This window comes from Microbacterium sp. 1154 (assembly GCF_031455375.1).
Taxonomy (GTDB): domain Bacteria; phylum Actinomycetota; class Actinomycetes; order Actinomycetales; family Microbacteriaceae; genus Microbacterium.
This window is the reverse complement of sequence record NZ_JAVDSN010000004.1, coordinates 57672-173014: the sequence shown is the minus strand read 5'-3', so window position 1 is coordinate 173014 and position 115343 is coordinate 57672. Positions and strand designations below refer to the sequence as shown.

Annotated in this window: 102 protein-coding genes, 5 tRNA genes and 1 other RNA gene (1 of these 108 only partly in view); 82 read left to right on the top strand and 26 right to left on the bottom strand. The window is 69.8% G+C overall.

The genetic code is table 11. The annotated features are described in order from the left end of the window. Window positions 1-169: 169 nt before the first annotated feature. Window positions 170-865 (top strand): DUF1345 domain-containing protein, encoded by a 696-nt coding sequence (locus J2X55_RS14340; RefSeq protein ID WP_115918259.1) that lies wholly within the window; start codon window positions 170-172, stop codon window positions 863-865. Window positions 866-868: 3 nt separating this feature from the next. On the opposite strand, the gene J2X55_RS14335 is transcribed toward J2X55_RS14340, so the two are convergent. Then, a tRNA-Val gene (locus J2X55_RS14335) sits at window positions 869-941 on the bottom strand. Window positions 942-1167: 226 nt separating this feature from the next. Here J2X55_RS14335 and J2X55_RS14330 point away from each other — a divergent pair. The 4 genes from J2X55_RS14330 to J2X55_RS14315 all read left to right on the top strand — a co-directional run bounded on the left by J2X55_RS14330 (window position 1168) and on the right by J2X55_RS14315 (window position 4450). Further along, window positions 1168-1896 carry a zinc ribbon domain-containing protein gene (locus tag J2X55_RS14330; RefSeq protein WP_115918338.1) on the top strand — a complete coding sequence of 243 codons (729 nt, stop codon included), beginning with the start codon at window positions 1168-1170 and terminating at the stop codon, window positions 1894-1896. Between the two features lie 12 nt (window positions 1897-1908). Then, the gene (locus tag J2X55_RS14325; RefSeq protein ID WP_115918340.1) at window positions 1909-3615 is read left to right on the top strand and encodes a bifunctional 3'-5' exonuclease/DNA polymerase; all 1707 of its coding nucleotides are present in this window, start codon (window positions 1909-1911) and stop codon (window positions 3613-3615) included. Window positions 3616-3652: 37 nt separating this feature from the next. Beyond that, window positions 3653-4019: RNase P RNA component class A (gene rnpB / locus J2X55_RS14320), an RNA gene on the top strand. Between the two features lie 137 nt (window positions 4020-4156). After that, window positions 4157-4450, top strand: coding sequence for a hypothetical protein (locus J2X55_RS14315; RefSeq protein WP_115918342.1), 294 nt, complete (start codon window positions 4157-4159; stop codon window positions 4448-4450). Window positions 4451-4526: 76 nt separating this feature from the next. On the opposite strand, the gene ppgK is transcribed toward J2X55_RS14315, so the two are convergent. Next, on the bottom strand, window positions 4527-5312 hold the full coding sequence (gene ppgK / locus J2X55_RS14310; protein WP_309824204.1) for a polyphosphate--glucose phosphotransferase: 786 nt from the start codon (window positions 5310-5312) through the stop codon (window positions 4527-4529). 96 nt (window positions 5313-5408) lie between these two features. Between ppgK and J2X55_RS14305 the strand changes: the two genes are divergently transcribed. Genes J2X55_RS14305 through J2X55_RS14295 form a run of 3 tightly spaced genes read left to right on the top strand, consistent with a single transcriptional unit; the run spans window position 5409 to window position 9979 of the window. Continuing rightward, the gene (locus J2X55_RS14305) at window positions 5409-5612 is read left to right on the top strand and encodes an SPOR domain-containing protein (RefSeq protein WP_181906471.1); all 204 of its coding nucleotides are present in this window, start codon (window positions 5409-5411) and stop codon (window positions 5610-5612) included. A gap of 25 nt (window positions 5613-5637) precedes the next feature. After that, window positions 5638-6978: a type I glutamate--ammonia ligase gene (gene glnA / locus J2X55_RS14300; protein WP_115918939.1), complete on the top strand. Its 1341-nt coding sequence runs from the start codon at window positions 5638-5640 to the stop codon at window positions 6976-6978. A 10-nt stretch (window positions 6979-6988) separates the two neighbouring features. Then, on the top strand, window positions 6989-9979 hold the full coding sequence (locus J2X55_RS14295; protein WP_115918349.1) for a bifunctional [glutamine synthetase] adenylyltransferase/[glutamine synthetase]-adenylyl-L-tyrosine phosphorylase: 2991 nt from the start codon (window positions 6989-6991) through the stop codon (window positions 9977-9979). 49 nt (window positions 9980-10028) lie between these two features. Here J2X55_RS14295 and J2X55_RS14290 read toward each other — a convergent pair whose 3' ends face one another. Further along, window positions 10029-11729 carry a long-chain-fatty-acid--CoA ligase gene (locus tag J2X55_RS14290; protein ID WP_309824200.1) on the bottom strand — a complete coding sequence of 567 codons (1701 nt, stop codon included), beginning with the start codon at window positions 11727-11729 and terminating at the stop codon, window positions 10029-10031. 88 nt (window positions 11730-11817) lie between these two features. Between J2X55_RS14290 and J2X55_RS14285 the strand changes: the two genes are divergently transcribed. The 3 genes from J2X55_RS14285 to J2X55_RS14275 are packed head-to-tail and all read left to right on the top strand — an operon-like array spanning window position 11818 to window position 13331. Then, window positions 11818-12660 carry a GNAT family N-acetyltransferase gene (locus J2X55_RS14285; RefSeq protein ID WP_309824198.1) on the top strand — a complete coding sequence of 281 codons (843 nt, stop codon included), beginning with the start codon at window positions 11818-11820 and terminating at the stop codon, window positions 12658-12660. After that, window positions 12657-12992 (top strand): hypothetical protein, encoded by a 336-nt coding sequence (locus J2X55_RS14280; protein ID WP_309824196.1) that lies wholly within the window; start codon window positions 12657-12659, stop codon window positions 12990-12992. Before J2X55_RS14285 ends, J2X55_RS14280 begins: the two co-directional genes overlap by 4 nt. A gap of 27 nt (window positions 12993-13019) precedes the next feature. Continuing rightward, a complete protein-coding gene (locus J2X55_RS14275) occupies window positions 13020-13331 on the top strand; it encodes a DUF2277 domain-containing protein (RefSeq protein ID WP_309824194.1) in 312 nt (103 codons plus the stop codon). 95 nt (window positions 13332-13426) lie between these two features. On the opposite strand, the gene glnA (J2X55_RS14270) is transcribed toward J2X55_RS14275, so the two are convergent. Beyond that, window positions 13427-14851 carry a type I glutamate--ammonia ligase gene (glnA, locus tag J2X55_RS14270; RefSeq protein ID WP_103209374.1) on the bottom strand — a complete coding sequence of 475 codons (1425 nt, stop codon included), beginning with the start codon at window positions 14849-14851 and terminating at the stop codon, window positions 13427-13429. A 133-nt stretch (window positions 14852-14984) separates the two neighbouring features. Between glnA (J2X55_RS14270) and J2X55_RS14265 the strand changes: the two genes are divergently transcribed. Next, entirely contained in the window at window positions 14985-15413 is a 429-nt protein-coding gene (locus tag J2X55_RS14265) for an RDD family protein (RefSeq protein ID WP_309824191.1), read from the top strand. A 56-nt stretch (window positions 15414-15469) separates the two neighbouring features. Here J2X55_RS14265 and J2X55_RS14260 read toward each other — a convergent pair whose 3' ends face one another. After that, the gene (locus tag J2X55_RS14260) at window positions 15470-16180 is read right to left on the bottom strand and encodes a DUF4191 domain-containing protein (protein WP_115918361.1); all 711 of its coding nucleotides are present in this window, start codon (window positions 16178-16180) and stop codon (window positions 15470-15472) included. 118 nt (window positions 16181-16298) lie between these two features. Here J2X55_RS14260 and J2X55_RS14255 point away from each other — a divergent pair, with 118 nt between their 5' ends. Then, window positions 16299-17306 carry a hypothetical protein gene (locus J2X55_RS14255; protein WP_309824188.1) on the top strand — a complete coding sequence of 336 codons (1008 nt, stop codon included), beginning with the start codon at window positions 16299-16301 and terminating at the stop codon, window positions 17304-17306. Window positions 17307-17323: 17 nt separating this feature from the next. Here the strand turns inward: J2X55_RS14255 and sucB are convergent, their stop codons facing one another. From sucB to J2X55_RS14240, 3 genes are read right to left on the bottom strand one after another with little or no spacing between them, the layout of a single operon-like run. Continuing rightward, window positions 17324-19051, bottom strand: a complete 1728-nt coding sequence (gene sucB / locus J2X55_RS14250; protein WP_309824187.1) for a 2-oxoglutarate dehydrogenase, E2 component, dihydrolipoamide succinyltransferase — start codon at window positions 19049-19051, stop codon at window positions 17324-17326. 53 nt (window positions 19052-19104) lie between these two features. Next, on the bottom strand, window positions 19105-20478 hold the full coding sequence (gene lpdA / locus J2X55_RS14245; protein WP_309824186.1) for a dihydrolipoyl dehydrogenase: 1374 nt from the start codon (window positions 20476-20478) through the stop codon (window positions 19105-19107). Continuing rightward, window positions 20475-21941 (bottom strand): leucyl aminopeptidase, encoded by a 1467-nt coding sequence (locus tag J2X55_RS14240; RefSeq protein ID WP_309824184.1) that lies wholly within the window; start codon window positions 21939-21941, stop codon window positions 20475-20477. The genes lpdA and J2X55_RS14240 overlap by 4 nt, the downstream gene beginning before the upstream one ends. 84 nt (window positions 21942-22025) lie before the next feature. Between J2X55_RS14240 and J2X55_RS14235 the strand changes: the two genes are divergently transcribed. From J2X55_RS14235 to J2X55_RS14225, 3 genes are all read left to right on the top strand, one after another. Next, a complete protein-coding gene (locus J2X55_RS14235; protein ID WP_115918369.1) occupies window positions 22026-22952 on the top strand; it encodes a PAC2 family protein in 927 nt (308 codons plus the stop codon). 260 nt (window positions 22953-23212) lie between these two features. Continuing rightward, window positions 23213-24535 carry an RNA polymerase sigma factor gene (locus tag J2X55_RS14230; RefSeq protein ID WP_115918371.1) on the top strand — a complete coding sequence of 441 codons (1323 nt, stop codon included), beginning with the start codon at window positions 23213-23215 and terminating at the stop codon, window positions 24533-24535. After that, entirely contained in the window at window positions 24532-25230 is a 699-nt protein-coding gene (locus J2X55_RS14225; RefSeq protein WP_115918373.1) for a coenzyme F420-0:L-glutamate ligase, read from the top strand. The genes J2X55_RS14230 and J2X55_RS14225 overlap by 4 nt, the downstream gene beginning before the upstream one ends. Before the next feature lie 113 nt (window positions 25231-25343). Here the strand turns inward: J2X55_RS14225 and J2X55_RS14220 are convergent, their stop codons facing one another. Beyond that, window positions 25344-26366 (bottom strand): sugar-transfer associated ATP-grasp domain-containing protein, encoded by a 1023-nt coding sequence (locus tag J2X55_RS14220; protein ID WP_309824181.1) that lies wholly within the window; start codon window positions 26364-26366, stop codon window positions 25344-25346. Window positions 26367-26410: 44 nt separating this feature from the next. On the opposite strand from J2X55_RS14220, the gene J2X55_RS14215 reads away from it, so the two are divergent. Beyond that, entirely contained in the window at window positions 26411-27061 is a 651-nt protein-coding gene (locus J2X55_RS14215) for an alanine racemase C-terminal domain-containing protein (RefSeq protein ID WP_309824179.1), read from the top strand. Further along, window positions 27058-28089 (top strand): alanine racemase, encoded by a 1032-nt coding sequence (locus J2X55_RS14210; RefSeq protein WP_309824177.1) that lies wholly within the window; start codon window positions 27058-27060, stop codon window positions 28087-28089. The genes J2X55_RS14215 and J2X55_RS14210 overlap by 4 nt, the downstream gene beginning before the upstream one ends. Before the next feature lie 56 nt (window positions 28090-28145). Here J2X55_RS14210 and J2X55_RS14205 read toward each other — a convergent pair whose 3' ends face one another. Further along, window positions 28146-28367, bottom strand: coding sequence for a hypothetical protein (locus tag J2X55_RS14205; protein WP_115918381.1), 222 nt, complete (start codon window positions 28365-28367; stop codon window positions 28146-28148). A 162-nt stretch (window positions 28368-28529) separates the two neighbouring features. Between J2X55_RS14205 and J2X55_RS14200 the strand changes: the two genes are divergently transcribed. After that, window positions 28530-30602, top strand: a complete 2073-nt coding sequence (locus tag J2X55_RS14200) for a DNA topoisomerase IV subunit B (RefSeq protein ID WP_309824257.1) — start codon at window positions 28530-28532, stop codon at window positions 30600-30602. Window positions 30603-30890: 288 nt separating this feature from the next. Here J2X55_RS14200 and J2X55_RS14195 read toward each other — a convergent pair whose 3' ends face one another. After that, window positions 30891-33356 (bottom strand): DNA topoisomerase IV subunit A, encoded by a 2466-nt coding sequence (locus tag J2X55_RS14195; RefSeq protein ID WP_309824176.1) that lies wholly within the window; start codon window positions 33354-33356, stop codon window positions 30891-30893. Window positions 33357-33427: 71 nt separating this feature from the next. On the opposite strand from J2X55_RS14195, the gene J2X55_RS14190 reads away from it, so the two are divergent. Next, on the top strand, window positions 33428-34555 hold the full coding sequence (locus J2X55_RS14190) for an alkaline phosphatase family protein (RefSeq protein WP_309824175.1): 1128 nt from the start codon (window positions 33428-33430) through the stop codon (window positions 34553-34555). A gap of 85 nt (window positions 34556-34640) precedes the next feature. Here the strand turns inward: J2X55_RS14190 and sepH are convergent, their stop codons facing one another. Continuing rightward, window positions 34641-35669, bottom strand: coding sequence for a septation protein SepH (gene sepH, locus J2X55_RS14185; RefSeq protein ID WP_309824172.1), 1029 nt, complete (start codon window positions 35667-35669; stop codon window positions 34641-34643). 221 nt (window positions 35670-35890) lie between these two features. On the opposite strand from sepH, the gene J2X55_RS14180 reads away from it, so the two are divergent. Further along, window positions 35891-36184: a DUF4193 domain-containing protein gene (locus J2X55_RS14180; protein WP_055837222.1), complete on the top strand. Its 294-nt coding sequence runs from the start codon at window positions 35891-35893 to the stop codon at window positions 36182-36184. Here J2X55_RS14180 and J2X55_RS14175 read toward each other — a convergent pair. Next, the gene (locus J2X55_RS14175) at window positions 36159-36650 is read right to left on the bottom strand and encodes a DUF3093 domain-containing protein (RefSeq protein WP_115918389.1); all 492 of its coding nucleotides are present in this window, start codon (window positions 36648-36650) and stop codon (window positions 36159-36161) included. The genes J2X55_RS14180 and J2X55_RS14175 overlap by 26 nt on opposite strands. 12 nt (window positions 36651-36662) lie before the next feature. Here J2X55_RS14175 and dut point away from each other — a divergent pair, with 12 nt between their 5' ends. From dut to dxs, 5 genes are all read left to right on the top strand, one after another. Next, complete coding sequence (dut, locus tag J2X55_RS14170) at window positions 36663-37118, top strand: dUTP diphosphatase (protein WP_179284704.1); 456 nt, start codon at window positions 36663-36665, stop codon at window positions 37116-37118. Further along, window positions 37115-37759: a DUF3710 domain-containing protein gene (locus tag J2X55_RS14165; RefSeq protein ID WP_309824168.1), complete on the top strand. Its 645-nt coding sequence runs from the start codon at window positions 37115-37117 to the stop codon at window positions 37757-37759. The genes dut and J2X55_RS14165 overlap by 4 nt, the downstream gene beginning before the upstream one ends. Then, a complete protein-coding gene (locus J2X55_RS14160; protein ID WP_115918391.1) occupies window positions 37756-38511 on the top strand; it encodes a DUF3159 domain-containing protein in 756 nt (251 codons plus the stop codon). Before J2X55_RS14165 ends, J2X55_RS14160 begins: the two co-directional genes overlap by 4 nt. Window positions 38512-38644: 133 nt before the next feature. Continuing rightward, entirely contained in the window at window positions 38645-41485 is a 2841-nt protein-coding gene (gene acnA, locus J2X55_RS14155) for an aconitate hydratase AcnA (protein WP_309824165.1), read from the top strand. Window positions 41486-41653: 168 nt separating this feature from the next. Further along, the gene (gene dxs, locus J2X55_RS14150) at window positions 41654-43603 is read left to right on the top strand and encodes a 1-deoxy-D-xylulose-5-phosphate synthase (RefSeq protein ID WP_309824163.1); all 1950 of its coding nucleotides are present in this window, start codon (window positions 41654-41656) and stop codon (window positions 43601-43603) included. 326 nt (window positions 43604-43929) lie between these two features. Here dxs and J2X55_RS14145 read toward each other — a convergent pair whose 3' ends face one another. The 4 genes from J2X55_RS14145 to J2X55_RS14130 form a co-directional block, all read right to left on the bottom strand. Next, window positions 43930-46068: a 3-hydroxyacyl-CoA dehydrogenase NAD-binding domain-containing protein gene (locus J2X55_RS14145; RefSeq protein WP_309824162.1), complete on the bottom strand. Its 2139-nt coding sequence runs from the start codon at window positions 46066-46068 to the stop codon at window positions 43930-43932. Beyond that, window positions 46065-47273, bottom strand: coding sequence for a thiolase family protein (locus J2X55_RS14140; RefSeq protein ID WP_115918399.1), 1209 nt, complete (start codon window positions 47271-47273; stop codon window positions 46065-46067). Before J2X55_RS14140 ends, J2X55_RS14145 begins: the two co-directional genes overlap by 4 nt. A 71-nt stretch (window positions 47274-47344) precedes the next feature. Then, window positions 47345-48541 carry an HRDC domain-containing protein gene (locus J2X55_RS14135; RefSeq protein WP_115918401.1) on the bottom strand — a complete coding sequence of 399 codons (1197 nt, stop codon included), beginning with the start codon at window positions 48539-48541 and terminating at the stop codon, window positions 47345-47347. Further along, window positions 48534-49124, bottom strand: coding sequence for a DUF3000 domain-containing protein (locus tag J2X55_RS14130; protein WP_309824160.1), 591 nt, complete (start codon window positions 49122-49124; stop codon window positions 48534-48536). Before J2X55_RS14130 ends, J2X55_RS14135 begins: the two co-directional genes overlap by 8 nt. A gap of 25 nt (window positions 49125-49149) precedes the next feature. Here J2X55_RS14130 and J2X55_RS14125 point away from each other — a divergent pair, with 25 nt between their 5' ends. Further along, window positions 49150-50355 (top strand): alpha/beta fold hydrolase, encoded by a 1206-nt coding sequence (locus J2X55_RS14125; RefSeq protein WP_309824158.1) that lies wholly within the window; start codon window positions 49150-49152, stop codon window positions 50353-50355. A gap of 34 nt (window positions 50356-50389) precedes the next feature. Here the strand turns inward: J2X55_RS14125 and J2X55_RS14120 are convergent, their stop codons facing one another. Further along, a complete protein-coding gene (locus tag J2X55_RS14120) occupies window positions 50390-50830 on the bottom strand; it encodes a SufE family protein (protein ID WP_309824156.1) in 441 nt (146 codons plus the stop codon). A gap of 34 nt (window positions 50831-50864) precedes the next feature. Next, complete coding sequence (locus tag J2X55_RS14115; RefSeq protein WP_115918407.1) at window positions 50865-51767, bottom strand: sulfurtransferase; 903 nt, start codon at window positions 51765-51767, stop codon at window positions 50865-50867. Between the two features lie 118 nt (window positions 51768-51885). Between J2X55_RS14115 and zapE the strand changes: the two genes are divergently transcribed. From zapE to J2X55_RS14085, 6 genes are all read left to right on the top strand, one after another. Then, window positions 51886-52923 carry a cell division protein ZapE gene (zapE, locus tag J2X55_RS14110; RefSeq protein ID WP_115918409.1) on the top strand — a complete coding sequence of 346 codons (1038 nt, stop codon included), beginning with the start codon at window positions 51886-51888 and terminating at the stop codon, window positions 52921-52923. Window positions 52924-53088: 165 nt separating this feature from the next. Beyond that, window positions 53089-54363, top strand: a complete 1275-nt coding sequence (locus J2X55_RS14105; protein WP_115918411.1) for an ammonium transporter — start codon at window positions 53089-53091, stop codon at window positions 54361-54363. A gap of 73 nt (window positions 54364-54436) precedes the next feature. Then, window positions 54437-54961: a type II toxin-antitoxin system PemK/MazF family toxin gene (locus J2X55_RS14100; protein WP_309824153.1), complete on the top strand. Its 525-nt coding sequence runs from the start codon at window positions 54437-54439 to the stop codon at window positions 54959-54961. A 130-nt stretch (window positions 54962-55091) separates the two neighbouring features. Next, window positions 55092-55469 carry a YbaB/EbfC family nucleoid-associated protein gene (locus J2X55_RS14095; RefSeq protein ID WP_115918415.1) on the top strand — a complete coding sequence of 126 codons (378 nt, stop codon included), beginning with the start codon at window positions 55092-55094 and terminating at the stop codon, window positions 55467-55469. Beyond that, the gene (locus J2X55_RS14090) at window positions 55462-55782 is read left to right on the top strand and encodes a type VII secretion target (protein WP_115918417.1); all 321 of its coding nucleotides are present in this window, start codon (window positions 55462-55464) and stop codon (window positions 55780-55782) included. Before J2X55_RS14095 ends, J2X55_RS14090 begins: the two co-directional genes overlap by 8 nt. Then, a complete protein-coding gene (locus J2X55_RS14085; RefSeq protein ID WP_309824150.1) occupies window positions 55782-57041 on the top strand; it encodes a hypothetical protein in 1260 nt (419 codons plus the stop codon). The genes J2X55_RS14090 and J2X55_RS14085 overlap by 1 nt, the downstream gene beginning before the upstream one ends. 203 nt (window positions 57042-57244) lie before the next feature. Here J2X55_RS14085 and J2X55_RS14080 read toward each other — a convergent pair. Further along, window positions 57245-57317 (bottom strand) — tRNA-Val (locus tag J2X55_RS14080). A 152-nt stretch (window positions 57318-57469) separates the two neighbouring features. On the opposite strand from J2X55_RS14080, the gene J2X55_RS14075 reads away from it, so the two are divergent. The 6 genes from J2X55_RS14075 (at window position 57470) to J2X55_RS14050 (ending at window position 61082) form a co-directional block, all read left to right on the top strand. Further along, a tRNA-Gly gene (locus J2X55_RS14075) sits at window positions 57470-57542 on the top strand. A 66-nt stretch (window positions 57543-57608) separates the two neighbouring features. Then, window positions 57609-57679, top strand: a tRNA-Cys gene (locus tag J2X55_RS14070). Window positions 57680-57706: 27 nt separating this feature from the next. Further along, window positions 57707-57781: transfer RNA gene (locus J2X55_RS14065), tRNA-Val, on the top strand. Between the two features lie 499 nt (window positions 57782-58280). Continuing rightward, window positions 58281-60080 (top strand): PPOX class F420-dependent oxidoreductase, encoded by a 1800-nt coding sequence (locus tag J2X55_RS14060; protein WP_309824148.1) that lies wholly within the window; start codon window positions 58281-58283, stop codon window positions 60078-60080. A gap of 185 nt (window positions 60081-60265) precedes the next feature. After that, window positions 60266-60649 carry an ATP-dependent DNA ligase gene (locus J2X55_RS14055; RefSeq protein ID WP_115918513.1) on the top strand — a complete coding sequence of 128 codons (384 nt, stop codon included), beginning with the start codon at window positions 60266-60268 and terminating at the stop codon, window positions 60647-60649. 7 nt (window positions 60650-60656) lie between these two features. Beyond that, on the top strand, window positions 60657-61082 hold the full coding sequence (locus J2X55_RS14050) for a TIGR03618 family F420-dependent PPOX class oxidoreductase (RefSeq protein ID WP_309824146.1): 426 nt from the start codon (window positions 60657-60659) through the stop codon (window positions 61080-61082). A 4-nt stretch (window positions 61083-61086) separates the two neighbouring features. On the opposite strand, the gene J2X55_RS14045 is transcribed toward J2X55_RS14050, so the two are convergent. Further along, the gene (locus J2X55_RS14045) at window positions 61087-62238 is read right to left on the bottom strand and encodes an SLC13 family permease (protein WP_309824144.1); all 1152 of its coding nucleotides are present in this window, start codon (window positions 62236-62238) and stop codon (window positions 61087-61089) included. An 82-nt stretch (window positions 62239-62320) separates the two neighbouring features. Here J2X55_RS14045 and thrS point away from each other — a divergent pair, with 82 nt between their 5' ends. The 3 genes from thrS to J2X55_RS14030 all read left to right on the top strand — a co-directional run bounded on the left by thrS (window position 62321) and on the right by J2X55_RS14030 (window position 65588). Then, on the top strand, window positions 62321-64306 hold the full coding sequence (thrS, locus tag J2X55_RS14040; RefSeq protein ID WP_115918520.1) for a threonine--tRNA ligase: 1986 nt from the start codon (window positions 62321-62323) through the stop codon (window positions 64304-64306). Window positions 64307-64413: 107 nt separating this feature from the next. Beyond that, on the top strand, window positions 64414-64926 hold the full coding sequence (locus J2X55_RS14035; RefSeq protein ID WP_115918952.1) for an HIT domain-containing protein: 513 nt from the start codon (window positions 64414-64416) through the stop codon (window positions 64924-64926). Between the two features lie 56 nt (window positions 64927-64982). Further along, entirely contained in the window at window positions 64983-65588 is a 606-nt protein-coding gene (locus J2X55_RS14030) for a hypothetical protein (RefSeq protein WP_309824142.1), read from the top strand. 24 nt (window positions 65589-65612) lie between these two features. Here the strand turns inward: J2X55_RS14030 and pdxY are convergent, their stop codons facing one another. Further along, the gene (pdxY, locus tag J2X55_RS14025) at window positions 65613-66464 is read right to left on the bottom strand and encodes a pyridoxal kinase PdxY (protein WP_115918522.1); all 852 of its coding nucleotides are present in this window, start codon (window positions 66462-66464) and stop codon (window positions 65613-65615) included. Then, on the bottom strand, window positions 66461-67801 hold the full coding sequence (locus J2X55_RS14020; protein ID WP_309824141.1) for an aminotransferase class I/II-fold pyridoxal phosphate-dependent enzyme: 1341 nt from the start codon (window positions 67799-67801) through the stop codon (window positions 66461-66463). Before J2X55_RS14020 ends, pdxY begins: the two co-directional genes overlap by 4 nt. 116 nt (window positions 67802-67917) lie before the next feature. On the opposite strand from J2X55_RS14020, the gene pdxS reads away from it, so the two are divergent. From pdxS to J2X55_RS13970, 10 genes are all read left to right on the top strand, one after another. Continuing rightward, on the top strand, window positions 67918-68802 hold the full coding sequence (gene pdxS, locus J2X55_RS14015; protein ID WP_181906484.1) for a pyridoxal 5'-phosphate synthase lyase subunit PdxS: 885 nt from the start codon (window positions 67918-67920) through the stop codon (window positions 68800-68802). Then, window positions 68792-69409 (top strand): pyridoxal 5'-phosphate synthase glutaminase subunit PdxT, encoded by a 618-nt coding sequence (gene pdxT, locus J2X55_RS14010; RefSeq protein WP_309824140.1) that lies wholly within the window; start codon window positions 68792-68794, stop codon window positions 69407-69409. The genes pdxS and pdxT overlap by 11 nt, the downstream gene beginning before the upstream one ends. Before the next feature lie 10 nt (window positions 69410-69419). Further along, on the top strand, window positions 69420-70178 hold the full coding sequence (locus tag J2X55_RS14005; protein ID WP_115918526.1) for a YebC/PmpR family DNA-binding transcriptional regulator: 759 nt from the start codon (window positions 69420-69422) through the stop codon (window positions 70176-70178). Window positions 70179-70226: 48 nt separating this feature from the next. Next, window positions 70227-70829 (top strand): crossover junction endodeoxyribonuclease RuvC, encoded by a 603-nt coding sequence (ruvC, locus tag J2X55_RS14000; protein WP_115918527.1) that lies wholly within the window; start codon window positions 70227-70229, stop codon window positions 70827-70829. A gap of 9 nt (window positions 70830-70838) precedes the next feature. Continuing rightward, entirely contained in the window at window positions 70839-71459 is a 621-nt protein-coding gene (gene ruvA, locus J2X55_RS13995) for a Holliday junction branch migration protein RuvA (RefSeq protein WP_309824139.1), read from the top strand. Beyond that, window positions 71452-72498 (top strand): Holliday junction branch migration DNA helicase RuvB, encoded by a 1047-nt coding sequence (gene ruvB, locus J2X55_RS13990; protein WP_115918531.1) that lies wholly within the window; start codon window positions 71452-71454, stop codon window positions 72496-72498. Before ruvA ends, ruvB begins: the two co-directional genes overlap by 8 nt. A gap of 80 nt (window positions 72499-72578) precedes the next feature. Beyond that, the gene (gene yajC, locus J2X55_RS13985; RefSeq protein ID WP_115918533.1) at window positions 72579-73022 is read left to right on the top strand and encodes a preprotein translocase subunit YajC; all 444 of its coding nucleotides are present in this window, start codon (window positions 72579-72581) and stop codon (window positions 73020-73022) included. Between the two features lie 47 nt (window positions 73023-73069). Continuing rightward, the gene (gene secD / locus J2X55_RS13980; RefSeq protein WP_309824137.1) at window positions 73070-74779 is read left to right on the top strand and encodes a protein translocase subunit SecD; all 1710 of its coding nucleotides are present in this window, start codon (window positions 73070-73072) and stop codon (window positions 74777-74779) included. Then, complete coding sequence (secF, locus tag J2X55_RS13975; RefSeq protein ID WP_309824135.1) at window positions 74779-75765, top strand: protein translocase subunit SecF; 987 nt, start codon at window positions 74779-74781, stop codon at window positions 75763-75765. The genes secD and secF overlap by 1 nt, the downstream gene beginning before the upstream one ends. Window positions 75766-75863: 98 nt before the next feature. Beyond that, on the top strand, window positions 75864-78113 hold the full coding sequence (locus J2X55_RS13970) for a bifunctional (p)ppGpp synthetase/guanosine-3',5'-bis(diphosphate) 3'-pyrophosphohydrolase (protein ID WP_115918539.1): 2250 nt from the start codon (window positions 75864-75866) through the stop codon (window positions 78111-78113). Here the strand turns inward: J2X55_RS13970 and J2X55_RS13965 are convergent. From J2X55_RS13965 to J2X55_RS13955, 3 genes are all read right to left on the bottom strand, one after another. Next, window positions 78083-78664 carry a hypothetical protein gene (locus J2X55_RS13965; RefSeq protein WP_115918541.1) on the bottom strand — a complete coding sequence of 194 codons (582 nt, stop codon included), beginning with the start codon at window positions 78662-78664 and terminating at the stop codon, window positions 78083-78085. The genes J2X55_RS13970 and J2X55_RS13965 overlap by 31 nt on opposite strands. A gap of 64 nt (window positions 78665-78728) precedes the next feature. Next, complete coding sequence (locus J2X55_RS13960; protein ID WP_396653267.1) at window positions 78729-80369, bottom strand: DUF349 domain-containing protein; 1641 nt, start codon at window positions 80367-80369, stop codon at window positions 78729-78731. A 132-nt stretch (window positions 80370-80501) separates the two neighbouring features. Beyond that, window positions 80502-80864 carry a dioxygenase gene (locus tag J2X55_RS13955; protein ID WP_309824130.1) on the bottom strand — a complete coding sequence of 121 codons (363 nt, stop codon included), beginning with the start codon at window positions 80862-80864 and terminating at the stop codon, window positions 80502-80504. A 36-nt stretch (window positions 80865-80900) separates the two neighbouring features. On the opposite strand from J2X55_RS13955, the gene J2X55_RS13950 reads away from it, so the two are divergent. The 30 genes from J2X55_RS13950 to J2X55_RS13805 all read left to right on the top strand — a co-directional run. Continuing rightward, window positions 80901-82316 (top strand): replication-associated recombination protein A, encoded by a 1416-nt coding sequence (locus tag J2X55_RS13950; RefSeq protein ID WP_309824128.1) that lies wholly within the window; start codon window positions 80901-80903, stop codon window positions 82314-82316. Between the two features lie 186 nt (window positions 82317-82502). Further along, window positions 82503-83132 carry a 30S ribosomal protein S4 gene (gene rpsD / locus J2X55_RS13945; RefSeq protein ID WP_013586600.1) on the top strand — a complete coding sequence of 210 codons (630 nt, stop codon included), beginning with the start codon at window positions 82503-82505 and terminating at the stop codon, window positions 83130-83132. A 204-nt stretch (window positions 83133-83336) separates the two neighbouring features. Continuing rightward, a complete protein-coding gene (locus tag J2X55_RS13940) occupies window positions 83337-83660 on the top strand; it encodes an ATPase (protein ID WP_309824126.1) in 324 nt (107 codons plus the stop codon). Between the two features lie 62 nt (window positions 83661-83722). Then, complete coding sequence (gene alaS / locus J2X55_RS13935) at window positions 83723-86392, top strand: alanine--tRNA ligase (RefSeq protein WP_309824124.1); 2670 nt, start codon at window positions 83723-83725, stop codon at window positions 86390-86392. Next, the gene (ruvX, locus tag J2X55_RS13930; RefSeq protein ID WP_115918551.1) at window positions 86389-86862 is read left to right on the top strand and encodes a Holliday junction resolvase RuvX; all 474 of its coding nucleotides are present in this window, start codon (window positions 86389-86391) and stop codon (window positions 86860-86862) included. The genes alaS and ruvX overlap by 4 nt, the downstream gene beginning before the upstream one ends. Before the next feature lies 1 nt (window position 86863). Continuing rightward, window positions 86864-88702, top strand: coding sequence for an endolytic transglycosylase MltG (mltG, locus tag J2X55_RS13925; RefSeq protein ID WP_309824121.1), 1839 nt, complete (start codon window positions 86864-86866; stop codon window positions 88700-88702). Continuing rightward, window positions 88696-89532, top strand: coding sequence for a shikimate dehydrogenase (locus tag J2X55_RS13920; protein ID WP_309824118.1), 837 nt, complete (start codon window positions 88696-88698; stop codon window positions 89530-89532). The genes mltG and J2X55_RS13920 overlap by 7 nt, the downstream gene beginning before the upstream one ends. Before the next feature lie 4 nt (window positions 89533-89536). Further along, a complete protein-coding gene (aroC, locus tag J2X55_RS13915; RefSeq protein ID WP_115918557.1) occupies window positions 89537-90763 on the top strand; it encodes a chorismate synthase in 1227 nt (408 codons plus the stop codon). Next, window positions 90750-91292, top strand: a complete 543-nt coding sequence (locus tag J2X55_RS13910) for a shikimate kinase (RefSeq protein ID WP_309824115.1) — start codon at window positions 90750-90752, stop codon at window positions 91290-91292. Before aroC ends, J2X55_RS13910 begins: the two co-directional genes overlap by 14 nt. Then, complete coding sequence (gene aroB / locus J2X55_RS13905) at window positions 91289-92365, top strand: 3-dehydroquinate synthase (protein WP_309824114.1); 1077 nt, start codon at window positions 91289-91291, stop codon at window positions 92363-92365. Before J2X55_RS13910 ends, aroB begins: the two co-directional genes overlap by 4 nt. A gap of 108 nt (window positions 92366-92473) precedes the next feature. Further along, a complete protein-coding gene (locus J2X55_RS13900; protein ID WP_309824112.1) occupies window positions 92474-93010 on the top strand; it encodes a GNAT family N-acetyltransferase in 537 nt (178 codons plus the stop codon). Between the two features lie 37 nt (window positions 93011-93047). Next, the gene (gene aroQ, locus J2X55_RS13895; protein WP_309824110.1) at window positions 93048-93506 is read left to right on the top strand and encodes a type II 3-dehydroquinate dehydratase; all 459 of its coding nucleotides are present in this window, start codon (window positions 93048-93050) and stop codon (window positions 93504-93506) included. A gap of 72 nt (window positions 93507-93578) precedes the next feature. Continuing rightward, window positions 93579-94139: an elongation factor P gene (efp, locus tag J2X55_RS13890; protein WP_056231743.1), complete on the top strand. Its 561-nt coding sequence runs from the start codon at window positions 93579-93581 to the stop codon at window positions 94137-94139. Window positions 94140-94141: 2 nt separating this feature from the next. Next, on the top strand, window positions 94142-94552 hold the full coding sequence (gene nusB / locus J2X55_RS13885) for a transcription antitermination factor NusB (protein WP_115918567.1): 411 nt from the start codon (window positions 94142-94144) through the stop codon (window positions 94550-94552). Between the two features lie 232 nt (window positions 94553-94784). After that, window positions 94785-97733 carry a DEAD/DEAH box helicase gene (locus tag J2X55_RS13880; protein WP_309824107.1) on the top strand — a complete coding sequence of 983 codons (2949 nt, stop codon included), beginning with the start codon at window positions 94785-94787 and terminating at the stop codon, window positions 97731-97733. A 98-nt stretch (window positions 97734-97831) separates the two neighbouring features. Further along, complete coding sequence (locus tag J2X55_RS13875) at window positions 97832-99415, top strand: MBL fold metallo-hydrolase (protein WP_309824105.1); 1584 nt, start codon at window positions 97832-97834, stop codon at window positions 99413-99415. A gap of 2 nt (window positions 99416-99417) precedes the next feature. Beyond that, the gene (locus J2X55_RS13870) at window positions 99418-99813 is read left to right on the top strand and encodes a VOC family protein (RefSeq protein ID WP_115918571.1); all 396 of its coding nucleotides are present in this window, start codon (window positions 99418-99420) and stop codon (window positions 99811-99813) included. A gap of 169 nt (window positions 99814-99982) precedes the next feature. Then, entirely contained in the window at window positions 99983-100513 is a 531-nt protein-coding gene (pyrR, locus tag J2X55_RS13865; protein ID WP_115918573.1) for a bifunctional pyr operon transcriptional regulator/uracil phosphoribosyltransferase PyrR, read from the top strand. Further along, the gene (locus J2X55_RS13860; RefSeq protein WP_309824101.1) at window positions 100510-101478 is read left to right on the top strand and encodes an aspartate carbamoyltransferase catalytic subunit; all 969 of its coding nucleotides are present in this window, start codon (window positions 100510-100512) and stop codon (window positions 101476-101478) included. Before pyrR ends, J2X55_RS13860 begins: the two co-directional genes overlap by 4 nt. Continuing rightward, window positions 101475-102797 carry a dihydroorotase gene (locus tag J2X55_RS13855; RefSeq protein ID WP_309824098.1) on the top strand — a complete coding sequence of 441 codons (1323 nt, stop codon included), beginning with the start codon at window positions 101475-101477 and terminating at the stop codon, window positions 102795-102797. Before J2X55_RS13860 ends, J2X55_RS13855 begins: the two co-directional genes overlap by 4 nt. Then, window positions 102794-103297 carry a hypothetical protein gene (locus tag J2X55_RS13850; RefSeq protein WP_309824097.1) on the top strand — a complete coding sequence of 168 codons (504 nt, stop codon included), beginning with the start codon at window positions 102794-102796 and terminating at the stop codon, window positions 103295-103297. The genes J2X55_RS13855 and J2X55_RS13850 overlap by 4 nt, the downstream gene beginning before the upstream one ends. Next, window positions 103294-104466, top strand: coding sequence for a glutamine-hydrolyzing carbamoyl-phosphate synthase small subunit (carA, locus tag J2X55_RS13845; protein ID WP_309824096.1), 1173 nt, complete (start codon window positions 103294-103296; stop codon window positions 104464-104466). The genes J2X55_RS13850 and carA overlap by 4 nt, the downstream gene beginning before the upstream one ends. Then, window positions 104459-107746 carry a carbamoyl-phosphate synthase large subunit gene (gene carB / locus J2X55_RS13840; RefSeq protein WP_309824095.1) on the top strand — a complete coding sequence of 1096 codons (3288 nt, stop codon included), beginning with the start codon at window positions 104459-104461 and terminating at the stop codon, window positions 107744-107746. Before carA ends, carB begins: the two co-directional genes overlap by 8 nt. After that, window positions 107743-108603: an orotidine-5'-phosphate decarboxylase gene (pyrF, locus tag J2X55_RS13835; RefSeq protein WP_309824094.1), complete on the top strand. Its 861-nt coding sequence runs from the start codon at window positions 107743-107745 to the stop codon at window positions 108601-108603. Before carB ends, pyrF begins: the two co-directional genes overlap by 4 nt. Next, window positions 108596-109501, top strand: coding sequence for a guanylate kinase (gene gmk / locus J2X55_RS13830; RefSeq protein WP_309824093.1), 906 nt, complete (start codon window positions 108596-108598; stop codon window positions 109499-109501). Before pyrF ends, gmk begins: the two co-directional genes overlap by 8 nt. 209 nt (window positions 109502-109710) lie before the next feature. Continuing rightward, a complete protein-coding gene (gene rpoZ / locus J2X55_RS13825) occupies window positions 109711-109965 on the top strand; it encodes a DNA-directed RNA polymerase subunit omega (RefSeq protein ID WP_055837405.1) in 255 nt (84 codons plus the stop codon). A gap of 116 nt (window positions 109966-110081) precedes the next feature. Next, window positions 110082-111275: a methionine adenosyltransferase gene (gene metK, locus J2X55_RS13820; RefSeq protein ID WP_115918589.1), complete on the top strand. Its 1194-nt coding sequence runs from the start codon at window positions 110082-110084 to the stop codon at window positions 111273-111275. 61 nt (window positions 111276-111336) lie between these two features. Then, window positions 111337-113319: a primosomal protein N' gene (locus J2X55_RS13815; RefSeq protein ID WP_309824090.1), complete on the top strand. Its 1983-nt coding sequence runs from the start codon at window positions 111337-111339 to the stop codon at window positions 113317-113319. A 49-nt stretch (window positions 113320-113368) separates the two neighbouring features. After that, entirely contained in the window at window positions 113369-114286 is a 918-nt protein-coding gene (gene fmt, locus J2X55_RS13810) for a methionyl-tRNA formyltransferase (RefSeq protein WP_115918593.1), read from the top strand. Window positions 114287-114288: 2 nt separating this feature from the next. Next, window positions 114289-115343 carry the 5' portion of a transcription antitermination factor NusB gene (locus tag J2X55_RS13805; RefSeq protein ID WP_309824251.1) on the top strand. The gene runs 310 nt beyond the window's last position, so the window shows 1055 of its 1365 coding nt (coding positions 1-1055); its start codon is at window positions 114289-114291; its stop codon lies beyond the right edge, outside the window.

The following is a 115343-nucleotide window of genomic DNA, read 5'->3' as shown; positions in this document are numbered from 1 at the left end:
CCAACGTCCAGCCTAGCGAGTCGCGGCGCCATCGGATGCGCCTCGGCCGCGCCGACCGCCCGTCCGCCGGGCACACCGTTCGACATCGAGACGAGCTCCGGGCTGTCAAGACCGCCTGAAACGACCGCGCCCGGGCAGCTGCGTGGGGGCCCAGGTCTAGCCTGAGCGCGTGAGCACGCACGAGCGCGAGGGCTTCCGCACCCGACCGGAGCATCGCTGGCCGGTCCTGATCGCCCTGGCCGTCGGCACGGGGCTGTACGCGGTGCTGCCCACCGAGGCGTCGGGTGTGCTCCGCTACGTCGTCGTCGCCGCCGGTGTGCTGTGCGCGATCCCCATGGTGGTCACCAACCCCTCGCGCCTGTCGCGGGAATCGGCCGTCGGTCGGGGGTTCGCGCTGGCCTTCACCGCTGTGCTTCTCCTGGCGAACCAGGTCGCCTTCTTCCTGCTCATCCAGCAGCTGCTGCACGGGGAGGGCAGTGGCGCCGGGACGCTGCTCGGCGCCGCGCAGGTGTGGGCCATCAACGTCATCGGCTACGCCGTCGTCTACTGGGAGATGGATCGCGGGGGACCCATCGCGCGCCGCCGTGATGCGCGAGACGACTTGCCGCCGGCAGACTTCCAGTTCCCGCAGGACTCGGATCGGGATGCCGTGAGCGAGGTGGCCCGCCGATCCTCCGACACCGAGGACTGGGCGCCCGGGTACGTCGACTACCTGTACTTCTCGGCATCCAACGCCATGGCGTTCAGCCCCACCGACGTGATGCCGCTGAGCACACGGGCGAAGCTCTTCATGATGGTGCAGGCGGTGTCGGGCTTCATCCTGCTGGCGCTCGTGATCTCGCGCAGCGTGAACATCCTGAACTGACGGTGGGCCCTGCCGGGATCGAACCGACGACATCCACGGTGTAAACGTGGCGCTCTACCAGCTGAGCTAAAGGCCCTGGATGCCTCGAGTCTAGCGTCGGGTCCCCTGCGAGCGTGTGCACCGTCGGCATCGACATCACCCGGCATTCGCGAGATCACCCGCGTTTCCGGCGCTTCGCCGGTCATCTCGCGCGGGGCGGGTCGACTCGGGATGCCGGGACCCGGCCGTGCCCCGCAGACCCCGCCCCACGGGGCGGCGGTCGCGTACCGCCGATGTCGGGGCCCCGGGGTAGCGTGGAACCCGTGAATGCCGATCCCGCCGACCAGCGCAAACTGCTCGACCTCGCCGACCTCGACGCCCGTATCCGTCGTGACGAGAAGGTCTCGGCCAATCCGCCGCAGGCCGAGCGCGTGCGCGAACTCCTCGCGCAGCGGGCCACGCTCACGCAGGAGCTGTCGATCCGCGCCAACACGCGTGACGACATCACCGCAGAGCTGAAGCGTCTCGAGTCCGACGTGGCCGTCGTCGACGCGCGCATCGCGCGTGACACCGAGCGTCTCGCCGCGTCGTCGAACCCCAAGCAGGCACAGGGCTTCGAGAGCGAGCTCGCCTCGCTCACGCGCCGCAAGGGCGACCTCGAAGACATGGAGATCGCGCTCATGGAACGCCTCGAGACGGCGGATGCCGCGGTCTCCGAGCAAGAGGCCCTGATCGCCGAGACCAATGCTCTGGGCGCACAGCTGAGCGCCGAGGCCAAGACCACCGTGTCCGACGCGACCACCCGCCTCGAGGGCGCACGGCGCGATCGCGACGCCGTCGCCGCCGCCGTCCCCACCGACCTCCTCGGCCTGTACGAGCGTCTCGCCGTCCGCGGCAACGGCGCCGGGCTCCTGCGCGCGGGCGCGTGCGAGGCCTGCCGCATGGTCCTCCCGCCGAGCGACCTGGCCACGGTGCGTCGTGCCCAGACGGACGAGGTCGTGTTCTGCCCCGAGTGCGGCGCAATCCTCGTCCGCACCGAAGAGTCGCGGTGACCCGAGACGGCCGTGCCGTCTGACACGGTCGTCGTCGGCACGACTGCCTCCGGTCGGGTCGCCCTGATCGATCTGGATGCCGATGGTGCGCCGTCGCACACGGTCGAGATCAACGCTGAGGCACTGGCCTCCGCGGTCTCGCTGCGCGAAGCGGATGGCGATGTCCGCTGGGTGTGGGCCGATTCGACGACGGTGTACTCCCGGCTCCTGGCGGCCGGGGCGCGCGTCGCTCGCGCGTGGGACCTGCGTCTCGTCCATGCCATCCTCCGCGACGCCGCTGCCGTCCGCGACGACCACGGTCTGCGCGCCGCCACGGCCTGGGATGCCGCCACCTCGGCCCCCGCGGGCGGTGACACGCTGTTCGAGCTGGGGGAGTCGGCATCCGGGATTCCCGAGAGCGCCGATGCGGCCCTCGCCGAGTACCGCCGGCAGGTGTCGGCGATCGGATCGTCGACGAATCCGGGGGCGCTGCGGTTGCTCTGCGCGGCGGAATCGGCCGGAGCGCTCATCGCCGAAGAGCTGCACACCGTCGGCGTCCCCTGGAGCCGCGCCGCACACGAAGCGTTGCTCGAGGAAGAACTCGGCGCGCGGCGCGGGGGAGGATTGCCCACCCGCATCGAGCACGCCGCCGCCACGGTCCGCGCCGCACTGGGCGACCCCGCCGCCTCGCTCGACTCGCAGCCGCGGCTGCTGCGCTCACTGCACCGCGCGGGCCTGCTGGTGCAGTCCACCAGCCGATGGGAACTGGCCGAGCACGATCACCCCGTGGTGCGCCCCCTCATCTCGTACAAGAAGCTCATGCGGCTCTACACCGCGAACGGCTGGGCGTGGCTCGACGAATGGGTACGCGCCGACCGGTTCCGCCCCGTCTACGTCGCCGCGGGCGTCGTCACCGGCCGTTGGGCGTCGTCCGGCGGGGGAGCGCTGCAGATCCCGCGGTCGCTGCGCACCGCCGTGCGCGCCGACCCGGGATGGACGCTCGTGACCGCCGACGTCGCGCAGCTCGAACCGCGCGTCCTCGCGGCGATGGCGCGCGACACGGCCTTGGCCGAGGCCGCATCGGGCCGCGATCTCTACGCCGGCATCGTCGAGCGCGGCGCCGTCGCCACCCGCGCCGAGGCGAAGCTCGCCATGCTGGGGGCGATGTACGGGGCCACCACGGGGGAGAGCGGGCGACTGCTGCCACGCCTGCGCCGTACGTTTCCGCGGGCGATGCAGCTCGTCGACGATGCCGCGCGCACGGGGGAGGACGGTGGCGTCGTGCACACCTGGCTCGGACGCACCTCTCCCGCGGCCGGTGACTCGTGGCGCGACCTGCAGTCACGGGCGAGCGATGCGGCGGCATCCGGGATCGACGAGACGCGCGCGAGGCGCTCCGCCCGGGACCGCGGCCGATTCACCCGCAACTTCGTCGTCCAGGGCACGGCCGCCGAGTGGGCTCTGGCGTGGCTGGCCGACCTCCGTTCCCGTCTCGCCGAGCTTCCCGAAGTGGATGCCGCCCACGCGGCGCCTGCCTCGGGACCGGTGTTCGCGCGCTCACCGCACCTGGCGTTCTTCTTGCACGACGAGATCGTCGTGCACACGCCGCTGCAGCATGCCGAGGCCGTCGCTGAGGCCGTTCGCGAGTCCGCAGCGTCGGCGGGACGCCTGCTGTTCGGTACCTTCCCGATCGACTTCCCCCTCGACCTGCGGATCGGCGAGACGGCCGAGAAAGGCTGAGGGGCCGACACCGCCCCGGTAGACTGGCCGACGCGAATGGGTCGGCTGGACGGTCGCGTCATGGGTTCGCCCGTGCCGAGGAACGTCCGGGCTCCACAGGGCAGGACGGTGGGTAACGCCCACCCGGAGCAATCCGCGAGACAGTGCCACAGAGAGCAGACCGCCTCGGCCCCTCGGGGCCGGGGTAAGGGTGAAAGGGTGGTGTAAGAGACCACCGGGGTCGTGGTGACACGACCCGCGAGGTAAACCTCGTCCGGAGCAAGGCCAGACAGGGGATGACGACGCGGCTCGCCGAGTCCCCGGGTAGGCCGCTGGAGCGGCACGGCAACGTGTCGCCGAGAGAGATGACCGTCCACGGGGTTTCGACCCCCGGACAGAACCCGGCGTACAGGCCGGCCCATTCGCGCAGCCCCCGATCGTCACGCCCCGAGACCAACCCGTCGTGCGCGGTGGAATCCGTGCTCCCGGAACGCGTCGAGCCCTCCGCGAGTGTCGGACATATGTTCTACACTCGAGCACGGCCGGGGAAGGGGTCCGGTGCATGGGTTCGACGAGGGTCAGCGACGAGATGGTCGCGCGGGTGCTGGCATCCATCGCCCCCTGCACGCTGCAGCCCGAGACCTGGGGAACGCGGGCGATCGAGTGGTACACGCAGAAACGACCGGTGTGGGCGTGGGTGACCTGGCCCAATCGCGCGGCGACACGCGAACCGGCGTGGGCGACCGGCGGGAACGACCGCGTCGTCATGCTCGAGGTGCCCTGCGCCGGCGGGCACTGGGCACCCGTCGTGTGGCGCAACGCGGTGAGCGTGCGCCGGGTGGACGAGGCCGCCTGACCCGGACGACACGGGGCCTGGATGCACACCGTGCCGCGCCGCGCCGGCGGCACCCGCCCTCGGGCGCCGACAGGACCTACTTGACCGCGGGCAGCGCCTCGGGCACCGGGACCGCGAGCGAGGCCGCGCCGATGATGCCCGCGTTGTTGCGGTGCTTCGCCGGGACGATCGGCGCGCGCAGCTTCAGCAGGGGGAGGAAGTTCTCGGAGTGCTTCGACACGCCGCCGCCGACGACGATGAGGTCGGGGCTGAAGAGGAACTCGACGTAGTCGTAGTACCACTGCAGGCGCTTGGCCCACTTGTCCCACGACAGTTCCTCGCGCTCCATCGCCGAGTAGGCGGCGAAGTGCTCGGCATCCCTCTTGTGTCCGGCGCGCTGCAGGTGACCCAGCTCGCTGTTGGGAACGAGTACACCGTCGTAGATCATCGCCGACCCGATACCGGTACCGAGCGTGGTGAGGATGACGAGACCGTTCACGCCCTTGGCGGCGCCGTAGCGCACCTCGGCGATCCCGGCGACATCCGCATCATTGGCGAAGTGGATGTCGCGCGAGAGCCCGTGCTCGAAGAACTTCTCGGCCTCGAAGCCGATCCACGACTTCGACACGTTCGCGGCCGACAGGGTGCGGCCCCCCTTCACGATCGCGGGGAACGCCACGCCCAGCGGCAGATCCGCGGGGGCCTCGAGGCTCTCGAGCACCTGGTGCACCGCCGCGAGCACGTCGGCCGGCTCCGCGCCCGCGGGGGTCGCGACCTTGACACGGTCGCTGACGAGCTCCCCGGCATCCAGATCGACGATTCCCGCTTTGATGCCGGTTCCGCCGATGTCCACTCCGACCGCACGAGACGCATTCGTTGCCATACCCCTCAGCCTATCCAGCCGCACGGTCGGGATCAGTAGGATCGGGGGAGCACCGGCGGTTCGCGCCGAGACGCGAGATCCACGTGAGGAGCGATCGTGAGCGACGAAGACAAGAAGTACTGGTACAACCTCGAGACCGGCAAGGTCGAGCAGGGGTACGAGTCGCCCGCGGTCGATCGCGCCGGCCCCTTCGCCACCGCCGAAGAAGCGGCCAACGCGCCGCAGCTGATGAAGGAGCGTTCGAAGCAGTGGGCCGAAGAAGACGCCCGCGACGACTGGGGCTCCGGCTCCACCCGCTGAACGCCCACCGAAACGAGGGATGACGATGGACAAGCAGCGCGATTTCGTCTTGCGCACGATCGAGGAGCGGGGCGTCAAGTTCGTCCGCCTCTGGTTCACCGACGTGGTCGGCACGCTCAAGTCGGTGGCGATCGCCCCGGCCGAGGTGGAGGGAGCCTTCACCGAGGGTCTCGGCTTCGACGGCTCCGCGATCGAGGGGCTCACCCGCTCCTATGAATCGGATCTGCTGGCGCACCCCGACCCCACCACCTTCCAGATCCTGCCGTGGCGCGGCGAGATCGACCCGACGGCGCGCATGTTCTGCGACATCACGACGCCCGATGGCCAGCCCGCCGTCGCCGATCCGCGGCACGTGCTGAAGCGCACGCTCGCGAAGGCCGCCGACGCCGGGTTCACGTTCTACACGCACCCCGAGATCGAGTTCTACCTGCTGAAGTCGTCGCAGCTCGGCGCGGACGGGCGTCCGCAGCCCGTCGACTCCGCCGGATACTTCGACAACGTCCCCGGCGGCACGGCGCACGACTTCCGCCGCCGGTCGGTGCGCATGCTCGAAGACCTCGGTATCTCGGTCGAGTTCAGCCACCACGAGGGCGGCCCCGGCCAGAACGAGATCGACCTGCGGTACGCCGACGCGCTGACCACCGCCGACAACATCATGACGTTCCGCACGGTGGTGAAGGAGGTCGCGATCGAACAGGGCGTGTACGCCACCTTCATGCCCAAGCCCATCAGCGGCCAGCCCGGCAGCGGCATGCACACGCACCTCTCGCTGTTCGAGGGCGACATGAACGCCTTCTACGAAGAGGGGGGCCAGTACCAGCTGTCGAAGGTCGGTCGTCACTTCATCGCCGGCCTCCTGCGCCACGCGAACGAGATCTCGGCCGTGACGAATCAGTTCGTCAACTCGTACAAGCGCCTGTGGGGCGGCGACGAGGCGCCGAGCTTCATCTGCTGGGGCCACAACAACCGCTCCGCGCTCGTGCGCGTTCCGCTGTACAAGCCCAACAAGGGCCAGTCGACCCGCGTCGAGTACCGCGCCCTCGACTCCGCCGCGAACCCGTACCTGTCGTACGCTCTCATGCTCGCGGCAGGCCTCAAGGGCATCGAGGAGGAGTACGAACTCCCCGCCGAGGCGGAGGACAACGTCTGGTCGCTCAGCGACACCGAGCGCCGTGCTCTCGGGTACGCCCCGCTGCCCGCGAGCCTCGACCACGCTCTCGAGTACCTCGAGGAGTCGGAACTGGTCGCCGAGACGCTGGGCGAGACGGTCTTCAAGTACGTGCTGCTCAACAAGCGTCGCGAGTGGCAGCAGTACCGCGCCCAGGTGACGCCGTTCGAGCTCGCGAGCAACCTCGAAGCACTCTGACGGTCGTTCCATGACCTCGGGCGATCGCTCCACCGCGCTCACCGCCCTCGCTCGCACCGGCTTCTCGCGACTCGCCGAAGCAGACACCCTGCTCGGCGAGCTCGAGGAGTCGGTGGGAGTCGAGCGGGCGGATGCCATGCAGCTCGCGCAGCGCGTGGCGGATCCCGACCGTGCGCTCCTGTCGATCCTGCAGGTCGCCCGCCGCGATCGCGACGCGGTACGCGCGACGGCAGCGGACGCCGGCGCCTGGCGAGCCCTCTGGGATCTGGTCGGTGCGTCCGACGGCTTCGCCGAGTTCTACCTGCGGCACCCGGACGAGCTCGCGCACCTCTCGGGTGCGGGGCTGACAGTGCCCGATGAACCCTCCATGCGCGCCGAGCTCCTGGCATCCGTCGGCGACGTCGAAGGCTTCGCCGCGGATTCGTCGGATGCCGCGTGGGTCGCGTTGCGCGTGCGCTACCGCCGTCTGCTGGCTCGGATCGCGGCCTACGATCTCGGACAGGACGACCCCGCCGGGGCCATTCCGGTCGTGTCCTCGGCTCTCGCCGACCTCGCCGGAGCCGCCCTCGAAGCGTCACTGAGCGTGGCTCGGTCGCGGATCTCCGGCCCGGGGCCGGGGGCGTTCCCCCGCGAGCAGGTCGAGGCAACCCGATTCGCCATCATCGCGATGGGCAAGACCGGCGCGCGCGAGCTGAATTATGTCAGCGACGTCGACGTCATCTTCGTCGGCGGCTCCGCGGACGACGAGGTGGTCTCCGAGGCGCGAGCGATCGACATCGGCACCCGCCTGGCCGTGCAGACGATGCGCGGCATCTCCGGCGCCGAGATCGAGCCGCCGCTGTGGGAGGTCGACCCGAATCTGCGCCCCGAGGGCAAGCAGGGCGCGCTCGTGCGCAGCCTCGCCTCGCACGAGCAGTACTACGCCCGGTGGGCCAAGAGCTGGGAGTTTCAGGCCCTGCTCAAGGCCCGGGCCATCGCGGGTGACGCGACGCTCGGCGCCGAGTACGTCGCCGCGGTCCAGCCTCTGGTCTGGCACAGCGCCGCGCGCGAGAACTTCGTCGAGGGCGTCCAGCGCATGCGCGAGCGCGTCACCGACCACATCCCCTCCGCCGAGGTCAACCGTCAGCTCAAGCTCGGCCCGGGCGGCATCCGCGACGTCGAGTTCACCGTGCAGCTCCTGCAGCTCGTACACGGTCTCACCGACGAGCGCATCCGTCAACGCGGCACGCTCGAAGCCCTCGACGCCCTGGTCGCGGAGGGGTACATCGGTCGGACCGAGGCCGAAGCCTTTGCGCGCGACTACCGCCTGCTGCGGTTGCTCGAGCATCGCCTCCAACTCCGCGGGCTGCGCCGAACGGCCCTTCTGCCCGAGAAGGACGACGATCTGCGGGTCCTCGCACGAGCATCCGGCCTGGCCGACTCGGCATCCGGAATCCAGGCGGTGTGGGAAGGCATCAAGCGCGAGGTGCGCGACATCCACGTGCGCCTGTTCTACCGTCCGCTGCTCTCGGCTGTCGCCGCCCTGCCCGAGGGGGAGCGCACGCTCTCGACCGAGCAGGCCCGCGACCGCCTCGCCGCGATCGGCTTCCGCGACCCGGCCGGCGCGCTGCGCCACATCGCGGCGTTGACCAGTGGCCTGAGCCGCAAGGCGACCATTCAGCGGCACCTCATGCCGATCATGATCCGCTGGTTCGCCGACGGCGTCGACCCCGACTACGGCCTGCTCGTCTTCCGCCGCATCAGCGAACGCCTCGGCAACACCCCGTGGTTCCTCCGGATGCTGCGCGACTCGGCGGGTGCCGCCGAGAGTCTCACGCGCGTGCTGTCCGGCTCGCGATACATCGGCGAGCTCATGGAGTGGATCCCCGAGTCGGTCGCATGGCTCGACGACGACGCCCTGCTGCGCCCGCGATCGGGCAAGGCCCTCGAAGAAGAAGCCCGGGCGATCCAGACGCGCTGGCAGAACATCGACGACGCCATGCGCTCGGTGCGGGCTCTGCGGCGCCGCGAGATGCTGCGCGTCGCAATGGCCGCGGTGCTCGGCACGGTATCCCTGGAAGAACTCTCCGACGCCCTCACGACGATCACCGAGGTCACGATCCAGGCCACCCTGCGCGCCGTGCGCCGGGTCGTCGTCCCACCCGAGGACGACGACCTTGACTTCGCGGTCATCGCGATGGGGCGCTTCGGCGGGCGCGAGCTCGGTTTCGGCTCGGATGCCGATGTCATGTACGTCTACCGCGCGAACGGCATCGACCCGCAGAGGGCGAGTCAGCTCGCGCTCAAGCTCGTCGCGGGTCTGCGCGAGCACTCCGAAGACCACCGTCTGCCGCTCGATCTCGACGCCGAGCTCCGTCCCGAGGGGCGCAGCGGACCGCTGGCTCGCTCGCTCGACGCGTACGCAGAGTACTACCGGCGCTGGTCGCTGTCGTGGGAGGCCCAGGCGCTGCTCCGCGCGCGCGGAGTGGCCGGCAGCGTGAAACTAATCGGGGCGTTCCTCGAACTCGCCGACGAGGTGCGTTACCCGGTCGCCGCCGATCAGAACGGTCTGCGCGAGATCCGCCGCATCAAGGCGCGCGTCGAGAACGAGCGCCTGCCCCAGGGCGCCGACCCCGCACGGCACCTCAAGCTCGGCCCGGGCTCGATCAGCGACGTCGAGTGGCTCGTGCAGCTTCTGCAATTGCAGCACGCCCGCGCGACCCCGGCGATGCGGACGACGTCCACCCTCGAGGCGCTCGAGGCGGCCGTCGATGCGGGCCACATCGAGCCCGACGCCGCCGAAAAACTCGCCGCCGCGTGGCACCTGGCGAGCCGGCTGCGCTCCGCCAACACCCTGTTGTCGGGGCAGACGAGCAACGTCCTCCCCGTCGACCGCGCCAAGCTCGACGGGATCGGCCGCATCCTCGAGTACGCGCCGCGCTCCGCGACACAGGTCGAGGAAGACTACTTCGGCGCCACCCGCCGCGCCCGCCGCGTCTTCGACAAGCTCTTCTACGGCTGACGGACCCGAAACGAGCGGATGCCGCGACACCGCGGCATCCCCTCTTCCCTCAGGCTTTGGACATGAGGCGTTCGCGGACCTCTCGCCGCTGCACCTTGCCGATGAGCGAACGGGGGAGGTCGTCGACCACCACGACGCGGCGCGGAACCTTGTACGCCGCGAGACGCGTTTTGCAGAAGTCGCGGATGGCGTCGGGCTCGACGTGGACGCCCTCGCGCAGCACGATCGCCGCGGCCACGTCTTCTTGTCCACTGGACTTCGGCAGGGCGACCACGGCTGCCCCCGCGATGTCGGGGTGCGAGGTGAGCACGTCTTCGACCTCGCTCGGCGAGACGTTGAAGCCGCCGGTGATGATGATCTCTTTCAACCGATCGACGATGGTGACGAATCCATCGGGCGAGACCGTGGCGATGTCGCCGGTGCGCAACCACCCACCGGCGAGCAGTGTAGCCGCCGTGTCGGACGGACGGTTCCAGTAGCCCTGGAAGACCTGCGGGCCGCGCAGGAGCAGCTCGCCGGCCTCGCCCTGGGGCCGATCGACGGTGGGGTCTTCGGGATCGACGACGCGGATCTCGGTACTCGGGAACGGCACTCCCACCGTTCCCGGTCGGCGCGAGGGCCCGATCGGGTTGCCGAGCGCCACGGGTGAGGACTCCGTCATACCGTAGCCCTCGACGAGCAGCCCGCCGGTCGCGGCCTCCCAGCGATCGACCGTGGCGACGGGCAGACTCATCGCGCCCGAGATGGCGAACCGTACGGTGCTGAGATCCACGGTGCCGCGGGCCGCAGCCCGCGCGAGCTGGTCGTAGATGGGCGGCACCGCCGGAAGGAACGTCGGCGGGCTCTTCTTCGCCGCCGCCGTCACCAACTCGAGGTCGTACTTCGGGAACAGCACGAGCTTCGCGCCGATGCTCATCGCGAAGGTGAGACAGAGCGTCAGTCCGTAGGCGTGGAACAGAGGGAGCACGCCGTAGAACGTCTCTTCGCCGTCACGCAGGCCCGGCACCCACGCGCGGCCCTGCATCGCGTTCGCGCGGAGGTTGGAGTGCGTGAGGATGGCGCCCTTGGGCGCGCCGGTGGTGCCGCTGGTGTACTGCAGCAGCGCGATGTCGCCGAGGACGGGACCGGCGTGCTTGCGCGAAAGCGTGCCGTGCGTGAGCAGCTTCTCCCACGCGAGAGGCCGTTTCGACCGCGGAGTGCTCGTGAGTTGCTCGCGAGCGGCCTTGGCCTTCGCGAGGGGCAGACGCAGCGCCAGGCGCTTGCCGAGGGGGAGCGCGGCCGTGATGTCGACGCTCACGATCTTCTCGAGGGCGAGGTCGGCGGGGAACTCGGCGACCGTGTCAGCCAGCTTGTCCCAGACGATGGCGAACCGCGCGCCGTGGTCCTCGAACTGGTGGCGGAGCTCGCGCGGGGTGTAGATCGGGTTGTGCTCGATGACGATCGCTCCGAGTCGCAACGCGGCATAGAACGCGACCACATGCTGCGGGCTGTTGGGCAGAACGAGAGCGACGCGGTCGCCGGCACGCACACCGAGACGACGCAGCCCCTCGGCTGCTCGCGACACCTGGTCGCCGAGGTCACGGTACGACGTGGTGGCGCCGAAGAACTCCAGCGCCGTCTTCTTGCCGTACCGGGCGACCGACGCCGCCAGCATGTCGGGGAGTGTCTGCGAGGGCTCGTCGATCTCGAGGGGCACACCCTCGGCGTAGGAGGACGACCACGGACGTGACGCGTAAGGAGACTCCGGCATACTCCTATCCTTCCGTGCCCGTCCGACATCGCGGCGGCGCTTGACCTGGGGGGATGCCGGGAAGCCGGCGACCTGATTCGATGGGGGAGTGCGCTTCCGACCACTGACCGACGACGACCTCGCCGCCTCGCCGTCATGGTGGGGCGCCCGCTCTCTCGCCGCGGACCGCTGGCGCGACGACGAGACGCGGTCTGCCGTGGCTCTCGACGGCGACGAGATCGTTGCCGCGGGAGCGATCTGGTTGTCGCGTGTGCACGACGACCGTTTCTGGCTCGAGGTCGTCGTGCATCCCGAGCGGCGCCGCAACGGCATCGGCACCGCCCTCACACGGCATCTGTCGACCCTGCGATCACGCGATCTGCCGTTCATGGCCCGGGGGTACGTCGACGACGAAGCCCTGCGTTTCGCCGACGCGCTGGGCGCCCGCACGATCCAAACGGTACCGCCGGTGCGCGCCGACCTCGATGCCCGGACGGAGTTGCGCCCCCATGCGGACGTTCAACCGCTCGCGGGAGTCGACCGGTTCCGCGTCGAGACGGCCTTCGCCGCCATGTACCGCTGGACGCACGAGAACTGGAGTCCGGTGCGTGACGGTTTCGAACACGCGCTCGTCGAGGGGCTGTGGGACGATCTCGACGTCGATGCGTCCGCTGTCGCGGTGGATGCGTCAGGCGGCATCCTGGCTCTGGCTCTCGCGTTCGTCGACACGGACCCGGCGCTCATCGTGGCCGAAACGACAACGCGCCATCAACCGGGCGGCGAGCACCTTGTCGAAGGCTGCATCCGACGCGCGATGACGAGCCTCGCACACCGCGGTCTGACGCTCGTCGATTTCGACGGACACGTGAGCGACCCGCACTTCCTCCCCGCCCTGTCCCGCCTGCGGCCCACCGGGCGCTGGTTCCGGCTCGTCGAGATCCCCGCCCCGTGAGCCGAGCCGGAGACCGCTGGACGCGCGAGCTGGATCGGCAGCTGCGTGCGCGTGGGCGCACGCGGTCGCTGCTCCTGATCGTCGGTGCCATCGTGTTCGCAGCGGCGCTCGGCGCATACGTGCTCTCGATCCTCGCGGAGATTAGCTCCGGTACCCTGGAGTGGGGAGACACCCTCGGCTCGGGGAGGCGGCACATCCCCGCCGGACTCATGGTCTGGATCGGCGGGCCGTTCGCCGCTCTCTGCTTCGGCTACGGCGCCGCGCTGGCTGTCCGCCTGGCCCGCGCCTGGCACGACGTCCCCCGAGACGGGACACGACGCCCCTCGCGGTGAGCGGACGATGGCCCTAGCCTGTCGGGCATGTGCCGCAACATCGTTCCCCTGCACAACTTCACACCCCCGGCGACGGATGCCGAGTGCCACGACGCAGCGCTGCAGTTCGTCCGCAAGATCGTGGGGACGACGTCGCCGTCGCGGGCGAATACGGACGTCTTCGACCGCGCCGTGGGCGAGATCGCGGCATCCGTCCGGCATCTGCTCGACGACCTCGTGACCAACGCGCCGCCGAAGGTTCGTGAGGTCGAGGCGGCGAAGCGTCAGGCCCGCTCCGCCGAGCGCTACGAGGCCATCCGTGCGTTCCAGGAGCAGAAGCGCGCCGCGCGCGCGAACTGAGACCGCATGCCGTGGTCACCGGCATCGTCGGACGAACGACGACGCCCGCCCCCGCGATACGGCGGAGACGGGCGTCGAGGTGGATGATCGGGCGATCAGACCCCGAAGTACAGCTCGTACTCGAAGGGGTGCGGGCGCTGAGCGATCGGCTGGATCTCGTTCTCGATCTTGTACTCGATCCAGGTGTCGATGAGCTCCTGCGTGAAGACGCCACCGGCGAGCAGGAATTCGTGGTCGGCGCGCAGGGCCTCGAGCGAGTCGAGCAGCGAGTTCGGAACCTGCGGGATGTTCTTGGCCTCTTCGGCGGGCAGCTCGTAGAGGTCCTTGTCGACGGGCTCGTGCGGCTCGATGCGGTTCTTGATGCCGTCGATGCCGGCCATCAGCTGGGCCGCGAACGCGAGGTACGGGTTGCCCGAGGCGTCGGGCGCACGGAACTCGATGCGCTTGGCCTTGGGGTTGGTGCCCGTGATCGGGATGCGGATGGCTGCGGAGCGGTTACCGGCCGAGTACACCAGGTTGACCGGCGCCTCGAAGCCCTTCACCAGACGGTGGTAGCTGTTGAGGGTCGGGTTGGTGAACGCGAGGACGGCGGGCGCGTGCGCCAGCAGACCACCGATGTACCAGCGAGCGATGTCGGAGAGCCCGCCGTAGCCGGTCTCGTCGTAGAACAGGGGCTTGCCGTCGTTCCACAGCGACTGGTGGGTGTGCATACCCGAACCGTTGTCACCGAAGAGGGGCTTGGGCATGAAGGTCGCGACCTTGCCCCACTGCTCGCAGGTGTTCTTGACGATGTACTTGAACTTCAGGATGTCGTCGGCCGCGTGCAGCATCGTGTCGAAGCGGTAGTTGATCTCCTGCTGACCACCGGTGCCGACCTCGTGGTGCGAGCGCTCGAGAGCGAAGCCCGCCTCGATCAGCTTGAGCGTGATGTCGTCGCGGAGGTCCGCCGTCTTGTCGACGGGGGAGACGGGGAAGTAGCCGCCCTTGTAGGGGGTCTTGTTGGCGAGGTTTCCACCCTCTTCTTCGCGACCGGTGTTCCAGGCGCCTTCCTCGGAGTCGACCGAGTAGAAGCTGGAGTTCTGCTTCACTTCGTAACGCACGTCATCGAAGATGTAGAACTCGGCCTCGGGAGCGAAGAACGCGGTGTCGGCGATGCCGGTGGAGGCGAGGTACTTCTCGGCCTTCTTGGCGACCTGACGCGGGTCCTTGCCGTAGATCTCACCGTTGCGCGGGTTGTAGATGTCGAAGATCATGACGAGGGTCTTCGCCTCGCGGAACTGGTCGACGTACGCCGTGGTCACGTCGGGGATCAGCTGCATGTCCGACTCGTGGATGTTCGCGAACCCGCGGATCGACGAGCCATCGAACAGCTGTCCGACGGTGAAGAACTCCTCGTCGACGGTCGAGGCGGGGATGTTGAAGTGCTGCTGCACACCAGGAAGATCCGTGAAACGGATGTCGAGGAACTTGACGTCCTCGTCCTGGATGAACTTCAGCACCTCGGACGAATCTTTGAACATGAAGACTCCAGAGGTAGAACATTCGGGATCATGCCGGCCTCGGCCAGCCTCCTCGACCCTACCCAGGACCGGTGTCCCGGTCATATCTCGCATGTTTCGGGGATGTTACGTGGCGCCGATTACGCTGGATGCCGTGAGCGTCCCCGCCGAGAACGAGTACCCGGGCCAGCGGCTCGGCCTTCCCCGCGAGGGTCGCGGCTCCATCGCCCGCCCGGGGCGCCGCATCGCGGCCCTGCTGATCGACGTCGCCAGCGCCGGCCTGATCGGGTACGCCTTCTTCTCGGCCCCCGACCCCGTGACGGGCGTCCCGTTCGCGAACCCGATCGCGACGAACCTCATCTTTTTCGCCGTGCAGATCCTCTTCATCCCCCTCTTGGGCGGAAGCCCGGGGCACCGGATCATGGGGATGCGCCTCGAGCTGGCATCCGGAGGCTGGGTGGGCCTCTGGCGCCCGATCGTCCGCACCGTGCTGCTCGCCCTCATCATCCCCGCGGTGGTCTGGGACGCCGACCAGCGCGGCCTGCATGACAAGGTGGTCGGAACGGTTCTCGTCCGGAGCTGACCGCTCCCGCACCGAAGAGAAAGGCCCCCGCCGGAGCGGGGGCCTTTCTCGTGGAATCAGCGGGGACGCGGGGAGCGCATCTTCGTCGGGTCGACGCCCTTCGGGATCGGCAGCGACGACAGTCCCTGAGACACCGACGACACACGCTTGATGACGGCGGCCATCGTGGAGCGGTCGACCTTCTTGGGCAGCGCCTTGATGGTCGAGGCCAGTTTGGCGATCGGCACCTCGTCGTCGCCGTGACCGACGTAGAGCACGGTGACGGGGACGCCGGCCGCGACGCGCGTCACGCGAGAGCGCTCCTCGCCCACCAGACGCGTCAGGCGGCTGCGGTTACCCTCACCGATGAGGACCACACCACCCCGACCGATCGCACGATAGACGGCCTCTTGCGTGCGGGGGTTGACGCCGATCGGGGCGTCCGAGGCCTGCCAGTTACGGCCGAGGGACGACGACAGCACGTGACCGGTCGCTCCGGGCATGCCGTCGATCTTCTTGTACATGGCCGTCGTCGACAGTCGCGTCATGGTGATCATCGAGGCCAGGATGCCGGCCAGCAGGCCCGTGACGCCCCAGAGGATGACGCTCCACGCCGCGAGCGGCGGGATGAGGAAGCCGACGAGCACGCCGAGGGCGATGCCCACCAGCACGATGCCGGCGAGCAGGAAGGGCAGCCACCGGTACTCCTTCTGCGTGAAGGTGTACAGGGTTTTGAGCTGCGAGAAGAAGCCCGGACGCTTCTCGGGCGTGGTGGTGCGAGCGGCCATGAGAATGATTCTATCTTCGCCGCGGGAGCTTCCTCCCCAGTCGGCCGGGGCATCGCATCGTCCCCATTTGCGGCTTTCCTCCCCGCAGCGCCGCCCACCGGTCGGCCACCATCACGGGATGAGCAGCTCCACGGCATCCGTTCTCGCCGAACCCTTCGACGTATACCTGCGACGTCGCGCGCGCAGCAGCGTCCCGTTGACCCCGGGTGAGGCGGTGACCGCGGCCGTCGGCCTTCTCCGCGGATGCCGTGAGGCCGCAGCCGCGCGGGAGGGGACGAGGTGGTGGCTGACCGCGACCGGATGCCCCGTCGCGGTGGAGGATCCGGGGGGCCTCGACGCCGTCGCGGCCACAGCGGAGGGCCTGGCGCACCTCGCCGAGATCGCGGCCGACCCACCCACTCGAGACCTCATCGACCGGGCGAGGGCGAGCGTCCTGACCCGCCCTCCCCGCGATTGGGACGCCCTCGAAAGACGTTTCTTCTCACACGCGGCTCCGCTCCCGCTCGTGCTCGGGCCGTTGATCCCCTCCGTCGAAGCGGCTCCGCCGGTGCTCGAGCGCGAGGGTGCGGTGGGGCGCGTGCTCGAACTGGTCGACGCCGATCTGGCCGAGGCGGCGCGCTCCGCTCTCGGCGGCGTGCGCGAGCGCTGGCGTTCCTCGAGAGCATTGCGCCTGGCCATCGTCGCGGGGGGCTTCGCCGCGATCGCGGTGATCGGCTTCTCGCTCCTCCCAACGGAGCAGACCCCCGATCCGGTCGCTTCGGCCCACACAATGGTCGATCCCGCTCCGAGCACGACAACCCCCTGGCTGTCGGAACCGCCGCCCGTGGACGAGAGACGACCGCTCTCCGATGACGTTCAAGAGATCGCGCGAAGTCTGTTCGGAGAGATCGCCGCATGCCGCGGCGAGAGGGCGTGCGTGTCGACCTTCGAGGAGAACTCGGCCTTCCCCCGCGAGACCCTGCTCGCGGATGCCGCGGCGGGACGGATCGAGGTGGTCGACGACTTCGGCGGGGTGACCGTCGTCCGCGTCGATACAGCGGGCTCGACGCAGTACGTCACCCTCGTACGCCAGAACGAGCGATGGCTGGTCCGCGCCGCCAGAACGGTCACGGACCAGCCATCATGAGCTGGTACTCGGTGGGATCAGATCCCGAGGTCACCCTCGAACTGCGCCGCCTCGAGGCGGGCCTTGACGGTGCCGAGGAAGCGGGCCGCGTCGGCACCGTCGATGATGCGGTGGTCGTACGACAGCGCGAGGTACACGTACGAGCGGACCGCGATCGCGTCCTTCCCGTCGACCGAGACGATGCCCGGCTTCTTCACCACGGCGCCGAGGCCGAGGATCGCCGACTGGGGCAGGAACACGATGGGCGTGTCGAACAGCGCGCCACGCGAACCCGTGTTGGTCAGCGTGAAGGTGCCGCCGGCGAGCTCGTCCGGCTTCAGCTTGTTGTCGCGCGTGCGAGCGGCGAGGTCGGCGATCTCGCGCGCCAGCTGGGCGATGTTCTTGTCGCCGGCGTCCTTGACGACCGGCGTCAGCAGGCCGCGCTCGGTGTCGACGGCGATCGACACGTTCTCGTGCGCCGGGTAGACGATCTCGTCGCCCTCGACCGTGGAGTTGATGATCGGGTACGCCTTGAGACCCTCGATCGCCGCGATGGCGAAGAAGGGCAGGAACGAGAGCTTGTCGCCCGTCTTCTGCTGGAATTCGCCCTTCATGCGGTCGCGCAGAGCGGCCAGCTTCGTCACGTCGACCTCGACGACGGTGGTCAGCTGAGCGGTCGCCTGCATCGACGCCACGGCACGCTCCGCGATGACCTTGCGCAGACGCGACATCTTCTGCGTGGTGCCGCGCAGGGGCGAGACCTCGACGGGGGCGGGAGCAGCCGGAGCCGCGGCGGCGGGAGCCGACGACGCGGCCGGAGCCGACTTCGCGGCCTCGGCGGCCTTGAGCACGTCTTCCTTGCGGATACGTCCACCGACGCCACTGCCCTTGACCGAGGCCAGATCGACACCCTGCTGCTGAGCCAGGCGACGCACGAGCGGCGTCACGTAGGTGATGTCGTCGTTCGACGATGCGGCGGGGGCCTGCTCGGCCGGCTTCTCGGCGGGAGCGGGAGCAGCGGGCTTCTCTTCCGCGGCCGGGGCCGGCTGCTCGGCCGGCTTCTGCTCGGCGGCGGGGGCGGGAGCGGCGGGCTTCTCCTCAGCGGCGGGGGCCGGAGCAGGCTCCGCCGGCTGAGCTGCCGGCGCCGCACCGCTGCCGATGCGCGCGAGGGCGGCACCGACGTTGACCGTCTCGTCTTCCTGCACGAGGATCTCCTGCAGCGTGCCGGCGACCGGCGAGGGGATCTCGGTGTCGACCTTGTCGGTCGAGATCTCGAGGAGGGGCTCGTCCACCGCGACGTCGTCGCCGACGGCCTTCAGCCACCGCGTGACGGTGCCCTCGGTGACGCTCTCTCCGAGCTCGGGGAGCTTGACCTCGGTGGAATCGCCACCGGCCGCCGGAGCCGACTGCTCGGCGGGCGCGGCCTGTGCGGCGGGAGCGGACTCGGCCGGAGCGGCCTCTTCGGCGGGGGCTGCTTCCTGCTCTGCGGGGGCGGCCTGCGGGGCGTCGTCGGACGACGCGGCTCCCGAGCCGTCACCGATCTTTGCGAGGACCGCGCCGACCTCGACGGTCTCGTCTTCCTGGACCAGGATCTCCTCGATCACGCCCGAGATCGGCGAGGGGATCTCGGTGTCGACCTTGTCGGTCGAGATCTCCAGCAGACCCTCGTCCTCCTGGACGGTGTCACCGACCTGCTTGAGCCAGCGGGTGACCGTTCCCTCGGTGACGCTCTCGCCGAGAGCGGGGAGGACGACGGAAGTGCTCATGGATATGTCTCCTTCGTACCGGATGCGGTACCTAGCTTAGTGACCGGTTGTGGTCAGAGTGCGTGCAGGGGCTTGCCCGCGAGGGCCAGGAAGGCCTCGCCGAGCGCCTCGCTCTGGGTGGGGTGTGCGTGGATGAACGGCGCGATGTCCTCGGGGTGGGCTTCCCAGCCCACCGCGAGCTGCGCTTCCGAGATCAACTCGCCGACCCGATCGCCCACGAGGTGGGCGCCCACGACGGGGCCGTCGACGCGCCGGACGATCTTGACGATGCCCGAGGTGCCGATGATCTCGCTCCGGCCGTTTCCGGCCAGGTTGTACTCGTACGCCTTCACCGCATCGGATCCGTAACGATCCTGAGCCTGGGCCTCGGTCAGTCCGACCGACGCGACCTCGGGGTGCGAGTAGGCGACGCGGGGCACGTCGACGTCGGGGACGAGCACGGGCGACAAGCCCGCGATCTCCTCCGCGACGAAGATGCCCTGCTGGAATCCGCGATGCGCGAGTTGGAGGCCGGGCACGATGTCGCCGACGGCCCAGACGTGGGCTGCGGCGGTGCGCAGACGCTCGTCGGTCTGCACGAAGCCGCGGTCGAGCACGACCCCGGCCTCTTCGTAACCGAGACCCGCGGTGACGGGACCTCGTCCGACCGCGACCAGGACGTAGTCCGCGACGAGTTCCAACCCGTCGTCGAGGGTCACGGTGGCGGAATCCGCCGTCTGTGTGAGGGAAGCGAAGCGCCGTCCCAACTGGAAGGCGATCCCGCGCTTGCGGAACGCCCGCTCTAGCGCCTTGCTGGAGGCGACGTCTTCGGCCGGCAGGAGGTGCGGGAGCGCCTCGACGATCGTGACCTCGACACCGAACGAGCGCCACACGCTCGCGAACTCGACGCCGATGACACCGCCACCGAGCACGATCACGCGTTGGGGGACCACGTCGAGGTCGAGCGCCTGCTCGCTCGTCAGTACACGCCCGCCGACCTCGAGACCGGGCAGGCTCCGGCTGTACGATCCGGTCGCGAGGATGACATCGGTGCCGCGATAGACGTCGTCGCCGACGCGCACCGCCGGTCCAGCCGCGAGCGAGCCCTCGCCGCGGATCACGCGGATGCCACGAGCCGAGATCAGCCCCTCGAGACCCTTGAACTTCTTGGCGACGATGCCCTCGCGGTACGAGCGCACCCGGGCCGGGTCGATGCCCGAGAAGGTGACGTCGACACCGATCTCGGCGGCGCCGCGTGCGGCGTCGGCGACCTCGCCGGCGTGCAGCAGCGCTTTGGTGGGAATGCACCCGCGGTGCAGGCACGTCCCGCCGAGCTTGTCCTTCTCTACGAGCACCACGTCCTTGCCCAGCTCGGCGAGGCGGAGCGCCGCGGCATACCCGCCGCTTCCGCCGCCGAGCACGACGACGTCGGAGGTGTACTCGGTCACCGCGCGCCGTCCGTGGCCAGCATCTCGACGAGCGAGCGGACCGTTGCGCCCGTCACGCCCTTGTCGGTGTAGCCGAACGGGGCGGACTTGTTCATGCCCACTCCGGCGATGTCGAGGTGCACCCACGGGATGCGCGGGGCATCGGCATCCGCCGACACCCGACCGACGAAGTGGCGTAGGAACAGGCCGGCGAACAGCGACCCACCGGCGGGGTCGCCGATCTTCGCGTTCTGCAGGTCGGCGATGGGGGAGTCGAGGTCGTCGACCATGTGGTCGGGCAACGGGAGCTGCCACGCGAGCTCAGCCGCGCGAGCGGAAGCGGCCAAGTAGGTCGCGACCGCGGCGTCGTCGCCCATGACACCCGTGTGACGGTTGCCGAGCGCCACCGTGATCGCTCCGGTCAGGGTCGCGACGTCGACGATGAGGTCGGGATTCTCGCGGCTCGCGGCCGCGAGGCCGTCGGCGAGCACCAGGCGACCCTCGGCGTCGGTGTTCAGGACCTCGACCGTGGTGCCGTCGAGGGTGCGCAGCACGTCGCCCGGGCGGGTCGCGCGGCCCGACGGCATGTTGTCCGCGATGCAGAGCCACGCGCTGACGTGAACGGGCAGCTGCATCTCGGCGGCGGCCTTGAGCACCGCGAGCACCGTGGCGGCGCCGCACATGTCGTACTTCATGCCGACCATGGATGCCGGGGGCTTGAGAGACAGACCACCGGTGTCGAAGGTGATGCCCTTGCCGACCAGGGCGACGTGACGCTCGGCACCGGCGGGGGAGTAGTCGAGGCGCACCATGCGGGGCGGGCGGTCCGAGCCCTGACCCACGCCGACGATGCCGCCGTAACCGCCCTCGCGCAGAGCGCTGTCGTCGAGCACCTCCACCTCGACGGGGAGACCCGCGACCGCCTTCACGGCGGCGTCGGCGAAGTCGGCCGGGCCGAGCCACTCGGCGGGCGTCGTGACGAGGTCCTTCACCAGGGCCACGGCCCCGGCGACGGCCGCGACCGCCGCGGTGTCGGCGTCCGAGGGCGTCTCGTCGGCGACGACGGTCACGCGCGTGGCGCGCACCTTGGTGGCCTTCTTCTTGTAGTCGGCGAAACGGTAGCCGCCCAGGGCGGCGCCCTCGGCGAGCGACCGCCACGGCGACGAGGCCAACGACTGCACGACGACGTGGTCGAAGCCGGTCAGCTGACGAAGCCCCGTACCCGCGGCGTCGCGGAGCGCGGCGTCGCCCGGGTTCGCGCCTGCGCCGGCGACGGCGACGGGGGTCGAGACCTCCGGCACGTGCACCCGCTGGAACGATCCGGCCGCACCCGTGAAGCCGACCGCCGACAGAGCGGCGGAAAGACCCTCCCAGCCGTCCGGATCCGGGGCTCCCTCCGAAAGCGTGGGAACGATCAGCAGGATCGCATCGGCGTCGGACTCGAGAGCGGGGGCGTGGGTGTACGCCACTGAGGGAAACGGCATGGCATCCATCCTAGGTTCGAGCGTGTTCGCTAGGAGCGGGACGCACCGCGGCCCTCGCATCCGACGCGCTCGTAGAGTGGACGCATGCGTTCCTCCGCCCCGCTGTACGACCGCGCCCCCGCGGCGCCGCCCGTGCCGTCGGGCCTGCCGCTCGTGATCGCTCTGACCGGTTTCACGGATGCCGGTGGCGCGGTGACACGCCTGGTGGAGTACTTCCGGAACGACGTGCAGCCCAATGCGCTCTTCGTCTTCGACAACGACGCCCTCCTGGACTACCGGGCTCGCCGCCCCTCGATCACGTTCGTCGAGGACCACCTCACGGACTTCCGCCCGGCCCGTCTCGAGCTCTCTCTCGCGCACGACTCCCTCGGGCAGCCCTTCCTGCTGCTCGCGGGTTATGAGCCCGACTTCCTGTGGGAGGCCTTCGCCGAGACGGTGCTCGAGCTGTCGGCGGGCCTGCAGGTGTCGTCGATCACCTGGGTGCACGCCATCCCCATGCCGGTCCCGCACACGCGTCCGATCGGTACGACCGTGAGCGGAACGCGCCCCGACCTCGCCGAGGCGCACTCCGTCTGGCGCCCCCACACCCAGGTTCCGTCTACCGCGGGACACCTGCTCGAGTACCGCTTCGCGGAGGCCGGCGCCAAGGTCGCCGGTTTCGCCCTTCTCGTCCCTCACTACCTGGGCGACACCGAGTACCCCGCGGCGGCCCTCGCCGCGCTCGACAGCCTCACGGTCGCGACCGGCCTGGTGTTCGCGGGCGAGGTCCTGCGCGAAGAGAACCGCGAATTCCTCGGCAAGGTCACCGAACAGGTCGAGGGCAGTGACGAGCTGACCCGCATGCTCGAGAACCTCGAGGAGCGCTACGACGCATACATGGCGGGCTCCACGCAAGCGACGCCCATCATCCACACGGGCGATCTGCCCAGCGCCGATGAACTCGCCGCCGAGCTGGAGCGCTTCCTCGCGACCCGCCCCGGCGACGATGACCGCCGCGGCAAGCTCGGCTGAGGGCGACTGCGCACCGCACACCCGAGAGGCGCCGGGAAATCGGCATCCGGGAATGTCTTCCTTCTCGTCGACGTTGTCTACGCATAGTCACCCGGCCCGCGTCAAGTCCCGGTCCGGGAATGTGAGACAATGAAGAACCTGACCCGTTGTCATCCGGACCAGGAGCCCCCGCTCCTCGGCTCGGGACTTGACAAGGGTCTTACTAGTGTCCGAGAACGACCGGTGGCCGTGCAGCGTACGTTCCCGGTGAAAGGCGAAACGTGGCAGACACGACAACCAAGACCCGCTCCCGGAGTGCGAAGGACACCGAGCTCGAGAACTCCGAGGAGACCGTGACGGCGTCGAAGACGACGACCGCCAAGAAGGCTCCCGCGAAGAAGGCCCCGGCCAAGGCCAAGGCGGCTCCCGCCAAGGCGAAGACGAAGGCTGCGAAGGACGAAGACCTCGAAGAAGACGAGGACGACGTCGAAGAGGGTGACGTCGAGATCGACGACGCCGACGACAGCGAAGACGGCGACGACGCGGGCAAGAGCGACGCGAAGAAGTCCGATGACGACGACGAGGACGAGACCCCGGCGGCGCCCGCCGAGGCCCTCCCCACCGGCGCCATCGTCATCTCGTCGAGCGACGAGGACGACGTTCCCGTCTACTCCGCCCAGATCACGGGTGCGACGGCCGACCCGGTCAAGGACTACCTGAAGCAGATCGGTAAGGTCCCCCTCCTGAACGCGGCCGAAGAGGTCGAGCTCGCGATGCGTATCGAAGCCGGCCTGTTCGCCGAAGAGAAGCTGTCGAACATGACGGCGGCCGAGAAGACGAGCCAGCTGGGTCTCGACCTGCAGTGGGTCGCCCGCGACGGTCAGCGCGCCAAGAGCCACCTGCTCGGCGCCAACCTCCGCCTGGTCGTCTCGCTGGCCAAGCGCTACACCGGTCGTGGCATGCAGTTCCTCGACCTCATTCAAGAGGGCAACCTCGGCCTCATCCGCGCGGTCGAGAAGTTCGACTACACCAAGGGCTTCAAGTTCTCGACCTACGCCACCTGGTGGATCCGTCAGGCGATCACTCGCGCCATGGCCGATCAGGCGCGCACGATCCGCATCCCGGTGCACATGGTCGAGGTCATCAACAAGCTCGCGCGCGTGCAGCGCCAGATGCTGCAGGACCTCGGTCGCGAGCCCACGCCCGAGGAGCTCAGCCGCGAGCTCGACATGACCCCCGAGAAGGTCATCGAGGTGCAGAAGTACGGCCGAGAGCCCATCTCGCTGCACACGCCCCTCGGTGAAGACGGCGACAGCGAGTTCGGCGACCTCATCGAGGACACCGAGGCCGTGGTTCCCGCCGACGCGGTGGGCTTCACGATGCTGCAGCGCCAGCTCGAGTCCCTTCTCGACTCGCTCAGCGAGCGCGAGGCGGGCGTCATCCGCATGCGCTTCGGCCTCGGCGACGGTCAGCCCAAGACCCTCGACCAGATCGGCGACACGTTCGGCGTCACGCGCGAGCGGATCCGCCAGATCGAGTCGAAGACCATGGCGAAGCTGCGCCACCCGTCGCGTTCGCAGTCGCTCCGGGATTACCTCGAATGAGCGCGGAGGCCAACGCCGGCAAGGCGCTCACCCGTACCGTCGAGGGCACCTCGTACGCTCGCATCCCGATCCGCACGCGGGTCGTCATGCCGGGCGACGATCTCGACGCCTTCATCCTCGAGTACGCCAAGGATGCCGTGCAGCCGGGCGACCTGCTGTTCGTCACCGAGAAGATCGTCGCGATCACGCAGGGCCGCTCGTACAAACTCGATTCGATCAAGCCCCGCAAGCTGGCACTGTTCCTGTCGAAGTACGTGACGCGCACGCCGTACGGCATCGGTCTCGGCATGCCCGAGACGATGGAGATGGCGCTGCGTGAGTGCGGAACGCCCCGCATCCTGCTCGCCGCGGCCGTCGCGGCCGTGACCAAGGCGATGGGTCGCAAGGGCGACTTCTACCGCATCGCCGGTGACAAGGCCCGCGCGATCGACGGGCCCACCAAGGGCACCATCCCGCCGTACAACCAGGCCGTCGTTCTCGGCCCCGAGCGCCCTCGCGAGGTCGCCGCGCGCCTGAAGTCGCTGCTCGGCGGCGACCTGCAGGTCGCGGTCGTCGACATCAACGACCTCGGCGGCAACATCCTCGGCTCCACGATGGACAAGGCCGGCGAGAAGCGCCTCGTCGCGATCCTCAAGGACAACCCGCTCGGCCAGGGACACGAGTCCACGCCGCTCGGTATCGTCCGCCACAGCTGACACAGCCTCGAAAGGGCCCACTCCGTTCTCGGGGCGGGCCCTTTCGATCGCCCGCCGAGCGCACAACGAGAGGCCCGCCCCCGCGTAGGGAACGGGCCTCTCGGCATGCGGGATCAGAACCCGATGGCCGCCTGATAGCGCGGCTTGTGTCCGGTGCGGATGCCGGTCACGCTCGGCTTGTTCTCGTACACACCGGCACCCCAGTTGCCCTCGACGAGCACGGGGCCGTCGGGACCGACGACGATGTCCCAGCCGACGTACTGCACCTGGGGCACGACGCGAGCGACCTGGTCGACGAACGCCTTGACCTCGTCGATCATGGGCAACTGGAAGTCGGCGATGCGCACGCCCGAGTCGGGGTGCAGTTCGTGCACGTGCCCGTGCGAGTCGTAGCCGGCGCCGAGCGCGTGGCCGTTCTCATCGAGCATCGTGTAGAAGCCGCCGAAGGTCATCTGATCGCTGACCGCGCCGCGCCCGAACTTCTGCGCCATCGCCAGGATGTGGGTCTTCTGACCGTCGAAGAAGGCGGTCACGCGGGTGGTGTTGACCGTGCCGGGGCACACGGCCGCGAGGTCGTCGTGCTGGCGGATGACCTCCTCGACGAGGATCTCGCCGCGCTCGAGCAGCCCTCGGTGGAACTGGCCCCAGTCCTCGACCTCGGCCGCGTGGTAGCGGTGCACGCCGGTTCCGGCCTGGCCGACCGGCTCTTTGGTGACGATGGTGCCCAGACGCTCGGTGAAGGACCGCAGGTCGTCGGCGTTGTCGGCATCCACCACCATCCATTCGCGGCGGAGGAACTCACTGAACGTGCGATCGAACTCGACCTTGTCCTGGAAGAGACCGCGGTAGTCGGGGTGGTCGTACTTCTGCGAGATCTGGTTCGACACCGGGTGCGTCATGTACGTCGCGCGCTCGGCGGGAGTGAGGATCGCGAAGTCGTAGTCGATGTAGTCCTGGAAACCGACGTTCTTCACACCCGCCTGGAACAGCATGTCGGCGATGACGAGCGGCAGGGCCTTGCCGTGTTGGGTCGAGGCCTCTTTGGCGCGTTCGACGACGGATGCGACGTCGATGCGACGGGCGCGTCCGGCGAGGTAACGCAGACGCGTGACGGGAGAGAAACCCTGCTGAGGCATGTGGCTCCGGGGTCGGGGAACGAGGACCCCGTTAGTCTAAAGGGGTGACCTCCGCGCTCTCTGCCCGCTTGCCCGCGGCCGGGGGAGTGGCACCCGTGGCCCTCGTCTCGGAATCCGCTCTGCGTCAGAACGCTCCGCTCGCCCTCGCCGCCGGTACCGGCTCGGGCGCGGACGACGTCTTCGCCGCCGACGCGTGGGGGCACGGGGCGGCCTGGGTGCGATCCGTGCTCTCCGATCTGGGGATGGATGCCGCACCCCTCGACGCGGCGGTCCTGTTCGGCCTGCCCGGCTCGCACACGCGGCCCGTCCTGTCTCTGCGCGGTCGCGCCCTGGGCACGAAGCCCCTCCTGCGCGGCGAGGGCGTCTCGTACGGCTACACCCACCGCGCGCCCCACGACACCACCGTCGCCCTCGTGACCGGCGGCTATGCACAGGGCGTCGTACGGTCCCTGGGTAACGCGGTGACGGTCTCTATCGACGGTCGTCGTCACCGCATCGTCGGGCGCGTCGCCATGGACGTCTGCGTCGTCGACGTCGAAGACGCGCGGATCGCGCGCGGGGTCGAGGTGGTCTTCTTCGGCGACCCGACCCAGGGGCATCCTTCGCTGGAGGAGTGGACGGATGCCACGGGCCTCACGCCCGCCGAGATCGTCGCCATCGTGGGCGTCCGCGCCGATCGGAGGGCGACCGCGTGAGCGCCGTCTACCGCGTCGACCTCGACGCCTTCGCCCGCAACCTCGCGCGCGTGCGCGAGGCGGTCGCCCCGGCCGTCCCCATGCTCGTGGTCAAGGACGACGCCTACTCTCACGGGCTCGAACCCATCGTGACGCGCGCGATCGCGGAGGGCGTGCAGTGGATCGGCGCCTTCGACGTGCCCACGGGAACCGAGGTCCGCCGCATCGCCGGACCCGACGTGCGGATCTTCGTGTGGCTCATCGGCGGTGGCGACGATCTGGCCGCGGGGGTCGCCGCCGACCTCGACCTCGGAATCGGCGATGAGGCCCTGATCGATGATCTGCGACGACTCCACCTCGAACGCCCCGCCCGCGTGCATCTCAAGATCGACACGGGTCTGCACCGCAACGGCATCCGCCCCGAGCGGTGGGAGGCCGCCCTGGAGCGGACCTCGGCGCTGATCGCCGACGGCCGCGCGGTGTTCGAGGGGATCTGGTCGCACATCTCGGAAGCCTCGGATGCCGACGACGACGACGCCCGAGCGGTGTTCCTCGCCGCGCGAGAGACGGCGCGCGCCGCGGGGCTCGACCCGCGCTTCTCGCACCTCGCAGCGAGCGCCGCCGGTTTCGCCCGCGGAGAGTTCCGGGAGGATCTCGTGCGCGTGGGGGCGTTCTCGTACGGCATCCGTCCCGCCGGCGGGCCGGACGAGGACGAGCTGGGGATCGAACCGATCGGCCGGCTCTCGGCCACCGTCACGGAGGTGGACCCCGCGGGAGTCCACCTCGACGTCGGTGCTCTGCACGGGCTGCCGAGCACTCTGGCGGGGCGCTTCGACGTGCGGACGCCCGGGGGACCCCGGCGCGTCGAGGCAATCGGGCCCATCGAGACGGTGCTCGCTCCCTGGGACGGCGCGACGGCCGGCGACGAGATCACCCTCTTCGGTCCGGGTGCCCTGTCCGGTGTCACCGACCTCGCCGAACTCATCGACACGATCGGCGAAGAGATCGCCCTGCGCGTGTCGCCCACCGTCCCGCGCGTCTACGTCTGACACGCAGAACGGGCCCCGACGCACGAGGTGCGCGAGGCCCGTTCTGGCGGGTGGTCTTATTCGGCGGCGTTGAGTCGCGCCGTCTCGTCGTGCCACGAGGTGGCGACGCTGCGGAGCTTCTCTTCGTACTTGCGGCCGTGGTGCGCGCAGAACAGCAGCTCGCTCCCGTTGACGGTTGCGGCGATGTACGCCTGTGCGCCGCAGGAGTCGCAGCGATCCGCCGCCGTCAGGCGGTGATCGAGGACGGCTGACGCTTCGGGTGCAGTCGTGGTGGTCATGTCGGGTGCCCTCCTCAGGTGGTCGTGGGCGAGTCTCCATATACAACCACGCGGATGTTTCCCCTATGCCGCAGCTTGATCACATTTCGCTGTGCGCGTACGGTGACCCGACCTGCCTGTGTGTCTGGCAGTCGATGTCGGCGGCCCCGATTACGCTGGGAGATCGTGACGTCCGAGTACTCCGCCCATCATCTGCAGGTCCTCGAGGGCCTCGAGGCCGTGCGCAAGCGCCCGGGCATGTACATCGGGTCCACCGACTCCCGTGGTCTGATGCACTGCCTGTGGGAGATCATCGACAACTCCGTCGATGAGGCCCTCGGCGGCCACGGCTCGCGCATCGACATCGTGCTGCACGCCGACGGCAGCGTCGAGGTGCGCGACCGGGCCCGCGGCATCCCGGTCGATGTCGAGCCCCGCACCGGACTCACCGGTGTCGAAGTCGTCTTCACGAAACTGCATGCCGGCGGGAAGTTCGGGGGCGGCTCGTACGCGGCGTCGGGCGGCCTGCACGGCGTCGGCGCGTCGGTGGTCAACGCACTGTCCGAGCGACTCGATGTCGAGGTCGACCGCGGGGGCAAGACGTACGCGATGTCGTTCCACCGCGGTGAGCCGGGCATGTTCGCGGGAGACACCCCCGACTCCACGTTCACCCCGTTCGAGCGCAGCAGCGAGCTGCGCGTGGTCGGCAAGGCGCCGCGCGGTGTCACGGGAACGCGCATCCGCTACTGGGCCGACCGCCAGATCTTCACGAAAGACGCCGCTTTCGGCCTCGACGAGCTCGTGCAGCGCGTGCGCCAGACCGCGTTCCTCGTGCCGGGGCTCGAGATCGTCGTGCACGACGAGCGGGGCGAGGAGCGCGTCGAGACGAGCTACCGGTTCGACGGCGGCATCTCCGAGTTCGCGGACTTCCTCGCACCCGACGCCGCGGTCACCGACACGTGGCGTCTCACCGGCACCGGCACCTTCACCGAGACCGTGCCCGTGCTGCAGCCCGGCGGTTCGATGATTCCCACCGAGGTCGAGCGCGAGTGCGAGGTCGACATCGCCGTGCGCTGGGGCACGGGCTACGACACCACGACCCGCTCGTTCGTCAACATCATCGCCACGCCCAAGGGCGGCACGCACCAGCAGGGCTTCGAGCAGGGCCTCATGAAGGTGCTGCGTTCGCAGGTCGACCAGAACGCCCGCAAGCTCAAGGTCGGCAACGACAAGATCGAGAAAGACGATCTGCTCGCCGGGCTCACCGCGGTCATGACCGTGCGTCTGCCCGAGCCGCAGTTCGAGGGGCAGACCAAAGAGATCCTCGGTACTCCCGCGGTGCGGCAGATCGTGGCATCCGTGGTCCAGAGAGAACTCGCGGCCCGCTTCGCCTCACCCAAGCGCGACGACAAGGCGCAGACCGCTCAGTTGCTCGAGAAGATCGTCTCCGAGATGAAGGCGCGCATCTCGGCGCGCACCCACAAAGAGACGCAGCGTCGCAAGAACGCCCTCGAGTCGTCGTCGCTGCCCGCCAAGCTCGTCGACTGCCGCTCGAACGACGTCAACGACTCCGAGCTGTTCATCGTCGAGGGCGATTCCGCTCTCGGCACGGCCAAGCTCGCGCGCAACAGCGAGTTCCAGGCGCTGCTGCCCATCCGCGGCAAGATCCTGAACACGCAGAAGGCCTCGATCAGCGACATGCTGTCGAACGCCGAGTGCGCCTCGATCATCCAGGTCATCGGCGCCGGCTCCGGCCGGTCGTTCGATCTCGACGCGGCCCGCTACGGCAAGATCATCCTGATGAGCGACGCCGATGTCGACGGCGCGCACATCCGCACCCTGCTGCTCACGCTGTTCTTCCGGTATATGCGCCCGCTCGTCGAAGAGGGCCGGGTATTCGCCGCCGTGCCGCCGCTGCACCGCGTCATCGTGATGAACCCGGGTACCAAGCCGAACGAGACGATCTACACCTACAGCGAGCAGGAGCTGCACGCCCTGCTCACCAAGCTCAAGCGCGGCAACAAACGCTGGCAGGAGCCGGTGCAGCGGTACAAGGGCCTCGGCGAGATGGATGCCGACCAGCTGGCGACCACGACCATGGATCGCGCCGGCCGCATGCTGCGCCGCGTGCGCGTGCAGGACATGGAGGCCGCGGCATCCGTCTTCGACCTGCTCATGGGCAGCGACGTCGCTCCGCGCCGTGAGTTCATCATCGACTCGAGCGACCGCCTCGCGCGCGAGCGCATCGACGTCTGACACCTCTCCCGCGGCCGCGCACTCGGGTGCACCTCTGTGCCGGACCGTCGGGCGGACTCGGGGCTCTTCACGCCACCCCAGCCACCCCTGCTCCGGCGCGCCGCCGACGAACTCCGCCCGACGGCACACGGCCACACCCGAATTGATCGACCCACCCGACGACCCAGAACAGTACCGACGGGCGGACTCACACCCCGACACGCCGCCCCAGCACCCCCTGCCCGGGCGCGCCACCGACGAACTCCGCCCGACGGCACACGAGGCGAGCCGACGGGGGACCAGGCAGGCTCAGCGGACGACGGTCCCGATCGCGCCGATGACGGCTTCGAGCGGCTGACCCGACGCGTCGCGCTTCGCGCCCGCATCGGGCAGAATCCGCACCGAGCCGTCGCTTCCGACGGCACGCGGGTCGGTACCGACCCAGCCGATGACGAGAGCGTCCTCGCCGCGCAGCAGGCGCTGGGCGCGCACACCGCCGGTGGCGCGGCCCTTCGCGGGGAACTCCGTGAACGCCGAGACCTTCGCGCTGCCGGCGTCCGTACCCGGAAGCGCGGCCGACGAACCCGCGACGGTGACCACGACGGCGTCGAACGCCGAGGCGCCCACCACGGCGAACGAGATCACGCGCGCGTTATCGGAGAGTCGGATGCCGGCCATACCGCCCGCGGATCGTCCCTGCGGTCGCACGGACGAGGCTTCGAAACGCAGAAGCTGCGCGTCGCTCGCGATGAAGACGAGCTCGGCGTTGTCGCCCGCGGGGGCGGCGCCGACGACCCGGTCGCCGTCGCGGAGCGCGATGATCTCGATCTCGTCCTTGGTGCCCAGCTCGGTCGCGGCAACGCGCTTGACCACCCCCTGCTCCGTGCCGAGGGCGATCGTGGGGGAGTCGACCAGCGGCACGAGGGCCACGACCTTCTCGCCCTTGGCGAGAGCGAGGTACTGCTCGACCTTCGTTCCCGCTGCGACCTGCACCGAGTTGGCGGGGACGGAGGGAAGGTCGACGGGCGAGAAGCGCACGAGGCGTCCGGCCGAGGTGACCGCGCCGATGTCGCCGCGCGTGGTCGTGTCGACGGACGAGCGGATCGCGTCGTGCTTCGACCGGCGCGCGGGCGGGACCACGCCGCCCGCGGGAGCGTCGGCGACGAGTTCGGCGCGGACCATGCGGCCGGTGGCCGAGAGGTACACGCGGCACGGGGCGTCGGCGATCCGAAGGTCCGCGGCGGCCGCGGCCTTCGCAGAGCGCGGCTGCACGGGTCCGCCGTTGAGCAGCATGGTGCGCCGGGGGGTGCCGTACGCCTCGGCCGCGGCATCCAGCTCTCTCGCCACCTGCTGGCGCAGCAGGGTCTCGCTGCCCAGGAGCTCGACCAGCTGGGCGATCTCGGCGTTCAACTGGTCGCGCTCGGCCTCGAGCTCGATGCGCGAGAACTTCGTCAGTCGACGCAGGCGCAGCTCGAGGATGTACTCGGCCTGGGGGTGCGAAAGGTCGAAGACCTCCTGCAGCTTCGTGCGGGCCTGCTCACCGTCGTCGGACGAACGGATGACCTGGATGACCTCGTCGATGTCGAGGATCGCGATGAGCAGACCCTCGACGAGGTGCAGGCGCTCGCGCTTGCGCGCGAGACGATACTCGCTGCGGCGCGTGACGACGCGCAGGCGGTGGTCGATGTAGACGCGCAGCATCTCGCGCAGCCCGAGGGTCTGCGGCTGCCCGTCGACGAGGGCGACGTTGTTGATGCCGAAGGAATCCTCGAGCGGGGTCAGCCGGTAGAGCTGCTCGAGGACGGCCTTGGGATCGAAGCCCGTCTTGATGCCGATGACCAGGCGCAGACCGTTGTTGCGGTCGGTGAGGTCGGTGACGTCGGCGATGCCGGTGAGCTTCTTCGCCTGCACGGCATCTTTGATCTTCTCGATCACGCGCTCGGGACCCACGAGATACGGCAGCTCGGTGATGACGATGCCGGTTCGCCGCGGGCCCAGCGACTCGATCGACGCCTTCGCCCGCGTGCGGAACGTTCCGCGGCCGTTCGTATAGGCGTCCTTGATGCCGTCGAGGCCGACGATGATGCCGCCGGAAGGCAGGTCGGGGCCGGGGACGAACTCCATGAGCTCCTCGACCGTGGCATCCGGGTGCTGCAGGAGATGGATGGCGGCGGCGACGACCTCGATGAGGTTGTGCGGAGCCATGTTCGTGGCCATACCGACCGCGATGCCCGTCGCGCCGTTCACGAGGAGGTTGGGGAACGCCGCCGGGAGGACCTCGGGCTGTTGGAACTGCCCGTCGTAGTTGGGGATGAAGTCGACGACGTCTTCGTCGAGGTTCTCGGTGAGCGCGAGAGCGGCCGCCGCCAGGCGCGCTTCGGTGTAGCGCGGCGCGGCGGGGCCGTCGTCGAGCGAACCGAAGTTGCCGTGCCCGTCGACCAGGGGAACGCGCAGGGAGAAGTACTGCGCGAGACGCACGAGGGCGTCGTAGATCGGGGCGTCGCCGTGCGGGTGCAGCTTTCCCATCACCTCGCCGACGACGCGCGCGCTCTTGACGTGGCCGCGGTCGGGCCGGAGGCCCATCTCGGCCATCTGGTACAGGATGCGGCGCTGCACCGGCTTGAGCCCGTCGCGGGCGTCGGGCAGGGCGCGCGAGTAGATGACCGAGTAGGCGTACTCGAGGAACGACCCCTGCATCTCGGTCGACACATCGACGTCTTCGATGCGCTCGACGACGGATGACGTCGCGGAAGAGGAGGAACGGGAATCGGGCATAGGTACGGCCTCGGGTCGGGCGGGCGTCGCGTCTCGACGGGGATCGGGACTCCTGTGGAAGACTGGGCCCGATGTCACTCAGCCTACCGGCGGACCCGCCGCGCTCTCGGAGCCTCACCGGTGTGGTGACCCAGTCGATCGCCGCCCTGACGGGTGAGTCGGAGTGGTTCGCTCCGGCCCGCAGCGCGATCGTGATGCTCGTAGACGGGCTCGGGGCGCACAATCTGGCGGCCCGGCGCGGGCACGCGCGCTTTCTCGGCACGGTGGGCGGACGCAAAGACGTCGCCCGCACCGTCTTCCCCTCGACCACGGCGGCGGCCCTGACGAGCCTCTTGACCGGAGCGCAGCCCGGTGGCCACGGCATCGTCGGCTACCGCACCCGCATCCCCGGCACCGGGATCGCATCGAACCAGCTGCACGGCTGGGAGACCGACGGGCTCGATCCGCTCACCTGGCAGCGACGCACCCCGCACTTCGCCGCGCGCGCGGAGGCCGGGCTGCCCAGCTTCGTCGTCTCCCGTCCGAGCTACACCGGTACCGGATTCACCGAGGCGATCCTGCGCGGGGCGGAGTTCGCCTCGTCCGACGACCTCGACGAGCGTGTGCGCCTCGCCGCCGACCTGGCCGCGCGGCATGCGGGGTCGCTCACCTACCTCTACGCCCCCGAGCTCGACACCGCCGGGCACCGGGACGGGTGGGAGTCCGACCGGTGGACCGACGCCCTGGAGCGGGTGGATGCCGCGGCCCGACGTCTCGCCGAGACCATCGACCCCCGCACGGGCGTCGTCGTCACGGCCGACCACGGCATGGTCGACGTCCCCGCGCACAAGCACGTGCTCCTCCGCGACGGCGACCCGCTGCTCGACGACGTCGCCCTGATCGGCGGCGAGCCCCGCATGCTCCACCTCTACACGCACGAGGGCAGAGCGGATGCCGTGGCCGCTCTCTGGCGCGAGACCGAGGCCGCGCGCGCCTGGGTGCTCACCCGCGACGAAGCGATCGCGGCCGGACTCTTCGGCACCGTCGACGACGAGGTGCGACCGCGCATCGGGGATGTGCTCGTCGCCGCGCGCGCACGCTTCGCCTACTACGACGACCGCGAGCCCGACAAGCGTCCGCAGCGCATGGTGGGACAGCACGGCTCTCTCACCGACGAGGAGCGCACCGTACCGCTCCTGCGCCTGGGCGCATTCGCCTGAGCCGAACGTCGAGGCCGGATGCCGGCATCCGATCGTCGAAAGGATCGGAGCGGTCCGACCGGCATCCGCGGTGAGGCCGCGGCCGTCAGCTCTCGTCGGAGCGGGCGCCGAACACGATCTCGTCCCACGACGGCATCGAGGGTCGCCCCTTGGTGCGTCGACCGTTGTCGGCCTGCGGACGCTCCGGCTCGCTCTGCACCTCACCGGCCTCGTCCGCGTAGCCCGGCTCGACGGCGTCGAACAGAGCGACCGGCGGGGTCGAGGGGCGCGGCTCGGGTTCGGCGACCTCGGACGCACCCGGCAGCGGCTCTCGCTGCCCGCGGCGACGACGGAGGGCCTCGAGCAGGTCTGCGGTCTCAGCAGAGGTCACGGGGGCGTCGGGCGCGCGCTTGATGGCAGCCGCCTGCACGGCGGTGGCGACGGGGCCCGTGGCCTCCACCCCCGGCTCATCGTCGATGTCGATCCGGCGAGGACCGAAAGCCCCGCTGTCGAACCGCGAGTCGTCCTTCGAGACGTTGTCGAGAGCGCGCAGACGGGGGATCAGCCCCTCGGGCAGCGAACCCTGTCGCGACAACTGAATGGCGTCGGAGTTCTGCGGAGAGAGAACATTGCGGCGCGGGTCGAAGCTCCAGCGCGCGTCGTGGTCGATGCCGTTGGCGGTGAACTCGAGCTTGACCGACCAGCCGGAGCTTTCCTTCCAGCTCGTCCAGCGCTCGGCGGAGGCACCTGCTTCGGCCAGTTTCGCGCGGACGGCCGCACCGAAGGTGATGGGGGAGTCGTGCTCGAGGGTGCCGCCCAGCAGCACCGGCACGGCGAGGGCCTGAGCGACGACGTGTTCGCGCTCGGCGAGCACAGGCCCCTCGAAACGCTCGACATCCTCGACGCGGGCGTTCAGGAGCGTCGCCACCTCGCGTGCCGACATGCCGGCGCGGATGTGCGCCTGGATCTCTCGGGGGCTCGGGCGCGGGGCGCGGTCGTCGTCTTCACGGTCCCGACGCGCACGGCGCGCCTCAGCGCGCAGCACCTCGTCCAGCGCGAGGGCGAAGCGTTCGCCCGCCTGCGTCGCCACGACGAGGACGTCATCTTCGGTTCCGATGACTTTGAGCTGTTCCATACGAAACACCCCTCCGATCTGCGGTCAGCGTTCATGCTGTCACGCGCGTCGCCCGCAACCGGGAATATCGCGGGCGCGCCGCGAGTTTCCCGTCAGGCCTGACACGCTGACCCCTGTCGAAGCATTTGCTTATCGAGGACGGGTCATGCAAACTATGGCCGCCCGATCGGGCACCCGATGGGGCACAGCACCACGAAATCCGGAAGTAGAGACCTGCACGCATGGCAACCGATTACGACGCACCGCGCAAGACCGAGGACGACAGCGAGTCGATCGAGGCCCTCAAGGAGCGCGTGCCCGACAAGGCGTCGGGGTCGATCGACAACGAGGATGCCGACAACCCCTCGGGCTTCGAACTGCCCGGCGCCGACCTTTCCGACATCGAGCTCGATGTCGTCGTGCTCCCCGCTCAGGAAGACGAGTTCACCTGCATGAACTGCTTCCTCGTGAAGCACCGTTCCCAGATCGCGGAAGAGAGCGGCCCCGGCTTCATCTGCCTGGAGTGCGCAGCCTGACCTGAGCACGCTGGATCGCCGCCACCAGGCGATCCGGCGTGCGGGTGGACACCACCCACGACGGGGTCGGGTCGTCGGGATCGGTCACGGGAACCGTGACGATGCCGTCGATACCACCCCGGATCACATGCCACGCCCGGTGGTCGAGACCACTTCCGCGGGCGGTACGGGCTTCCTCGGCGACGACGCCGGTGGGCACGCCCAGCAGCTCGACGGGGATGTGCGCGCGTCCCGCACGCAGCTCTCCGTCGCGGACCTCGATGACCGGAGCGATGGCCAGCAGGCCCGCCACGATCCCCACCGACACGAGAAGGCCGATGAACAGGGCCAGCGTCGTGTCGAGCGGCGAGAAGACGACCGCCGCCATGGGGCCGCACACGGCTGCGGCGACCAGCGCCCACAGCGACGGGCTCAGACGCTCTCGATACTCGGCTGCGGTGCGGATGCCGCACCCCCTCTTCTGCATTACCCTCGTGGGGTGACCGAAACGGTGGACGTCCTCATTGTCGCATCCGAGCCTCCGGTCTTCGCCCACCCCGGCGACGCCGGAGCCGACCTGACCGCCGCCGAGGCGGTGCGCCTGGAGCCCGGGCGTCGCGCCCTCGTCTCCACGGGTGTCCGTATCGCCCTCCCCGAGGGGCACGCCGCGTTCGTCGTTCCGCGCAGCGGCCTGGCCGCCAAGCACGGCATCACGATCGTGAACTCCCCGGGCACGATCGACGCCGGCTACCGCGGCGAGATCAAGGTCGCCCTCCTCAACACGGACCTCGACGAGGCCTACGACATCGCGGTCGGAGACCGCATCGCCCAGCTCATCGTGATGCCCGTCCCCGCCGTGCGCTTCGTCCCCGTCGACGAATTGCCCGACAGCGTGCGCGGTCAAGGCGGCTTCGGATCGAGCGGATACCAGACTCTGCAAGGGAGCACCCGATGACCGACGACGAGTCGCAGTCCACGCCCGAGACCTCCGCTGTCGAAGCCGAACAGTCCGCGACCGAGGCGGGCCAGGCGACGAAGAGCGCTCCGGCCGACCGCGAGACCGCGGGCCCGTTCGACGAAGCCGAGGCCAACCCCGTCCGCCCCTACATCGACCTGGGCGGGATCAAGATCCTCCCGCGCGAGGGGCTGAACCTGCGCCTCGAGGTCGAAGAGCAGACCAAGCGGATCGTGGCCGTCGGCCTCGACTACGCCGACTCGACCCTGCAGGTACAGCCGTTCGCGGCGCCGCGCTCGAGCGGCCTGTGGGAAGAGACCCGCGACCAGATCCGCCAGCAGGTCAAGCAGCAGGGCGGCCGCGTCGAGGAGCGCGAGGGCCCGCTCGGGCCCGAGCTGCTCGCCGAGGTCCCCGTCGCCGGTGCGGATGGGGCGAGCAAGCGGCTCGCCCGTTTCGTGGGCGTCGACGGCCCCCGCTGGTTCCTCCGCGGCGTCGTCGGGGGAGCGGCCACGAGTGATGTCGAGGCCGCCGCGGCCGTCGAGGACCTCTTCCGGTCGATCGTCGTCGTCCGCGGCTCGTCGCCGATGCCGCCGCGCGACCTCATCCCGCTCCGGATGCCGTCGAGCCCCGGAACGGCATGAGCGACGACTCCACCCGCCCGGCGCGAGAAGACGAGCGCGTCCCCCTCGACCCGCCGTCCGCGGCGGAGAGCGTGAGCGCGGCCCTCGGCAACGCCGCACGCCGCGCGGGCCTCGACCCGGCGAAGCACACCTCGACCGGCGCGGCCGTGTGGTCGGCCATGGGAGGTGTGCGCGGCATCCTGGAATCCGTCCTCCCCTCGCTCGCGTTCGTGGTGCTGTTCACCGTCACGATCGACCCCGAGACGCGCCAGGGAAACCTCTGGTTGAGCCTCGGCGTGTCGGTCGGACTGGCGGTCGTCTTCACGCTCGCGCGCCTGATCGCGAAGTCGCCGCCGAGTGCCGCGATCGGCGGACTCCTCGCCACGGCGGGAGCGGCCGTGCTGTCGCTGGTGACCGGACGCGGGCAGGACAACTTCGTGCTCGGGTTCTTCACCAACGGGGCGTACGGAACGGCTTTCCTCGTCTCCGCGCTGATCGGCTGGCCGCTCATCGGCCTCGCGGCGGGTTACTTGCTGGGCGAGGGCACGCGATGGCGCACCGACCGCCGCAAGCGCCGCGCCTACACCTGGCTCTCGATCGCGTGGGCGGCCCTGTTCGCAGCCCGTCTCGCGGTGCAGCTGCCGCTGTACTTCGCGGGAGACGTGACGGCGCTCGGGACGCTGAAGATCGTCATGGGCCTGCCGCTGTTCGCCCCGATGCTGGCGGTGACGTGGCTCGTCGTCCGAGCTCTCCACCCTCGCCGCGAGTCCTGATAATATCTTGACATCAAGATAAATCCGTCGCCCCGAGCGGTTAGGTCGACCTTCCTGGAATCGGCCTCTCCCCCCGGGGAAGATGGAGAAATGCGGGCCCACGCCTGCGCATTCGCCGACGAAGGAGACGATCGTGTCCACGGTTGACAGCTTCGGTGCCAAGAGCACCCTGACGGTCGGCAGCACCGACTACGAGATCTTCCGCATCGACACGGTCGCCGGTCACGAGAAGCTCCCGTTCAGCCTCAAGGTGCTGCTCGAGAACCTTCTGCGCACCGAGGACGGCGCCAACGTCACCAAGGAGCAGATCGAGGCGCTCGGCTCGTGGGTCCCCACCGCCGACCCCGACACCGAGATCCAGTTCACCCCGGCCCGCGTCGTCATGCAGGACTTCACCGGTGTGCCCTGCATCGTCGACCTCGCCACCATGCGTGAGGCCGTGACGGCCCTCGGCGGCGACCCCAGCAAGATCAACCCGCTCTCGCCCGCCGAGATGGTCATCGACCACTCGGTCATCGCCGACCTGTTCGGCAGCGAGAACGCCCTCGAGCGCAACGTCGAGATCGAATACGAGCGCAACGGCGAGCGGTACCAGTTCCTCCGCTGGGGCCAGACCGCCTTCGACGACTTCAAGGTCGTGCCCCCCGGAACCGGCATCGTGCACCAGGTGAACATCGAGCACCTCGCGAAGGTCATCTACGACCGCTCGGTCGACGGTGTGCTCCGCGCCTACCCCGACACCTGCGTCGGCACCGACTCGCACACCACCATGGTCAACGGCCTCGGCGTGCTCGGCTGGGGCGTCGGCGGCATCGAGGCAGAGGCAGCGATGCTCGGCCAGCCCGTGTCGATGCTCATCCCGCGCGTCGTCGGCTTCAAGCTCTCGGGCGAGATTCCCGCGGGCGTGACCGCGACCGACGTCGTGCTCACGATCACCGACATGCTGCGCAAGCACGGCGTCGTCGGCAAGTTCGTGGAGTTCTACGGCGAGGGCGTCGCCTCGGTCCCGCTCGCCAACCGCGCCACCATCGGCAACATGAGCCCCGAGTTCGGCTCCACCGCCGCCATGTTCCCCATCGACGACGTCACGCTCGACTACCTGCGCCTGACCGGCCGCGACGAGCAGACCGTCGCCCTCGTCGAGGCGTACGCCAAGGAGCAGAAGCTCTGGCACGACGCAGACCGCGAGCTGGTCTTCAGCGAGTACATGGAGCTCGACCTCTCGACGGTCGTCCCCTCGATCGCCGGCCCCAAGCGCCCGCAGGACCGCATCCTCCTCTCCGAGGCCAAGTCGCAGTTCGAGAAGGACATCCTCAACTACGCCGGCGGCGCCGTCTCCGACTCGCTCGTCGACCTTGAAGTGGACGGCACGTTCCCGGCATCCGACCCCGGCTCGGTGCCCGGCGAAGAGCACGAGCACGTCACCGAGAGCGAGGTGTTGATCTCGTCGGGTCACCCCGCCAACGCCTCGAACCCCGTCAAGGTCACCACGCCCGAGGGCCAGTCGTACCTGCTCGACAACGGCGCGGTCACTCTCGCCGCCATCACCTCGTGCACCAACACCTCGAACCCCTCGGTCATGATCGCGGCGGGTCTGCTCGCGAAGAACGCCGTCGACAAGGGCCTCAAGCGCAAGCCGTGGGTCAAGACGACGCTCGGACCCGGCTCGAAGGTCGTCACCGACTACTACGAGAAGTCGGGCCTCGACAAGGCGCTCGAGGGTCTCGACTTCTACACCGTCGGCTACGGCTGCACCATCTGCATCGGCAACTCGGGTCCCCTGATCGAAGAGGTCTCCGATGCCATCAACGAGAACGACCTCGCCGTCACGGCCGTCCTCTCGGGCAACCGCAACTTCGAGGGACGCATCAGCCCCGACGTGAAGATGAACTACCTGGCCTCGCCGCCGCTGGTGGTCGCCTACGCTCTCGCGGGTTCGATGAACTTCGACTTCGAGACCGACGCGCTCGGCAAGGATCAGAACGGCGACGACGTCTTCCTGAAGGACATCTGGCCCGCCCCCGACCAGGTGCAGACGATCATCGACGCGTCGATCTCGCGCGAGCAGTTCATCCAGCAGTACGCCACCGTCTTCGAGGGCGACGAGCGCTGGAAGAACCTGCCCACCCCGACCGGGCCGATCTTCGAATGGGATGCCGACTCCACCTACGTGCGCAAGGCTCCCTACTTCGACGGCATGACCATGCAGCCCGACGCGGTGCGCGACATCACCGGCGCCCGCGTCATGGCGACGCTCGGCGACTCGGTCACCACCGACCACATCAGCCCGGCCGGCAACATCAAGGCGGGCACCCCCGCCGCGCAGTACCTGATGGAGCACGGCGTCGCGCAGAAGGACTTCAACTCCTACGGCTCGCGTCGTGGCAACCACGAGGTCATGATCCGTGGCACGTTCGCCAACATCCGCCTGAAGAACGAGCTCACCGCGGCCGTCAACGACGGCACGGTCGTCGAGGGCGGCTACACGCGTGACTTCACCCGCGAGGGCGGCCCGCAGTCGTACATCTTCGACGCGAGCCAGAACTACCAGGAGCAGGGCACCCCGCTGGTGATCTTCGGCGGCAAGGAGTACGGCTCCGGTTCGTCGCGCGACTGGGCGGCCAAGGGCACGAACCTGCTGGGCGTCAAGGCCGTCATCACCGAGAGCTTCGAGCGCATCCACCGCTCGAACCTCATCGGCATGGGCGTCGTTCCGCTGCAGTTCCCGGCCGGCGAGAGCTGGAAGTCGCTGGGCCTCGACGGCACCGAGATCGTCTCGATCGAGGGCCTCGAACAGCTCAACGAGGGCGTCACGCCCAAGACGGTGAAGGTCACCGCCGAGCCGAGCGAGTTCTCGCCCGAGGGCAAGCAGACCGTGACGTTCGACGCCGTGGTCCGCATCGACACCCCCGGTGAGGCCGACTACTACCGCAACGGTGGAATCCTGCAGTACGTGCTGCGTTCGCTGGTCTGACCCACGAGCGAAAGTGCCCCGGAAGCCTCGTGCTTCCGGGGCACTTCGCATTGCGCAGAGACCACGCGCACGCGATCCGCGCAAGCCGTTGCCGGGCCCGCTCACCCCCCGGAGACTAGAATCGACCCGTACGCGCGGCCCCCGCGCGCATCGCACGAGAGGAGTCATATGGCTCTCCTACCCGGCATCCACAGCCCCCGTGACCTCGATGGGCTGACCCCCGACCAGCTACGACAGCTGGCCGCAGAGGTGCGCTCGTTCCTCGTCGAGAACGTCTCCCGCACGGGGGGACACCTCGGTCCGAACCTGGGCGTCGTCGAGCTCACGATCGCTCTCCACAAGGTCTTCGATTCCCCGTCCGACCCGATCATCTTCGACACCGGGCACCAGTCCTACGTACACAAGATGCTCACCGGACGTCAGGACTTCACGGCCCTGCGCTCGCGCGGCGGCCTGGCCGGCTACCCCCAGCGGTCCGAGAGCGAGCACGACGTCGTCGAGTCGTCGCACGCCTCGAGCTCCCTGAGCTGGGCCGACGGCGTCTCGCGCGCGTTCAGCCGCACCGGCCGCCGCGACCGTCACGTCATCGCCGTGGTCGGCGACGGGGCGCTTACGGGCGGGATGACGTGGGAAGCGCTCAACAACATCAGCGACGACAACGACCGCAACCTCGTCATCGTCGTCAACGACAACGGTCGCTCGTACGCGCCGACCATCGGCGGTATGGCGCGCTACTTGAATCGCGTGCGCACGAACGACGCCTACCGCACGCTGCACCGCGGCTCCGACACGCTGTTCCGTCGCCTGGGCCCGGCGGCCCGCGCGGTCTACCGCGGCGTGCGGGGCGGAACCCACGGCTTCCTGTCACGCTTCACCAACAACGAGGCGCTGTACAGCAACCTGGACATCAAGTACCTGGGCCCCATCGACGGGCACGACTTCGAGTCGCTCATCGAGACGCTCGAGCTCGCCAAGTCGTACGGAGCGCCGGTCATCGTGCACGCCATCACCGACAAGGGCAGCGGCTACGCCCCCGCGATGAGCGACGAGGCCGATCAGTTTCACGCGGTCGGGAAGATCGACCCCATCACGGGCGAGGCCCTCGGCGCGGGCGGTGGCCTTCAGTGGACCGATGTCTTCGCCGAGGAGTTGACGAAGGTCGGGGCCGAGCGCGACGAGATCATCGCCATGACCGCGGCGATGCTGCGCCCGACCGGTCTGCAGAAGTTCGCCGAGCGTTTCCCCGAGCGCGTGTACGACGTGGGCATCGCGGAACAGCACGCCGTGGCATCCGCCGCCGGTCTCGCCTTCGGCGGCCTGCACCCGGTCGTCGCCATCTACGCGACCTTCATGAACCGCGCGTTCGACCAGGTCATGATGGACGTCGCCCTGCACAAGGCCGGCGTCACCTTCGTGCTCGACCGCGCCGGGGTCACCGGTCCCGACGGACCGAGTCATCACGGCATCTGGGACCTGGCGATGCTGCAGCTCGTTCCCGGCATCCGGATCGCCGCTCCCCGCGACGCCGCGCGCCTGCGTGAGGAGTTCCGCGAGGCCACGACCATCGAGGACGCCCCGACGGTCGTCCGCTACCCCAAGGGCAAGGTGAACGACGACGTCGAGGCCGTCGAGCGCCTGCACGACGGTGTCGACGTCCTGAGCCGCGGTGCGAGCGAAGACGTCCTGCTCGTCGGGATCGGCCCGATGGTGCACCTCGCCCTCGAGGTCGCCGAGCGCCTCAAGGCACAGGGCATCGGCGCGACGGTGATCGACCCGCGCTGGGCGATCCCCGTGCAACCCTCGGTCATCGAGCTCGCCCGGGAGCACCGTCTCGTGATCACGATCGAGGACGGCATCCGCGTCGGCGGTGTCGGCACGCGCGTGCGACAGGTGCTGCGCGAGGCCGGCGTCGACACGGCCGTCGACGAGCTGGGCATCCCCGACGAGTTCATCGATCACGCCACGCGCGAGCAGATCCTCGAGGACGCCGGTCTCACCGCGTCGAAGATCGCTCACGACGTCGTGGCGCAGGTGCTCGGCACCCGCATCCCCGTGGCACGTCAGACGCCCACCGGCTCGATCCCCACGATCGAGGAGTGGGAGAAGTCGCGCCCCTGAGGCCATCGCACCATCGAGACCGGGCCGGGATGCCGTCATCCGGCCCGGTCTCGCGTCTCCCGCGTCCGTCCGACGGTCACCGAAACAGGGGAGTGCATCGAGAACAGGACGGAACGGCCGAAACCGACCTGTTCTCGTCACACAGCCTGTTCTCGTGACGCGCACCGCCCTCCGTCACCGGAACAGGCGAGTGCACCAAGAACAGGACAGAACGGCCGGAATCGGCCTGTTCTCGTCGCGCGACCTGTCCTCATGACGCCGCGCCGCCCGCACGAACGACGGCGGCGCCGCCCCCGAAGGGACGGCGCCGCCGTCGTGTCCGGGGCTCAGGCCCCGATACCGCGGATAGGCGGGTGGTGGAACGTTCCGCCGAAGGCGCGCTCCGACGCCCCCTCACGGTCGAGGTAGGGCGAGGCTCCGCCGTCGATGAAGGGCCAGCCGGCGCCGAGGATGAGGCACAGGTCGATGTCCTGCACCTCGGGGACGACGCCCTCGTCGAGCATGATCTTGATCTCCTGCGCGAGGCCGTCCTGCACGCGGGCGAGGATGGTCTCGGGCGCGACCGGCGTCTTGCCGGTGACGAGCACCTTCTGCGCGGCCTTGGTCCAGCCGGTCACGCGGCCGCCCTTGTCCTTCTCGACGACTTCGGGGAGTGCCGCGAGCTCGTGGAAGTTCTCGGACGAGAAGAACCGGTCGGGGAAGGCGTGCGACATCGTGTCCTGCACGTGCGCCGCGACCTTCCAGCCGACGAGGTCGATGAGCTGGAACGGTCCCATCGGCAGACCGAGCGGCGCGAATGCCTTCTCGACCGTCGCGATGGGCGTCCCTTCGTACACCGCTCGTGCCGCCTCGCCCATGACCTTGGCCAGCAGACGGTTCACGACGAAGCCCGGAGCGTCGGCGGTGAGCACCGCGTTCTTGCCCAGGCCCTTCGCGACGACGAAGGCGGTCGAGAGGGCGGCGTCGCTCGTGGCATCCGTCTTCACGACCTCGATGAGCGGCATGACCGCGACGGGGTTGAAGAAGTGGAAGCCGACCAGGCGCTCGGGGTTCTGCAGCACCGAACCGATTTCGGCGACCGAGAGCGACGAGGTGTTGGTGGCGAGAATGGCGTCCTCGGCGACGATCTTCTCGATCGCGGAGAACACCTCTTGCTTGACGCCGACCTCTTCGAACACGGCCTCGATCACGAAGTCGCAGTCCGCGAACTCCGAGCGGTCAGTCGTGCCGTGCACGAGCGCGCGCAACTGGTTGGCCGCGTCGCCGTCCAGACGCCCCTTGGCCTCGAGCTTGCCGATTTCTTCACGGATGGATGCCACGCCCTTGTCGACGCGGCCCTGATCGAGGTCGGTGATGATGACGGGTACACGCAGCTTGCGGACGAACAGCAGGGCGAACTGCGAGGCCATGAGCCCGGCGCCGATGACGCCGACCTTCGTGACCTTCTTCGCCAGCGCCTTGTCGGGGGCTCCGACGGGACGCTTCGCACGCTTTTGCACGAGATCGAAGGCGTACATGGATGCCGCGAACTGGTCGCCCGTGATGAGCTCGGCCAACGCCTCGTCCTCGCGGGCGAAGCCCTCGGCCTTCGTCCCGCTCTTCGCCTTGTCGAGCAGGTCGAGCGCGACGTACGGCGAGCGGGGGACGGTGCCGATCTTCGACTCGAGCATGCCGCGCGCCATCTTGATCGCGATGGGCCACTTCGTCAGGCGCTCGAGCTTGCCCGGCTCGTTCTTCCGCTCGACACGGACCCGGCCGGTGAGCACGCCGTCCGCCCAGCGCAGAGAGTCCTCGAGGTACGAGGCCGCCGGGAAGATGGCATCCATGATCCCGAGGTCGAAGGCCTGCTGCGGCTTGAGCATGCGGTTCTGTTTGAGCGGGTTCGAGATGACGACCTCGAGCGCGTTCTCGATGCCGATGAGGTTCGGCAGCAGGTAGGCACCGCCCCAGCCGGGGATGATGCCGAGGAACACCTCGGGCAGCGCGACGGCTGCGGCGGAGGCGTCGACCGTGCGGTAGGTCGAGTTCAGCGCGATCTCGAGACCGCCACCGAGGGCAAGACCGTTCACGAAGGCGAACGAGGGCACGCCCAGGTCGGACAGCGAGCCGATCACCTGGTGTCCGCGCTGCGCGATGAGGCGCGCGACATCCTTCGACGGCAGCTTCGCGACGTCGGACAGATCGGCGCCGGCGGCGAGGATGTACTGCTTGCCGGTGATCGCGACGGCGTGGATCTCGCCGGCGGCGGCTCGCTCCTTAAGGGTCGCGAGCGTTCGTCCGAGTTCGGCGAGGGTCGCGGGCCCCAGCGTGTTCGGGCGGGTGTGGTCGCGCCCGTTGTCGAGCGTGATGAGCGCGAGCACGTTGCCCGAGGGCAGACGCACGTCGCGGACGGGGGAGTGGGTCACGACCTCGTCGCCGGTGAGGGCGTCGAGGGGCGAGAAGTCGATGCTCGAGTAGTCGGTCACTTGCGCTTCTTCTTTCCGTCGAAGAACGGGTTCTCCCAGACGACCGAGCCGCCCTGACCGAGGCCCACGCACATGGCGGTGAGGCCGTAGCGCACGTCGGGACGCTCGGCGAACTGCGCCGCGAGCTGGATCATGAGGCGGACCCCGGATGCCGCGAGCGGGTGCCCCAGGGCGATGGCGCCGCCCCACGGGTTGACGCGCGGATCGTCGTCCGCGATGCCGAAGTGATCGAGCAGCGAGATGACCTGGATCGCGAAGGCCTCGTTCAGCTCGAACAGACCGATGTCGTCGATCGTGAGTCCGGCTTTCTTGAGGGCCTTCTCGGTCGAGGGGATCGGACCGATGCCCATGATCTCGGGCTCGACGCCGGCGAAGGCGAACGACACCATGCGCATCTTCGGCGCCAGGCCGAATTCCTTCACGGCGTCGCTTCCCGCAAGCAGGCTGATCGTTGCACCGTCAGTCAGGGGCGACGACGTGCCGGCGGTGACGCGACCGTGCGGGCGGAACGGTGTCTTCAGCGTGGCGAGGCCCTCGAGCGTGGTCTCGGGGCGGCGCCCCTCGTCCTCGGTCGCCAGCCCCCAGGCACCGTCGGCGTCCTTGATCGCGACCGACACGAGGTCGGGCTGGATCTTGCCGGCCTCGTACGCGGCCTGCACCTTGTGCTGGCTGGCGACGCCGAAGCGGTCGGCGCGCTCCTTGGTCAGGTGCGGAAAACGGTCGTGGATGCGCTCGGCCGTGACGCCCATGTTCAGCGCGCCGGGGTCGACGAGCCTCTCGGCGACGAAGCGCGGGTTGGGGTCGACGTTGCCGCCGATGGGGTGACGACCCATGTGCTCGACACCGCCCGCGAGGGCGAGGTCGTACATTCCGACGCCGATCGAGGCGCCCATCGTGGTGACGCTCGTCATGGCGCCCGCGCACATGCGCTCGACCGCGAGGCCGGGCACGGTCATCGGCAGACCCGCGAGGATCGCCGCGGTGCGTCCGAGGGTCAGCCCCTGGTCACCGGTCTGCGAGGTCGCGGCGATCGCCACGTCGTCGATCCGGTCCTTCGGCACGTCGCCGTTGCGCTCCATCAACCCGATGATTGCCTTGACCACCAGGTCGTCAGCGCGGGTGTTCCAGTACATGCCCTTCTCGCCGGCGCGCCCGAAGGGGGTGCGCATTCCGTCGACGAAGAAGACGTCCGTCATCTCGGCCACTCTGCCTCCAAAGTTTGGGATGACCCCAGCCTAGGAAGACCGATTCGGTGGGAAGAATCGGTTGTCCGAACCTACGAATCCGTGGCAGACACGTCCTCATCGGCGTTGAGGGAAGCTACAAAGCTATCGGCGATCACCTGTGCGGTCTGGTCAATCTGCCACGGCCGCGCTCCGAGCTCCGCGAGAGCCGCCCCGACGGATTGGGCCGTGACCTCGGACGGCGGAGCCCAGGCCAGACGACGGAGGGTCTCGGGCGTGAGCAGGTTCTCGGTCGGCATCCGCAGTTCTTCCGCTCGCGCCTCGACGGCCGGACGGGCCTTCTTCAGACGACGATCGGCCTCGGGGTTGCGGTCCGCCCACGCGCGCGGCGGGGGGAGGGTGTCGCTGGGAACGCGGTCGGCGGGCAGGTCCGTCGACTCACGACCGGCGACGATCGCGTTCCACCAGCGGTCCAGCTGGGTACGGCTGGCGCGCCCGTTGAACTCTTTGACGCCCGCGAGCGCCTGCTTGCTCGCCGGATCGGCGAGCACGGCCGCGACGAGGGCGCGGTCGGGAACGAGTCGGCCGGGTGCGACGTCCTGCTCGCGGGCGTAGTCCTCGCGCGCCTGCCAGAGCGAACGAGCGACGGCCAGCGAGCGGCGCCCGCGCACGCTGTGCAGGCCGCTGAGTCGGCGCCACGGGTCGTCTCGCGGCGGCTTGGGCTCCCGGTCGAGAACGGCCTGGAACTCCTGGCGCGCGATCTCGGTCTTGCCCTGTTCGATCAGTTCGGCGTCGAGCACATCGCGGACGTCGATCAGGTGCTCGACGTCGAGGGCGGCGTATTCGAGCCAGGATGCCGGCAGCGGACGCGTCGACCAGTCCGCGGCCGAGTGGGCCTTGGCCAGAGTGATGCCGAGCGTCTGCTCGACGACCGCGCCGAGGCCGACGCGCTCGTGACCCAGAAGGCGCGAGCCCAACTCCGTGTCGAAGATGCGCGGGGGCTCGAGGCCGCGCTCGCGCAGAGACGGCAGGTCCTGGCTGGCGGCGTGGAACACCCATTCGACGTCGCCGATGGCATCTTGGAGAGGCGAGAAGTCCTCGATCGTCGAGGGATCGAAGAGGAACACCCCGGCCTCGCGACGGAAGACCTGGATGAGGTAGGCGCGCTGCGAGTAGCGGAAGCCCGAGGCGCGTTCGACGTCGACCGCGACGGGGCCGCTCCCCGCGGCCAGGGTCTCGCAGGCGGCGAGGAAGCCCTCGGCATCCTCGATGACGATGTACTCAACCACGCGTGGGCCTCCGGGCTCCAAGGACAGCGACACCCTCCGACCCCGGGGGAAGGCCGGCGAGCATGCACACGAGCTCCGCCCACGCCTCGAGGTGCGGGCGGAAGGGACCGCGCGGCGTCCACGACGCGCGAAGTTCGATCTGCGACCCCTCGCCCTGAGAGGCCAGGGCGCCGAAACCGGTCGACAGGGTCTTGGTGGCGGTACCCGATTCCGAGTGCCGCTCGGCACCGCGCGAGTCCAGAGCGTCGATGAGCCACGACCAGGCCACCTCGGCGAGCAGCGGGTCGACACCGATCTCCGGCTCGAGAGGCGCCTGAGCGAAGCAGACGATGCGCCACGCGCCGCCCCAGGGCTCGGGCTCCTCGGGGTCGTGCAGCAGAATGAATCGTCCGGTCCCGAAGGGGGAGTCGGTGGCGTGCTCTTCGGGCCGCACGTCTCCGGCGAGAGCCAACGAGAAGGGGGCCAAGCCGGAGGGCGACGGAATCTGCCGGACGACCAGATCGTTGCGGAAAGCCGTGTCGCGCACCTCTTCGACGGCTCGCGCGAAGGGGCTGTCGGCCTCCGCCGGGCGCTGGTCACTCACGGCCACAGACTAGAGTGAGGCCTCGATGAACGCTCCCAGGCGCGCCGCGGGTTCTCGCGCATCGCAGCGCACGACCACCGGTATCCGCGTCACCCTGTCGGCTCTCGGCGTCGCCCTCGCCGCTTCCGCCACGGCCCTCGGGGCCGTCTCGCTGCGCATGGCGCAGACGGTCGTCCGCCCCGCCGGACGACGCCCCGACACGCGCATCGTGCGACTCGATGCCGCCGCGCAGACCATCACCCTCGAGCGCACTCCCGACACGACGCTGCCCGGCCGCTACGGCCTCTTCACCGTCGGCTCGGTGGACTACCTGCGACTCGGCTCAGTCGTCGGCGAGGACGAGACCAGCGTGACGCGTAAGCTCCTCACCCACGTCCCCGCCGACGGCGATCTCGCACCGGAGGCGGCTTTCAGCGGGTGGTACTTCGACAAACCCGACGACCTCCTCCTTCCGTTCGAGACGATCGAGATCGACACCGGCGTCGGCGCCTGCCCGGCATGGGAGTTCCCGGCGGAAGGTGGGTCCGACGTGTGGGTCGTGCAAGTGCACGGGCGCGGGACGACGCGGTCCGAGACCTTGCGCGCCGTGCCCGTGTTCCACGCGCTCGGGATCTCGAGCCTGGTGGTGTCGTACCGCAACGACGGCGATGCCCCCCGCAGCAGCTCGGGCACCTACGCCCTGGGCGCGACCGAGTGGCGCGACGTCGACGCCGCGATCGGCTACGCCCGCCGCCGCGGGGCACGCCGCGTGCTGCTGATGGGCTGGTCGATGGGCGGAGCGCTGTCGCTGCAGGCCGCCCTCGAATCTCCCCACGCCGACGTGATCGCCGGTCTCGTGCTCGAGTCGCCGGTCGTGGACTGGCGCACCGTGCTGAGCTTCCAGGGCCGCGCGATGCGGCTGCCAGCGCCGGTCATCGCGCTCGCGGAGCGCACGCTCGCCTCCACCTGGGGAGCGACCGCGCTGCGCAGCGGCGAACCCATTCCGCTCGACCGCCTCGACGGCGTGTCGCGAGCCGCCGAGCTGCGGCATCCCGTGCTCATCTTGCACAGCGATGACGACGGCTTCGTCCCCGCCGACGCCTCGCACGCGCTCGCGAAGAAGCGCCCCGACCTCGTCACGATGGAGACGTTCACGGTCGCCCGCCATACGAAGCTGTGGAACTACGACGAGGCGCGGTGGACCACGGCGATCCAGGACTGGGTCCACGCACAGGGCCTCGCCCGGGCGTGATCCCGGATGCCGGCACCCCGGCGGAGCGCATTGCTCAGGCGTCGCGCTTCGCGCGCACCTGACGCTTGGCGCGCATGAGCATGCCGGTCATGCCGGCGATGCGAAGCGGGCTCACGGCCCGCGTCAGCCCGATGCTCTGCGGGAAGTCGTCGGGCACCGCGAGGACCTCGTCGGCGCTGAGGCCGGTCAGACCCTGCGAGAGGATGCTCGCGAAACCGCGGGTCGTCGGCGCTTCGGCGGGAGCCGTGGCGTGCATGGCCACGCGATCGCCGTCGTCGACCGTGACGATGATGAAGACGGGGGACTGGCACTCCACCACGCGCTCACGCAGTTCGGGATGATCGGCCAGGTCGGCCGGCACGTCCGGCAGTTCTTGCGAGAACTCGAGCAGCAGCTGCAAGCGGTCGGGCTCGTCGAGCTCGAGGAACTCGTCGCGGATCTCGGCGAGGCGGGCGGGGAGGGCGTTGTCGGTCATCACCGTCATCCTCCCACGCCCGCGTCGACCGGGGTCAGCGCGAGGGAACCTCGCCGGGCTCCGCACCCGAGACGATCGGCACACGCACCGCGCTGCCCCACTCGGTCCACGAGCCGTCGTAGTTGCGGACGTCGTCGAAGCCGAGCAGGTGCTTCAGCACGAACCAGGTGTGGCTCGAGCGCTCACCGATACGGCAGTAGGCCACGATCTTGTCGCCGTCCGCCAGGCCCGCACCGTCGCGGTAGATGGCATCCAGCTCGTCGCGCGACTTGAAACCGCCGTCCTCGGCTACGGCCTTGCCCCACGGCACGCTCTGGGCACTCGGGATGTGGCCGGCGCGGAGAGCCCCCTCTTCGGGGTAGGCGGGGGCGGTGGTGCGCTCGCCCGAGTACTCCTCGGGGGAGCGCACGTCGATGAGCGGGTTGCCGAGGTGGGCGAGCACATCTTCTTTGTAGGCACGGAGCAGGGAGTCGTCGCGCTCGACGACCGGGTAGTCGGTGGGTTCGACGACCGTCTTGTCGGTGGTGATCGGACGCCCCTCGGCGATCCACTTGTCGCGTCCACCGTCGAGCAGACGCACGTCCTCGTGACCGAACAGCGAGAACACCCAGAGGGCGTACGCGGCCCACCAGTTGTTCTTGTCGCCGTAGATGACGACGGTGTCGTCGCGGGAGATCCCCTTGCGGCTCAGCAGGTCGGCGAAGCCCGCGCCGTCGACGTAGTCGCGCACCACGGGGTCGTTGAGCTCGGTGTGCCAGTCGACCTTCACCGAGCCGGGGATGTGCCCCGTCTCGTACAGCAGCACGTCTTCGTCGGATTCGACGACCACGAGGCCCGGCTGACCGAGGCGCTCCTGGAGCCACTCACCCGTGACGAGCCGTCCGGGCTCGGCGTAGTCGGCGAACTTGGGGGACGTGGTGTCGAACTCGACGGTCACGGGGACTCCTCGGTCAGGGCGATGGATGGCGCGGCATAGGGTGGACACCGCACCATCGACCCTAGATCCGCGGCATGGGGCACGCACCCTCCCCGTAAGACTTGGACACAGGACGGCCATGACCTCCACTCCCGCCACGACCGGCCTCATCCACCTGACCGAGCGCGAGCCCGCCGTCTCCGGTGCCGACATGGTGAGCGCCCTCGTTCCGCCGCCGCAGTTCGACGGCGCGACCTTCGAGTCGTACCGCGCCGACGACGCCTATCCGTCGCAGCGGGAGGCCAAGGAGCTGCTGCAGGAGTTCGCGGGAAAGCAGGCGGCCCCGGCCAAGAAGGGCGGATTCTTCCGCCGTGCCGAGAAGGCGGCCCCCGTCAAGCCGGGCGTCTACCTCGACGGTGGCTTCGGCGTCGGGAAGACGCACCTCCTGGCCGCGATCTACCACGCCATGCCCGCCCGCCGGAAGTACTTCGGCTCGTTCATCGAGTACACCGCGCTGGTCGGTGTGCTGGGCTACGCCAAGGCGGTCGAGCTCTTCCGCGGCTCCGACCTGCTCTGCATCGACGAGTTCGAACTCGACGACCCGGGCGACACGATGGTCATGACGCGCCTGCTCGGGGAGCTCGTGGCATCCGGAACCCGACTCGCCGCAACCTCGAACACCCCGCCGAACGCGCTGGGCGAAGGGCGCTTCGCCGCTCAGGACTTCCTCCGCGAGATCCAGTCGATGGCCGACAGCTTCCGCACCATCCGCATTGACGGGACCGACTTCCGTCAGCGCGCGATCGACGGCGAAGCGAAAGTCCTGTCCGACGAGGGGTATGCGGAGGCGATGGATGCCGCGGCCTCCGACTCCGTGGCATCCGACGACGCCTTCCTGGACCTCGTCGGCCACCTCGCGCGCGTGCACCCCTCTCGGTTCATCCGCCTGATCGACGGGGTCGACGTGATCGGCCTGCGCGACGTGCAGGTGCTGCACGATCAGTCAGCGGCCCTGCGCCTGGTCGCCTTCGTCGACCGCGCGTACGACGCGCAGATCCCGATCCGGGCCACGGGCGTCCCGCTCAACACGGTCTTCAGCGACGAGATGCTGGGCGGCGGCTACCGCAAGAAGTACCTGCGCGCGGTCTCTCGACTGGTGGCCCTCACGCATTCTTGAGGCGAGTTCATCGCCGGTTCGCGGGCGCAGGAAACGCGATGTTTACCGGAGCGGCCCGGCTGTAACGTCCACGAAACACGGGGCGAACGGTCGTGGAACCGGGGCTGTGGACACTGAGGGGACCCGACGCTTTACCTGCGTCCCTGCAGAGAGGTTCCCTCCGAGATGGATCAAGGCAACACCGCATTCATCCTGATAGCAGCCGCCCTCGTGCTGCTCATGACGCCAGGACTCGCGTTCTTCTACGGCGGTCTCGTCAAGGCCAAGAGCGTCATCAGCATGATGATGATGAGCTTCGGCGCGATGGGCCTCATGGGCGTCCTCTGGGTGCTCTACGGCTACGCGATCGCGTTCCCCGCGACCGACGCCGGCGTCACCAACGCCCCGTGGCACATCGACGGCGCTGACTTCGGCCTCGCCAACGTGCTCACCACCCCCGAGGGCGCCGCGTACCCGCCGCTCGCCTTCGTCGCCTTCCAGGCCACCTTCGCCATCATCACCGTCGCCCTCGTCTCCGGCGCGATCGCCGACCGCGCCAAGTTCGGCGCGTGGATGATCTTCGCCGGCATCTGGGCCACGGTCGTCTACTTCCCCGTCGCCAGCTGGGTCTTCAACTTCGGCCTCGCCGAGGACGGCTCCTTCAGCTACGGCGGCTGGATCACCCACGGTCTGCAGGACGTCTTCGGCGTCGGCGCGATCGACTTCGCCGGCGGTACCGCCGTGCACATCAACGCCGGTGCCGCAGCCCTCGCGCTGGCTCTGGTCCTCGGCAAGCGCGTCGGCTTCCAGAAGGGCGCCCACGTCCCTCACAACCCGCCGTTCGTCCTGCTCGGCGCGGGCCTGCTGTGGTTCGGCTGGTTCGGGTTTAACGCCGGCTCCGAGCTCGCGGCCGACAACACCGCCGCCCTGGCCTTCGTCAACACCATCGCCGCTCCCGCCGCCGCCCTGCTGTCGTGGCTGATCGTCGAGAAGATCAAGGACGGCAAGCCCACCTCGGTCGGCGCCGCCTCCGGTGCCGTCGCGGGTCTCGTCGCGATCACCCCGGCCTGCGCCGCTCTGACGCCGATCTGGGCCATCGTGCTGGGCCTGCTCGCCGGCGCGGTCTGCGCCCTCGCCATCGAGCTCAAGTTCAAGCTCGGCTTCGACGACTCGCTCGACGTGGTCGGCATCCACCTCGTCGGTGGTCTGCTCGGAACGCTCTACCTCGGCATCTTCGCCAACACGAGCGGCCTCATCTACAGCGGCTCGTTCAACCAGCTGGTCGTCCAGGCGATCGCGGCCCTGGCGGTGCTGGTCTACTCCTTCGTGCTGGCCTTCATCATCGGCTTCGCGATCGAGAAGACCATCGGCTTCCGCGTCAAGAACGAAGACGAGATCGCCGGTATCGACACCGTCGTGCACGGCGAAGAGGGCTACGTCCTCTCCGACGTCCGCGGCTGACACCCGCTGCACCCCGAACGGGGCGTCGCCGATTCGTCGGCGGCGCCCCGTTCCGCATGCCTAGGGTGTGGGTATGGGAACCACCTCTCGTCTGCTGTCGGCTGTCCTCGGGCTGTTCCGTTCCGTGCCGCCGGCATCGCCCGCGCGTCGCTCGACCCCCGCGCAGCCCACGTCGCGTCCGCTGGCCCCACGCGGCACCGAGACGGTCGAGATCGACCCGCCGACGCGTCTGGCGCTCTCGTACGCGCCCCAACGTGACAATGCGCCCGACGGGGGCGAGATCGCGTGGACCTGGGTGCCCTATGAGGAGCGCGACGGCCGCGGCAAGGACCGCCCCGTCCTCGTCATCGGGCGAGCGGATGCCACCCGCTCGTACGCCGTACGGTTGACCAGCAAGCCGCACGACGGCGACCGGCAGTACCTGTCCCTCGGCACGGGGGACTGGGACCCCCAGCGGCGCCCTTCGTGGGTCGACGTCGAGCAGCTCTATCTCGTGCACGACTCCGGCATGCGTCGCGAGGCCGCAGCCCTCGACCGCAAGCGCTTCGACGCCGTCGCGGCCGCTCTCGCGGCGCGCTACGGGTGGTCGCGCGCCTGACTCGGCAGCTCGTCAGCCCCCGTCCTCCGGCGCGCAGGGTTCGTGAGAGCTACGTGAGATTCCTCTCATCTAGCGGGGATTTTCTCGGCGAAGCGTTCGTTCTCGCCCGAGGTCTCGATAAATTTCTGCCGTGCCGTTGGATCCCGAAGAATCGTTCGCGCAGGTCGAAGCCGACGTTCGTCGCGCCGAGCTGCGCGCCGCGCAGATGCCCGCTTTCGAGGCGACGGTGGCTTCGGTGCGCGGTACCGGGCGCTCTCGCGGTCGCGACGTCATCGCCCAGGTGGACTCGGGTGGCCGCGTCGTCGACCTTCGGCTGAGCGAGGCCGCGCTCGCACGCGGTGCCCAGCGGCTGTCCGCCGAGATCCTGTCGACGATCCGGCAGGCCGAAGCCGACGCGCGCGAAAGCACTCTGCGCGCGGTGGCCGAGCTCCTGGGCGCCGACGACCCCATCTTCGCGCAACTGCGCGACGCCGAACCCGTCTCACCCGAGAGGACTCTGCATGGCTGATGACATCGCCGTCGACTTCGATCGACTCCGACAACATGCCGCTTTCGTCGACTCCCTCGTGGGCGACGTGGGATCGGCTCTCTCTGTGCTGCGCGGCGGCGATCTCCTTCCCGAAGCATTCGGCCTGCTGTGCGCCTTCCTCGTGCCGCCGGGTCTCGCCCTGTCGGCGGCCGCCACGGGACTCCTCGGCGAAGATCAGTCGCTCCTGATGCGCACCGCGGGCGAGCTCCGGCAGACCGCCGACCAGTGGGAGCAGTTCGAGAGCGACACCATCGCGACCATCCGGTCGCTCGAATCGGCGATGGGGGCCTGATGAGTACCGTCGTCGCCCCCGGCACCACGTTCTCGGGCAGCCGTGTCATCCAGTCCGGCCGCGCCTTGGCCGACGCCGTGAAGAGCGGCAACTGGCTCGACGGCGGCATGGCCTTCCTCGACACCCTCGGCGATGCGGCCGCGGCCCTCACCGACCCCATCGGCACGCTCACGTCCTGCGGTCTCGGCTGGGTCATGGAACACCTCAAGCCCCTGAGCACCTGGCTCGACCAACTGGCGGGGAGCGCCTCGAACGTCGCCTCCGTCGCGTCGCAGTGGGTCTCGGCCGGCTCGTCGATGCGCCAGGCCGGGGCGGACCTCACCCGTCGCCTGAGCGACCTCGACGGCATGACCGGCGGCAGCATCGCCGCTTACGTGCGATTCGCCACCGACGCCGCGCAGCACCTCGGCGCTTCGGGGGAGTGGGCAGAAGCCGCGGCCAGCGGCCTCACCTCCGCCTCCACGCTCGTGACGAAGATGCAGGGCGTGGTCAAGTCGGCGATCTCGAAGGTCGTCGCGACCGCCATCGAGGCCATGGCGGTCGTCGCCGCCTCGTTCGGCCTCGGAATGGGCTATGCCATCGCCCGCGTCGTTATGAAGGTCAACGAGATGGTCAACAAGGTCGTACGGCCACTGCGTGCCGTCCTCGGTTCGGTGAAGGCCCTGACGGGCCTCGTTCAGCAGCTGCGCGGCGTCTTCGACCGCACGTCGACCACGACCGCCGCCGCTCTGCAGAGCGGCGCGCAGGCGATCCGCATCGATGCGGGCAGTGTCGTCGACGCGTCCGACGCCACGCGATACGGCAACAGCGCCGCCCAAGACCTGACGATCCGGAACGAGCGCGCGAACGGGGTCGCCTACCGCCCGTTCGCCGTCTCGGGCGAACACGCCTCGGGCGACTTCTACCTCAGCGGCGCGCAGCCGCTGTCCGGTACCCCCACGCCCGACGGTTCGGTCGTTGGTCAGGCCTCCCTGGGCGGACTCGGCGGTGCCGGAGGTGGAGGGTCTCTCGGGGGTCTTTCACCCCTGGACGCTAAGACGATAGGCGGTGTCCACAGCAGTAGCGGGCTCCTCATCGGTGGGACCACCGGGGGAGTGGCGATGGCCGCCACGTCGATGACGTCGGCGCAGGGGACGGGACCCGGGGGCCTGCGACCCCCCATGACGGGAGCGGGCACCTCGAACGGGGCGGGCACGGGCAGCAGACAGAAGCTCGGCCAGCGCCGCCGCGATCTCCGCGTGGTCATCGAAGACGACTGACGCGCGATTCCGCGATGCCCCGGCATCCGACCTCACAAAGGACGGGCGTCGGGGCGTTTCGCGTGCGCCCGGCGCTCGACGACCGATCGCCGAAACCGACATCGGGCCGGCACACGCCGTCCATGGCGTTCCTCGAGCCCTCCGCGGGGTTTGCCGTGGCATCCGGGAAACAGAAAACCCCCGGATGACCGGGGGTGTGACTGTGGGCGATGCCGGACTCGAACCGACGACCTCTTCCGTGTGAAGGAAGCGCGCTACCAACTGCGCCAATCGCCCTCATCCCGAACGGGACTCATCGATCGTACCGGATGCCGAGAGGTGCTTCGAACCAGTGCCCGGAGACACGCGCGGGGCGCGCCTCGTTTTGCGCGCGCGCTCAGATCAGGTAATGTCTTACGAGTGCTCGGGGCAAGCCCCGGGAACGAAATGCGGATGTAGCGCAGTTGGTAGCGCACAACCTTGCCAAGGTTGGGGTCGCGAGTTCGAGTCTCGTCATCCGCTCGAGTGGAGGGATCTCCGTCTGGGAAACCGACGGAGCATCACGACACGTGGGTCGAACCACATCACGGTGGCGTGGCCGAGCGGCTAGGCACCGGCCTGCAAAGCCGTTTACACGGGTTCGAATCCCGTCGCCACCTCGCCTCACAATAGAACAGCCTGTATAGGCGCGATTGGCGCAGCGGTAGCGCGCTTCCCTGACACGGAAGAGGTCACTGGTTCGATCCCAGTATCGCGCACCACCTGAGAGACCCCCGGTTCGCCGGGGGTTTCGTCGTTTGCGGGCACGCGCACGGCCCCGATGACGAAGTATCCGAAACACCCCGATCGTGGTCGTCGCCGCATCCACCCCGGTCGAGAACGAACAGACGCCCGTCGCACAGCAAGACAGGCACGGGATCGGGGCTACGCCACCCGAGCACGCGGCCAGGGTCAGAAGGAGCTCGACCGAGATGGTCGGGCATACCGTCATCTCGGGAGTGGTCGCTCCCGCCGCCAGGAAAGGGGGCTGCGGAGTGCCTGGCGGCGGGAACACAACGACACTACGCCATGTCCCCCATTTGGGGGACACGCTGCAGCGATTCTTGCGCTGTCCTTGCGCGGATCTTGCGCTCCTCGATCCCTGAAGGGGTCCGTACGCACAGCGGGCGCATCGCCGACGCTCAGTATCGTGATCGGGCACCCCCGCAGCCCCGCCGCTGACGCTCGAATCCGCCCCGGCGGCACACGAAACGAGACCCCGTGACCAGCGATTCCCCCCTCTTCTCCACCCCGTCCGGTCCGATCCGCGGGCGCCGCGACGGCGCGATCCTGCGCGCGAGCGGCATCCCGTACGCGCGCGCCGAGCGATTCGGGCGGCCGGAGCCGATCCCGGATCGAGCCGCGGATGACGTCCTCGACGCCCTCGCGCCGTCACCAGCATCACCCCAGGCGCCCACCCCGCTGATGGAAGCGCTCGGCGACCAGACCGGTGGACTCCCGATCCGCGAGGACTGCCAGCACCTCACCGTCACCGTGCCGGCCGATCAGAGCCCCGACGACCGGCCTCTCCCGGTGATGGTGTGGATCCACGGCGGTGGGTACACCAGCGGCGCGGGCGACCTGCCGGTCTACGACCCCGCCGTCCTCGCGACCGAGCAACGGGTGATCGTCGTGACGATCACCTACCGCCTGGGTCTGCTCGGGTACCTCGGCAACCGTGCGGGGCGTCCGGCGAACCTCGGCCTGCTCGATCAGCTCGCGGCCTTCGAGTGGGTGCAGCGCAACATCGGCGGTTTCGGGGGAGACCCCGCTCGGGTCACGGCGTTCGGGCAGTCCGCCGGCGGAGATGCGGTCCTGCACCTCATGGCCGTCGATCGAGCACGCGGGTTGTTCTCGCGCGCGATCGTGCAGAGCGCTCCCATGGGCACCATGGGCGGTCGCGTGAAGCTCGCAGCCGCGATGAGCGCGGCATCCGCCGGGCTCACGCCGACCTCACCGGTGAACGAGCTGGCACGATTCCAGGCCGACGCACTCGGCGCCTCGCGTGGCTTCGGTCGCTTCTCGCTCATGCCGTTCGCACCGCAGCCGGGCCTCGACCCGCTGCCCTCCGAGAAGGAGATCGAGAAGCGGTGGTTCGAGCGGGCGATCGACGTCCCTCTGCTCATCGGTGTGACGGCCGAGGAGACCCGGCTCTTCCTGCCGGGGATCTCGCTCCTCGACGGGCTGCGGGCCGTACCGGCGCTGCACGGGCTCGCGTCGACCGCCCTCGACAGGGCCATGAACGCCGTCGTCTACGGCCGTCCGGCGCGCCGGCTCGCCCGCGACTACCGCCGTGCGGGTGGGACGGCACTGCGCTATACCTTCCGCTGGCGGGCGAACGACGTCTACCGCGCGTCCCACGCGATCGAGGTGCCCTTCGTGTTCGGCACCGAATCGACCGGGACGCATCTCGCCCCGTATGCGGGAGCGCGCTCCGATGACCTTTCGGCCGTCGGAAAGAGCATCCGGTCCCTGTGGGGCGCTTTCGCGCACGGTCGCACCGAGGACATGGCATCCGTTCCCGGCGTCATCGACCTGTACGGAACCCGAGGTGGGCCGTCGGCGCAACCCACCACCGCGGATGACCCTGCGCGATACGGTGACACGATGACCGTCCCCGACACCTCGTGGCGCGAGATCGCCGCCTCGCCGTTCGTCTCGCTCGGCACGTACCGCCGCAACGGTGCGCTCGTGGCGGTTCCCGTCTGGATCGCCCGCGACGGAGACGAGCTCGTCGTCACCAGCGAGCGCTCCACGGGCAAGGTCAAGCGCCTGCGCAACGACTCCCGTGTCACGCTGCAGCCCTGCAGTCGGATGGGCGCGGTGGAACCCGGCGCCCTCCGGGTCGAGGCCGAGGGACGGATCGCGGGTCCCGCCGCCGAGGACGACCGCGCGAATGCCGCGCTGAAGCGAAAGTACGGCTTTCAATTCCGCGCCATCCTCGGCTTCGAGGCGCTCGTGCGACGGATCCAGCGCAAGCCCGGCGACCGCGTCATCATCCGTATCTCGCGCGGCGTCTGACCCGCGGCGGCCGTCGTCCGTGCCGCGTCGGCCGTCATCCCGCAAACGCAATCCTCTGCGAGGGGACTTGCGTTCGTCCGCATTCCGGGAGACCGTTCACGCAGAGAAAGCGGTCGCCCCCGAACGCCGCGTTCCCGCTCTCGCCGAGAGGCGCTGCACATGGGCGGCGACACCCGGAGGTCATCATGGGCAAGTTCATCTACGACGGCACGATCAACACCGATTTCGAAGACCGACTGCTGGCGCACCTGCAGGCGGTGATCATGGCGAAGGTCCGCCGCGGCGAGAGCTTCCCGTTTACGTGGAAAGACGACGTCAGCACGGGAGGCGGACGCACCACGGTCTACATCCACCCGCACGTGTCGATGGTGTTCAAGTTCCACGGAAGTCGCACGCCACAACTCAGCACCGCCTGGCTGCACGCTCTGACCTACAACGCGAACTCCGGTCGCGGCCTCTACGTGGTCGCCGAACCGGACGAGTTCGCGCCGCGCGAGAAACCGCGTCGGGGGGAGATGGTCTTCACCGAAGTCCCGAACGACCAGGCTCCGCGGACACAACAGGGCTGAACGGGGAATGGATGCCGGCACCCCGGCGGTTGCACCGCAGATGAGCGACTGGACCACCACGAAGCCGTACTTCGAGACCGACGCCGTGGCGCATCTCGCGACGCTGATGCGCGACGGGTCTCCGCACTCGATTCCGCTCTGGATAGGTGTGGACGGCGAACGGCTCATGCTGTTCACCGAGGTCGACACGCTCAAGGACCGCAATCTGCGACGGGACCCCCGCGTCGCCGTCTCGGTCACGGCGGCCGACAACAGCTATTCGATGGCGTTCGTGCGCGGTGTGGCCGTGGACCGTATCGACGGAGACGCCGCCCTGCCGTACGTCGATCGGATCGCGCGCCTCTACACCGGAGAGGACTACGGCATGCGCGAGGGCCTCGCCGTGTGGTTCGTCGAGCCGCACAAGGCGTGGTCACGCACCTACGAGGACTGAGCGCTCACCAGACGAGCGGCAGGACGCCCAGGAGCAGAATGACCGGGGCGATGACCGCCCCGAGCAGGACGAACCGGCTCCAGCGCACCTCGACGCCCGCGGCGACGAGGCGGTCGTGCCAGAGCAGCGTCGCGAGCGACGCCCACGGAGTGACGATCGGCCCGGCGTTCACACCGATCAGCAGCGCCGCCAGACGGACGGGCGAACCCGCCGCCGACTCGAGGGCGAGGTAGGCGGGCAGGTTGTTGATGCCGTTCGCCGCGAGGGCGCCGACCCCCGCGAGCTGCCAGAGCGAGACCAGATCGTCGCCGGAACCGGCGAGCACCGAGGTGATCCGCCCGATCCCGAGGGCTTCGAGCGCCCCGACGGCCAGGAACAGACCGCCCGCGAACACCAGCAGCGACCAGGGCACCAGACGGATGCCGAGAGCCCGCGGCGCGCGCCACGCGAACGCGGCGATCAGGACGACGGCAGCTCCCGTGGCCGGTATCCATGGTTCGAGTCCGACGACCAGCAGGGGCAGCAGAGCGACGGTGACGACCGCCGACACGCGCAGCAGCAGACGGTCCGAGACCTCGGGGGAGGCGGCATCCGGGTACGTCTTCGGCAGACGCCGCAGGAAGACGAGCGTCAGCACGATGACCGACACCGCGATGGCGATGAGCGCCGAGGGGCCCAGCAACGCGAGGAAGGCGACGGGATCGTGTCCTCCGCCCAGCGCCTCGGAGGCCAGCAGGTTGGTGAGGTTGGACACCGGGAGCACGAGCGAGGCGGTGTTGGCGAGCACCACGGTGACGAAGGCGAACGGGAGCGGGTCGAGCCGGCGGGCCACGGCCATCGCAACGACCACGGGGGTGAGCAGCACCGCGGTCGTGTCGAGCGACAGGAACGCCGTCGCCACCGTGGCCAGGGCGACCACGAGCACCCACAGCAACGCGGTGCGCCCGCGAGCGAGCTTCGCCAGACGGGCGGCCACGACGTCGAAGAGCCCCGCTTTCGAGGCCAATTCGGCGACGATCGTCACCGCCACGACGAACAACAGGATGGGCCAGACGCGGTCGGCGACGGCGAGGGCGGCGTCGGCGGGGAAGACGCCGGTGAGCAGCGCGATGATCCCGAGGATCCAGAGCACGCCGCCGATGATGGCCAAAGTCACCGCTCCACTATGGGGCACGTCGCGTGCGGTCGAGACCACGCCCGCCGGGTAGCCTGGAAACGACCCCTTCAGGAGATGTTCTGTGACTGATTTCCCCGCCGATGGCTTCGCCCTCTTCCCCGACCGTTCGGTCGTCGCTCTGCGCGTCAACGGGGAGTTGAAAGACCTGGCCACGACCGTGACGGCTGACGACCAGGTGGAGCCGGTCACGATCGACAGCGCCGAGGGCCTGTCGATCCTGCGCCACTCGACCGCGCACGTGCTCGCCCAGGCCGTGCAGCGCGTCAAGCCCCAGGCGAACCTCGGCATCGGTCCGCCCGTCACCGACGGCTTCTACTACGACTTCCAGGTCGACGAGCCCTTCACCCCCGACGACCTCAAGGTCATCAAGAAGGAGATGGAGCGCATCGTCCGCGAGAACCAGCGGTTCGTGCGCCGCGTCGTCACCGACGACGAGGCCCGCGCCGAGCTCGCCGACGAGCCGTTCAAGCTCGAGCTCATCGGACTCAAGGGCGGCTCGGCCGAGGCGGCCGAGGGTGCCTCCGTCGAGGTCGGCGCCGGCGAGCTGACGATCTACGACAACGTCACCCGCGACGGCGAGACGGCATGGAAAGACCTCTGCCGCGGGCCCCACGTACCCGGCACCCGCCTGATCGGAAACGGGTGGGATCTCACCCGCATCGCCGGAGCCTACTGGCGAGGCAGCGAGAAGAACCCTCAGCTGCAGCGCATCTACGGCACCGCCTGGCCCACCAAAGACGAACTGCGTGCCTACCAGCACCGTCTCGAGGAGGCCGCGAAGCGCGATCACCGCAAGCTCGGCAAGGAGCTCGACCTCTTCTCGTTCCCCGACGAGATCGGCCCTGGGCTCGCGGTGTTCCACCCCAAGGGCGGCATCATCCGCTACGAGATCGAGCGCTACATGCGCGAGCGGCTGCTCGCGAGCGGCTACGAGGTCGTCAACACCCCGCACATCACCAAGGGCGACCTGTTCATGACGAGCGGCCACCTGCAGTGGTACGCCGACGGCATGTACCCCCCGATGGTGCTCGACGAGGTCGTGGACGCCGACGGGCATGTCTCGCGCGAGGGCCAGGAGTACTACCTGAAGCCCATGAACTGCCCGTTCCACAACCTCGTCTTCCGCTCGCGCGGCCGCAGCTACCGCGAGCTGCCCCTGCGGCTCAGCGAGTTCGGGTCGGTCTACCGCTACGAGAAGAGCGGCACCCTCTCGGGCCTCACGCGCGTGCGCGGCATGACCCAGGACGACACGCACATCTACGTCACCGCCGACCAGGTGAAGGGCGAGCTCACCCACAGCCTCGACTTCGTCCTGCAGACCCTGCGTGACTACGGTCTGAACGACTTCTACCTCGAGCTGTCGACGAAAGAAGAGGGCAACCCGAAGTTCATCGGCGACGACACGCTGTGGGTCGAGGCGACCGAGACCCTGCGCGAGGTCGCCGAGGCATCCGGCCTCGAGCTCGTGCCCGACCCGGGCGGGGCGGCCTTCTACGGCCCCAAGATCTCGGTACAGGCTCGTGACGCGATCGGTCGCACGTGGCAGATCTCGACGATTCAGCTTGATTTCAACCAGCCGGAACGCTTCGAGCTGGAGTACACCGGTCCCGACGGTGAGAAGCACCGCCCGGTCATGATCCACCGCGCGCTGTTCGGTTCGATCGAGCGCTTCTTCGCGATCCTGCTCGAGCACTACGCCGGCGCGTTCCCGGTGTGGCTCGCGCCCGTGCAAGTCGTGGCCGTCCCCGTCGCCGCCGAATACGGCGACTACCTCCAGGGCATCGTGGCCGATCTGAAGACCAAGGGCGTCCGCGCCGAGGCCGACCACAGCGACGACCGCATGCAGAAGAAGATCCGCACGCACACCACGCAGAAGGTGCCGCTCATGCTGATCGCCGGTGAGCAGGACCGCTCGAACGGTACGGTCTCGTTCCGCTTCCGCGACGGCACCCAGCTCAACGGCATCCCCGTCGACGAGGCCGTCGCTCGCATCACCGGCGCGATCTCGGGCCGCACCCTCGTCAACACCGCCGAGGACCTGGCGTGACGACCGATCCGGATGCCGTCGGGGAGGGCTCGTCGTCGGTGACCGGTCCAACGCCCGCCGCCGACGCGTCCGGACCGGCGACGACCGACGCCGAGCTCGTCGACGCGATGAAGCTCCCGGGCGTGCCCGACGAGTTCCAGCGCCTGTGGACGCCGCACCGCATGGCGTACATCTCGGCCGGACGAGAGCCCATGGAGCAGAACTGCCCGTTCTGCGCCGCACCCGGCAAGTCCGACGAAGACGGACTGATCGTCGCGCGCGGGGAGACCGCGTACGTGCTGCTCAACCTGTTCCCGTACAACTCGGGCCATCTGCTCGTGTGCCCGTACCGCCACATCGCGACCTACGATCAGGCCACCGCGGAGGAGGTCGCCGAGATCGGCGCGCTCACGCAGCGCGGCATGAGGGTCCTGCGGACGGTGTCGAACTGCGACGGCTTCAACCTGGGCATGAATCAGGGCGCGATCGCGGGGGCGGGCGTCGACGGGCACCTGCACCAGCACATCGTGCCGCGCTGGGCCTCGGACGCGAACTTCTTCCCGATCATCGCGAAGACGAAGGCGCTCCCGCAGTTGCTCGGCGACGTTCGCCGCACGGTCTCCGAGGCCTGGGACGACTGAGCCGGCTTATCCACAAGCCCCACCCGGGCGGACGGCACTCTCGCTAGGTTGAACCTATGAACGCTCGGACTCGCCCTCTGGTTCTCTCTCTCACGATCGCCGCCGTCCTCCTGGGAACGACCGCATGCATCCCGCTGCCGAGCCCGCTCGGGCCCGACGGGGCCGCGGGGCTGCCGACCTCGGCCCCGGACGGTGCACAGAGCCCCGCGCCCGAGGAATCGACGTCGGCCGACCCCGACGACGTGTCCGACGTCTTCGCGGAGCGAGAGGAGTACTTCCGCGAGCAGCAGCTTCCGATGGACGGTTCACCGCTCGTCGCGGTGACGCCCGCCCAGAAGGAGTTCATCGCCGAGCAGCGGGCCTACGTCGAGCAGCAGGGTGCGGTCTGGACGTCCGCCGACGAGAGCCTGGCCCTCGCCCTCGCGGGGGATGCCTGCGAGACGGCGATCCTCAATCGCCACCAGGTCGACGCCACGACACTGAACACGCACGTCGCCACGTCACCGTTGTTCGCCCAACTCGTCCCGAGCGACCTCCAGAGCGAAGCGCGCAGTCAGGCCGAGAAGCCCATCGCGAGTGTCATGGTCTTCGGAGCGACCTTCATGTGCCCCGCCGACGGCGACGCCTGGGTCGCCGCGTACAAAGAGGTGTACGGCGGCTGAGCCGTCGCCGACACGTGAGGCGTGTCAGCGCACCTGACGGACCGTGAACTGCAGGCGGGGGTTCGCGTAGGCCTCCTGCGACTCGACGAGACGCAGTTCGCGCGAGCCCGACTCGAACGTGTTCGACAGCAGATCGAAAACGCTGGATGCCGTGCGCGCCAGAGCGTCTGCGGCATCGCCGCTGCGACGGTAGTGGGCGGTGAAGAGCGCCGCCGTCACATCCCCGGAGCCGTTGGCCTTCATCGGGATCAGAGGCGTCTGCACGATCCACGCGCCGGCGTCGTCGACGACCATCATCTCGATGGTGTCGGCCTCTCGATCGGGGCGTTCGACGCTCGTGACGAGGATGGTCCGCGGGCCGCGCTCCCGCACGAGGTCCGCCGAGGCGAGGGTCGAATCGATGCTGTCGGGCTGGGTGCCGGTCAGGAAGCCGAGCTCGAACTGGTTGGGGGTGAGGATGTCGGCCACGGGCACGACGCGCTCGCGCAGCAGCTCGGGAATCGCGGGCGCCACGAAGCACCCCGACTTGGCGTTGCCCATCACGGGGTCGCAGGCGTAGACGGCATCCGGATTCGCCTTCTTGACCCGCGCGACGGCGTCGATGATGACATCGGCGATCCCCTCGCCGCCCTGGTAGCCCGAGAGCACCACGTCGATCTCGGGGAAGACTCCGCGGTCCTCGATGCCGGCGAGCACGTCGGCGACGTCGGCGGGGGAGATCAGGGGGCCGCGCCAGGCGCCATAGCCGGTGTGGTTCGAGAAGTTGACCGTGTAGACGGGGAGAACCTCGACACCGATGCGCTGCAGGGGGAAGACGGCGGCGGAGTTGCCGACGTGCCCGAACGCCACGGCCGACTGGATCGAGAGAACCTTCATGCCTCGATCCTCCCACCTCGGGCACCCGGCCGGAGCGCACCCGCGGCGGCGGCGAGATCGTCGGCGAGGGCGGTGGCCGAGGCCTCGTCGAGGTCGTGCACCGTCAGGCGCAGGAAGGCGCCCGCGTGGTCGGCGGAGAGGAAGAACGGGTCACCCTCGCGAACCAGCCACCCCCGGCGCATGAGTTCCTCGCGCACCGACGCCGCGGGGACCGGGAGCGGTACCCAGAGGTTGAGTCCGTCGCCGGGGTCGACGGGGAGTCCGCGGTCGGTGAGTGCCGCGGCGAACGCCGCGTTGCGTGCGGCGTAGTGCTCGGCGGCCGCCTCGATGTCGGCCCGCACCGCGTCGTCGGTGACGAGGCCGAGGGTCATGCGCTGCAGGAGGTGGCTCACCCACGTCGTGCCGGGTGTGAGGCGCACGGCGAGCCCGTCGGCGGTGTCGGGATCGGATGCCGTGACGGCGAGGCACGTGTCGGGTCCGAGGAACTTCGACATCGAGCGGATGCGCGCCCATCGGCGCTGCGCGGAACCGATGACCGAGTGCAGGGGAGCCCGGGACAGGAGCGAGAAGTGGTCGTCCTCGATGACCAGCACGTAGGGGTACTCCACCAACACCTCGCGCAGGGCCGCCGCGCGCTCGGCGCTGAGGCTCGCGCCGGTCGGATTGTGTGCGCGGGGTGTGCAGATGACGGCGCGAACGCCCGCCTCCAGGGCCGCGCGCAGCCCTCCGACGGTCATGCCCTCGGCATCCACCGCCACCGGCACGGCGCGATACCCGCCGGTGCGGACCGTGTGCAGCGCCGACAGGAAGCACGGGTCCTCCAGCGCCACGGCGTCGTCCCGCCGCAGGGCTTGGGCGAGCAGACGCTCGATCGCGTCGCTCGCCCCACTGGTCACGGTGATCAGCAGGTCGTCGTGGGGGAGCTGATCGGCCATCCATCCGCGCGCCCAGGCCTCCAGGCCGGGGTCGATGACCGGCTCGCCGTAGAGGACCGGTCGGGTCGAGCGCGCCAGGGCCGCGGTGGGATCGGGGATGAGGGCGGGGTCGGGATTGCCGGTGCCCACATCGCGCAGCACGGTGTCGGGCGCGTACCCCTCTTGGGCGACGGCGGTGCGGTCGGCCACGCGCGTGCCGCCGCGGCCGCGCGCCTCGACGAGCCCCGCCTGGGCGAGCTGACGGTAGGCCGCGACGACCGTGTTGCGATTGACGCCGAGGTCGGCGGCGACAGCCCGCACCGACGGCAGAAGCGTGCCCGGCGAGAGCTCACCGCGCTCGATCCGCTCGCGCAGATCCGCGGCGATGGCGGATGCCGAACGGCCGGTCATGTCGATGGTCATAGGCCCCCCTGGGTCAGGATCAGCCTATGTCCTGAGCCATGCTACGGTTTGGCCTAAGCCAATGATCGCGCCCCGAAGCGCGGAACTCGCGCCCCCGGGCGCCGAACGGAGTGGACATGACCGACACCGGAACCTCCCGCGTCAAGCGCGGTCTCGCCGAAATGCTCAAGGGCGGCGTGATCATGGACGTCGTCACCGCCGACCAGGCCCGCATCGCCGAAGACGCCGGCGCCGTGGCGGTCATGGCGCTGGAGCGCGTTCCCGCCGACATCCGCGCCCAGGGCGGCGTCGCCCGCATGAGCGATCCCGACCTGATCGACGACATCATCGCGTCCGTGTCGATCCCCGTCATGGCCAAGGCCCGCATCGGCCACTTCGTCGAGGCGCAGATCCTGCAGGAGCTGGGCGTCGACTACATCGACGAGTCCGAGGTCCTCTCGCCCGCCGACTACGTGAACCACATCGACAAGTGGAACTTCACCGTGCCGTTCGTGTGTGGCGCGACCAACCTCGGCGAGGCGCTGCGCCGCATCACCGAGGGCGCGGCCATGATCCGCTCGAAGGGCGAGGCCGGCACCGGCGACGTCTCCGAGGCCACCAAGCACATCCGCACCATCCGTAGCGAGATCAACGCCCTGCGTGCCAAGACCAAGGATGAGCTCTACGTCGCCGCCAAGGAACTGCAGGCGCCCTACGACTTGGTCGCCGAGATCGCCGAGACCGGCGAGCTGCCCGTGGTGCTGTTCACCGCCGGGGGAGTGGCCACTCCCGCCGACGCCGCGATGATGATGCAGCTCGGCGCCGACGGCGTATTCGTCGGCTCGGGCATCTTCAAGTCCGGCAACCCCGCCGAGCGCGCCGCGGCGATCGTCAAGGCCACCACGTTCCACGACGACCCCAAGGTCGTGGCCGAGGCCTCGCGCGGCCTCGGCGAGGCGATGGTCGGCATCAACGTCGCCGACCTCCCCGCGCCGCACCGCCTCGCCGAGCGTGGCTGGTAACCCCCGCGTCGGCGTTCTCGCACTCCAGGGGGACGTGCGGGAGCACCTCGCCGTCCTGACCGCCCTCGGTGCCGACGCCCGCCCGGTGCGTCGGCCCGAGGAGCTCGCCGCCGTGGAGGGCCTCGTCCTCCCCGGCGGCGAGTCGAGCGTCATCGACAAGCTGGCGCGCGCCTTCGACCTCTTCGACCCCATCCGACGGGCGATCGCGGACGGGATGCCGATGTACGGCACGTGCGCGGGACTCATCCTGCTCGCCGACCGCATCGACGGCGCCATCACCGGCCAACGGACCTTCGGCGGCATCGACGCGCGGGTCGCGCGCAACGTCTTCGGCAGGCAGACCGCCTCGTTCGAGACCGACCTCGACGTCCCCGCCCTGGGTGATCCGCCGGTGCACGCCGTGTTCATCCGCGCGCCCGCGGTGGTCGAGTGGGGCCCGGATGCCGAGCCCCTGGCATCCCGCCCCGATGGACGCGTCGTCGCGATCGAGCAGGGCGCCCTGCTGGGCACCGCGTTCCACCCCGAGTCGACGGGGGAGACGCGCTTCCACGAGCGGTTCCTGGACCACGTGTCCCGCCGACGCGGCACGCGCGCGCCCGCGCTCTAGACTGGAAAACATGTCCGGACACTCCAAATGGGCCACGACCAAGCACAAGAAGGCGGTCATCGACTCCCGCCGCGCCAAGTCGTGGGCCAAGCTCATCAAGAACATCGAGGTCGCGGCGAAGCTCGGTGGAGCCGACCTCCAGGGCAACCCCACCCTCTTCGACGCCGTCCTCAAGGCAAAGAAAACCTCGGTCCCCAAAGACAACATCGATCGCGCCATCAAGCGCGGCGCCGGTATCGGCGGCGAGGCCGTCGAGTACTCCTCGATCATGTACGAGGGCTACGGACCCAACGGGGTGGCCTTCCTCATCGAGTGTCTGACCGACAACAAGAACCGCGCCGCGGCCGAGGTGCGCACCGCCCTCAGCCGTAACGGCGGCACTCTCGCCGACCCGGGCAGCGTCGCCTACAACTTCAGCCGCAAGGGCGTCATCGTGGTCCCCTCCGAGGGCACCACCGAAGACGACGTCATGCTCGCGGTCCTCGAGGCCGGAGCCGAAGAGGTCGAGCCGCACGGCGAGGGCTTCGGTGTCATCACCGAGGCCTCCGACCTCGTGTCGGTGCGCAGCGCGCTGCAGGATGCGGGCATCGAGTACGACTCCGCCGACGTCGAGTTCGTCCCCTCTCTCAAGGTGGAGGTCGACGCCGACACCGCCCGCAAGGTGTTCCGCCTCATCGACGCCCTCGAAGACAGCGACGACGTGCAGAACGTCTACACGAACTTCGACATGAGCGCCGAGGTCCAGGCCGAGCTCGAGAACGACGAGTAAGGGCGCGCCCTTCGTCTCGACACGGCCCCTGCGCTTAGCGTGGGGGCCGTGTCTCGTTCCCTCCGCGTCCTCGGCATCGACCCCGGCCTGACCCGCTGCGGCCTCGGCGTCGTCGACGTCTCGCCGAACCGCACGGCCTCGCTCGTGCACGTGGGCGTCGCCCGCTCCGCCCCGACGGATCCGATCGAGAAGCGTCTCGCGGCGATCGCCGCCGGCATCCGCGAGGTACTCGCCGCACATCAGCCGCACGTCGTCGCCGTCGAGCGTGTCTTCGCCCAGAACAACCTCCACTCGGTGATGGGCACCGCTCAGGCCAGCGGCATCGCCCTGATGCTGGCTGCCGAACACGGACTCACCGCCGCGACCCACACGCCCAGCGAGGTCAAGGCCGCGATCACCGGGTACGGCTCCGCCGACAAGCTGCAGGTGCAGACGATGGTCGCCCGGGTTCTGCGCCTCGACGCCCTCCCTCAGCCGGCGGATGCCGCCGACGCCCTCGCCATCGCTCTGTGCCACGCCTGGCGCGGGGGAGCGGCCGCCCCCTCGGGAGACGGCACCCTGACCCCCGCGCAGAAGGCCTGGAGGGATGCCGAGAAGAAGCGGACCCCGCCGACGCGTGTCGCTCGAACACATGTACGAACGGGAGCGTAGGCTGTCGGGATGATCTCCTCGCTGCACGGTACGGCGGCTCACGTCGCCGACGACTCGCTGGTCATCGTGGTGGGAGGTATGGGCTTCTCCGTCGCCGTGACCGCGCAACTCGCGCGGACGGTGCATGTCGGCGATGACGTCCACCTGCACACCAACCTCATCGTGCGCGAGGACGCGTTGTCGCTCTACGGTTTCGAGGCCCGCGAGGAGCTCACCGTGTTCACCCAGCTGATCAGCGTCACCGGCGTCGGCCCGAAGTCCGCCCTGGGCGTGCTGTCGTCGCTCACCGTGCCGCAGATCGCCCAGGCCGTGGCCGACGACGACGACGCCCCCTTCCGCCGCGTCTCGGGCATCGGCCCCAAGACCGCGAAGCTCATCGTTGTCCAGCTCGCCGGCAAGCTGCAGGTCGCCCCGGCCGCCGCGCCCGCCGCCGCCTCGCCGCACGGCCAGGTCCCCGTGCAGGTGACGCAGGCGCTCGTGGGCCTGGGCTGGACGGAACGGACGGCGGCCGAGGCCGTGGCATCCGTCGCCGAAACGGCCTCCGATGCCGACCGTGCCTCGGTGCAGTCGCTTCTGCGCCTCGCCCTCGCCCTGCTGGGTCCCGCCCGCAAGGAGAGCGTGAGTGGCTGACGTCCGCGATGCCGGGACGCCCGACGACGAGGTCGAACTCGCCATCGAGGGCGCCCTGCGCCCCACGTCGCTCGCCGAGTTCGTCGGCCAGCAGAAGGTGCGCGGCCAGCTGCAGCTGCTTCTCGACGCCGCGCGGATCCAGCAGCGTTCGCCCGACCACATCCTTCTCTCGGGCCCTCCGGGGCTCGGGAAGACCACCCTCGCGATGATCGTCGCGCACGAGAGCGGTCGACCCCTGCGTCTGTCGAGCGGGCCCGCCATCCAGCACGCGGGCGATCTCGCAGCCCTGCTGTCGTCGCTCACGCCGGGCGAGGTCCTCTTCATCGACGAGATCCACCGCATGGCGCGCTCGGCGGAAGAGATGCTGTACCTCGCGATGGAGGACTTCCGCATCGACATCATGGTCGGCAAGGGCGCGGGCGCGACCAGCATCCCCCTCGATCTCGCGCCCTTCACCCTCGTCGGTGCCACGACACGCGCGGGACTGCTGCCGAACCCGCTGCGCGACCGCTTCGGTTTCACCGCCCACCTGGAGTACTACGAGCCGGACGAGCTGGAGCGGGTCGTCTCGCGCTCGGCATCCATGCTCGATGTCGGTCTTCCCGGCACGGCACGCTCCGAGATCGCCCGCCGCTCGCGCGGAACGCCCCGTATCGCCAACCGTCTGCTCCGCCGGGTCCGGGACTACCTCGTCGTCAACGGCCCGTCCACCGGCACCGACGAGGGTCACGCCGACGTGCGGACGGTCGGGGCCGCGCTCGATCTGTACGACGTCGATGCGATCGGTCTCGACCGCCTCGACCGCGCCGTGCTGGACGCCCTCGTCCGCCGCTTCCGCGGGGGACCGGTGGGGCTCAGCACCCTCGCCGTGGCCGTGGGAGAAGAACCCGAAACCATCGAGTCGGTCGTCGAGCCGTATCTCGTCCGCATCGGTTTCATGGGGCGCACCCCCCGCGGACGCGTGGCCACTCCCGAGGCGTACGAGCACCTCGGAGCACCCCACCCCGACGGGATGATCCGGTTCAGCCAGGGGTCATGACCTATACTCGGCGGGGGATTCCCCGACCCCCGCTAGGCAGTGCCGCACGGCGCGCCTGATCTGAAAGGTGCACCGCCTCCATGGACTCCAGTTTCCTCCTGCTCATTCTGTTCGCGGGCCTGCTCGTCTTCATGTTCCTGAGCTCCCGTCGCCGCATGAAGAAGCAGAAGGCCGAGCTCGAGCAGAAGGCTCGCGAGACCGTCCCCGGCGCCGAGGTGCTGCTGCAGGGTGGGCTCTACGGCACCATCGTCGAGTACGACGGCGAAGACCTCGACAAGCCCGCGCACGTGGAGATCGCCCCCGGTGTCGTCATCAAGGTGCACAGCCAGGCCATCCTCCGCATCGTCGACCCCGCCGCCGGCACGGTGACCGAGGACGAGTTCATCGAGGCGGAAGAGACCGAGGCCGAGTACGTCGCCGGTGTCGCCGACGGCGACATCACCTCGATCAGCGACGACCAGCGCTCCGCCCGCCAGCACGCCGCCGACGCGGAGCGCGACGACAAGGACCGCCCCGCGGTCTGACCGCCCCTCCCGACTTCTCGTCCACCGCCGCACAGAAAGCCGACTCCGTGGCGCCCTCGACTCCTGTCCGTCACGCCTGGCGCGTTTTGACCGGATTGCTCGCCATCACCGGCGTGCTCCTCGGCATCAACGCGCTGGGTGTGTACGTCTTCAACGCCAGTTCCTGGACCCCCGAGCTCGCACTCGACCTCCAGGGCGGAACGCAGATCATCCTGCAAGCCCAGACCACCGACGGCGCCGCGCCCGACAGCGAACAGCTGGCACAGGCCGTCACGATCATCCGCCAGCGCGTCGACGCCTCGGGTGTGGGGGAAGCCGACGTCGCCACCGAGGGTGGCCGCAACATCGTCGTGCAGATCCCCGGCCAGGCCGACGAGGCCACGCGGCAGCGCATTCAGAGCTCGGCTCAGCTGCAGCTGCGCCCGGTACTGTTCAGCGGTTCACCGGCGACGTCGTTCGTGGGTCAGGACGGCGTATCGACGCCGTACCCGACGCCCGACCCGGCCCTGCCGGCGACGCCCACGGCCTCGCCGACCAACGCGAGCGATCCGGCGTACATCACTCCGGCCCTGCAGGCGGAGTTCCTCGCGTACGACTGTGCCAACCCGCCGAGCAACCCCGCCCAGGCGCCCGCGGACCAGCCGATGATCACGTGCGGGACGAACGACGGGCAGAAGTACATCCTCGGCCCCGTCGAGCTCGACGGCACCGACATCTCCAACGCCACCAACGGCCAGGAGCAGAACACCGGGCAGTGGGCGGTGAACCTCGTCTTCAACGACCAGGGCACGCAGAAGTTCGCCGAGATCAGCCAGCGTCTCTACGGCCAGCAGGCGCCGCTGAACCAGTTCGCGTTCGTGCTCGACGGCTCCGTGTTGTCTGCGCCCGTGATGCAGGGGATCATCGTCGACGGACGCCCCAGCATCACCGGGTCGTTCACGCAGGAGTCGTCGAAGGCCCTCGCCGACCAGCTCAAGTACGGGGCGCTGCCGCTCAGCTTCCAGGTGGTCAGCTCCGACACCGTGTCGGCGACGCTCGGTTCGCAGCAGCTGCAGGTCGGCTTCATCGCCGGTCTCATCGGCCTGGGGCTCGTCGCGATCTACTCGCTCATCGTCTATCGAGCGCTCGGTACGGTGATCATCGCCTCGCTCGGTGTGATGGCGGTGCTGACCTATCTGGCTCTGTGCATCCTCGCCTGGCGAGCGGGCTTCCGCCTCTCGCTCGCGGGTGTGGCGGGTCTGATCGTGACCATCGGCTTCACCGCCGACTCGTTCATCGTCTACTTCGAGAGAATCCGAGACGAGCTGCGCGACGGCAAGTCGATCACTGCTGCGGTGGAGGACGGCTGGTCGCGCGCCAAGCGCACGATCTACATCTCGAAGTCGATCAACATCCTCGCGGCCGTGGTCCTCTACATCCTCGCGGATGCCACGGTGAAGGGGTTCGCGTTCACGCTCGGTCTCACGACCGCGATCGACATCCTGATCTTCATCCTCTTCACGCACCCCGTGATGCAGCTCCTCGCCCGTACGCGGTTCTTCGGCTCCGGCCACCCCCTGTCGGGGATGGACCCCAACGCCCTCGGTGCCGTCTACCGCGGCCGCGCGCAGTTCCGGGCACCCGTGGTCGACGCCGGCCGGGTGAAGAAGTCGCGCGGCGAGGCGCAGCGCCGGCAGACGATCGCCGAACGCAAGCAGGCCGAACTGGCTGCCGCCAGCCGCGGCGATAGCCGCTCCACGAAGGAGGGAGACGACTGATGCGCTCCATGTCGCAGCTCGGTAACGACCTCTACTCGGGGAAGACGTCCTTCCCCTTCGTGCAGCGTCGTCGCCTGTGGTTCATCATCGCCGCGGTCCTCGTGATCGGCGCGGCGCTCGTGCCGCTGTTCCGCCCCGTGCAGTTCTCGATCGAGTTCACGGGTGGCTCGCAGTTCACCGTCTCGAACCCGTCGACGTTCGATCAGGCTCCGGCGACGCAGGCCGTGACCTCGGTCGTCCCGGAGGCCACGACCCGCGTCACCACGATCAGCGATCAGTCGGTGCGCGTGCAGACCGACCAGCTGGACAACGACCAGACCCAGGCGGTGTCTGCCGCCCTCGCCACGGCGTACGACGTGCCCGCCTCGGAGATCACGAACTCGTTCATCGGCCCCACCTGGGGCAACGACGTCACCCGTCAGTCGCTCTGGGGTCTGTCGATCTTCCTCGCGCTGACGTTCCTGATCCTGGCGCTCTACTTCCGCACGTGGAAGATGTCCGTCGCCGCGATCATCGGCCTCGTCGACGTGCTCGTCATCACCATCGGTGTCTACGCCGTCTTCGGCTTCGAGATCTCGCCGGCGGCCGTCATCGGCTTCCTGACGATCCTCTCGTACGCCCTCTACGATACGACCGTCGTCTTCGACAAGGTGAGAGAGAACACCAGAGAAGACGGGGAGATCTCCGGCCGCACGTTCGCCGAGTCCGTGAACCTCGCCGCGAACCAGACGCTGATCCGCTCGATCAACACGACGGTCGTCGCGATCCTGCCCGTCGGCGCGATCCTCTTCATCGGTGTGCCCCTCGGTGCACGCACGCTCAGCGACATCTCGCTATCGATCTTCGTCGGCACGATCGTCGCCGCGTACTCGACCCTGTTCGTCGCCGTACCGATGTACGCGCTGCTGCGCGAGAAGGAGAAGCCGATCGCCCAGCGCGATGCGCGCGTCGTGGCGGCTCGCGAGAAGGCGGGCGTCCCGGCCTGAGGCCGGGGCACCGCCCCTCCCGTCCTACCCGCGGACCCGCCGGGGACCCGTGCCGCGAGGCATAGACTTGACCGACTAGCCGTAGGAAGGGGTGGCACATGGCAGAGATCGCTTCGTCCGCGCCGCCGCCGTCCTCTTTGCGACGCCTGGTTCCGCGCATCTTCTCGCGCGCCGCCCGTCGCGACGACGTCGACAAGCTGCTGCGCACGGTGCGCACGCACCATCCCAAGGGCGACCTGGCCATCATCGAGCGGGCCTACGCCGTCGCAGACAAGGCGCACGACGGACAGAAACGTCAGAGCGGCGAGCCGTACATCACGCACCCGCTCGCGGTGGCGCAGATCCTCGCCGAGCTCGGATTGGGGCCGAAGGCGATCGCCGCGGCCCTGCTGCACGACACCGTCGAAGACACGGGGTACCCCCTCGACGAACTCGCCGCGGACTTCGGCGACGAGGTTGCGATGCTCGTCGACGGCGTGACCAAGCTCGACAAGGTCAAGTACGGCGACAGCGCACAGGCCGAGACCGTGCGCAAGATGATCGTGGCGATGTCGAAAGACATCCGCGTGCTGCTCATCAAACTCGCCGACCGCCTGCACAATGCGCGCACCTGGGGTTTCGTGCCCCCGCACAAGGCGGCGAAGAAGGCGACCGAGACGCTCGAGATCTACGCGCCTCTCGCGCATCGCCTCGGCATCCAGGCGATCAAGAGCGAACTCGAGGATCTCTCGTTCGCGGTGATGCACCCCAAGCTCTACGCCGAGATCGACAGCCTGGTCAAGCAGCGCACGCCCCAGCGCGAGCAGTACGTCCAGAACGTCATCGACGCCGTCGACGCGGACCTGCGCGAACTGCGTGTCCGCGGCCGCGTGATGGGCCGACCGAAGCAGCTGTACTCCGTGTACCAGAAGATGGTCGTCCGAGGTCGCGAGTTCGACGACATCTACGACCTCATCGGCATCCGGATCCTCGTCGGCACCGTCCGCGATTGCTACGCCGTGCTCGGTGCCATCCATGCGCGCTGGACGCCGCTGCCGGGGCGCTTCAAGGACTACATCGCGACGCCCAAGTTCAACCTGTACCAGTCGCTGCACACCACGGTCATCGGACCGGGCGGACGCACGGTCGAGATCCAGATCCGCACGCACGAGATGCACCAGCAGGCGGAGTTCGGCGTCGCCGCGCACTGGAAGTACAAGGAGCGGATGGCGGGCGGCAAGGCCGACGCTAAGGCCGTCGACGCCGACATGGCGTGGATCGCGCACATCTCGGACTGGCAGGCCGAGACCGCCGACCCGGGGGAGTTCCTCGACTCGCTGCGTTTCGAGATCGGCGCGAAAGAGGTCTACGTCTTCACGCCCAAGGGCCGTGTGGTCGGGCTTCCGACGGGCGCGACCCCGGTCGACTTCGCCTACGCCGTGCACACCGAGATCGGTCACCGCACGATGGGCGCCAAGGTCAACGGCCGCCTCGTCCCGCTCGAGTCGACGCTGCAGAGCGGCGATGTCGTCGAAGTCTTCACTTCGAAGAACCCCGACGCGGGCCCCAGCCAGGACTGGCTCGGCTTCGTCAAGAGCACGCGCGCGCGCAACAAGATCCGCGGGTGGTTCACCAAGGAGCGTCGCGAAGAGGCCATCGAGCAGGGCAAGGATTCGATCGCGCGTGCCATGCGCCGCCAGAACCTGCCCCTGCAGCGTCTGATGAGCCAGGACTCGTTCACCGAGGTCGCGCGGCTCTTCCACTACGAGGACGTCTCCGCCCTCTACGCCGCCGTCGGCGAGGGTCACGTCTCGACGCAGTCGGTCATCGAGAAGGTCACCGCGCTCGTCAACGTCGAAGAGACGAACACCGGTCCCATCGACATCCCCGTCGGCCGCAGCCGTGCTCCGCGCGGTGGCGACTCAGGCGTGCTCGTGCGCGGAGCCCCCGACATCCTCGTGAAACTCGCGAAGTGCTGCACCCCCGTGCCGGGCGATGAGATCGTCGGCTTCGTGACGCGCGGGAGCGGCGTCTCGGTTCACCGTGGCGACTGCACCAACGTCAAGGCGCTGAAAGAAGAGCCCGACCGCCTCATCGACGTGGAGTGGGCTCCGACCACCAAGAGCGTGTTCCTCGTGCAGATCCAGGTCGAGGCCCTCGACCGTTCGGGCTTGCTCAGCGACGTCACCCGCGTGCTCAGCGAGCATCACGTCAACATCCTCTCGGCCACCGTGTCGACGACGAACGACCGCCTCGCCCTCAGCAAGTTCGTGTTCGAGATGGGCGACACCGTGCATCTCGACCGCGTCCTCAACGCCGTACGGCGCATCGACGCCGTCTACGACGTGTACCGCGTCACCTCGTCGTAGCCGCCGCGATCACCCTCGGAGGTCACGCTCGCCAGAAGCGCCGTCCCTCTCCGCCCGTACGGGAAGGTCGGATGCCGGGCGAGCCAGGCCTCTGCGTCCCGTCGCACCCGGGAGTCGGATGCCGCCCATGCCAGCGCTGTGGCACGTTGCTGCACATCGTCGGACCGGGCGAGGTCGGCCAGAGTCCGCCCCGGTGTGCTGAGGTGGATGCCGCCGAGCGTCACCGTGTCCTCGGTCGGCAAGCGCACGTCGTGGAAAACCACACGCGTCGCATTGTGCGCGCGCGAGCGCGTGGTCGCCACGCGTTGGAGATGGTGCCTCGCCGGCTCGGCTGGCATCCCCCCGTGCACCCATGCGGCCGTCGCCCGTACCCCGGCCCAACGATCTCCGAGGAGCGGCAGAAGGCTCCGAGCGCGCATCCACGACGTCTCGGCCGCGTCGGCGGGCATGAACCCCTCGCCGAGAGGCACCAGCACCCCGTCGAGGCACGCGGCGCTCAGTTCGCTCGCCGCGAGACGTTCACCGGGGAAGAACAGAAAGGGCGACACCATCCCGTCAGTGTGACGGGGCGGTGCCGCCCGTGACGGCCGAAACCGTCGATCTGTGGAGAACCGGTCAGCCGCCGAGGGCGCGGAGCCAGGTGCGTCGCGCTTCGAGCGCCTCGGAGGCCTGGGCCGCCGCACGCTTGTCGCCGCGCGACTCCGCGTCGGCGAGCTCGGCCTCGAGCTTGTCGATCGCGTCGGTCAGCTGACGCGTCATGTCGTTGGCGCGCGCCTTCTGCTCGGGATCGTTGCGCTTCCAATCGGCGTCTTCGCGCGTGCGCACGCTCTGCTCGATCTTGCGGAGCTCGTCGTCGAGGACGCGCTCCTTGTCGCGCGGGAAGATGCGGCCGATCTCGTCCCACTCGCGCTGGATGGCGGTCAGCTTCTGGCGAGCGGTCGCGAGGTTCTTCTCGTCGACGATCGGGGCCGCCTTCTCGAGAAGGGCGCGCTTCTGCTCGATCTTCTCCTTCGAGGCCTCGGCATCGGCGGACTCGCGCTCGATGCGCGCACCGTAGAGCGCGTCACCCGCGGCCTTGAACCGCGCCCACAGCGCGTCGTCGACCTTGCGGCCGGCGCGGCCCGACGCCTTCCACGCGTCGAGGAGGTCACGGTAGGCCCCGATACCGTCTTCGCCGCGCGGTGCGAGGGCCTCGGCACGCTCCACGAGACGCGTCTTGGCCTCACGGGCGGACTTGTGGGTCTCGTCCAGCGACGAGAAGAACTCGCGGCGGTGACGGTCCACGGTGGCACGGGCGTCGCGGAAACGACGCCACAGCTGCTGAGCGGTCGACTTCGACAGACGGGGGCCGTTCTGCTGGTGCGCCTGCCACCGGTCGAACAAGGCCGTCATATCGGCGGTCATCTGCTTCCACTGCACCGTCTGCGGGTCGCGGGCGGCAAGGGCCTCGGCCTCTTCGACGATCGTCGTGCGCTCACGGACGGCTTCTTCAGTGGCCTGCTTGGCGGCGGCGGCCTCGGTCTCGCTCGCCTCGGCGAGCTCGGACGTGAGGGCGTCCAGACGAGCGACGAGGGCGGCGAGGTCGCCCACGGCGGCGGCACCGTCGAGCTTGCCGCGGAGGGTCTTCGCCGTCGAGCGGAGGTCGGATGCCGAAGCACCACCGCGACGGTGACGGGTCTCGAGCAGCGTGACCTCGGCGGCGAGATCCGAGAACTTGCGCTGGTAGTAAGCGAGCGCCTCGGCGGGCGTGCCGTCGGGGTACTGACCCACGACGCGCCAGTCGTCGCCCTCGCGGACCGAGACGGTTCCTTCGTCGTCGACGCGACCCCAGGGCTGGGTGGTCGAGGTGGACGCGGTCTTGCCGGGGGGCGGTCCCGGGATGCGGGCACCCGGCCGCGGGGCGGCGGGCTGCGCGACGGTCGGCTGCGCAACGGACGCCTCGACCTCGGTGCCGGACGGATCGGCCTCGACGGACGCGTCGCCCTCGGCGGGTGCGTCGCCCTCGGCGGGTGCGGCGTCCGGAGCATCGGCGACGTCGGCCTCGGTGGAGGGCGAGGACTCAGCGGCATCCGTCGGCTCGGCACTCGTCGCATCGTCGGCGGGGGCCTCGTCGGCGGGGGCGCCGTCGGTGGGAGCATCCAGGGGCGAGGAAGCGTCGGTCTCCGCCTCGACCGAGGTCGTGGCGGTGGGATCGACCTCGGCGGGGCTCGCGTCGTCGCGCGGGTCGGAGGTCTCGGGAGTGGGGACGGAAGTCACGGGTAGCACCTCATCGCGGCAGAACCGCCTGGGGGAGAAGGACTCTCCGAGCCTAGTACGCGCGACCCCGTCGACACAGGATCGAGGCACGCGCATCGCCGCGCGGTCGTTCCGGCGACGCCACGCGAGAGGTCAGGGGGTGCTCGACTCCGACGGCAGGGGCGCGGGGATCTCGGTCGGGACGGGCGTCGCGGGGGCCTCCGTCGGCGAGGGCGACGGCTCCGGTGCGCCCGGACCCGCCACGAAGTAGGCGGTCTGCACGCCGACGGCGCCGGCGATCACGACGAGGCCGACGACGAGGCCGATCAGGTTGTCGCGCGTGCGGCGACGCCCCTGACGCTCGTGGAGCTCGAGTCGTGCCTGGTAGGCGCGAGCACGCTCGCGCTGCTCCCGCGTCTGCCGGTCTTTTCCGCGCGCCGCCACATCGACCTCCTCCGCCCGTCCGGGCACGTCGATCCTACAAAGAGCCGTCGCGCGGCCCGGATCAGCGCTCACGGAGTCGGTGTCGGAGGCCGCGGTTAGCCTGGAGAGGTGACCCCTTCCTCCGCTCTCTTCCAGGGCCAGACGCCGCTCGCGGTGCGCATGCGCCCCGTGAGCCTCGACGAGGTCGCCGGCCAGGGGCATCTGCTGCGACCCGGGTCACCGCTCGTCACCCTCGCCACGACCGACTCCTCGGCATCCGTCACCGCCGCCTCGGTCATCCTGTGGGGCCCTCCGGGCACGGGCAAGACGACGCTCGCCCAGGCGATCGCACGGTCGTCGGGACGCCGCTTCGTCGAGCTGTCCGCGATCACGGCGGGCGTGAAGGACGTGCGCGAGGTCATGCAAGAAGCGCTCACGCAGCGCGACCTGTACGGGCAGTCGACGATCCTCTTCCTCGACGAGATCCACCGCTTCACCAAAGCCCAGCAGGACGCCCTGTTGCCGGGTGTCGAGAACGGCTGGGTCGTGTTGATCGCCGCGACGACCGAGAACCCCTCGTTCTCGGTCATCTCGCCGCTGCTGTCGCGATCTCTGCTGCTCACCCTCCGCCCGCTCGGCGACGACGACCTGGGCGCCCTCGTGGACCGTGCCGTGGCGGACCCGCGCGGCCTGGCGGGTCGCGTCGTGCTCGAAGACGAAGCGCGAGCCGCTCTGGTGCGTCTGGCCTCCGGCGACGCGCGCCGCGCTCTCACCGCCCTCGAAGCGGCGGCCTCGGTCGCGGGCGACGACGGAGCCGTCGCGGAGCCCGCCGCCGACAGCGGCGAAGACGAGGACGACGAAGACGACGAGCAGGACCCCGGGCCGTTCCCGGACGACGGGGGAGAGCTCCCCGTGATCACCCCCGAGCACATCGCCCAGGCCGTCGACCGGGCGCTGCTGCGTTACGACCGTCAAGGCGACGAGCATTACGACGTCATCAGCGCATTCATCAAGTCGGTGCGGGGTTCGGATCCGGATGCCGCGATCCACTACCTGGCACGCATGATCGAGGCGGGGGAGGACCCCCGCTTCATCGCGCGCCGCCTGGTGATCTCCGCCGCGGAGGACATCGGGATGGCCGACCCTCAAGCCCTGCAGATCGCGGTCGCCGCGGCGGACGCTGTCGCCTTCATCGGCATGCCCGAGGGACGCATCCCCCTCGCCGAGGCCACGATCTATCTCGCCACCACCGCGAAGTCGAACGCCGCCTACAACGCCATCAACGCGGCGATCGCGGATGTGCGTGCCGGCGGTTTCGGACGCGTGCCGATGCACCTGCGCGATGCGCACTACCCGGGAGCCAAGCGCCTGGGGCACGGCAAGGGGTACAAGTACGCGCACGACAGCGAGATCGGCATCGTGGCGCAGCAGTACCTGCCCGACGAACTGCGGGGCAAGCGCTACTACGAGCCCACGAATCACGGCACCGAGCGTGATGTCTCGGCCCGCTTGGAGAAGATCAGGCGCATCCTCGACGGGAAGTGAACGCTCAGCGGGTACCCACGGGTGGCTCTGCTAGCATGAACCGGCTCGAAACAGGGTTTTCGGGCATCCCCTCCTTCCTGTGATCACCTTCCGGTGCGCCCCGGCGTGCGCTTCGGATCGGGCGGAAGGGGGCGATACGCCCGTGAGCCGTGAAAGGCGCGGCCACGTCATCGGAAGGAGAACTTCGTGACCACGAAGTCTCAGGACCGCCGCAAGGTGCGTCTGTCGCGCGCCCTCGGCGTCGCGCTCACCCCCAAGGCCGCCCGCTACCTCGAGAAGCGTCCCTACGCTCCCGGCGAGCACGGCCGCACCAAGCGCAAGGCCGACAGCGACTACGCCGTCCGTCTGCGTGAGAAGCAGCGTCTGCGCGAGCAGTACGGCATCCGCGAGAAGCAGCTGCGCATCGCGTTCAACGAGGCCCGCCGCACCGACGGCCTGACCGGTGAGAACCTGGTCGAGCTGCTCGAGATGCGTCTGGACGCCCTCGTCGTGCGTTCGGGCTTCGCCCGCACCACCGCGCAGGCTCGCCAGCTCGTCGTGCACCGCCACATCCTGGTCGACGGCCAGCTCGTGGACCGCCCGTCGTTCCGCGTGAAGCCGGGTCAGCAGATCCACGTCAAGCCGAAGAGCGAGGGCCTCGAGCCCTTCCAGGTCGCCGCCGCCGGTGGGCACGCCGAAGTGCTGCCCCCCGTTCCGGGCTACCTCGAGGTCGACCTCTCGACGCTGCAGGCGAAGCTCGTTCGTCGCCCCAAGCGTGCCGAGGTGCCCGTCACGTGTGACGTGCAGCTCGTCGTCGAGTACTACGCCGCCCGCTGATCTCAGCGAGCACGGAAGGGCGTCGGGTTCTCCCGGCGCCCTTTCTGGTGTTCGAAGGGCGTTCTCGCGCGGCCCGTCTCGTCGCCGATGTCGGAGAGACGCGCGCACGTCGGATGGCCGCGGCGTGAATCTCCGACGAACGAGCGAATCTCCGACGTGCGCGACGTCGCGCGCGCCCCGGGGGCCCTCGCCTACGATGGGGGGATGCCGCGACCGCGGCGTCGTATCGAGGAAGAAGTGGTGATCGTGAGAAGCCTCGTCTGGTTCGCGTTGGGCATCGTCGGCGGTTTCGTCGCCGCCCACCTCGTCAACAAGGACCCCCGTGGGCAGGAGGTGCTCGCGCAGCTCGATTCCCGCATCGGCGAGTTCACCGATCGCATGAGCGACGCCTACCACGCGCAGGAGACGCGCCTCTCCGAGATCATCGACGACGCGAAGAACGTCGCGTCCTCCGTGGCCGAGAAGACCTCCGACGCCGCCGACGACGCCGCCCGCGTCGTCGAGAAGACCGCTTCCTCCTCCGACTGACCCCCTCCGGCCTCCCGTCCCCACCCGTGGGGCGGATCCGCATGCGTACGGAAAGACCCGCCATGAAAACCGCCGAGATCGCCCAGCGCTTCCTCGACTTCTTCGAGAAGAAGAACCACACGATCGTCCCCTCGGCCTCGCTCGTCACCGACGACCCGGCCCTGCTGTTCACCGTGGCGGGCATGGTGCCCTTCATCCCGTACCTCAGCGGGGTCGTCCCCCCGCCGTATCCGCGCGCCGCGGACGTGCAGAAGTGCATCCGCACCAACGACATCGAAGAGGTCGGCAAGACCCCGCGTCACGGCACCTTCTTCCAGATGCTCGGCAACTGGTCGTTCGGCGACTACTTCAAGGAAGACGCGATCCGCTACGCGTGGGAACTGCTGACGGCGCCGGAGTCGGAGGGCGGCCTCGCGTTCGACCCCGAGGACCTCTGGGTCACGGTCTACGAAGAGGATGACGAAGCGCGCGACCTCTGGTTGCAGCTCAGTTCCCTGCCCGAGGAGCGCATCCAGCGCCTGGGTAAGGACACGAACTACTGGTCGACCGGCCTGCCCGGCCCCGCCGGTCCCTGCTCGGAGATTTTCTTCGACCGCGGTCCCGAGTACGGCATCGACGGCGGCCCCGCCACCGACGACGACCGCTATGTCGAGATCTGGAACCTCGTGTTCATGCAGTACGAGATCACGAACGTGCGCTCGAAGTACGACTTCGACATCGTCGGCGAACTCCCCGCGAAGAACATCGACACCGGCATGGGCCTCGAGCGCATCGCGTTCATCAAGCAGGGCGTCGACAACATGTACGAGACCGACCAGGTGCGCCCCGTGCTCGACCTGGCGGCCTCTCTCGCCGGCAAGGCCTACGGTCAGGAGTCGCACGACGACGACGTGCGCCTGCGCATCGTCGCCGACCACGTGCGCTCCTCGCTCATGCTGCTGGCCGACGGCGTGACGCCCTCGAACGAGGGCCGGGGCTACATCCTGCGCCGCATCATGCGCCGCGCGATCCGCTCGATGCGCCTGCTCGGCGTCGAGGGCGCAACCTTCCCCGAGCTCTTCGCCGCCTCGCGCGACGCAATGAAGGAGTCGTACCCCGAGGTCGAGGCCGACTACGCCCGCCTCTCGGCGTACGCGATCGCCGAGGAGCAGACGTTCCTCCGGACGCTCGCGGCCGGTTCCGCCATCCTCGACCAGTCGGTGGTCGAGACCAAGAACGGCGGGGGAACGACGCTGTCGGGCTCGGAGGCCTTCCTCCTGCACGACACCTACGGCTTCCCCATCGACCTGACGCTGGAGATTGCCGAAGAAGCGGGGCTCACCGTCGACCGCGGCGCCTTCGATCAGCTGATGCTCGAGCAGCGCACACGCGCCAAGGCTGACGCCCGCGCCCGCAAGGGCACGATTGCCGACCAGAGCGCCTACCGCGAATTCCGGGCCCACGGCGAGACCGTCTTCACCGGTTACACCGAGATGCAGACGGAATCGCGGGTGCTCGGCATCCTGATCCAGGGTGTCGGGACCGACCGGGCGTCCGAGGGCCAGATCGCCGAGGTGATCCTCGCTGAGACCGCGCTGTACGCCGAGTCGGGTGGCCAGGTCGCCGACAAGGGCGTCATCGTCGGCCCCGGCTACGAGCTCGAGGTGCTCGACGTGCAGCGTCCCGTCCCGGGCCTGGTGAGCCACACCGTCGAGGTGACGACCGGCGAGGTCTCTGTCGGCGCTCCCGCCACCACCGTGGTCGACGCGCTCAACCGGCACGCAGCCCAGCAGGCGCACACCGCGACCCACCTGGTGCACGCGGCGATCCGCGACACGCTCGGCAAAACGGCGACGCAGACCGGTTCGCTCAACCGCGCGGGCTACATGCGCTTCGACTTCAGCTGGGGTTCGGCGCTCTCGCCCGAGACCCGCACCGAGATCGAGGACATCGCCAACAACGCGGTGCGCGACAACCTCGAGGTCACCACGCGCGTCATGTCGCTCGACGAGGCGAAAGCCGCCGGCGCCATGGCGCTGTTCGGCGAGAAGTACGGCGACACCGTACGCATGGTCGACATCGGCGGGCCGTGGTCGCGCGAGCTCTGCGGCGGCACGCACGTGTCGCGCAGCGCCGAGATCGGCCTGGTCAACCTCGTGGGCGAGCAGTCGGTCGGCGCCTCGAACCGGCGCGTGGAGGCCCTCGTCGGCCTCGACGCCTTCCGCGACCTCGCCGCCGAGCGTGCGATCGTCTCGCAGCTCAGCTCGAGCCTGAAGACGCCCCGCGAGCAGTTGCCCACGCGCATCGCCGAGCTGGCCGCGAGCCTCAAGGCCGCGGAGAAGAAGATCGCCGCCTTCGAGGCGCAGGCCCTCACCGGTCGTCTGCCGCAGCTGGTGGAGTCGGCCGTGGCAGTCGGTGCCGTGCGCGTGGTAGCCCAGAGCCTGGGGGAGGGCGCCTCGGCCGACGATGTACGCTCGCTCGCGCTGCAGGTGCGGGACCGCCTGGGCAGCGACCCCGCGGTCGTCGCTCTCGCGAGCGTCGCCAGCGGACGCGCCACGGTCGTCGTCGTCACGAACGACGCCGCGCGCGAACGGGGCCTCGCCGCGGGCGCACTCGCCAAGTCGGCCGCGAGTGTGCTCGGCGGCGGTGGCGGCGGTCGTCCCGATGTCGCGCAGGGCGGAGGGACGGATGCCGCGGCCCTGCCGCAGGCGCTCGGGGGAATCGTCTCCGACGTGCGGACGACGATCGCGTGACGGCGTTCCGGCGCGGCATCCGGTTCGGGATCGACGTCGGGCGCGCCCGCGTGGGTGTGGCTCGGTCGGACCCGGACGGGGTGCTCGCCGTTCCCGTCGAGACGGTGCCCCGCAAGGGCGAGCCGATCCGGCGCATCGCCGCCCTGGCGGCCGAGTACGACGCCTTCGAAGTTCTGGTGGGGTTGCCGCTGAACCTCCGTGGTGAGGACACGCCCTCGACGACCGACGCGAGAACCTTCGCCGCGGCATTGGCCGAGGCCCTCCCGATGCCGGTCCGTCTGGTCGACGAGCGGTTGAGCACCGTCTCGGCGCACAGTGTTCTGCGCGAAGCAGGGCGTTCCCAGCGGGATTCTCGTAGCATTGTGGACCAAGTCGCCGCTGTGGTCCTTCTGCAGCAGGCGCTCGAAGTGGAGCGACAGTCCGGCGAGCCGGCCGGACCCGCCGTCACACCGGGACAGGAGCCCGCCTGACATGCCCGAGAACCAGTCCCCCGAGAACGATCCCTTCGCGGATCTCTACGGTCGCCTTCCCGACCCGCGCACCGGCGCGCGCTCCTTCCGCGGCTCGGCCGCCGAGGACGACGCCGCCCCGCCGACGCGTCGCGCGGCCCGCGAGGCGCGTCGCGCGGCGACCGCCGCCACGCCGATCACCCCGGGTGACGACGCCGCCGAGAACGCTCCGGCAGCCCCCGCGGCCGACCCGACGGCCGCCCCGCGCGCCGAATCGTCGTCGGCCGATCGCGCGCCATTCCGCCCGACCGAGGCGACACCGCCGCCGCGCGCCGCGATCGACGAACCGACGGTCCTCCCGGCCGCGCCCGCGGTTTCGCCCCGCACCGAGACGTCCGGTTTCCCCTCGGCTCCGGCCGCCGCGCCCACGGGGCGCCGCCGCGACGACGACACCCCGCCCCCACGCCGTGCCGGCGGCGAGGTCGCGCCCGGTCCCCGCCGCGCTCCGTCTCCCGCCGCTCCGCCCGCCCGCGATACACAGTCCGCCGCCTGGCAGGCCGCCGCCCGCCGTGCGGACGTTCCCCGCTCCGCCCCCGAGTCGCGTCGCACCGAGCCGGCGCGCGACCGCGAGCCCGCCCTCGTCGGCGCCGGGGTCGGTACGGCCGCCGCTGCATCCGCCACGACCGGCACCGCGGCATCCGGATCCCTCGAAGACCTCTTCACCGGTGAGACCACCACGCAGCAGATCGGCTGGGCGCCGCAGAAGCCCCCGAAGCGGCGCCGGCGTGTCGGCCGCTGGATCGCTCTCGCTGTCGTGCTGCTGCTCGTCGGCGGTGTCGCCGGCGGCGGCTTCGCCCTGTGGAACACCTACGGCGAACGGATCCAGGCGTTCCTCGGCAACGGCGAGCCCCTCGACTACGAAGCGGGGCAGGCGACCGGTGAAGCGCGCGTCACCATCGTGTCCGGCGACACGGGGCAGTCCGTCTCACCGAAGCTGTTCGAGGCGGGGGTCACGAAGGCCTCCAACTCGCTCTACAAGTACATGGTCGACAACGCCGTCGCGTTCACGTTCCAGCCCGGGGTCTACAAACTGCAGCAGCAGATGACGTCCGAAGCCGTGATCGCCGCATTGCGCGACCCGGCGAACCGTCTCGACAACTCCGTGCAGCTGCGCGAGGGACTCACCCTCACGCAGTCTCTCGACGTCATCTCGGAACAGACCGGCATCGCGCGCGCCGATCTCGACGCGGCCGTCGCCACCCCCGCGACCTACGGGGTGTCGGCCTCGACCCTCGAGGGGTGGATCTTCCCCGCCACCTACGACTTCGATGAGGGCGTCACCGCCCAACAGGTCATCGACCGCATGGTGAAGCGCACGATCGAATCGCTCGACAAGGCGGGTGTCGCCCCAGACGACCGGGAGCGCATCCTCACGATCGCCTCGATCATCGAGCGCGAGGCCCGCAGCAGCGAGGACTTCTACAAGGTCTCGCGCGTGATCGAGAATCGCCTACAACCCGACAACACCGAGACCCACGGTCTGCTGCAGATGGACTCCACCGCCCAGTACGGTGCGAACGAACTCGACGCGGGAGCCTCGTCGTCGAGCGCGAACGCTCTGAACAGCGACAACCCGTACAACACGTACAAGTACCCGGGTCTTCCGGTCGGGCCGATCGCCAACGCCGGAGACCTCGCGATCGACGCCGCGATGCACCCGGTCGACGGCCCCTGGTACTACTTCACGACGGTGAACCTCGCGACGGGCGAGACGGTGTTCTCGACGTCCTACGCCGATCAAGAGAAGGCTGTGGCGCAGTTCCAGCAGTGGTGCCGCGAGAACCCGAACGGCGGATGCTGACCGGCCCTCGCCGCCTGGCCGTCTGGGGCGACCCGATCGCGCACTCGCGGTCGCCCCGGCTGCACGCGGCCGCATACGGCGTGCTCGGTCTCGACTGGGAGTACGGACGGCGCCGGGTCGACGAAGCGGGATTCGTCCCCGCGCTCGAGGAGTTGGATGCCGACTGGCGCGGCCTCTCGCTCACCATGCCGCTCAAGAACGCCGCCGCTCGCGCCGCCGACGCGCTCGACGACGATGCGCGCCTCACCGGTGCGGTCAACACCGTGTTGCTCGACGGGAGCGGACGCCGCGGGTTCAACACCGACGTGGGGGGCCTGGCCCGCGCCCTCGACGAGTTCGGGGTGCGCGACCCCGCGGCCATCCGGGTCCTCGGCGCCGGAGCGACCGCGACCTCCGCGGTGGTCGCCGCCGCCCGCGCGGGAGCCGAAGTGATCGAGGTGCGCGCGCGGCGGACCGGGGCGGCCGCGCCGATCCTCCTTCTCGCCGACGCGTTGGGCGTCGACGTGCGGGTCGTCGCCCTCGACGACCCGACGATCTCGCCGGTGGACGCCACCATCGCGGCCCTGCCCGGCGGCACCGACCTCGGACGCGTCGCCGATGACCTGGCATCCCACTCCGGTCCGCTCGTCGACGTCGTGTACGGAGGCTGGCCGACACCGCTCGCGCAGGCGTGGGAGCGCGCCGGCGGCGAGGCCCACGACGGGCTCGGCATGCTGCTGCATCAGGCCCTGCTGCAGGTGCGCGTCTTCGTCGGGGGAGACCCCGCGGTCGCCCTGGAGCGCGAGCCCAAGGTGCTGGCCGCAATGCGCACCGCGCTCGTGGGAGACTAGATCCATGCTTCGCGTTCTCACCGCCGGCGAGTCCCACGGCCCCGAGCTGGTCGCCCTCATGGAAGGGATGCCGGCCGGCGTCCCCATCTCTTCGGCGCAGATCCGCGCCGAACTGGCGCGCCGTCGCCTGGGCTACGGCCGCGGTTCGCGCATGAAGTTCGAAGAGGACGAGCTGTCGCTCTCGACCGGCATCGTGCACGGCTTCACGATCGGCAGCCCCATCGCCCTGCGCATCGGCAACACCGAGTGGCCGAAGTGGACCGAGGTCATGAGCCCCGAGCCGGTCGAGCTCTCCGACCGCTCGCGGGGCCGCGGAGCCGCCCTGACGCGCCCGCGTCCCGGTCACGCCGACCTCGTCGGCATGCAGAAGTACGGTTTCGACGAGGCCCGCCCGATCCTCGAGCGCGCCTCGGCCCGCGAGACGGCGGCGCGCGTGGCCCTGGGCGCCATCGCCCGGTCGTTCCTCGGCGAGCTCGGCATCCGCCTGGTGAGCCACACGCTCTCGATCGGCCCCGTGCGCGTTCCCGACGACGCGGAGTTCCCGACCCCCGACGACGTCGACCGTCTCGACGCCGATCCGCTGCGCTGCTTCCACGCCGAGACGAGTGCCGCGATGGTGGCCGAGGTCGACGACGCGAAGAAGTCCGGCGACACCCTCGGCGGTGTCGTCGAAGTCCTCGCCTACGGCCTTCCGCCGGGGCTCGGCTCCCACGTGCAGTGGGACCGCCGATTGGATGCCAAGCTCGCCCAGGCCCTCATGAGCATCCAGGCGATCAAGGGCGTCGAGGTCGGCGACGGCTTCCTCACCACGACCCGCCGCGGCTCCCAGGCGCACGACGAGCTGTTCGCCACCGGTGACGGCATCACGCGGTCGTCGGATCGCGCGGGCGGCACCGAGGGCGGCATGTCCACCGGGACCGTGCTGCGCGTACGCGCCGGCATGAAGCCGATCGCGACGATCCCGAAGGCCCTCCGCACGGTCGACGTGGCGACCGGCGACACCGCCGCCGCGCACCACCAGCGTTCGGACGTCTGCGCGGTTCCGGCCGCAGGCGTCGTGGCCGAGGCCATGGTCGCCATCACCCTCGCCGACGCCGTGCTCGAGAAGTTCGGGGGCGACAACATCGTCGAGACCCGTCGCAACGTTCAGACCTACCTCGCGAACCTGCCCGAGACGCTGCGCACGACCGACGCGTCCGACGCGGCGCTCCTCGCGCATGACCTCGCCTGAGGCGCCGACCGCGAGTGCGGCGATCGTTCTCGTCGGACCGATGGGAGCGGGCAAGACCAGCATCGGCCGCCGGGTGGCGCGGGCGCTGGGGGTGCCCTTCAGCGACACCGACAAGATCGTCGTCCGCGACCACGGCCCGATCCCGGCGCTGTTCGCCGACCACGGCGAGCCGCACTTCCGCACGCTCGAGCGCGAGGCCGTCGTCGAGGCCCTGGGCCGGGGCGGCGTCGTGGCGCTCGGCGGGGGAGCCGTGCTCGACCCGCTGACGCGCGACCGCCTGCGCGTGCACCGCGTCGCTCTGCTGACCGTCGCGCCGCACGTCGTGGCATCCCGGATCCACGGCGACGAGCGTCCGTTGCTGGGAGGGGAAGACCCCGTCGCGCGCTGGCAGCGCATCTTCGACGAACGACGGCCCGTGTACGAGCAGACCGCCGACATCGCATTCGACACCTCGTCGGGCCCGCTCGCGCGGGTCGTCGACGACATCGTGGCCTGGGCACGCCGTGTGCCGGCCGGAGAGACGGCATGACCGACACCACCACCATCAGCGTCGCCGGAGACCCCGGCTACGACATCACCATCGGACGGGGCCTTCTCGCCACGCTCGGCGAGACCCTGCCCGCGGGTGCCCAGAAGGTGCTGGTGGTCCACCCGCCGACGCTCGCGAAGCAGGCCGAAGAGCTGCGCGCCCAGCTCATGGGCGATCGTCAGGTGCTGCTCGCCGAGATCCCCGATGCCGAAGCCGGAAAGCGCGTGGAAGTCGCGGCGTTCTGCTGGCAGGTGATGGGGCAGGCCGATTTCACCCGTACCGATGTCGTCGTCGGTTTCGGCGGGGGAGCGGTGACCGACCTGGCCGGCTTCGTGGCGGCGACATGGCTGCGCGGCGTCGCCCTCGTGCAGGTTCCGACGACCGTCCTGGGGATGGTGGATGCCGCTGTCGGCGGCAAGACCGGCATCAACACCGCCGAGGGGAAGAACCTCGTCGGCGCGTTCTGGCCGCCGGTCGCCGTGGTGTGCGACCTCGACCTGCTCGACACGCTGTCGAGGAACGAAGCGACCGCCGGGTTCGCCGAAGTGGTCAAGGCGGGCTTCATCTGGCATCCCGAGATCCTCGATCTGATCGAGGCCGATCCGGAGGGGATCGTGAATCCCCGTGGAGACGGCTTCCGCCGCTGCGTCGAGCTCGCGATCGACATGAAGGCGCGCGTGGTCGGCGAGGACCTGCGCGAAGCGGGCCTTCGTGAGGTGCTGAACTACGGCCACACCCTCGGGCACGCGATCGAGCACGCCGAGCGGTACCGCTGGCGTCACGGTGCAGCGATCTCGGTCGGCATGGTGTTCGCCGCCGAGCTGTCACGACTCGCGGGGCGCCTCTCGGACGACGTGGCCCAGCGCCATCGCACCGTGCTGGAGTCGCTGGGACTGCCGACGACGTATCGTGCCGGGGCGTTCCAGACGCTGAAGGCCACGATGCAGCGCGACAAGAAGAGCCGCGGCAGCATGTTGCGCTTCATCGTGCTCGACGACCTCGCTCGCCCCACCGTGCTGCAAGCGCCCGACGAGTCGCTGCTGTTCGCGGCGTACCAAGAGGTCGGTGCGTGAGCACCGCCGTGCGCCGCTCGCGACGCGTTCGCGCGAGCGGGGCGGGCGCGTGAGCCTCGTCATCGTCATCGCCACGCGCTCCGGCTCAGCCGCGGGCGAGGGACGCGCGTGAGCGTCACCGTGCGTCGCGTGCGCGCGGACGAGGGCGGTCTCGTGCGTGAGCTGCGACTGCGCGCGGTGAGCGACCCGGTGGCATCCATCGCCTTCCTCACCACGCTCGACGAGGAGCTCGGACGCGACGCGGCCTTCTGGGATGAGCGGGCGGCGGGCGGCGCCGAGGGTGGAGCCGCGGCGATGTTCGTGGCGGAAGACGGCGACGCGTGGGTCGGATCGGCCACGGTGCTGGTGCGACGCACGGGCGACGTCGACCATACGGGTCGAACGCTCGGCACGGGACACGCCGACGTCGTCGGCGTGTATGTCGCGCCCGAGGCGCGGGGGAGCGGGGCGATCGACGCTCTTCTCGACGCCTGCGCGCGTTGGAGCGCCGCGCAGGGCTTCGAGACGCTTTCGCTCGACGTGCACGTCGACAATCTCCGCGCGCAGGCCGTGTATCGGCGCGCCGGGTTCGTGCCGACGGGCGAGACCTTCACGGGGCCGATCGGTGCAGAGCTCGCGATGAGCAGGTCGCTCCGCGCGCTGTGACACGGGGGCCCGCATCCGCGCTGCTAGCGTGCCTGGAATGACCACGCCCCGCCGACTCCTGCTCGTCAACGGACCGAACCTCAACCTGCTCGGCACCCGACAGCCCGAGATCTACGGCCATGACACACTGGACGACGTCGAACGTGTGACCGCCCAGGCCGCCGAGAAGCACGGTCTCGAGGTGCGCGCGATCCAGAGCAACCACGAGGGCGTGATGATCGACGCGATCCACGCCGCGCGACTCGACTGCGCCGGGATCGTCATCAACGCCGGAGGGCTGACGCACACCTCCGTCGCGTTGCGCGATGCCCTGGCATCCGTCTCGCTCCCCGTCGCCGAGGTGCACATCTCGAACATCAAGGAACGCGAGTCCTTCCGGCACTTCTCGTACATCGAAGACGTCGCCGTGGTGCACGTCATCGGCGAGGGAGTGCCCGGCTACGCCCGCGCCGTCGACCTGCTCGTCGAGGTCCTCTCGGGGCGCGCCGACGGCTGACGGCGGGGATCGCGTAGACTCTGACGTCGGGCTCTCGCCCACTTCGACTCACGAAACGGAATATCGGCACTCATGGCATCCACTGCAGACATCAAGAACGGCGTCGTCCTGAACATCGACGGTCAGCTCTGGAGCGTCGTGGAGTTCCAGCACGTCAAGCCCGGAAAGGGCGGCGCGTTCGTCCGCACGAAGCTGAAGAACGTCATGAGCGGCAAGGTCGTCGACAAGACCTTCAACGCCGGCGCCAAGATCGAAACCGAGAACGTCGACCGCCGCGACTTCACGTACCTGTACAACGACGGCGACGGCTTCGTGTTCATGGACGTCGCCGACTACGACCAGATCACGGTCGGTGCCGCCACCGTCGGCGATGCCGCCAACTTCCTGCTCGAGAACCAGCAGGTGCAGATCGCGCTCAACAACGGCAACCCGCTCTACGTCGAGATGCCGCCGTCCGTCATCCTCGAGGTGACGTACACCGAGCCCGGCCTGCAGGGCGACCGCTCCTCGGCCGGCACCAAGCCCGCCACCGTCGAGACCGGCTACGAGATGCAGGTTCCCCTGTTCCTCGAGACCGGCACCAAGATCAAGGTCGACACTCGCACCGGCGAGTACCTCGGCCGCATCAGCTGACCTTGAGCGCCCGTACGAAAGCGCGCAAGCGCGCCCTCGACATCCTCTTCCAGGCCGACGTCCGCGGCGAAGAACTGTCGATCATGCTGGCCACCGAGGCCAAGCGCGCGGCGAACGAGCCCGCCCGCGAGGCATCCTGGCTCTACGCCCGCGACATCGTCGACGGCGTGATCGACAACCGCGACGCGATCGACGAGCAGATCACCACGTTCGCCAAGGACTGGTCGCTGCAGCGTATGCCCGCCGTGGACCGTGCGCTGCTGCGCATGGGCGCGTGGGAGATCCTGTACAACGACGAGGTTCCCACCGCCGTCGCGATCGACGAGGCCGTGGAGCTCGCCAAGGAGTTCTCGACGGACGATTCCGGATCGTTCGTGCACGGCGTGCTGGCGCGGATCGCGCGTTCGTCCTGATCCCTTCCGACGTGCCCCGACGCGGCCCCGACTTCCCGTCGGCGGTCGCGTCGCGTCGTTTCCGCTCCCGGTGCCGAGGGGCGTCGACGGTCCCACCGGCCGACCCCTCACGCATAAACGCTTCTCGCGCCCGTAAACGCGTGGAGAGCGCGTTTACGAGCGCGGATCGCGTTTATGCATGCTCGAGTGCCGGGGGAGCGGCGATGTCGGGAGTCCGGGGGAGGATCGCACCGTGACCTCGTGGCGCGACCTCGTCCCCGCGGGCGAGCCGGCCGCGTACGAGCCGCTCGCCCTCGGCGTCGAACTGCGCCAGCGCGAGGCGTACGACCCGTCCCGCTGGGGTGCCCGCGCCGTCGTGCCGGTGACCCCGCGGTCGCTCGCGAAGCGGCAGGACGACCTGCAACTCGCCGCCCGCCCCCTCGTGCGCGGCGTGCGTGACGCCTGGATCCGCGCCAATGTCACGTGGGATGCCGTGAGGCGTTCCTCCGGCCGGTTCGACCCCGCGCACGTCCGGTGGTTCGCCGAGCTCCACGCCCTCGCGCAGGCCCTGCGCACGGCGGGTCCCTTCGCTCCCTCCGGAGACACCGTGGCTCTCGACACCGTCGACTCGCCGCTGCTGTGGCCGCACCTCGCCGCCGCCGAAGGGCTCGGCATCCCTCTCGTTCCGATGCACGCGCAGCAACAGGTGCGACTCGCGCGTGATGCCACGGCCCGGGTGGCCCTCGACGCGGTCGGCGGGGGAGCACTTCGCGTATCGGCGGCCCTCGAGCTCGACGGGCGCATGACGGATGCCGCGCACGCCCGCGCGATGGGCGGCTCGGGGCTGTTCGCCTATGACCTCGACGTCGACCCGGTACCGATCGTGCTCGCGGCGGTCGACCTGCCCGAGCCGCTGCCGTCGCTCCTGGGCAGGGCCCCGGTGCATGTGCCCCCGTCGGACGCCGCGGAGTTCGTGGCGGAGGCGTACCCCCGGCTCGCGCGGCGCGCGCCCCTGTCCGTGGGAGCGGGGGTCCCCGCGCCGCCGCCCGCCCGCCCCACCCTCGAGGTGGCGGTCGGCTACGAGGACGACGTCGTGACGTACCGCCTCACCTGGGCGTATCCGGGTGGCCACCGCGTCGTCTACGGCTCGGGCGGCGACGATCCGGAGCGGGACGAGCGCGCCGAGACGCAGATCGGGGAGCGATTCGAGACCGCGTGGACATCGGCATGCGATCTACCGATCGCGGCGAGCGCGATCCTACGCGACGCCGATGCCGCGGTGTTCGCGACGCGGGTGCTTCCCGCCGTGGACGTGCTCGATGAGGTACGCGTGGTGACGACGGGGACGGCGCCGACGTTCCGCGAGCTGCGGGGAGACCCGTCGCTGCGCATCACGGCGGTGGAGTCCCTCGACCGGGACTGGTTCGACCTGGGGATCGTCGTGACCATCGAGGGGCGGATGATCCCGTTCGGGATGCTGTTCTCGGCCCTGTCGCGGGGGCGGACGCGCATCAAGCTCTCGGATGGCGCCTGGTTCTCTCTCGCGCACCCCGCGCTGCAGCGTCTGCGGGAGCTGCTGGAAGAGGCTGCGTCTCTCGACGAGTGGGAGACCGGGCCGCGTCTGCCTCGGACCCATCTGGCGCTCTGGGCGGAGTTCGAGGACCTCGCCGATCAGTCCGAGGCCGCCGTCGAATGGCGTGCACTGGCGCGGGCTCTGCACGACGTCACCGAGGTGCCGGTGGTGCCGACGCCCCGCGGGTTCCGTGCCGAGCTGCGACCGTATCAGCGCGAGGGGCTGTCGTGGCTCGCCCTTCTGCACGCGCACCGGCTGGGCGGGATCCTGGCCGACGACATGGGTCTCGGCAAGACGCTGCAGCTGCTCGCCCTGGTTGCGCACACGCGCGCTCTCGGCGAGAGCCGTCCTTGGCTCGTGGTCGCCCCCACGTCGGTGCTGCCCACCTGGCGCGACGAGGCGGCACGTTTCGCTCCCGACCTGCGGGTCGCCCTCGTCGAAGCCACCTCGGTGCGCCGCGCGCAGACGATCGCCGAGATCGCCGCGGGAGTCGACATCGTGGTCGCCCCCTACGGGGTCGTGCGGACGGATGCCGAAGAGTTCGGCGTGCCGCACTGGGCGGGCGTCGTGCTCGACGAGGCGCAGTTCGTGAAGAACCCCGCGACGCGGATCCACCGGGCGATCGCCTCTCTCACCGCCGACGCGGTGTTCGCCGCGACGGGCACACCGATCGAGAACGGTCTCGACGACCTCTGGGCCCTGCTGGCTCTCACCGCCCCGGGGCTGTTCCCCTCGATCCGTCAGTTCCGCGAGGACTACACGCGGGCGATCGAACAGCTCCCCACGGACGCCCCGACCGCCATCTCGGCCGCGGCGGCGAGCGCGCACCGCGAGAAGACGCTCGAACGCCTGCGTCGGCGGGTGCGGCCGTTCCTGCTCCGCCGGACGAAGGACGTGGTGGCATCCGATCTCCCTCCCAAGCAGGAGCAGGAGATCGCCGTGCCCCTCGGCCCCGCCCATCAGGAGCTCTACGACCGCGTGCTGCAGCGCGAGCGGCAGAAGGTGCTGGGTCTTCTCGACGACCTGGATCGGCAGCGCTTCATCGTGTTCCGGTCCCTGACCCTGCTGCGCATGCTCGCGCTGGCGCCGGGGCTCGTCGACGAACGCGACGCGCACCTCGGGTCGGCGAAGCTCGATGTGCTGCTCGAGCGTCTCGTCGAGGTGGCCGCCGAGGGGCACCGCGCGTTGGTGTTCAGTCAGTTCACGTCGTTCCTCGACCTCGCCGCCGAGAGGTTGGATGCCGCGGGCTTGTCGTACGCGCACCTCGACGGCTCCACCGCTCGGCGCGGGGAAGTGATCGACGGGTTCCGCGGGGGAGACGCCCCGGTGTTCCTGATCAGCCTCAAGGCGGGCGGGTTCGGGCTGACTCTCACCGAGGCGGAATACGTGTTCGTTCTCGACCCCTGGTGGAACCCCGCCGCGGAGTCGCAGGCCATCGACCGTGCGCACCGCATCGGGCAGACCCAGAGCGTGTTCGTCTACCGGCTGATCGCCGCGGGCACGGTGGAAGAGAAGGTGCGAGCCCTGCAGCAGCGCAAGGCTGCGCTGTTCGATGCGGTGATCGACGACGACGATGCGTTCGCGGCGTCGTTGGACGCCGACGACATCCGGGGGCTGCTGGGGCCGTGAGCGCCGAGGCGGGACTTCGCCGACCCGCCCGCTCTCCCCGAACCCGTTCAGCCGCCCCCGCGTAGACTCTTCTGGTTCGCCAACGACACAGGAGCGGCATGAAGATCACCGGCCTCGGCCACGCGGGAATGTTCATCGAGACGCGCGGCGGCAGCATCATCTGCGACCCCGTCATCGGCCCGAGCTTCTTCGGTTCGTGGTTCCCCTTCCCCGACAACCGCGCCCTCGACTGGGAGCGTTTCGGCAAGGCGGACTTCCTGTACATCTCGCACCGCCACCGCGATCACTTCGATCCGGCGATGCTGGAGCGGTACGTGTCGAAGGACATCAAGGTCCTCCTGCCCGAGTACCCGACCGATGACCTCGAGCAGGATCTCATCGCGCTCGGCTACACGAACCTCATCCGCACCGAGGCCGGCGTGCCCCTGCAGTTCGGCGAGCTGAAGCTCATGGTGACGCCGTTGCGCGCCCCCTCCGACGGTCCGATCGGCGACTCGTCCCTGTCGCTCGATGACGGCACCGCGTCGATCCTCAACCAGAACGACTCGCACCCGCTCGATCTCGAGAAGCTCTTCGACTTCGGCAAGCCCGACGCGTACTTCACCCAGGTCTCCGGTGCGATCTGGTGGCCCATGGTCTACGACCTGCCCCAGGACGCGAAGCAGAACTTCGCGCAGCTCAAGCGCGACGCGCAGAACAAGCGCGCGATGTACTACATCGAGAAGGTCGACGCCGAGCACGTGTTCCCGATGGCCGGTCCGCCGATGTTCCTGCGCGAGGAGCTGTTCCGCTACAACGGAACGGGCCTTGAGAACGACTCGATCTTCACCGACCAGCGGGAGTTCCTCGCGCACATGAAGGAGCAGCGCCCCGACCAGAAGGGCTACCTGTTCCTCCCGGGGACCGAGGTCGAGGTGCAGGGGTCGGACGTCACGGTCACCCAGACGCTGTACACGGATGCCGAGATCGAGCGTGTCTTCGGCGACAAGTGGAACTACCTGGCCGAGCAGCGCGACAGCCGCCAGGCCGAGGTACAGGCCGAAGAGGCCACCCGCGCGGAGGTGCTGCCGCCGGCCGAGATGCTCGCGGCGATCAAGGAGTGGTGGGAGCCGCTGCTGCGTCGCGCCCGCACCATTCGCAACGGCGTCGGCGGCATGGTGCGCTTCCGCATCGGCGAGCTCGACATGGTCGTGGACTTCCCCAAGGCGAAGGTCCGCGAGTACGCGGGCGAGGAGTGCATCTACTGGTACACGGTGCCCGCCGACCTCGTGTCGACGAACATCCGCGACCACGAGATCGACTGGTCGAACTCGATCTTCCTGTCCATGCAGTTCGAGGTGGGTCGTTCGGGCAAGTTCAACGAGTTCCTCACCACGTTCCTGAAGTGCCTCTCGCGCGACCGCATCGAGTACGTCGAGAACTGGTACGCCGAGCAGTCGGATCAGACCGAGGATGCCGAGATCGACGGCTGGACCGTTCAGCGTCGCTGCCCGCACCTGCGTGCGGACCTCACCAAGACCGGCAAGATCGAGAACGGCGTGCTGACGTGCTCGCTGCACGACTGGAAGTGGGATCTGGCCAGCGGTCGCTGCCTGACCACGACGGGACACCCGATCCGTTCCACGCCCAGCGGTGAGCGTGCCGCCGCCGAGCGGGCCGCCGCCGAAGTGACTGCGGGCTGAACGTGCCCGGTTTCCACCACGTTGAAGTGTGGGTCGCGGACCCGGGCGTGGCGCGCACGGAGTGGGGGTGGCTGCTGACGCAGCTCGGCTTCGAGCGGACGGCCGAGTGGTCGGAGGGGGAGTCGTGGGCGGCGGGGGGCGCGTACCTCAGCCTCACCACGTCACCGAACCTGTCTCGCCCGGACCACGACCGTCGCGCCCCGGGTGTGAACCATCTCGCGTTCCGTGCTGGTTCGCGTGCGCAGGTCGACGCCATCATGGCTGCGGCGTCGGAGCACGGCTGGCAGCCGCTGTATCAGGAGCGCTATCCCTTCGCCGGCGGACCGCAGCACTATGCCGGGTGGATGCAGAATTCCTCCGGCTTCAAGGCGGAGATCGTCGCCGACGACGACGAATAGAACCCCGCGTGTGACGGGCCGGCCCGGCCGGCGAGACACCGTTACCGGGACACGGAACATCGCGCTCGCCGCCGGAAACCCTGCGCCCCCGCCGACGCACCCGCTAGACTCGTCGACGAACCACAGCAACCTTTAACCCCGTCCCGTGAGGCGGAGAAGGGAGCGGCGGATGAATACGCGCACCGTCATGCACGATGCCGATATCGCCCGCGCTTTGACGCGCATTTCGCACGAGATCCTGGAGTCCAACAAAGGACCGGAAGGACTCGTCCTCCTCGGCATCCCGACCCGCGGCGTCACGCTCGCGAACCGGATCGGTCCTCTCGTCAGCGAGTTCGGCGGCGCTCCCGTCCCGGTCGGCTCTCTCGACGTGACGATGTATCGCGACGACCTGCACCGCAATCCCACGCGGGCGCCGCGCAAGACCGAGATCCCCGCCGGCGGCATCGACGGGAAGACCGTCGTGCTGATCGACGACGTGCTGTTCTCGGGCCGCAGCATCCGCGCCGCTCTCGACGCGCTGCAGGACATCGGTCGTCCCGCCGCCGTGCGTCTCGCGACGCTGATCGACCGCGGTCACCGCGAGCTGCCGATCCGCCCCGACTTCGTGGGCAAGAACCTCCCCAGCGCCCGTGACGAGCGCGTCAACGTGCGCCTCGCCGAGATCGACGGCATCGAGGAGGTGACGATCGAGTCATGAGGCACCTCCTCGACACCCAGCACCTCTCGCGAGAAGACGCCCTCGAGATCCTCGATGTCGCCGAGGACATGGCCGACACCCAGCGGCGCGAGGTCAAGAAACTCCCCACGCTCCGCGGGAAGACCGTGGTCAACCTGTTCTTCGAGGACTCCACGCGCACGCGGATCTCGTTCGAGGCCGCCGCCAAGCGCCTCTCCGCCGACGTCATTAATTTCTCGGCGAAGGGCTCGAGCGTCAGCAAGGGCGAGTCGCTGCAGGACACGGCGCAAACGCTCCAGGCGATGGGGGCGGATGCCGTGGTCATCCGCCACGGTGCGTCCGGTGCCCCGCGGACCCTCGCGACCTCGGGCTGGATCAGCGCGGGCGTGGTCAACGCGGGCGACGGCACCCACGAGCACCCCACCCAGGCCCTGCTCGACGCATTCACGATCCGCAAGCGCCTGTTCGACGACGACAGCCGCGGCCGCGACCTCAGCGGCATCCGGGTGACGATCGTCGGCGACGTGCTGCACTCGCGTGTCGCGCGCTCGAACGTCTGGCTGCTGCACACCCTGGGCGCCCGCGTCACGCTGGTCGCGCCTCCGACGCTCGTGCCGCAGGACGTCAGCGGGTGGCCCGTCGAGGTCGATTACGACCTCGATCACGCGATCGCGGCGGGTCCGGACGCCCTCATGATGCTCCGCATCCAGCTCGAACGAATGAGCGCCGCGTATTTCCCGACTGAACGGGAGTATTCCCGCCGGTACGGTCTTGATGCACGGCGCTTGGCGGCTCTGCCGGACGGTAGCATTGTCCTGCATCCCGGTCCCATGAACCGGGGTCTGGAGATCTCCGCCGAAGCCGCCGATTCGCCTCGCTCGACGGTGCTCGAGCAGGTCACGAACGGTGTCTCCGTGCGGATGGCCGTTCTGTACCTGCTGCTGGCAGGCGTTCGGCCCCACACCGAGAAAGAGGACCTCCGATGAGCCACGCCACCCCCCAGACGCTTCTGGTGCGCGGCGCGCGCATCGAGGGTCAGGATGCCACCGACCTCCTCGTCCGCGACGGAATCGTCGCCGAGACCGGTTCCGGTCTGTCGCACGCGGGTGCCACGGTCGTCGACGCCGACGGGCTCGTCGCCCTTCCCGGCCTGGTCGACCTGCACGTGCACCTGCGCGAGCCCGGGTACGAGGCGTCCGAGACGATCCTCACCGGGTCCCGTGCCGCCGCCGCGGGCGGGTTCACCACCGTCTTCGCCATGCCGAACACCTCGCCCGTCGCCGACACCGCGGGCGTGGTCGAGCAGGAACTCGCCCTCGGAGAGGCCGCCGGCTACGTGCACGTGCAGCCCATCGGCGCCGTGACCGTGGGGCAGAAGGGCGAGCGTCTCGCCGAGCTCGGCGCGATGGCCGACTCCCGGGCCCGCGTCCGCGTCTTCAGCGACGACGGCTTCTGCGTCTTCGACCCGCTCATCATGCGGCGGGCCCTGGAGTACGTGAAGGCGTTCGACGGGGTCATCGCGCAGCACGCGCAGGACCCTCGGCTCACCGAGGGCGCCCAGATGAACGAGGGCGCCGTTTCGGCCGAGCTGGGGCTCACCGGCTGGCCCGCCGTCGCCGAGGAGTCGATCATCGCCCGCGACGTGCTGCTGGCCGAGCACGTCGGCTCCCGCCTGCACGTGTGCCACCTCAGCACCGCAGGCTCGGTCGACATCATCCGCTGGGCCAAGAAGCGCGGCGTCAACGTCACCGCAGAGGTCACCCCGCACCACCTGCTGCTGACCGACGAGCTCGTGCGTGACTACGACGCGCGCTTCAAGGTCAACCCGCCGCTGCGCCGCGAAGAAGACGTCCTCGCCGTGCGCGAGGGTCTGGCCGACGGCACGATCGACATCGTCGCCACCGACCACGCCCCGCACCCGACCGAGGCGAAGGCCTGCGAGTGGGCGGCGGCAGCCAACGGCATGGTCGGCCTCGAGAGCGCCCTGCGCGTCGTGCACCAGGCCATGGTCGAGACGGGCCTGATGACCTGGGCCGACGTGGCCCGTGTGATGTCGGCGACGCCGGCGCGCATCGGTCGCCTCGACGGCCACGGCACCCCCGTGGCCGAGGGACAGCCCGCCACCTTCACCCTCTACGACCCGCGCCCGTCGCGTCCCTTCGCGGTTGGTGACCTCGCGGGTCGCAGCACCAACTCGCCCTACCTCGGACGGGAGCTGCCGGGAGAGGTGCGGTGGACCGTGCGCGCCGGCATCCCGACCGTCGTCGACGGCGCCGTGCTCGACGCGCCCGGAGCGCTCTCGTGAGCCGTGAGGGCGCCCTGCTCGTCATGATCGGCGTGGCCATCGTGCTGCTGGCCCTGCTCGCCTGGGCGTGGGTCCGACGAACGCGGCGCGATGCGCGCTACACCGCCCCGGTGGGGGAGCTGCCCGAAGGCGCCGTCGAGACGGCGGCGTTCTCGGGGCTCTACGTCGCCACGACCCGACACGACGAGCCGCTCGAACGCCTCGCGATCACGGGCCTCGGCTTCCGCTCCCGCGTCGACGTCACCGTCACCACGGCCGGCGTCGCCCTCGACCTCCAGGGCCAGCCCCGCATCGCGCTCACCCGCGACCGCCTGGTGGACGCCGCCCAGGCCACCGTCGCCATCGACCGCGTGGTCGAGCGCGACGGCCTGACGCGCATCAGCTGGCGCATCGACGACGACACGGTCGTCGACACCTACCTCCGACCCCAGGACGCCTCGGCGAAAGCCCTCGCCGACGCCGTCCGTCCCCTCATCACCACGACAGGAAGCGACGCATGACCGCCCTGATCAGTTCCTCGCGCCTCACGCGAGACCCCGCCGTCCTCGTCCTCGAAGACGGTACCCGCTACACCGGCCGTGCCTACGGCGCGCGCGGAGAGACCCTCGGCGAGGTCGTCTTCGCCACCGGCATGACCGGGTACCAGGAGACGATCACCGACCCCTCCTACGCCGGACAGATCGTGCTGCAGACCGCCCCCCACATCGGCAACACCGGTGTCAACGAGGAGGACCCCGAGTCGCGGCGCATCTGGGTCGCCGGCTACGTCGTGCGCGATCCCTCGCGCATGGTGTCGAACTGGCGTGCCGACCGTTCGCTCGACGACGCCCTAGTGGAAGACGGGATCGTCGGCATCTCGGGCATCGACACCCGCGCGGTGACCCGCCGCATCCGCTCCTCGGGCAGCATGCGCGGCGGCGTCTTCTCGGGGGAGGCCGCGAACCTGGATGCCGAGGAGCAGCTGCGCCGCGTGCGCGAGGCCCCGGGCATGGCGGGCCGCAACCTGTCGGCCGAGGTCTCGGTCACCGAGGTCGAGGTCACGCCCGCCACCGCGGAACGGATCGGCAACCTCGCCGTCCTCGACCTGGGCGTCAAGCAGTCCACGATCGTGAACCTCGCGGCCCGCGGCTTCGACGTGCACGTCTTCCCGCAGTCCGCCACGATCGACGACATCCGCGCGATCGAGCCGGTCGCGGCCTTCTACTCGAACGGTCCCGGCGACCCCGCGGCATCCGACCAACACGTCGAGCTGCTCCGCGCCGTCCTCGGCGACGGCCTGCCGTTCTTCGGCATCTGCTTCGGCAATCAGCTGCTGGGGCGCGCCCTCGGCTTCGGCACGTACAAGCTGCCGTTCGGACACCGCGGCATCAACCAGCCGGTGCTCGACAAGACCACCGGCCGCGTCGAGATCACCTCCCAGAACCACGGCTTCGCCGTCGACGCCCCGCTCGATCAGGTCGTCGACAGCCCGAACGGCTTCGGCCGCGTCGAGGTGAGCCACATCGGCCTCAACGACAACGTCGTCGAGGGACTGCGCGCCCTCGACATCCCCGCCTTCAGCGTCCAGTACCACCCCGAGGCCGCCTCGGGCCCCCACGACGCCAACTACCTGTTCGACCGCTTCCGCGACATGGTGATCGCGAACCAGGAGACCAAGACCAATGCCTAAGCGCGACGACATCAACTCCGTCCTCGTCATCGGCTCCGGCCCGATCGTGATCGGTCAGGCCTGCGAGTTCGACTACTCCGGCACCCAGGCCTGCCGCGTCCTTCGCGAAGAGGGGGTGCGCGTCATCCTCGTCAACTCCAACCCCGCGACGATCATGACCGACCCCGACTTCGCGGACGCGACCTACATCGAGCCCATCACCCCCGAGGTGATCGAGTCGATCATCGCGAAAGAGAAGCCCGACGCCGTGCTCCCCACGCTCGGCGGCCAGACGGCGCTGAACGCGGCGATCCAGCTGCACAAGCGCGGCATCCTCGAGAAGTACGACGTCGAGCTCATCGGCGCGGACTTCGACGCGATCAACCGCGGTGAGGACCGCCAGATCTTCAAGGAGCTCGTCATCGAGGCGGGCGCCGACGTCGCGGCATCCGTCATCTGTCACTCGATGGACGAACTGCTCGCCGGAGCCGAGAAGCTCGGGTACCCGCTCGTCGTCCGCCCCTCGTTCACGATGGGCGGCCTCGGATCGGGCTTCGCGTACGACGAGGCCGACCTGCGACGCATCGGCGGCGCGGGCCTGCACGACTCGCCCACCAACGAGGTGCTGCTCGAGGAGTCGATCCTCGGGTGGAAGGAGTACGAGCTCGAGCTCATGCGCGACACCGCCGACAACACGGTGGTCGTCTGCTCGATCGAGAACGTCGACCCCGTCGGCGTGCACACCGGCGACTCGATCACCGTGGCTCCCGCCCTCACCCTCACCGACCGCGAGTACCAGCGGCTGCGCGACATCGGCATCGACATCATCCGCGCCGTCGGCGTCGACACCGGTGGCTGCAACATCCAGTTCGCGGTCGACCCCGCGACCGGGCGCATCATCGTCATCGAAATGAACCCGCGCGTTTCGCGCTCGTCGGCCCTGGCGTCGAAGGCCACCGGCTTCCCGATCGCCAAGATCGCCGCGAAGCTCGCCATCGGCTACCGGCTCGACGAGATCCCCAACGACATCACCAAGGTGACTCCGGCGAGCTTCGAGCCCACGCTCGACTACGTCGTCGTCAAGGTGCCGCGGTTCAACTTCGAGAAGTTCCCCGCCGCCGACACCACCCTGACCACCACCATGAAGTCGGTGGGCGAGGCCATGGCGATCGGCCGCAACTACACCACCGCCCTGCAGAAGGCGCTCCGTTCGCTCGAGAAGCGCGGGTCGAGCTTCCACTGGGGCGAGGAGTCGCGCTCCGTGGACGAGCTGCTCGAGATCGCGAAGACCCCGACCGACGGCCGCATCGTCGTGCTGCAGCAGGCGCTGCGCAAGGGCGCGACGCCCGAGCAGGCCTTCGACGCCACGGCCATCGACCCGTGGTTCATCGATCAGATGGTGCTCATCAACGAAGTCGCCGCCTTCATCGGCGAGGCTTCCGAGCTGGATGCCGAGACCCTCCGCATCGCGAAGGAGCACGGTTTCAGCGACGCGCAGATCGCCGAGATCCGCGGTCTCGACGAGGCCGAGGTCCGTGGCGCCCGGTACTCGCTCGACGTGCGCCCCGTGTACAAGACCGTCGACACCTGCGCGGGGGAGTTCCCGGCGCTCACGCCGTACCACTACTCCTCGTACGACGCCGAAACCGAGGTCACGCCGTCCGATCGCACGAAGGTCGTCATCATCGGCTCGGGCCCGAACCGCATCGGTCAGGGCGTCGAGTTCGACTACTCGTGCGTGCACGCGTCGTTCGCCCTGTCGGACGCCGGGTACGAGACGGTCATGGTCAACTGCAACCCCGAGACCGTGTCGACCGACTACGACACCTCCGATCGCCTGTACTTCGAGCCGCTGACGCTCGAGGACGTGCTCGAGGTGCTGTACGCCGAGAGCCAGTCGGGCACCATCCTCGGTGTCGTCTGCCAGCTCGGCGGACAGACCCCGCTGGGCCTGGCCAAGGGCATCGAGGCCGCCGGCTACACGATCCTCGGCACGAGCCCCGAGGCCATCGACCTCGCCGAGGAGCGCGAACTGTTCTCGCGCCTGCTCGACGAGGCCGGCCTCGTCGCCCCGCGAAACGGCACCGCGATCGACGTCGAGGGAGCCGTGACCGTGGCCGAAGAGATCGGGTACCCCGTGCTCGTCCGCCCGAGCTTCGTGCTCGGCGGCCGCGGCATGGAGATCGTGTACTCGACCGAGGCTCTGCGCGACTACTTCGTGCGCGTCGCCGACCAGGCCATCATCGGCCCCGGCCTCCCGCTGCTCGTCGACCGCTTCCTCGATGACGCGATCGAGCTCGACGTCGACGCCCTGTTCGACGGCACCGACCTGTACATCGGAGGTGTCATGGAGCACCTCGAGGAGGCCGGCATCCACTCCGGCGACTCCTCGTGCACGCTCCCGCCGGTCTCGCTCGGGCGCACGGAGATCGACCGCGTCCGCGAGGCGACCCTCGCGATCGCGAAGGGCGTCGGTGTCCGCGGCCTGCTGAACGTGCAGTTCGCGATCTCGGCGGGCGTCCTCTACGTCATCGAGGCGAACCCCCGCGCCAGCCGCACCGTACCCTTCGTGTCGAAGGCCCTCGGCATCCCGCTCGCGAAGGCCGCCAGCCGCATCATGGCGGGCAACACCGTCGCCGAGCTCATCGCCGAGGGGCTGCTCCCCGAGCAGGACGGCTCGCGCGTGCCGCTCGACGCCCCCGTCGCCGTGAAGGAGGCCGTGCTGCCGTTCAAGCGGTTCCGCACCGCCGACGGTCACACGGTCGACTCGGTCCTCGGCCCCGAGATGCGCTCGACCGGTGAGGTCATGGGCATCGACCGCGACTTCCCGACGGCGTTCGCGAAGTCGCAGGAAGCCGCATACGGCGGGATGCCGACCTCCGGTACCGTCTTCATCTCGGTCGCCGATGCCGACAAGCGCGCCGTCATCCTGCCCGCCCACCGGCTGCAGGAGCTCGGCTTCGAGCTCATGGCCACCGAGGGCACCGCGGAGATCCTGGCGCGCAACGGCATCCGGGTGAAGGTCGTCGAGAAGTACTCCGAGACGCAGGGGTCCGATCAGCAGAACGTGGTCGACCTCATCAACGCGGGCGAGATCGACATGATCGTCAACACTCCCTCCGGCGGCACCGCTCGTGCCGACGGATACGAGATCCGCGCGGCGGCGGTCGCCGCCGACAAGGCCCTCTTCACCACCATGGCCGTCCTCGGCGCCGCGGTGAGCGCTCTCGGGGCGATGAAGGACGGCTTCGGAGTGCGCAGCCTCCAGGAGTACGCCGTGGATCGCGCGGGACGTCTGTGAGCGACACCTTCGGACAGCGGCTCAGCGCCGCCCTCGACCTGCACGGCGCCCTGTGCGTCGGCATCGACCCCCACGCCGCTCTGCTGTCGGCGTGGGGGCTGGATGCCACGGCCGACGGCGCGCGCGATTTCGGCCTGCGGGTGGTCGAGGCCGCCCGCGGCCGGGTCGGCGTCGTCAAACCGCAGGTGGCGTTCTACGAGCGCTACGGCTCGCGCGGATTCGCCGCCCTCGAGGACGTCATGGCCGCTGCGCGCGATGCGGGGCTGATCGTGATCGCGGACGCGAAGCGCGGCGACATCGGGACGACCATGGAGGGCTACGCCCACGCGTGGCTCGCGCCCGGTTCTCCTCTCGAGGCGGATGCCGTGACCCTCTCGCCGTACATGGGTGCCGACTCGCTGCGCGACACGCTGTCGCTCGCCGTCCATCACGGGAAGGGGGCGTTCGTGCTGACCGCGACGAGCAACCCCGAAGCCCGTGCCCTGCAGAGCGCGATCGTCGACGACGCCCAGGCCGTGGGCGACCACGAACACGTCGCCGCGCGCGTCGCGCACGATGTCAACGAGGCCAACATCGGCGCGCCCGGGGCCCTCGGTCCCGTGGGTGTCGTCGTCGGCGCCACGGTGGACCGGTCGGCCTTCGGCCTGGGGGATGTGGCTCTGGCGGGCATGCCGATCCTCGCCCCCGGTTTCGGTGCGCAGGGAGCGGCCCCGACCGATCTGCGCCGCCTCTTCGGTTACGTCGCGAAGGCTGTCGTGGCCAACGAGAGCCGAAGCATTCTCGCGGTCGGACCCGACCGTCTCGCCGCCCGCATCGACGAGCGCGCCGCGCTCTACCGGGAGTCCCTGCATGGCTGAAACCCGTCGCCCACCCGAGGTCGACCGTGCCGCCGCCTCGCGCCGTGCCGTCGAGGCCCGCCGCGAGCGCGCCGCGCTCAAGCGCGACGTGTCGACCCGTGTCATCTCGCCCCAGGAGCTGCTGCGCCGCGGGCTCGCCGACCCGCTCTCCGCGGCCGGCGCGATGCGCGTGACCGAGTTCTTGACGGCGATCCCCGCGGTCGGCGAAAGCAAGCGCGATCGCATCCTCGCGTCGCTCTCGATCTCCCCGGTCAAGCGCCTCGGCGGGCTCGGCACGCGGCAGCGCAACGCCCTGCGGCAGTATCTCGACACGCGCTGGCCCGAGCCCGGCCCGCGCGAAGGGCGCAGCCGCCTGATCGTGCTCGCCGGGCCCACCGCGGTCGGCAAGGGCACGGTCGCCGCGCACATCAAGCAGAACTATCCCGAGATCCACCTCTCGGTCTCGGCCACCACCCGCGTCCCGCGCCCGGGCGAGGTCGAGGGGGAGCACTACTACTTCGTCGACGACGCCGAGTTCGACCGTCTGGTCGCCTCGGGGGAGTTGCTGGAGTGGGCGGTGGTGCACAACAAGAACCGCTACGGCACTCCGCGCGCTCCCATCGAGCGCGTCCTCGCCGAGGGGGGTACGGCCCTGCTCGAGATCGACCTGCAGGGCGCCCGTCAGGTGCGCGCGGCCGATCCCTCGGCGACCCTCGTGTTCCTGCTCCCGCCGAGCTGGGACGAGCTCGTGCAGCGCCTGGTCGGCCGGGGGACCGAGGATGCCGAGGAGCGCGCCCGACGCCTGCGCACCGCGCGCGTCGAGCTCGCGGCGCAGAACGAGTTCGACTACCGCGTCGTGAACGAGGACGTCGCCTCGGCCGCCGCCGAGGTCGTCGCCCTGGCCGCCGCGCAGCGCTGAGCCCCGGTCCCTCCCCGTTCGGGGCGCGATCCGGCGTATGGGGCGCGTCATTCCGCGCCCCGAACGGACGAACGCGCCCCGAACCGAGGGGAGGGGAACCCAGCCGACGAGCCTCGGCACAGCCCGGGCCGGCGTCGGCTAGAATAAGAGGATGCTTCGGCGCTCCCGGCGCCGCATCCACCCCATCCCGCCGAACCAGGAGGTTCCCCATGGCCGGACGTGACAAGGGCATCATCGACCCGCCCATCGACGCTCTGCTCGACAAGGTCGACTCGAAGTACCAGCTCGTCATCTACGCGTCCAAGCGCGCGCGTCAGATCAACGACTACTACTCCGACCTGCACGAGGGAAACCTCTTCGACAACGTGGGACCCCTGGTCGACTCCACCGTCGAAGACAAGCCCCTCACGATCGCGCTGCACGAAATCCACGAAGACAAGCTGCGCCTGCGCGCTGCGGAGTAATCCACAGCCTGCGCACTCTCGTGATCTGTTCACAGATGTGACGATGCCCCGGGCGGCTCATCGCCGCCCGGGGCATACTTGTGCCCATCCCCGCCCCACACTTCTCCGGAGTCGTTTTGACCGACCTGCGCCTGTTCACGTCCGAGTCCGTCACCGAGGGTCACCCCGACAAGATCTGCGACCAGATCTCCGACAGCATCCTCGACGCCATCCTGACCGAGGACCCCACCGGTCGCGTGGCTGTCGAGACGCTCGTCACGACCGGTCTCGTCCATGTCGCCGGTGAGGTGTCCACCCGCGCGTACGTCGAGATCCCGGCGATCGTGCGCGACGTGGTCAACCGCATCGGGTACACCTCGAGCGACACCGGCTTCGACGGCGACTCGTGCGGCGTCTCGGTCTCGATCGGAGCTCAGTCCTCCGACATCGCCGCGGGCGTCAACAAGGCCTTCGAGCAGCGTGAGCGCGGCTCCGTCGACCCGCGCGACCTCCAGGGCGCCGGCGATCAGGGCATCATGTTCGGCTTCGCCACCAACGAGACCCCGCAGCTCATGCCCATGGCCGCCTGGACCGCTCATCGCATCGCCGAGCGTCTGGCATCCGTCCGCAAAGACGGGTCGCTGCCGTTCCTGCGCCCCGACGGCAAGACGCAGGTGACCCTGGGATACGACGGCCTCGTGCCCCGGACGGTCGACTCCGTCGTGCTGTCGACGCAGCACCACCCCGACATCTCGCAGGAAGATCTGCGCGCCGAGGTGCAGGCCGCCGTCATCGACCCGGTGCTGGCCGAGACCGGCCTCGAGCTGCCCGACGTGAAGTACTACATCAACCCGGCCGGGCCCTTCGTCATCGGCGGCCCCAAGGGAGACGCGGGTCTCACGGGCCGCAAGATCATCATCGACACCTACGGCGGCGCCTCGCGGCACGGCGGCGGCGCCTTCAGCGGCAAAGACCCGTCCAAGGTCGACCGTTCGGCCGCGTACGCCATGCGCTGGGTCGCGAAGAACGCGGTCGCCGCGGGTCTCGCCGACCGGCTCGAGGTGCAGGTCGCGTACGCGATCGGCAAGGCGAACCCCGTCGGCCTGTACGTGGAGTCGTTCGGCACCGCGCACGTGGCCGACGACGCGATCGTGCGGGCGATCCACGAGGTCTTCGACCTGCGCCCGGCAGCGATCGTCGACCAGCTCGACCTGCTGCGCCCGATCTACGCGCAGACCGCGACGTACGGTCACTTCGGCCGCGAACTGCCCGATTTCACGTGGGAGCGCACCGACCGCGTCGACGAGCTGCGTACCGCCGCCGGACTCTGAGAGTGCGTGGGGGAGTACGCCCCGGAACCGACGACCGCCGCCGCACCCGGGGAGTGAGCTCGTGAGCGAGCGTCGTGTCGCGCGCGTGCAGCTCGAGTCGCCCGTGCCGCAGCTCGACCGGCTCTTCGATTACGCCGTCCCGCACCCGCTGGTCGCCGACACGGCCCCGGGCGTCCGGGTGAAGGTGCCGCTGCGCTCCGCCGGGCGCATGATGGACGCCTTCGTCATCGAGGTGGTGGCCGACGACGGCTCCGAGCGACCATTGTCGGCGGTCGAGGCGGTCGTCTCACCGATGCCGGTGCTCCCCGACCGTCTGTACACGCTCGCGCGGCGGGTGGCGGATCGCGCGGCCGGCTCGGTGAGCGACGTTTTGCGCCTCGCCGTACCCAAGCGGATGGTGCGCGCCGAGAAAGCGTGGGCCGCCGCTCCGCCGCCGACCGCGCCCGAGGTCGGGCCCGCCGCCCTCGAGCGCGCCACCGCGACGCTCGCACCCTACGAGGGCCTCGCCGCCGCTCTCGACGCCGGGGAGCGGATCGCCGTCGACGCGCCTCCCCGGCCGCACGCGGAACTGCCCCGCGGCGCCTGGGCCGACCTGCTCGCGTCCGCCGCCGTGCACACCCTCGCCAGAGGACGCAGCGCCGTGCTCGTGGTCCCCGACTACCGTGACCAGGCCCAGCTGATGGCGGCGCTGGGCGAACTCGTGAGCCCGGATGCCATCGTCCGCGACGACTCCGACCAGTCCGGTCCCGCGCGCTACGCGCAGTACCTCCGAACCCTCGCCCCCGTACCGTGCATCGTCGTCGGCCGCCGCTCGGGCGTCTACGCCCCCGCGCACCAGACCGGTCTCGTGGCCATCTGGGACGACGGCGACACGCTCCTGGCCGAACCCCTCGCCCCCGGCGTCCACGCGCGCGACGCCGCTCTGGTGCGGCAGGAGCTCGAGGGCTCGGCCCTGCTGTTCGCGGGGCACACCCGCTCGACCGACGTTCAACGGCTGGTCGAGGTCGGCTACGTCCGCGACATCCCGCAGACGCGCAAGCCGAGCCCGCGCGTGGTGCTGAGCGCGACACGCGAGGGCGAGCAGCGGCAGTCGCGCGTCCCGTCGTCGGCGTTCGCCGCCGCGCGCGAGGCCCTGCAGAACGGCCCGGTGCTCGTGCAGGTCGCCCGCCCCGGCTACGCCCCCTCTCTCGTCTGCGCCGATTGCCGGCGTCCCGCGCGCTGTCAGCACTGCGCGGGCCCCCTGCGCGCGGCCCGTCCGGGCGCCACTCCCGTATGCGCCTGGTGCGGCCGCAGCGCCCACGCCTGGGCCTGCGGTCACTGCGGCTCGACGAAGCTGCGCATGGCCTCCTCCGGAAGTGAGCGCACCGCCGACGAACTGGGTCGCGCCTTCCCGAACACACGCGTGATCGTCGCCGACGGCACCCACCCGGTGGCCGAGGTCGACGCGACCCCCGCTCTCGTGATCGCCACGCGCGGTGCCGAGCCGCTCGCCCGCGGGGGGTACCGCGCCGTGATCCTCCTCGACGGCGACCGCATGCTGCAGAACGAAGCCCTGCGCATCGGCGAGCACTGCCTGCGCTGGTGGTCGAACGCCGCAGCCCTGGCCGCGCCGGGCGCTCCCGTTCACCTCGTGGGGGTCGCCGGCCCCGTCGCCCGAGCCCTCGCGACCTGGACGCAGCCCGCCTACGCCCGGGGCGAGCTCCTCGACCGCCTTCCCCTGCGCATGCCGCCGGCCGTGCGCGTGGCGAGCGTCGACGGACACGCCCGGAGCGTCGACGTGCTGCTCGAGTCGCTGCGCGAGAGCGTCCCCGACCTCGATGCACTCGCGATCCTCGGTCCGGTCGACACCTCCACCGCCCCCGACGTCTCGACGTCGCGCGCCCTCGTGCGCTTCGACTACGCCCATGGCCGCGCGGTGGCCGAGGCGCTGCGCGCCGGAGTCATCGCCGACGCCCTCCGCGCGCGCAAGTCGCGCAAGGATCGCGGTCCGAAGCCGCGCAGTACGCTCAGAGTCCGCCTCGACATCCCCGAGCCCGACCTCTGAGCGGCGGCTCCCACCCCGTCCGACCGTTCCCGAGAGTCTGAGGAGACCCATGCGCCTCGTCTTCGCCGGCACCCCCGCCGTCGCCGTCCCGTCGTTGCGAGCCCTGGCATCCGGCCCGCACGAGGTCGCGGCCGTCGTAACCCGCAGCGACGCCCCGATCGGCCGTAAGCGCGTTCTCACGCCGTCGCCGGTCGCGCAGGCCGCCGACGAGCTCGGCATCCCGGTAATCAAAGCCGACCGGCTGGATGCCGAGGCCACCGACGAGATCACCGCTCTCGATGCGCAGCTCGGGGTGATCGTGGCCTACGGGGGTCTCGTTCGCGAGCCTCTGCTGTCGACGCCCGACCACGGGTGGATCAACCTGCACTTCTCCCTGCTCCCGCGCTGGCGGGGTGCCGCCCCCGTGCAGCGGGCGCTCATGGCGGGCGACACCGTGACGGGAGCGAGCGTCTTCCAACTGGTCGCCGCCCTCGACGCCGGAGACGTCTTCGCCGAGGAGCGCTACGACATCCCCGCGGGGGCCACCTCGGCTGACCTGCTCGACGCCCTCGCCGAGGTCGGGGCCCCGCTGCTCGCCCGTGTCGTGGACGGCATCGCCGACGGCACCGCGATCTCGACGCCGCAGAAGGGCGAGCCCACGTTGGCTCCCAAGCTCACGCTCGCCGACGGCGCCCTCGATTTCACCCGGGATGCCGACAGCCTCCTGCACCAGATCGCCGGGGTCACGCCCGAACCCGGCGCGCACACCACGCTCGAGCGAGCGCGGTTCAAGGTGCTGCGCGCCGCCCCCGCGGACGCCCCGCCGCTGCCGCCCGGCCGGGTCACGGCATCCGGCAAAGACGTGCTCGTCGGCACCGGGACCACGCCTCTGCGACTCGAGACCGTTCAGCCGGCCGGCAAGGGGGCCATGGCCGCGGGCGACTGGTTCCGCGGCCTGCGTTCGAGCGAGCCGGAGCTGGGCGCGTGAGCGTGCAGGGAGCACGCGCCGTCGCGTTCGACGTGCTGCGCGCGGTGTCCGAAGACGAGGCCTACGCCAACCTCCTCCTGCCGCACGCGATCGTCCGACAGCGGCTGGATGCCAAGGACGCGGCGCTCGCGACCGAGTTGACGTACGGCACCCTGCGTCGCCGCGGCACGTACGACGCGATCATCGCCACCGCGGCCGACCGGACGATCGAACGCATCGACCCCGCGGTCCTCGATGCTCTGCGCCTCGGCGTGCACCAGTTGCTGTCGACGCGGGTGGCCTCCCACGCCGCGGTGAACGAGTCCGTCGAGCTCGCGCGTCGCCACGGCGGGGGCAAGGGCGCGGCGGGCTTCGCGAACGCGGTGCTACGCCGGGTGTCGCGCGACAACCCCGGTCAGTGGATGCAGCGCATCGCGGCGGGCGCCCGCAGCGACGACGAGCGCATCGGCCTGACCACGTCGCACCCCGTGTGGATCGTCCGGGCGCTGCGCCGCGCCCTGAACGCCGAGGGCCGCGCCGACGAGCTGGAGGGGCTGCTTGAGGCCGACAACGTCGCTCCGCGCGTCGCGATGATCGCCCTGCCGGGCCTCGCCGAAACACCCGACGACGCCACCGCCGGCCGGTTCGCTCCCACCGCCTTCACCACGCGCGGAGGAGATCCCGAGGGGCTGATCCGTTCGTCGGGCGGTCGCGTGCGCGTGCAGGACGAGGGCTCGCAGCTCGCCGCCCTGGCGCTCAGCCGCGTACTGCCCGTGCACGAGGGGGAGCGCTGGCTCGACCTCTGCGCGGGCCCGGGCGGAAAGACGGCGCTGCTGGCGGCCGAAGCCCTCGCTCACGGCGCGCACCTCGACGCCAACGAGATCTCCCCGGCCCGAGCGGGACTGGTGCGCCAGGCCGTGGCATCCGTTCCTCTCGAGGTCGAGGTCAGCGAAGAGGACGGACGCGAGCGCGCGGCCCGGATGCCGGGGGAGTACGACCGCATCCTCGTCGACGCCCCGTGCACGGGGATCGGCGCGCTGCGTCGCCGCCCCGAAGCCCGGTGGCGGAAGACCCCCGC

Coding starts and splice junctions, on each gene's coding strand:
- J2X55_RS14315 (WP_115918342.1), top strand. CDS start 4,157: ATGGGTTCGACGAGGGTCAGCGACGAGATGGTCGCGCGGGTGCTGGCA.
- ppgK (WP_309824204.1), bottom strand. CDS start 5,312: ATGGCAACGAATGCGTCTCGTGCGGTCGGAGTGGACATCGGCGGAACC.
- glnA (WP_115918939.1), top strand. CDS start 5,638: ATGGACAAGCAGCGCGATTTCGTCTTGCGCACGATCGAGGAGCGGGGC.
- J2X55_RS14295 (WP_115918349.1), top strand. CDS start 6,989: ATGACCTCGGGCGATCGCTCCACCGCGCTCACCGCCCTCGCTCGCACC.
- J2X55_RS14290 (WP_309824200.1), bottom strand. CDS start 11,729: ATGCCGGAGTCTCCTTACGCGTCACGTCCGTGGTCGTCCTCCTACGCC.
- J2X55_RS14275 (WP_309824194.1), top strand. CDS start 13,020: ATGTGCCGCAACATCGTTCCCCTGCACAACTTCACACCCCCGGCGACG.
- glnA (WP_103209374.1), bottom strand. CDS start 14,851: ATGTTCAAAGATTCGTCCGAGGTGCTGAAGTTCATCCAGGACGAGGAC.
- J2X55_RS14260 (WP_115918361.1), bottom strand. CDS start 16,180: ATGGCCGCTCGCACCACCACGCCCGAGAAGCGTCCGGGCTTCTTCTCG.
- J2X55_RS14255 (WP_309824188.1), top strand. CDS start 16,299: ATGAGCAGCTCCACGGCATCCGTTCTCGCCGAACCCTTCGACGTATAC.
- sucB (WP_309824187.1), bottom strand. CDS start 19,051: ATGAGCACTTCCGTCGTCCTCCCCGCTCTCGGCGAGAGCGTCACCGAG.
- J2X55_RS14240 (WP_309824184.1), bottom strand. CDS start 21,941: ATGCCGTTTCCCTCAGTGGCGTACACCCACGCCCCCGCTCTCGAGTCC.
- J2X55_RS14235 (WP_115918369.1), top strand. CDS start 22,026: ATGCGTTCCTCCGCCCCGCTGTACGACCGCGCCCCCGCGGCGCCGCCC.
- J2X55_RS14225 (WP_115918373.1), top strand. CDS start 24,532: ATGAGCGCGGAGGCCAACGCCGGCAAGGCGCTCACCCGTACCGTCGAG.
- J2X55_RS14220 (WP_309824181.1), bottom strand. CDS start 26,366: ATGCCTCAGCAGGGTTTCTCTCCCGTCACGCGTCTGCGTTACCTCGCC.
- J2X55_RS14205 (WP_115918381.1), bottom strand. CDS start 28,367: ATGACCACCACGACTGCACCCGAAGCGTCAGCCGTCCTCGATCACCGC.
- J2X55_RS14195 (WP_309824176.1), bottom strand. CDS start 33,356: ATGCCCGATTCCCGTTCCTCCTCTTCCGCGACGTCATCCGTCGTCGAG.
- J2X55_RS14190 (WP_309824175.1), top strand. CDS start 33,428: ATGTCACTCAGCCTACCGGCGGACCCGCCGCGCTCTCGGAGCCTCACC.
- sepH (WP_309824172.1), bottom strand. CDS start 35,669: ATGGAACAGCTCAAAGTCATCGGAACCGAAGATGACGTCCTCGTCGTG.
- J2X55_RS14180 (WP_055837222.1), top strand. CDS start 35,891: ATGGCAACCGATTACGACGCACCGCGCAAGACCGAGGACGACAGCGAG.
- J2X55_RS14175 (WP_115918389.1), bottom strand. CDS start 36,650: ATGCAGAAGAGGGGGTGCGGCATCCGCACCGCAGCCGAGTATCGAGAG.
- J2X55_RS14165 (WP_309824168.1), top strand. CDS start 37,115: ATGACCGACGACGAGTCGCAGTCCACGCCCGAGACCTCCGCTGTCGAA.
- J2X55_RS14160 (WP_115918391.1), top strand. CDS start 37,756: ATGAGCGACGACTCCACCCGCCCGGCGCGAGAAGACGAGCGCGTCCCC.
- dxs (WP_309824163.1), top strand. CDS start 41,654: ATGGCTCTCCTACCCGGCATCCACAGCCCCCGTGACCTCGATGGGCTG.
- J2X55_RS14125 (WP_309824158.1), top strand. CDS start 49,150: ATGAACGCTCCCAGGCGCGCCGCGGGTTCTCGCGCATCGCAGCGCACG.
- J2X55_RS14120 (WP_309824156.1), bottom strand. CDS start 50,830: ATGACCGACAACGCCCTCCCCGCCCGCCTCGCCGAGATCCGCGACGAG.
- zapE (WP_115918409.1), top strand. CDS start 51,886: ATGACCTCCACTCCCGCCACGACCGGCCTCATCCACCTGACCGAGCGC.
- J2X55_RS14105 (WP_115918411.1), top strand. CDS start 53,089: ATGGATCAAGGCAACACCGCATTCATCCTGATAGCAGCCGCCCTCGTG.
- J2X55_RS14100 (WP_309824153.1), top strand. CDS start 54,437: ATGGGAACCACCTCTCGTCTGCTGTCGGCTGTCCTCGGGCTGTTCCGT.
- J2X55_RS14090 (WP_115918417.1), top strand. CDS start 55,462: ATGGCTGATGACATCGCCGTCGACTTCGATCGACTCCGACAACATGCC.
- J2X55_RS14085 (WP_309824150.1), top strand. CDS start 55,782: ATGAGTACCGTCGTCGCCCCCGGCACCACGTTCTCGGGCAGCCGTGTC.
- J2X55_RS14055 (WP_115918513.1), top strand. CDS start 60,266: ATGGGCAAGTTCATCTACGACGGCACGATCAACACCGATTTCGAAGAC.
- J2X55_RS14050 (WP_309824146.1), top strand. CDS start 60,657: ATGGATGCCGGCACCCCGGCGGTTGCACCGCAGATGAGCGACTGGACC.
- J2X55_RS14035 (WP_115918952.1), top strand. CDS start 64,414: ATGAAGCTCCCGGGCGTGCCCGACGAGTTCCAGCGCCTGTGGACGCCG.
- J2X55_RS14030 (WP_309824142.1), top strand. CDS start 64,983: ATGAACGCTCGGACTCGCCCTCTGGTTCTCTCTCTCACGATCGCCGCC.
- pdxY (WP_115918522.1), bottom strand. CDS start 66,464: ATGAAGGTTCTCTCGATCCAGTCGGCCGTGGCGTTCGGGCACGTCGGC.
- J2X55_RS14020 (WP_309824141.1), bottom strand. CDS start 67,801: ATGACCATCGACATGACCGGCCGTTCGGCATCCGCCATCGCCGCGGAT.
- pdxS (WP_181906484.1), top strand. CDS start 67,918: ATGACCGACACCGGAACCTCCCGCGTCAAGCGCGGTCTCGCCGAAATG.
- J2X55_RS14005 (WP_115918526.1), top strand. CDS start 69,420: ATGTCCGGACACTCCAAATGGGCCACGACCAAGCACAAGAAGGCGGTC.
- ruvA (WP_309824139.1), top strand. CDS start 70,839: ATGATCTCCTCGCTGCACGGTACGGCGGCTCACGTCGCCGACGACTCG.
- yajC (WP_115918533.1), top strand. CDS start 72,579: ATGGACTCCAGTTTCCTCCTGCTCATTCTGTTCGCGGGCCTGCTCGTC.
- secF (WP_309824135.1), top strand. CDS start 74,779: ATGCGCTCCATGTCGCAGCTCGGTAACGACCTCTACTCGGGGAAGACG.
- J2X55_RS13970 (WP_115918539.1), top strand. CDS start 75,864: ATGGCAGAGATCGCTTCGTCCGCGCCGCCGCCGTCCTCTTTGCGACGC.
- J2X55_RS13965 (WP_115918541.1), bottom strand. CDS start 78,664: ATGGTGTCGCCCTTTCTGTTCTTCCCCGGTGAACGTCTCGCGGCGAGC.
- J2X55_RS13940 (WP_309824126.1), top strand. CDS start 83,337: ATGCCGCGACCGCGGCGTCGTATCGAGGAAGAAGTGGTGATCGTGAGA.
- alaS (WP_309824124.1), top strand. CDS start 83,723: ATGAAAACCGCCGAGATCGCCCAGCGCTTCCTCGACTTCTTCGAGAAG.
- mltG (WP_309824121.1), top strand. CDS start 86,864: ATGCCCGAGAACCAGTCCCCCGAGAACGATCCCTTCGCGGATCTCTAC.
- J2X55_RS13920 (WP_309824118.1), top strand. CDS start 88,696: ATGCTGACCGGCCCTCGCCGCCTGGCCGTCTGGGGCGACCCGATCGCG.
- aroC (WP_115918557.1), top strand. CDS start 89,537: ATGCTTCGCGTTCTCACCGCCGGCGAGTCCCACGGCCCCGAGCTGGTC.
- J2X55_RS13910 (WP_309824115.1), top strand. CDS start 90,750: ATGACCTCGCCTGAGGCGCCGACCGCGAGTGCGGCGATCGTTCTCGTC.
- aroB (WP_309824114.1), top strand. CDS start 91,289: ATGACCGACACCACCACCATCAGCGTCGCCGGAGACCCCGGCTACGAC.
- aroQ (WP_309824110.1), top strand. CDS start 93,048: ATGACCACGCCCCGCCGACTCCTGCTCGTCAACGGACCGAACCTCAAC.
- efp (WP_056231743.1), top strand. CDS start 93,579: ATGGCATCCACTGCAGACATCAAGAACGGCGTCGTCCTGAACATCGAC.
- J2X55_RS13875 (WP_309824105.1), top strand. CDS start 97,832: ATGAAGATCACCGGCCTCGGCCACGCGGGAATGTTCATCGAGACGCGC.
- pyrR (WP_115918573.1), top strand. CDS start 99,983: ATGAATACGCGCACCGTCATGCACGATGCCGATATCGCCCGCGCTTTG.
- J2X55_RS13860 (WP_309824101.1), top strand. CDS start 100,510: ATGAGGCACCTCCTCGACACCCAGCACCTCTCGCGAGAAGACGCCCTC.
- J2X55_RS13855 (WP_309824098.1), top strand. CDS start 101,475: ATGAGCCACGCCACCCCCCAGACGCTTCTGGTGCGCGGCGCGCGCATC.
- carA (WP_309824096.1), top strand. CDS start 103,294: ATGACCGCCCTGATCAGTTCCTCGCGCCTCACGCGAGACCCCGCCGTC.
- carB (WP_309824095.1), top strand. CDS start 104,459: ATGCCTAAGCGCGACGACATCAACTCCGTCCTCGTCATCGGCTCCGGC.
- gmk (WP_309824093.1), top strand. CDS start 108,596: ATGGCTGAAACCCGTCGCCCACCCGAGGTCGACCGTGCCGCCGCCTCG.
- rpoZ (WP_055837405.1), top strand. CDS start 109,711: ATGGCCGGACGTGACAAGGGCATCATCGACCCGCCCATCGACGCTCTG.
- fmt (WP_115918593.1), top strand. CDS start 113,369: ATGCGCCTCGTCTTCGCCGGCACCCCCGCCGTCGCCGTCCCGTCGTTG.